Genomic DNA, 112,292 nt, shown 5'->3' with positions numbered 1-112,292 from the left:
GCTCGGCGCTGAAGGTGCCGCCCAGCGCATCGGCCACGTCGTTGACGGCGCGGCGGATGGCGGCCGCCATGGCGTCGCGCTCGGGCAGCGCGTTCCAGGCGTCGAACGTGAAAAACGGAATGAAGTGGACGTTGCCGTCGCCCAGGTGGGCGACGATCAGGATGGGCAGGTCGGGCACCAGGCGGCGCACGGCGTCGGTGGCGGCGGCGATGAATCGCGGCACGCTCGAGACGGGCACCGCGCTGTCGGTGGTCAGGCCCACGCCCGCTTTCTTGTTGCCTTCCGAGACGCTGTGGCGGACTTCCCAGAGCGCGGCGCGCTGGCTGTCGTTGCTGGCCACCACGGCATCGTGCAGCAGGCCCTGTTCGGACGCCTGCTCCAGGATCTGCTGCAGCACGTCCTGCAGTTCCGTCCCGCCGCCGGTGTCCGACAGCTCCACCAGCACATGCCACGGATGCGCGCCGCTGAGCGGATTCTTGCGCCCGGGCACGTGCGCCATGACGATGTCCAGCTGATTGCTGTCGATCATCTCGAAGGCGGACAGGCGCGAGCCGCACTGCTGTTGGAACAGGCCCAGGATATCGAGCGCGGCCTGGGGATCGGTGGGCGCCAGCCAGGCGATGGCGTGGCGGGTGGGCAGCGGGTGCAGCTTCAGCACGGCCGCGGTCACGATGCCCAAGGTGCCTTCGGCGCCGATGAACAGGTGCTTCAGGTCGAAACCCGTATTGTTTTTGCGCAGGGCGGTCAGGCCGTTCCAGATGGAGCCGTCGGGCAGCACGACCTCCAGGCCCAGGATGTTGTCGCGCGTATTGCCGTAGCGCAGCACGCCGGTGCCGCCGGCGTTGGTGGCGATGGTGCCGCCGATCTGGCATGAACCTTCCGCGCCCAGGCTGATGGGATACAGGCGACCTTGTTCCGCGGCGGCCTGCTGCACGGCGGCCAGCACGCAGCCGGCTTCGACTTCCATCGAGTTGTTGGCCGGGTCCACGCGGCGGATCTGGCGCAGGCGGGAGAGATTGACGATGACGGGGGGCGGGCCCGCTTCGTCCGGCACCGCGCCGCCGCACAGGCTGGTGTTGCCGCCTTGCGGCAGCACGGGGGTGGCGTGGGCGTTGCACAGGCGCACGATGTCGGCGACCTGCTGCGTGGAATTCGGCAGGGCCACGCAGAGCGCCGCGCCCTTGTAGCGGCCGCGCCAGTCTTCGGTGTAGCCGGCCATGTCGGTGTCGGTGCGCAGGATCGCGCTGTCGCCCAAGGCCTGGATGAGCGCATCGAGCAGGGAGGTGCCTGTGGTCATGTCTGTCGTCCCATGGAGATCGGGGGTAGAAAAGCCGATCACGTTGAGACACAGCATACGATTACTTAAATCGCTTTTCGATTTAAGTAATCGTATAACGATTGAATTGAGGGTATGTCCTAGGGCGGAACATCCGGACAATCGTCTAAAAATCAATCGAAATACAATCGATACGTTCGATATGTAATTTAATCGGATTCCCGGCAACAAGGAAGAGAAATGCTGCCCAGCGTGATGGATTACCGGGCGCAGGCGCGCAAGCGACTGCCGCGGCTGGCCTTCGATTATCTGGACGGGGGCGCGGAGGACGGCGCCTCGTTGCGGCGCAACGTGGCCGCCTTCGGCGCGCTGGAATTCGTGCCCGAGGTGCTGGCGGACGTCACCGACTGCCATCTGCAAACCACCGTCCTGGGCGCGGCCGCGGCCATGCCCGCGATCGTCGGGCCGACGGGCCTGAACGGGCTGTTCTGGCCCGACGCGGACGTGCACCTGGCGCGCGCCGCGCATCGAGCGGGGCTGCCGTTCGTGCTGTCCACCGCATCGACCTCGCTGCTGGAAGAAGTGCGCGCGGCGGGCGCGGGCGAGCTGTGGTTGCAGTTGTACGTGCAGCGCGAGCGCCGCATCGCCGAACACCTGATGGACCGGGCCTGGGGCAGCGGCTACACGGCGCTGTTCCTGACGGTCGACGTGCCGGTGCATGGCAATCGCGACCATGACAAGCGCAACGGCTTCCAACTGCCGCTGCGTCCTTCCGGCCGCTTGCTGCTGGACCTGGCGGCGCATCCGGGCTGGTGCTGGCGCATGCTGCGCGGTGGCGGGCCGCAACTGAAGAACCTGGCCGTCAGTTCCAACGCGCGGGAGAACATCTCCGAACAGGCGTCCGCCCTGAGCCGGCAGATGGACCTGGCCTTGACCTGGGATGACATCGACTGGCTGCGCCGGCGGTGGCGCGGCCGCATCGTCATCAAGGGCATCCAGACGCTGGCCGATGCGCGCCGGGCCAAGGCGCGCGGCGTGGACGGCATCGTGCTGTCCAACCATGGCGGCAGGCAGTTGGAATGCGCTCCCTGCCCGCTCGAAGTCCTGCCGGAGGTCGCGGCCGAACTGGGGCAGTCGCTCGAAGTGCTGGTGGATGGCGGGGTGCGGCGCGGCAGCGATATCGCCAAGGCGGCGGCGCTGGGCGCGCGCGCGGTGCTGCTGGGCCGCGCGCCGCTGTATGGGCTGGCGGGCCGCGGGCCGCGCGGCGCGGGCGAGGTGCTGGCGATCCTGCGCGCCGAGCTGGAAAACACATTACGGTTGCTAGGGCGCACTCGCATTGGCGCGCTGGATGCCACGGCGGTGCGCAGGCGCCGGGCCATTTTCGATTGAGGAAAGGAAGCAGGATCATGCAAGAAAAAATCGTCTTCATCGGCGGCGGCAACATGGCCAGCGCCATCATCGAAGGATTGCTCGAACAGGGCCGCCAGTTGGCGGATTTCCTGGTGATCGAACCCTTCGAGCCCACCCGCGCCGGCCTGCTCGCGCGCGGCGTGACGTGCCGCGAGAGCGTCGGCGCCGAGATCGCCGACGCGGCGCTGTGCGTGCTGGCGACCAAACCGCAGGTGTTGCGCGAGGCGTGCGGGCAAGTCCAGGCGCATCTACGCGCGCAGACGACGGTGGTCAGTATCGCGGCGGGGGTCAATCTCAGCGCGCTGTCGCAATGGCTGGACGGCCATGCCCGTATCGTGCGCGCCATGCCCAACACGCCGGCCAAGGTCGGGCTGGGCATGACGGGCCTGTACGCCAGCCAGGCTTGCGGCGCGGCGCAGCGCGAGCAGGTGGACGCGGTGTTCGCCGCCGTGGGCGAGCGCATCTGGGTCGATCGCGAAACCCTGATCGACGCGGTCACCGCCGTGACCGGCAGCGGTCCGGGCTATGTGTTCCATTTCATGGCGGCGCTGGAAAAGGCGGCGCTGGCGCTGGGCTTTGGCGCGGTCGATGCGCGCCGCCTGTCGGTGGCGGCGTTTCGCGGCGCCGCCGAGCTGGCCGCGCGCGACGAAGCGCCCCTGGTCGAACTGCAGGAACGCGTGACCTCAAAGGGCGGCACCACCTACGCCGCGCTGGCGCATCTGCGCGAGGCGGGCGTGGCGCCCGCCATTACCGAGGCGGCGCTCAAGGCCGAGCAACGCGCGCGCGAATTGTCGGCGGGCTAGGGCAGCGCCGCCGTCCCAGCCACCACAGCAGCAATACCGACGCGGCGATCGCCGCCACGTTGAACTGCATGGCGCTGGCGAACGCGCGCGCATAGCGATCGCCGAGCGCCGCGTCGGCGTGCGCGTCCAGCGCGCCGCTGAACAGCATGCCGGCGGCGGACACGCCCAGCGCCGCGCCGACCTGTTGCAGCGTCGAGACCACGCCGGCGGCCATGCCCGCGTGATGGTCCTGCACCAACCCCAGCGCGAGGTTGACCAGCGGTGTATTGACCGCGCCCTGCGCGGCGCCCAGCCAGATCAGCGCCGGCACCAGCGACCAGGGCGCGAGCAGGGCGCCGGCCGCGTCCACCTGCCACATCAACGCGGCCGTGGCGCCGCCGTACAGCATCGCGGCCATCATGATGGCGCGCGTGCCGAAGCGCGCCACGAGTCGCGGCGCGGCCATCGAGCCCGCCACGAAGCCGACGCTGGCGGGCGCGAACACCGCGCCCGCCGTCAGCGCGTCCACGCCCAGTCCGGTCTGCAACAGCAGGGCGTAGCACAGGAACATCGCGCTGGCGGTGGAGAACACCAGCGTCACCAGCAGGCAGCCTGCCGCGAATCGCGGTTGCGCCAGCAGCGCCATATCGACCAGCGGCACGCGCCCGGCGGCGCCGGCGCGGCGCTGCGTCCACACGAACAGCGCCAGCAACGCGACCGCCGCCGCGCCGCAGGCCAGCGTCCACACGGGCCAATGGCGCGCCGGGCCTTCGACCAGCGCCAGCAGCAACAGGCCCAGTCCCGCGCCGACCAGCGCCGAGCCGCCCCAGTCCATCGGCGCGCCGGCGGCGTCGCGCGATTCGGGGATGTGGCGCGCCAGCCGCCAGGCCAGTACGCCAAGCGGCACGTTCACCAGGAAGATCGTGCGCCACGCCAGGCCGAACAGGTCGGCGTGCACGATCCAGCCGCCCAGCACCTGGCCGGCGATGGCCGCCAGCCCCAGCGTCATGCCGAGCAGGCCGAAGGCGCGCCGCCGCGCGTGGCCGTCGTAGCTGACGCGGATCAGCGCGTAGACCTGCGGGAACAGCATGGCCGCCGCCACGCCCTGCAGCACGCGCGCGCCGATCAGCGTGTTGGCATCGGGCGCCAGGCCGCACAGCGCCGAGGCCAGCGCGAAGCCGGCCATGCCCAGCATGAACAGGCGCCGGCGGCCATGGCGGTCGCCGAGCCGGCTGCCGGCGATCAGCAGCACGCCATAGGCCAGCTCGTAGGCGACGATGATGAAATTGATCTGTGCGAAGCTGGCCGACAGCGTGTGCTGCATGCTGGGGATGGCGACGTTGACCACGAACAGGTCGAAGATCGTGATGAAGCCGCCGGACAGCAGCACGGCCAGGCCGAGCGGGCCCGGCGTGGCGGGGCGGGCGGAGGTGTCGGGGCAGGGCGAGGGCAGGGTGGCGCAGGGCATGGACAGGCCGCGGGAGTGGGGATTGGCGCTATTCTGTGGGCTGTTCCAGACTTATACAATTTAGCTGTTTATGCTATTACTGAAGGCAATAGCCTATGCCCCGTTCCCCTTCGCATGACGCCGCGCCCGCGCCGCGCACCGGCGCGCTCGGCACGGGCGCGCAGCGGCTGGACCGTACCCGCGGCGACCTCGCCGAATTCCTGCGGCTGCGCCGCGAGCGCCTGAGTCCGGCCGCGCTGGGCCTGCCCGCCGGCGGCCGCCGGCGCACCCCTGGCCTGCGGCGCGAGGAAGTGGCGGCGCTGGCCGGCGTCGGCCTGGCCTGGTACACCTGGTTCGAGCAGGGCCGCAATATCAGCGTGTCGGCCACCTTCCTGGAGAACCTGGCGCGCGTGCTGCGGCTGGACGCGGCGGAACGACGCCACCTGTACCTGCTGGCGCACCAGCGTCCGCCGGCGGAACCGGGGCGCACCTGGTGCACCGTGCCGCCGCAGGTGCGGCGCCTGATGGACGACCTGCCCGCGCGTCCCGCCTACATCCTCAACCTGCGCTGGGACGTGGTGGTGTGGAATGCCGCCGCCGAACGCGTGTTCGGTTTCGGCGCGCAGCCGACGGGGCGGCGCAACCTGCTGTGGATGCTGTTCGTGGATCCGGCGATGCGCGAACTGTTCGTCGATTGGCCGGCTCAGGCGCCGGCCATGCTGTCCACCTTCCGGCGCGATTTCGCCTCGGCCTCGGGCGCGCCGGACATCACCGAACTGGTCGACGAACTGGAGCGCGTCGCGCCCGAGTTCAAGGCCTGGTGGCGCGAGCACGACGTGCACGGCGCCTGCATGGGCGTGCGCAGCCTGCGCCTGCCGACGCTGGGAGAGGTGGCGTTCGAGCATTCCACCCTGTCGGTCGATGAAAGCCGCCACCTGCGCCTGGTGGTGTACGCGCCCGCGCCGGACGAGCCGCAGGCCATGGCCTTCGCGCGCTGGCTGGCGCGCAAGCCGCGCGCGGCCGTGCGTGGCTCCAGAGATTAGGCGCCGCGTGGTTCTACGGTGGGGGCGCGGCGCGCTTCTATAGTCGGGGCGATCCGCCACTTCCGCCCACGCCATGTCCACTGAAATCCTGCCTCGCCGCCAGGCCTTGTCGCTGCTTATCGTGGTGGTGCTGGCCTGGGGGCTCACCTGGGTCGTCAGCAAACTGCTGCTGCAATACATGACCCCGATCTGGGCGGTGGCCGCGCGCAGCGTCGTCGGCACCGCCGCGTTGCTGGCGCTGGGCCTGGCGCTGCGGCGCGTGGCGTGGCCGGTCAAGGCCGACATTCCGGTGATCCTGAGCGTGGGCCTGCTGCACATGGGCGCGTTCGCCGCGCTCGTCAGCCTCGGACTGCAATACGTGCCGGCCGGCCGCTCGGTGGTGCTGGCCTACACCACGCCGCTGTGGGTCATTCCCGCCGCCCCCGTGTTCCTGGGCGAGCCGATCGGACGCGGACGGCAACTGGGGCTGGCGCTGGGCGTGCTCGGGCTGGCCGTCATTTTCAATCCGTTGGCGTTCGACTGGGGCAATCACGAGGCGGTGTTCGGCAACGGCCTGGTGCTGCTCGCGGCGCTGTGCTGGGCCGCCAATATCGTCTACGTGCGCGCGCATCGCTGGGTCACGCCGCCGTTCGAGTTGGCGTTCTGGCAGGCGCTGCTGGCTTCCGGCGTGCTGGCCGCGGTGGCCTGGGCGGCGGAGGGCGCGCCGCGCGTGCTGTGGCATGCGGACCTGGCCTGGCTGCTGGGCTACGGCGGGGTGTTTGGCATCGCCGTGGCCTATTGGGCGGCGGTGAACGTGAACCGATCCCTGCCCGCGGGCGTCACCGCGATCGGCCTGCTGGGCGTGCCGGTGGTGGGCCTGCTGTGCTCGGCGGCGCTGCTGCATGAGCCGCTGAGTGCGCCGCTGTTGCTGGGCATGGCGCTGATCGTGGCCGGCATCGCCGCCGGCGTGCTGGACAACGAGCGCCGATAGCGGCGGGAATCAAGAAGGCGCTTGACGGCCGGAATCGTGTCTGTGTATCGTAAGACCTATATCTTAAGATACATCGTAAGTAATACGTCAGACACCAGCGAGGCCCCCATGCGCCACTTTCATTTCCTGACCGCTTTCGCCCGTGGCTCGCGCCATGCGTTGCACGAGCGCCGCCATGGCCACCATGGCCATCACGAATCCCACGATCACCACGGCCATCATGGCCGCCACGAGTTCCACGATCATCACGATCACCACGGCCGTCACGAACGCCATGGCCACGCCGGCCATGACGCGGACGGCTTGCACGGCGGCCGCGGCCGCCATGGCCGCCACGCCGGCGGCGGTCGCGGCTGGTTCGGCGGTCCCTGGGGCGGCAATGGCCGCGGCGGCGATGCCGACGACAGCTTCGGCGGCGATGGCCGTCACTGGGCGCGCGGCCGCAAGGTCACCGCCGACGACCTGCAACTGATGTTGCTCGGCCTGCTGGAACAGAACCCCAGCCACGGCTACGAGCTGATCAAGGCGCTGGGCGCGATGTCCAACGGCTTCTACACGCCCAGCCCGGGCATGGTGTATCCGGCGCTGACCTATCTCGAAGAACTGGGCTACGCCACCGTCGAGCAGGAGGGCAGCAAGAAGCGCTACCACCTGGCGGACCCGGGCCGCGAACACCTGGAAGCCAACCGCGAGCGCCTGTCGGTGATGTTCAACAAGCTCAAGCACGTGGCCCGCAAGATGGACTGGATGCGCCAGGCCTGGAGCGGCGAGCCGCGCGCTGCCGCCGAGGAAGACGCCAGCGGCTGGATCGACGAGTTCGTGCACGCCCGCCAGGAGATCCGCCACGCGCTGCTGCAACGCACCGAGGCCTCGCCCGCCGAGCAACGTCGCATCGCCGCCATCCTGCGTCGCGCGACCGCGGAAATCACCGGCAAGAGCTGTGACTGATTCCGCCTATCCCATTGGAGACCCCATGACCCGTAGCGACCTGACTGTCGAACGCGTGCGCCATCCCCTGAAGATGCGCATCCTGACCGTGGCGCGCGTCGAGCGCATCGCCGGCCTGCTGGCCCGCGTCACCTTCACCGGCGAAGACCTGCGCGACTTCGTGTCCGCGTCCTTCGACGACCACGTGAAGCTGTTTTTTCCCGCCGATCCGTCGCAACCGCTGCTGTTGCCCGAGGTCGGTCCCGACGGCATCAAATTCCCCGACGGCGCGCCGCGCCCGGCCGCGCGCGACTACACGCCGCGCCGCTACGACGCCGCGCGCGAGGAGCTGGATATCGACTTCGTGCTGCATGGCGACGGCCCGGCCTCGACCTGGGCCGAGCAGGCCGAGGCTGGCCAGCGCCTGGGCATCGGCGGACCGCGCGGTTCGTTCGTGGTGCCCAAGGGCTTCGATTGGCACGTGTTGATCGGCGACGAGACCGCGCTGCCCGCCATCGCCCGCCGCCTGGAGGAACTGCCCGCGACCGCGCAGGCCCTGGTGCTGGTCGAAGTGCCGGCCGCCGCCAACGAGATCCCGCTGCCGACCCAAGCGCAGGCCACCGTGCGCTGGCTGCACCGCGACGGCACCGCGGCCGGCTACAGCACGCTGCTGCTGGAAGCCGCGCGTGAGCTGGCGTTGCCATCCGGCGAGGGCTACACCTGGATCGCGGCCGAGTCGGCCGTGGCCAAGGCGGTGCGTGAAATCATGGTCGCGCAGCACGGCGTCGACAAGCGCCGCATCCGCGCCGCCAGCTACTGGAAGCGCGGCGCCATCGCCGTGCACGAATCGCACGACGATTGACGTCGCGCGCGCCGCTACCCCTGCGCCAGCGCCAGCAGGTTGGCCACCCGTCCGCCGGGCGCGTCGTCGCGCACCGCCAGCCCCAGCACCGCGCGCGGCCAGTCCAGCGCGAAGGGACGGTAGACCACGCCGTCCGGACGCAGGTGGCGCAGCGACGCCGGCACGATCGCCACGCCCATGCCCGCCGCCACCAGGTTCACCGCCGATGACAACTGCGGCGCGCGCTGGCCCGGCAGCGGGTTCAGCCCATGCTGGCGGCACGCCGCCATGATGTCCGCGCTCAGGCCGTATCCCGACTTGCGTGAATACTGAATGAAGCGCTCCTGCGCCAGGTCGGCCGGCGCCAACCGCTTGCGCCGCGCCAGCGCGTGGCCCAGCGGCAGCGCCACCACCAGCGGCTCTTCCGTCAACTGCATGAAGCGCAGGCCGCCCTCCATCGCGAACGGCGGCCGCACGAAGGCGGCGTCGATCAGCCCGTCGCGCAGGCGCGCCACCAGCGTTTCGCTGTCATCCTGCGACAGCGTCATTTCCACATCGGGGTATTGCTGCCGGTAGAGCCGGATCAATTCGGTCACCACCGGATGGAACGACGCCGATTCGGTGAAGCCCAGCGACAGTTCACCGACCTCGCCGCGCGCCGCGCGTTGCGCCGTCCGCGCCGCGTCCTGCGCGCGCTGCAGGATGTCCTGTGCGCAGGCAAGGAAGGCGCGGCCGGCATCGTTCAGGCTGACGCCGCGGCCGCGCCGCTCGAACAGCGGCGTGCCGATCTCCGCTTCCAGTTGTCGGATCTGCTGCGACAGTGGCGGCTGCGCCATGCCCAACTGCTCGGCCGCGCGGGTGAAGTGCTGGGCCTCGGCGGTGGCCACGAAATAGCGCAGGTGGCGCAGTTCCATATTGGTATCCAAAAAGTACCGGTTATCAATTTTCCATATATTGGACATTCTAGTGTGGCGGCACGATGATGCGGATATCCCCCTCTTCGTCTTCCAAAGGAATGCGCATGGCTTCGACTCCCGCTCCCGGCGCGCTGCTGCGCCGCCATCTGGCCCAGGACATCGTGGTGGCGCCCGGCGCCTACGATGGCATGTCGGCCCGCCTGGTGGCGGCGGCCGGCTTCAATGCCGTCTACGCCAGCGGCGGCGCCATCGCGCGCGCCGCGGGCTACCCCGACATCGGCCTGTTGAGCTTCACCGAGGTCATGGACCGGGTCGAGAAGATCGTCGACGCCAGCGGCCTGCCGGTGGTGGCCGACGCCGACACCGGCTTCGGCGGCTCGGCCAACGTCGAGCGCACTGTGCGCATCATGGAACGGGCCGGGGTCGCGGCCTTCCACATCGAGGACCAGTCGTTTCCCAAGCGCTGCGGCCACCTGGACGACAAGAGCCTGGTGGACGCGGAGGAAATGTGCCGCAAGGTCCACATCGCCCGCCAGACGCTTGCCGACGCCGACACGATGGTGATCGCGCGCACCGACGCCATCGCGGTGGAAGGCTTCGATGCGGCCATCGCGCGCGCCGAGCGCTATGTGAAGGCCGGCGCCGACATGGTGTTCGTCGAGGCCCCGGAAACGCTGGAGCAGATCCGCGCCATTGCCGACCGGCTGCCGGGCCTGAAGCTGATCAACATGTTCTATGGCGGCAAGACCCCGCTGGTGCCGCTGCCCGACCTGGCCGCGATGGGCTATCGCCTGGCGATCATTCCATCGGACCTGCAGCGCGCCGCCATCCACGCGATGCAGGCCACGCTGGCGGCGATCCGCGAGACTGGCGACAGCAGCGCGCTGGCCGAGCGCCTGACCAGTTTTAAGGAACGCGAGGAGATCGTGCAGACCCGTCGTTACCTGGCGCTGGACGCGCAGTAGCGGGGCGCGGATGCGGCGCGCCGGCTCGCGCCGGCGCGAGCTGGCCTCACTGGCGGCAGCGCTGCGGCATCGACAGCGGCCACAGCCGCTGGTTGTAGCTGCCGCGGAGCGTGCGGATGCCGCATTCCATGGTGACGCGCGCCACCATCGTGCCGCGCTCGTCCACGATCATCGAGATGTCCCGCGTCGACACCACGGCGCGCTGGTTGGCAAACGCCGAAGCCCACAGATACACCGGGGTGATCGCCAGCCGGCCCTGGCCGTCGGCGTAGCCGTAGCGGTCGCCAACCAGGACCGGCGCCAGGCCATCGCGGCGCGGGCCGATGTGGTCGAACGTCGGTCCGGTCGCCACGCCCTTGTCGTTGACCGCGCGCATGTTGCCGTTGGGCAGCCCCATGGCTGCCTGGCCTTCGGAGAACGAGGTCGCGGTGCCCGGCAGGGTCATGCGGGTCTTGCCCGCGGTGTCGGTGTAAACGGTGACCGGGTTGCCCTCGGCGTCGGTGTCCGAACGCAGCAACCAGGCCGAGCCTGCCGGCCAGTACCAGTCGCCGGCAGGCAGGCTGGCCACGGTCTTGCCGTGTTCGTCGATCAGGCGGGCGCCGTCTTCGCCGCTGACCAGCGCGCGCGGCGGCGTGCCCTGGAATGGCGTGCCGGCCACCGCGCCCGGCGCGATCTGCCAGCGGCCCTGGCCATCCACGTAGCCGTGGCGGTCGGCGCGGCGGATGGCGAGCCAGGTGCCCATGGGTGTGTAGTTCGCGTCCTGCAGGTCGAGCGCGTCGGAGGCGTCGGGCGCGATGATCCAGCGGTTCTTCTGGCTGTAGGCCAGATAGGCGCCGCTGCCGTCGCGCGACACTTCCAGCGCCGGCTGAAAGCGGGTCAGGGCGCGTCCCTCGCGATTGAACAGCGCGGCCGGGCGGCGGTAGTCCTCTTCCTTCGAGCCCGCCTGGTACATCAGCCACAGCTTGTCGTTGACGCGGCGGGCGTCGTTGTGGCGCGGCGGCACGATCCACTTGCCCTGCGGATCGATCACGCCCACCTTGTCCTTGCCGAGCGCGGCGATGGCGCGGCCGTCGTGGAACGCGCCGATGTACTGGAAGGCCGGGGCCGACACTTCCTTGCCGGCGATGAAGTCGTACAGGCCCCACGGATCGCCTTCGGCCGCGGTCTTCAGGTAGCGTACCAGCCCCGGCGCGACCACTTCGGCCTCGAAGTAGTCGGGCAGGTCGTAGGTCTTGCCGGCGCGGTCGACCAGGCGCGTCTCGCCCTTGGCGTAGATCAGCGCGTAACCATGGCGGAAGGCGCCGATGTGCTGTTGCAGCGGCAGGTCCATCGGCTTGCCGCGGCCGTCGAGCAGTTGCATGCCCGCGTCGCTCTGCGCGGCGAAGCGCAACTGGTCGGCGGTCAGCGGTTCGGCCTCGGCGTCGTCCTGCGCCGTGTCGTCGTCGCGCGGGCCGTCCAGCGGCACGATCTCGCTCCAGTCCTTGCGGGTGGCGACGCTGCCGTCGGCCAACAGCAGCCCGGCGCCGCCTTCCGTGCAGTGGCAATAGCCCTGTCCCAGCACGCCGAGCGGGCCATCCGGCACGTCCAGCGGCAAGTCGCGCAGTTGCGAGCCTTGCGCCGCTTCGACCGCCTCGGGCTGCAGCACCGCGCGGCCATCGGCGTCGATCGCGTTGAGCAACTGGCCGTCCTGGCTGGAGACCCACAGCTTGCCCTGGCGCACCGCCAGCCGGCCGGCCTGCGCCAGCCAGGGCGGCGCGCTCTCGCCCTGCAGCCAGACGCCTTTGGGCGTCAGCAGGCCGGCCACGTTGCCGGCCTTGTCGCGCAACAGCAGATAGCCGCCTTCGTTCTCCTCGGGCTTGAGGTCGCGGCTGCCCAGCGTCAGGGCCTCGGGGCGTCCGGGCACGTAGGCCTTGAGCCTGTCGCCCGAGACGTAGACCAGCGTGTTGTCGTAGATGTCCGAGGCGTTCGCTTCCTCGTTGGTGAGCGTGGCAATGGAGTGGCCGCGCGCGTCCAGCAGCGCGTAGCCCTTGGTGGGCAGTTGCGCGCTCCAGAAGGCCTTGCCGACGCGGCCAAGGCGCTGGTAGCGCTTGCCTTCGCCAATCAGTGCGCCCTGCTCGTCGATCAGCACCACCTCTTCGTCGCCGATGCCGAGCGCCAGCGGAGCGTCCTTCTGCCGCGTGATGTCGCTGAACTTCGGTTTCACGCGCCAGTTCCAGTCGGCGTCGAGCAGGCCGTACATGCCATGGTTGTCGATGCCGATGAACAGGTCCTTGCCGAAGCTCGACACCACCCGCAGGCCATCCTTGGCGTAGCGGCGTTCGCCGTCGGGGGAGCGGTATTCCTCGCGATAGGTGACGGACAGTTGCGCGGGCCGGCCCTCGCCCAGGATCACGTTTTCGACGCTGGCATCGAGCGCATCGCCCACGGCCTTGCCGCTGCGGTCGATCAACTGGCGCTGGCCGTCCAGCGTCACTACCGCCAGCCCGGCCTCGACGAAGTCGCCGACGCTGTCATAGCGCGGCGGCACTGCCATCCTGCCCCTAGCGTCGATATAGCCCCACTTGCCCTTCCAGCGCACCGCGGCCAGGCCATGGTGGAAGCTGCCGACGAGCTCGAACTGCGGCGGGACCACCAGCTTGCCGTTGCCATCGATGAAGCCCCAGGCATGCCGGCGCAGCGACTGGTCGGTCGGCACGCGGTCGATTTCCTCGAGCGAGGACGGCAGCAGCACGGCGGCGCGGTTGTCCGACAGCGGCCCGATGCAGCCAGTGGGGCCCTGGTAGGCCTGGATGTCGCGGCTGGTCGCGGCCGGATCCATCAGGCCGTCGACGCAGGGGATGCCGTTCTGGCGGTACTGGGCGTGGGCGGACAGCGACAGGCCTAGCGCGGCGACGGCGCAGGCGATATGGGTAGCGTGAAACGCGCGCGTGGTCATGATTGTTCTGCTTTGGTGGATTCGGGGACGGGCACGCCTTCGGTCCCGACGGCGTCGGGGCAAGTCAGCTCCTCGCGCGGCCAGGTCACGCGTTCCTGCCCGTCCATCACGATGATCTGGCCGCACAGCAGGCCGAAGATGGCGGTGGTCTTGCCGCGGGTGTCGATGAATTCCAGCAGGCGATCGCGGCGCACCAGTGCGCGCCCCTCCTTGAAGTCGCCGGCCCAGCCGAACTCGGGCGGGATCACGTAGCGCCCGCTCAGGTCGATGTAGCCGAGCAGCTTGCCGCTGCGTTGGTCGCGCCGCGCCAGCGCCAGCCCGTCGCGCAGCGGGCCGAGCTTGTTGAAGTAGGGGCCGACGATGCGCTTGCCGGCGGCATTGACGAAACCGTAGCGGTCGCCGTTGCCGCGATAGGCCACCACGCCCTCGCTGGCGGTGTCCTCTTCAACCGCGAACTCGCCCTTGAATCGCGTGATTTCGCGACCCTGGAGATCGGTCATGACGCTTTCCGCCGTGTCGCGGTCGCGGAAGATCACCCGCTGCATGGAGGCCAGCGGCGTGCCGTCGCCGAGTTTTTCGAGCAGGGCCTTGCCGTTTTCGTCCATCAGGCGGTAGCGCTGGCCGTCGTAGACGCGCGCCAGGCCCTCGGGCTGGACGAAGAAGGGGTTGAACTCGCCGTTGCTGGCGGAGACCTTGAGGTTGCCGCGCGCGTCGATCGCGCCGTTGCGCGAACGGTATTGCACGTAGATCCAGTCGCCGAACTGATCCTGGCGCTCGGGCACGCCGTCGAACAGGCGGGTCATGCCGCCGCCTGCGTCGAACAGCAGCGTGCCGCCGTCCTTGCCCTGTCCCAGGTAGCGGCCGTGTTTCAGGTCCTGCGGTTTCTCGTGCAGCACCGCGCTGCGCTTGCCGCTGGGCAAATGGATCAGGCGGTAGTCGTCGCGGTAGCCCGAGTCATTCTTGCCTTTGGGCTCGCGCACCAGCAGGTAGCCGTTGCCGAGGTAGTCCAGGTCGTAGCTGCCGGTGTAGGTGGCAGGCACGACCCACTTGCCATGGCGGTCGATGATGCCCCAGCGGTCGCGGTCCTGCGCCTTGGCCCAGTTGTCCTGGAAATCCTCGATCCGGCCCAGCGTCGGCGCCACGGCGACGCTGGCGCTGCGGATGTTCCACAGTCCCCAGCGGCGGTTGCGGCGCTCGTCCTGCTTGTAGAAGTAGAGCAGGTCGCCGTCGATCTTCTCGCCGTTGACTTCTACGTAGGCCGGCAGCTTCTGCGCGTTGCCCCGTGTGTCGATCAGCACGGCCTCGTCGCGGCTCATGCCCGGCGTGCGCGCCCAACTGTAGGCGCCCTTGAAGCCGCCGATGCCGGCGTAGGTGGGCGGCAGGATCCAGTTGCCCTCGGCGTCGATCGCGCCGACGGTGCGCTTGCGCGTCTTCACCAGCAACGGCGCGGCGGCGTCGTAGGTGCTCATGTCGTCCCAGTCGGGATTGGTGACGATCTTGCCCGAGCGCGTCAGGATGCCGGTGGGCTGCTGGTAGTCGTTCGGCCGCAGCAGGGCCAGCGGCAATTGGTCGGCGTCGGGCCCGGCCTCGCGCGATCTGTCGTTGGCGCGCCGGGGGGAGAAGGGCAGCACGCGATATTGGCCCAGGCGTTCGGCGGTATCGCTGTCGAGCAGCGCCGTGCCGTCGGCGCGGTAGATCTGGCGCAGCGTGGCTTCGCTGTCGGTGCCGACCACCGCGACGCTGGTGGCGGCATCGGCCGCGGCTTCGACGGCAGCGGGGACCGCGTTGTCGACCGCGGCATCGACCGTCGGGCCCGCGATGTCGACTGCCGCGGCATCGGTCGCCGGACCGCTGGCGTCGGCAGTCGTTGGCGTCGGCGCGGATTCGATGATGGCCGGCGCCGCCGGTGGCGGGGGATCGGCGGGGCCGGCGCCCGCTTCGGCCGGCGCCGCGGCGGCGTCGGCGTGGTCCGTCTCCGAGGCAGGCTTGGCCGCGTCGCTCGCGAACGCGTCGCCGGGGCCCTGGGCGTACAACCAGGCCAGGCCATCGTCGCTGACCGTGACACGGCCGAAGGCGGCCGGCGTCACCACGATATTGCCGTCCGGGGCGATCATCACGACCGCGTCGACGTCGGTCAGCACCTTCCAGCCGCCGCTTTCCTCCACGCCCACATAGGGGTTCGTGAAGGTGCGCATCGGCCGCAGGTTGGCATCCAGCAGCACGTACTGCGCCGTGTCGCGGGGCTTGACCAGCCACAGGCCCGCGCCGGGCCGGACCACGCTTTCATAACGGCCCGCCGTCAGCGGCGAGCCGTCGGGCCGCACGAATGCCCAGGCCTCGTCGCGGTGCACGGCGAGCGTGTCGCCGTCGCGCAGCGGCGGCTGATCCGAGCCCAGCACCTCGGGCGCGATGGCCCATTTGCCGTCGGCATCCAGCAGGCCCCACAGGCCGCCGTAGCGGGTGCTGCGGCGCTGCGCCGGCAGCGTGTCGGCGACCGGCCGCTCCAGCCGCATCACGTCGGCCGGCAGCGTCAGGGCGCGGCCGGTCGCGGTGTTGAACAGGCGCGGCGCCTGCGGCACTTCCATCGCCGCCAGTTTCTGGCCCGGCTCGAACCCCCAGGATCGCGTGCCCAGTTCGAAGGTCTTGACGACCTGGCCCTGGCGATTGATGAGCACGTCGCGCTCATTGTCCTCGACCAGCGCGGTGCCCGCGGCGTTGAAGCCCGAGGCGCGCGCGAAGCGCGGCTTGATCACCCAGGCGCCGCGCGTATCGATGTAGCCCCACAGGCCATCCTGCCGCACCGCGGCCAGCCCGTTCTGGAACGACTCGGCGTCCTGGTAGGCCGGCGTGATGGCCATCCGGCCCTGCTTGTCGATATAGCCCCAGGTGCCGGCCGCATCGCTCGCCTTGCCCGTCAACACCGCCGCCAGGCCTTCGGCATAGTCGCGGTTGCAGGAGACGTCCGGGGTGATGGCATAGGTGCGGCCGACGCAATCGTATTGCCAGTCGGCGAACGCCTCTTCCGCCCGGACGCTGCCGGCATGCAGGCCGGCCAGCGCCGCGGCCAGGGCCAGCGGCCGCCACATGACGGCGCGCCTCATGACGCGGTCCGCGCGGCGGCGCACGGGAGGGCTGTGAGGGGAATCAAGCGAAGCCGGACGTGCCGCATGGTGGTGATGCCTGCCAAAGAGGAACGAAGGCAGCACTGTAACCAGCAGTAGCAGGTAAAGAAGCGGCAAATGTAACTATAGAAAACGAACCGTTAACAACGCGTCCGCAAACGCTTCAGTTGTCGAGCCAGGCGCCTTGCTGGCGCATGCGCGAGCGCAGCAGCGATCGCGCGCGCGACAGGCGGCTGCGCACCGTACCGATCGGCAGATCCAGTTGCGTCGCCGCTTCCTCGTACGACATGCCGTCGGCGCAGATCAGCATCACCACGTCGCCCAGGTCGGGCGGCAGGGCGGCCAAGGACCGGTCCATGATGCGCAGCGTCTGCAGCAGTTCGGTGCGGGCGGCGGGGTCCGAGCGGCGATCGTGTTCCTCGGCCAGGGCGTCCTCGCTCACGAACGCATAGCGCCGTTCGGGGGCGCGCGACAGGTGGTTGCGGATGAGGTTGCGAGCAATGCCGAACAGCCAGGTCGACGGCTTGCTCTCGCCTCGGAAGCGGTCGTAGCACGATGTCATTTCGACGAAGGCCTGCTGCGTGATTTCCTCCGCGTCTGAACTGTTGCCCACCTGGCGCAGCACGAAGCGGCGCAGGCGTTCGGACTCGTCCCGCACCAACTGGCTGACCGGATCGGCGTGCGGCGAGGACGGGATGACGGCGGACGGACAGGAAGCAGGGGGCATGGTGGCGGCGCAGCGGGTCGTGGACGGGAGCGCCCGCAGCGCCGCGGCGGGCGCCTGGCGCGGGCGCGCACCTGTCCTGCGCGGCCCGGGCGGGTCCGCGCGGAAAGTGGCGTGGAGGAGTGCGGTGCAGCCCCGCGATCTCCCATGGCCCTGTCGGAAAGAGAAAGCGGATGCTGCGAAACCAGTCTACGTTTGGAAGATTCGGTAGCAAATACGGCGCGTGCCGTATTTTGGCGAGCGCGGCGAGGCCGCGCTCAGGCAGGCGTCGCGCGGATCAGGCGCAGGGCAGGCCCAGGCGCACCGCGTAGGCGACCAGCTCGGCAGTGCTGTGCAGCGCGAGCTTGCGCATCAGGTTCTCGCGATGCTTGCGCGCGGTCAGCGGGCTGATGTGCAGGGCCTCGCCGATCTGCGCGGCGGTGGCGCCCTGCGCAGCCAGCGCCAGCACCTGCTGCTCGCGCCGCGTCAGGGTTTCGGCCGGCGCCGGCGCGTGCGTGGACCGCGGCTGGGCCGGGCGTCCGGCCCGGCCGTCATGCAGGCGCTGGATCGCCGCCATCAGTTCGCGTGAGTTGCCGGTCTTGGCCAGGTATTCGTCGGCGCCGGCCTCCAGGATCGCCTGACGGCTGCGGGCGTCGGTATTGGCGGTCAGCACCATGATGTGCAGGGCGGGATGGCGCACGCGCAGCGCGCGCACCCAGCCCGACCCAGCCACACCGGGCATGCCCAGGTCCAGCACCAGCACGTCGGCGCCGTGCGCGGCCAGCAGCGCCAGCACCTGCTCGCCGGTGGCCGCTTCGTCGATCGAACCGATCATCGCGCCCGCCTGGCTCAGCACCATTTTCAGGCCCTCGCGCACGATGCCATGGTCATCGGCCAGCAGGACGCGCAGCAGGGGAGGCGGGGAGGTCGGAGTCATGAAGGCGGTGAGGGGGCCGCGGCTTGTGTCAGAATGATGCACCATTATAGGGACCGATCCAGGCGCATGACCGCCCCTGCCGCGCTATCCCCGCCCCAATCGCCGGACGCCTCCGCGATGCACGCGGCCCCCGTCGCCGACGCCGTCGCGACCGAGTTGGCCACGCTGCTCTACAAGCAATCCTATGGCGTCCTGTTCGCCAATTTCGCCGTCGCGCTGCCGGTGCTGTACGTCATGCGCGACGCCGCGCCCGCCGGGGTGCTGGCGGCTTGGCTCGGCGCCGTGTATCTGCTGACGCTGGCGCGCGTGGTCGTCTGCCGCCGGTTCGTGCGGCGCGCGGCCGGGCCCGTGCGGCCCTGGGTGCGCGGCTTCTGCCTGCTGTCGTGGACCTCGGGCCTGCTGTGGGGACTGGCGGGGCTGCTGGCGGTGATGTCGGGACAGGACCTGCTGCTGGCGTTCGGCTGCGTGATGCTGGCCGGCATGTGCAGTGGCGCGGTGCCGTCGCTGTCGGCCTGTCCGCCCGCCTATGTTGGGTCGGCGCTGGGCATGGTGGCGCCGTTCATCGCCGCCTGCCTGGTCTCGGCTGACGGGCTGCACCTGGTGTACGCGGCCTTCGGCGTCTGCCTGCTGGCGGTGAACCTGTATTTCAGCGCGGTCACTTATCGCAGCCTCAGGACCACCGTGGCGCTGCGCTTCGAGAACAGCGCCTTGATCCGCAGCCTGGAACACGAACGCGACCGCGTGGCCGCGGCCGACCGCGCCAAGACGCGCTTCCTGGCCGCCGCCGGGCACGACCTGCGCCAGCCGGTGCACGCGCTCGGCATGTTCACCGACATCCTGGCCAGCCGTGCGGAGCAGGGTAGCGTCACGCCGCAGGATGCGTTGCATGTGGCGCGGCGCCAGCAGGGCGTGCTGGACGGGCTGAACCGCCTGCTGGACGGCCTGCTGGATGTGTCGCGCCTGGATGCGCACCTGGTTCGCACCGAGCGCCGCGTCGTCGCGCTCGACGCCCTGTTCGACGACGTCCGGCTGGACTATGAGCCGCAGGCGCGGGCCCGGGGCCTGCGCCTGGTGGTGGCGCCGACCTCGCTGACGCTGGAGACCGATCCGGCATTGCTGCGCCGCATCCTCGACAATCTGCTGGGCAACGCCTTGTCGTACACGCCTGCGGGCTGGGTGCTGTTGTCGGCGCGCAGGCGGCGGGGCGGGGTGTTGCTCCAGGTCTGGGATACCGGCGTGGGCATCGCGCCTGAACTGCGGGAAGCCGTTTTCACCGAGTTCACGCGCGGCGCCGGCGCGCCGGCGGCGTCTCGGGGGGACGAGGGGCTGGGCCTGGGGCTGGCCATTGTGCGCCGCTTGGCGGACCTGCTGCATGGCGACATCTCGCTGCGCTCGGTGACCGGCAAGGGGTCGGTGTTCTCGCTGTGGCTGCCGCTTGGCATTCCCGGCGCGCATGCAGCCGGCGAAAAATAATCAGTTGAAGCGCGGCCCCGGCGCCCCTGTAATAGCGTCATCCATCCATCCGCACGGGATCGACGTCCCACGCCCGAGGTTCGCCATGTCCGTCGCCGCATCGTCCGTCGCCTCCCCGCCTGCTCGCGCCGCCGCGCCCCGCAACCTGTGGCTCATGGTGCTGGCGGGCGGCATCGTCATGGGCCTGGCGCTGGGCGTGCGCCACGTGCAGGGCCTGTTCCTGCTGCCGGTCACCATGGACAGGGGCTGGTCACGCGAAACCTTCGCCATGGCGCTGGCGGTGCAGAACCTGACCTGGGGCGTGGTGCAGCCGTTCACCGGCATGATCGCCGACCGTTTCGGTTCGGCCAAGGTGATCCTGGGTGGACTCGTGTTCTACGCGGTGGGGCTGGCCGGCATGGCGCACGCCGCTACGCCCGCCGCCTTCATGTGGACCGCCGGCATCTGCATCGGCGTCGCGCTTTCCGGCACGGCGTTCGCCGTCATCTATGGCGCGCTCAGCCGCCTGGTGCCGCCCGAGCGGCGCGGCTGGGCCCTGGGCGTGGCCGGCGCGGTCGGCGGGCTGGGGCAGTTCACCATGGTGCCGGCGGCGCAGTGGCTGATCGGCGGCACGGGCTGGGTCGGCGCGCTGATGATCTTCGCGGCGGTGCTGGCGGTGGTGATGCCGCTGGCCTGGCCATTGAAAGAGACGTCGCGGCGGGTTGCTGGCGCCGCGGCGGCGCCGGAGCAGCCATTGGGCGCGGCGATCCGCGAGGCCTTCACGCAGCCTGGCTTCTGGCTGCTGAACCTGGGCTTCCTGGCCTGCGGCTTCCAGCTCGCCTTCATCGGCACGCACCTGCCGGCTTACCTGATGGACAAGGGCCTGCGGGCGGCGGACGCGGTCGCGGCGCTGGCCATCATCGCGCTCGCCAATGTCGCCGGCACCTATGTCTGCGGCATCCTGGGCGCGCACCATCGCCGCAAGTATCTGCTGGCCGGCATCTACCTGTTGCGCACCGCCGCGATGGCGCTGTTCTTCCTGCTGCCGCTGTCGCCCGCGTCGGTGTACGTGTTCGCCGCGGTCATGGGCTTCGTCTGGCTGGGCACGGTGCCGCTGACCAACGGCCTGATCTCGCAGGTGTTCGGCGTGCGATACATCACCACGCTGTTCGGCTTCGTCTTCTTCGGCCACCAGGTGGGTTCGTTCCTCGGCGTCTGGCTGGGCGGGGTGGTGTACGAGGCGACGCATTCGTACGACCTGATCTGGATCGGCGCGATGGCGCTGGGCGTGCTGTCGGCGGCGCTGCACTGGCCGATCGACGACCGCGAGCTACCGCGCATCCGCGCCGCCGTCGCGGCGGGCTGATCCGCGCCGGGACGCCGCCCGGGGGCGCTACGCGGCCGCGCGGGCTTCAGACCGGCCGGTGCTGCGTGCCCGCGCCCATGGTGATGTGCAGGATGCGACAGGACTCCACCACCTTGAGCGTATGCCAGGCGCCGCGCGGCACCACATAGGCATCGCCTGCCCGCAGCCGGACGACCCGCGCGCCGGCGGGGCCCTCCAGGTGCAGATCGGCCGCGCCGGCCATCAGGCGCACGATCTCGTCGGCTTGTGGATGCATCTCCCATTGCGGCCAGTCGCGGGCGCAGGCGTATTCGGACACCAGCCAGCCGCGGCCGTAGCGCGCCAGGTCCTCCTTCGGTTGCGACCAGAAGGCGTCGCCGCCCGCCAGCGCGGTGGCGTGGCCGGCGGCGTCCAGGAAGACGTACTGCGACGACAGGTCGGTGGGCATGGCGGTCTCCAGAGTGAGGGCAATAGGCGTTATAACAGCGCCGAAGGCCGCCTCCACGGAAGGCGCGGCGGCCGTGGCCCATATGCGCCAGCGCACCACCGATCGCGGCACCATCGACCCGCGCATCCTGATCCTGCAGTCCGACGAGCGCCCGCGCCACCCGATGCCGCGCAGCGCGGTCTGGTGCGCCGACCGGCCAGGCCGTGCACGACAAGGGCGGCGACGCGGCTGGAATACTCGAAAAACTGCGATAATCCGGGTCTTTCCAGGGGCGCCGGCTCGCATCCGGCGTAGGTGTCGGCATGAGCAAGGGATTCGACGGCGTCCGGCCGGCATCCGAATCGTCCATCGAGATCGGTTTCTTCTACCAGGGCCGCCATTGCGTGGAGCGCATCCGCGTCAAGCCGACCGCCGCCAACCTCAAGCGCGCCGCCGAACGGCGCACCGCCATCCTGGCGGCGATCGCGCGCGGCGATTTCGACTACGCCGCCGAATTTCCCAAGCGCACCACCACTGCCCCTTCCGCCAAGGACGAGCCATGACCCGCGTTGCCGCATTGCCTATCTACGATCTGACCGCCGAGGCCTTCGCATCCTATGGCTGGATGCTTGGCAAGCCGATCCCGCAGGGCAATGGCGTGCCGCTGTTCAGCAACGACGCCACCGACTTCTGGCAGGAGCACGTCTTCAATACCGGGGCCGGCGGCGACGCGGAGGTGCTGTGGGTGAACTACCGCAGCGCTTCGCCCGATGTCGCCAGCCTGGAAAAGCACCTGCTGACGCAGCAGGCGATCGTGCCGTTGACCGGCGCCATCGTCCAGGTGGTGGCCCGCAGCGCGGCCGACGGCAGCCCCGACCTGGACACGCTGGCGGCATTCCGCGTCGATCCCGGGCAGGGCGTCTGCATGCGTCCCGGCTGTTGGCACGCCACGCGCGTGGCCGACGCGGAAGTCACCTGCCTGATGCTGACCCGCCGCTCGACCACGCTCGACCTGATCCAGCACCTGACCACCGACGCCTCCGCCACCGAAAGCGCGATCACGCCGATTCCGCCGCGGCAGTTGGAAGCCCTGCGTTTGCCGGACTGATTCACCGAATTCGCGTTGCGCGCCAAGCAACCTGCGCCTGCGCGGGGTGCGCAAAGTCGTGCCGTCATCGGCGCGCGCTATCCCGAGCGTGGCGAAATGTGCCAGAATTTGCGCGACTGTTTTTTCGGTCGCGACGCTGCCGCCATCCGGGCGTTGCCAACCACTTCCCGTGTTGGAGCATGGAATGCGCATACGCCCCGCAGGCGTTGGATCGAGCCGCTCTGTTCGCGGCCTGTTTGTCATGATGTTGTGCACCGCCGCGGCCGGCTGCAGTTTCACCTCGCCCGACGCGGCGACGGGGGCGCAGTACGTTGGCATCGACGGGGTGTCGGCGCCCGAGGCGCGCCGCATCGCCAAGGAAGCCTATGTCTACGGCTATCCCATGGTGGCCAGCTATCAGGCCATGCATGCCGCCAGCATCGATCGGGGCAATCCCCGCTACCGGGGGCCGTTCAACACACTTGTGCGCGCCGAGCCGTCGCCGGATGACACGCCGCAGTTTTCGGCCGTGCTGGATCTGCGCGCCGAGCCCGTCGTCATCAGCGTGCCGCCGATGGAAGCCAGGCGCTACCACGCGTTGCGGTTGACCGACCTGTATGGCTTCAACTTCGCCTACATCGGCAGCCGCGCGACGGGCAATGGCGGCGGCAGGTATCTGGTGGCGGGGCCACGCTGGAGCGGCGCCGCGCCCAAGGGGATGGCCGCGGTGCTCCGCGCCGAAACCGAGCTGGTGAGCCTTTCGGGACGCATCCAGCGTTTTTCGTCCGCGGACCAGGCCAGCGTCAGGCGCATCGAGGCCGGCTACCGCATCCAGCCGCTCTCGGCCTATCTGAAGAAGGCGCCGCCCACGGCGGCCGCGGTCGACTGGCTGGCGCCTGAAGCGCCAGCGCAGATGCGTACCTCGCTCGAGTTCTACAACGAGCTGGGATTCCTGCTGCAGTTCGCGCCGGTGGCGCACAGCGAGAAGTCGCTGCGCAAGCGGCTCGACAGCATGCGCATCCGGCCGGGCGCGCCGGCGGTCACGGACGGCAGCAATCCGCGCCTGCGCCAGGTCATGCAGGAAGGCATGCACGACGGCCAGAACGAGATCGACAAGCGCCGCCTGGCGCTGGACGGCAAGGCCGATACGCTGTTCGGCGACCGCCGCACGCTGGGCAACGACTATCTGGCGCGCGCCACCGGCGCGCAGGTCGGCCTGGGCACGGACAGCCGCGAAGAATCGATCACGGCGGTGCTGGCCACCGACGCCACGGGCCAGCCGCTGGATGGCGCCCAGCCGTATGTGCTGCGGTTCGCGCCGCGCGCCTTGCCGCCGGTCAACGCGTTCTGGTCGGTGACGCTGCAGCGCACGGCCGGGGCCGCGCAGGCGCCTCACACCGCCCGGCGCACGCGGGTCGATTCGGCGATGCTGCCCGCGCTCAAGCGCGATCGCGACGGCGGGCTGACGCTGCACATCCAGCCTCAGTCGCCCGGCAAGGGCAGCGAGGCCAACTGGCTGTCTGCGCCGGCGGGGCCTTTCACGATCACGCTGCGTTACTACTGGCCCAAACCGGCCTTGCTGGACGGAAGCTGGCAATCGCCGCAACCGCGGCGCGCCGGACTGTAGCGCACACGCCCGGGCGGTGGCGTGCGAGGCCGCTTCCATCTTGCCGCCGCGCGCCGCCCGCCCGCTTGACGCCGCCGGGCGGCGTCAGAGATCCTCGCTGCGCCACACCTTCAACACGCGTCCGAAAATCTGCAGGTCCATGTCTTCGGTGATGTCCCAGGCGTCGTACTTGGTGTTCTCGGACTTGGCGCGGATCAGCAGGCCGTTGGCGCTGGGAATGCGCTGCAGGCGCTTGATGAAGCCCTCGTTGCCGACGCGAAAGAAGAACACGCCGTCAACGTCCGCCTTGACCACGCCCAGGTCCACCAGCAGCGGATCGCCCGGGTTGTACATGGGCCGCATGCTGTCGCCGAAACCCGTCACCACGCACAGGTTGGCGGCCGCGGTGTAGTGGCGCAGGTTCTTGTGCAGCCATTCCTGGCTGACGCGCAGGCTCTGGATCACGCCGGGCTGGTCGCGCAGCTCCACGCCCGCGCCCATGGCGCCGCCGGTATCGAAGCGCGGGATGCGCAGATCGTCGCCCGCGCCGACATCCACGGGCGGCGCATCGCCGCCGCCGGCATCGGCCAGCACGATGTCCGGCGGATACTGCGCCGACTCGTCCAGCAGTTGCTCGAGTGACAGCCCCAAGCCCGCCGCCAGGCGGGCCGCGTACTTCGAGCGTTCGCTGTCGCGCCCCTCGAGCGCGGCGATGGTGCCCACGCCCACGCCGGTGCGCGCTTCGAGCTGTTCCAGGGTGAGACCGAGAGCGGCGCGATAGCGCCTGATTTGTTTTCCGAGAGCCATGGTGTCGACGCTAAACAGTTGTGGAAAATTGTGCAACAACAAGTGTTGAAATCGAGATTATACACTTGTAGAATTCCAGTCATGGATCACCCAAAATGTGTGCTGTTATCAGACGGAAGCGTGGGTAGCGTATCGCTACCGAAGGGCTTCTCTTCCTCATCCATACGGACCCCCGCAGCGGCGGTCCGCAACCCCGGCGCCCGGGTGGCGCCAACCCGGCAGGGTCCGCCAGCGACGGACGCCGGCATCGAACTCAACGGCAAGGAGCGGCGAATGAATCAGGCAGGAAACATGGCATTGCAGGCCCCGCAGGGCTGGGTCGCGGCGGCATCGCAGGCGGGCGCCGCCATCGCGCGCTCCTTTGCGCCGCGGCCGGCGGAGCGGGCCGGCCGGTCGCAAGCGGCGCAGGGCCAGAATCAGAAGGGGCAGAACATGACGCGGGAAGAATCGGATCAGGTCGAAGCGCTGATCATGGAGTGGTACCAATGGAGCCGCGGCTACCGGCCCAAGCTGGGCGTGGGCCGGGTATCGGCATTCGCGCGCGGCATGACGGCCGACGAGGCCTATGACGACGAGGACGTCGACGCCCGCCTGGCCGCCGCGCGCGGCGAGCAGACGGAGTTGTGTATCGACGAGCTGCCGTGGCAGCAGCGCTCGGCCATCGGCGTGCACGCCGGCAACCGCGCGGCCGGCGCCCGCGTCTTCAGCAATCCGCGCCTGACGCCCGAGCAGCAGCACGCCGCCTATCAGGAAGCCAAGGTCGCGTTGCTGCCGGCGTTGCGCCGGCGCGGGCTAGTGACGGCGCCGCAGGTGCGACACGCCGATCGCGCAAAGGCTTGCGGTGCGCGGACCACGTCCGCATAATTGAGTCGTCGGGCCAAGTTGCGCCCGAAGAAAATCTGAACGTATCGACCAAGCCCCTCGGCAATCGCCGCGGGGCTTTTTCATGGCCGCTCCGGATTCCCGGAAACGCCACTATTGCCCGCCTCTGGCGGGCTTTTTTTTTTTGGAGTCTGCAATGGCAGGTACTACCGTTTCGCAATTCGTTCAAACGCAGGGCACCCAACTGGAAGTGTCGACCACGGCTACCGAAGACCTGGGCGCCGCCGGCCTGACGTATGCCGATCTGGCCATCACCATCAAGGACCCGAACTTCCAGGGCGGCCAGACCACCGAGATCGACGTCACCGTGCTCAAGTCCACCGCCAAGGAATACGCCCTGGGCCTGGACGACAGCGGCACCTTCAGCATGGCCGGCAACTGGAAGGCTGGCGATCCCGCCCAGAAGGCGCTGGTGGCCGCGCGCAGCGACAAGAAGACCCGCGCCTTCCGCGTGACCTTCGCCGACGGCGCCAAGTTCGAGTTCCTCGGCCTGGTGACGCAATACCAGTGGCAAGGCCAGTTGGACAACGTCGTGTCCGCCACGTTCAACGTGCGTGTCACCGGCGCCGTCAAGCTGACCGACGCGCCCGCCAACGGGGGCTGAACGCCATGACGGACACGTCGATCAAATCCTCCGCGCGCGCGGCTGGCCTGCGCGGCCTGGCGGTCGATCCGCTGGCCGGCTTCGCCCACGAAACCCTGACCGTGCCGCAATGGCAGGACGCCCGCGTCATCGTGCGCGCGCCCAGCGCCGGCGATCACCTGTTCCATATCCGCGCGATCTGGGCGGCCGCGGGCGTGGTGCCGGGCGAGGACAACGAGGTGGTGCGCGCCAAGCTGGACGCGCCGGGCGTGGACTACACCCGCGCCTCGGCCAGCCTGCTGGTGCGCACGCTGTTCGAGCAGACCGAGCAGGGGCCGCGCCGCGTCTTCGACGACGAAGACGTTGACGTCGTGGCCGCGGCCTACGGGCTGGCGCACGCCACGCTGGTGGCCAAGGCGATCGAGCTGGGCAACCTCGGGGAGGGGGCGCAGGAGCGCGCAAAAAAGCCCTCCAGGAAACGCCAGACCTCCGTTTCCTGATGGTCCTGGCGCTTCGACTGGGGCGCACGCTGGGCGAGTTGATGGACACCATCGACACCCATGAAGTGTCGCTGTGGCGCGAGTGGGACCGCACGTCTCCGTTGGGCGACGACCGGGCCGACGTGCTCACGGCCAGCCTGGCCGCCACGGTGGCGCGCGCGGCGGGGGGCAAGGTGCGCGCCGCCGACATGCTGGTGCGCTGGGGCGCGCAAGACGAGGAACCTCCCGCCGAAGCGGGGGCGGACGCGTTGAAGGCGTTCCTGATGTCGAAGGTCAAGAAGGGGTCTTGACGACGTGTCCGGCCCGCGCGAGCGGGCCGGAGGCGGATCTATGTGAGGTATAGGACCATGGCAAACAACAATAACGCCGCGAATATCGAGGCGGAAAACAGGGCGCTCAGACAGAACACCCTCGAGCTCAATCGCAATGCGGCGGCCCGGCGGGCATGGGAGAGCGCCGTTGCGCGGGCCGCGACCGTGTGCCAGAAAAGCAACGACACCACCGACAAGGGCACCGACGGCAAGAAAAAGTCGACGGACGCGCTGAACAAGCATGCCCAGGCGATCCGGTCCGAGGCGGTCGAGCAGGCGCTGGCGGAAATGAAGAAGGCCGGCGCGATGCTGGGCGTGGATACCGAAGTCGGGAAGATGGAGGTCGAGGCCAGCATCGGCAGGTTCTCGGGCGAGAGCATTGGTGACAAGATCAGCCTGATGGTCGGCGCGTTGGATCTGGACAAGCAGCGCAACGACGTGAAGATGAGCGCGTATATCCAGAGCCTCGTGAATCCCAACGCGGCCGCCAGCGAGGAGAAACGCCAGAAGCAGGCGGCGCTAGATGAGGCGTTAGGTGACGGCAGGCTGAGCCAGGACAAGTACGACAAGGAACGGCGCAATCTCGGACTCGTCGAGAAAGACGGCGACTTCATGGCGAAGGTGAACGACAAGCTGCTCGAATCGGCGCGCAACGGTGCGGGCAAGATCCAGGACATCCTGGGCACCAAGATGTACGACTTCGTTTCCGAGAAATTCGACAAGATGGGGCTGTCGTTCCTGGACAACGTGGCGAAGATGGTGACATCGGCCGCCTCCGCCCAGCTCATGGAGACGTTGCTGGGCAAGGAATTCATGTCGGGTTCGGGCGGCCTGGGGGGCTGGATTGGCCAGGCGGGCGGCTTCATTGCTGGGTTGTTCGGTTCGGGTGGCGCAAGTACCGCCAGCGCCATCGTGCCATCGGTGGCCCAGGCGTTTCCCGTTTCCCTGAACGCCAAGGGCAATGCCTTCACCAACGGCATGGTCTCCAGCCCCGTCGCCTTCCCCATGGGCGTCATGGGCGAAGCCGGCCCCGAGGCCATCATGCCGCTGCATCGCGGCGCCGACGGCTCGCTCGGCATCCGCGCCGCCTTCCCGAATGTGGGCGGTGACACGGGCCAGACCGCCGGCGGGGTATCCGTCAATGTCTACGTGCAGGACGGCAACGTCAGTTCCTCGAGCGAATCGGGCGAGGGCGGGTGGCAGCAGTTCGGCCAGCAGATCGGCGAATACGTCACCCAGCTTGTGGACCGCCGCATGACGCAATCGTATCGCCAGGGCGGCCTGGCCTGGCAAGCCAACAACAACCGTTTAGCGGGGGCATGATCATGGCAATCGAAACCTTCACCTGGTCGCCGCGCGTCAATCCGCAAGGGCGGACCAAGTTTCGCGTGCTGAGCGCGCAGTTCGGCGATGGCTACCGCCAGACCGCGGCCGACGGCATCAACAACAAAGTGGCCTCGTGGCCGCTGCAGTTCTCCGGCTCGGGAGCGCAGGTCGGGCCGATCGTGGCATTCCTGGACCGGCACCAGGGGTATCGGGCCTTCCAGTGGCAACCGCCGCTGGGCGAGCCGGGCTACTACACCGCGACGGATTACGACCTGACCGCGATGGGCGGCGAGATGTACTCGCTGGCCGTGACCTTCCAACAAGTCTTCAGGCCCTGACACCATGGCAACCCTACAAGCGATCAATGTCGGCAAGACCGACAACGACCAGGCGGGCGATCCGCTGCGCGTGGCCATGCAGAAGGTGAACGCGAACTTCGCCGACGTGCAGTCCGGACTGGCTGGCCTGTGGAATGCGTCGACGCTTGGCGCGACAGTGGACCTGAACACGCTGACCAACCCCGGACGCTATCATCAGGGTGCCAACGCCAACGCGTTGACGGGCAGCAACTATCCGATCGCGAACGCCGGCCTGCTGGAAGTGGCGGCTTCCGCGGACGGCCTGTTCGTATACCAGGAATACACCCAGTACCGGTCGGGCACCTATTCGCGTCGTTTCTGGCGTTCGTTCTATGGTGGCATCTGGGCCGCCTGGCAGGAGTTGCCGGCGCTGTCGCAGAAAGGGGCCGCCAATGGTCTGGCCACGCTGGATGCGAATGGCAAGGTGCCCGTGGCGCAGATCCCGAGCGCGTTTGCGGCCGTCCTGCCGACGACCGCGCACGATCTGAATGACTACGCCACGCCGGGTTCGTTCTATCAGTCCGCCATCGCCGGGGCCACGGCGGGCGCCAATTATCCGGTGGCCAACGTCGGCTTTCTTGAAGTCACGGCCACCGGCACGCCGGTGGCGCAGGTCTACACCACTCGCACCAATGTTGCGGCCGCCATGCAGCGCTTCTGGCGCGTGCGGGTGTCGGCGACCGCCTGGTCCGCCTGGAAGGAACTGACCGACGTCTCGACCGTGGTGTCCTATGCCGGATCGATGGCGGCCGCGCAGGATCTGAACAGCTATACGCAACGGGGCCTGTGGGCCGTCGCCTCGTCGGCGATCGCGGCCGGGGGCAGCAATTTTCCGGTCGGACAGTCGGGCTACCTGCTGGTCATGTCTGCCTCGCCCCAGGGCGGCGCCAGCGTTACCTCCGGGGTGTGCCAGGTGTATTACGCCGGCAATGGCAACAAGGTATATAACCGTTCGCTGATCACCGGAACCTGGTCGCCCTGGGTGGCCAGCGTCGATTCAGGGCAACTGGCAGCGCCGGGCGGCATTGCCACACTGGACGCTGCCGGCAAGGTGCCGCAGGCGCAGATCCCGGGCGTCAACGCGCGGCCGTTGGGCGCTGCGGATGACTTGGATACCTATGCTACGCCGGGCGACTACAGCCAGAACACCAATGCGGCCGCGGCGGCCGGGGCGAACTATCCCGCGCCGCTGGCCGGCCTGCTGTCGGTGAAATTCGGTACCGGCAGCAACAACGCGGTGTACCAGGAGTACACCACCTATACGCTGGCCAATCCGCGCAAGTTCATCCGCAACCGTTTCCAGAGCGCGGGCGTCGCCACCTGGGGGCCGTGGTTCGAACAGGCCCGCGCCGATCAGGCGATGACGCATGTCTACCTGACCGCCGCGACGGACGCCAACACGCTGGTCTCGGACAACACGTTCTACACCTGGGGAGCGGCGACGCCCATGTCGGCCGGATCGAACTGGCCGCCCAGCGCCGCCGTCAATGTCGGCTACATGAATGTCTATTGGTTGTCGGCGGGGATCGTTTGCCAGGAAGTGTCGGTGCTCTTCACCGGCCAGAAGCCGCGCCGCTATGTGCGCCACGGCAACACCACCAACGGCGGCTGGCAACCGTGGCGCGCCGTGGGTAGCTGGAGCAATGCGCTGCAGATGCCGACCGCGGATTGTGGCGACATCTACGTCGACGGCGCGGGCTGGCACCGCTGGAATGGAACGGCCTACGCGAAATACGATCCGAGCGTGGCGCAGGACCTGGTGTTTGATTCCGCCGCCTGGAAAGTCCGCGGCGCGATGGGCTTTGGTCCCAATGCGGGCGGGGTTTTCCAGAGCCTGTCGGGCACGGGCAACCTGAATGTCGCACCCGGCACCGCCGCCGCGGGCAGCCGCGTGAACGTGTGGCAGGACAGCGGCGCCAACGCCAGCGTGCTGTCCTTGCAATGCTTTCCGTCGGGCTCGTACATCACCAGCGGCAGAACCGGGACGGGCGCCTACCAGCCGCTGATATTCGAAGTCATCGGCTATGACTGCGGACGCATCAACACCGCCGCCACCTGGGTCCTGGGCGCGGAATACAGCCGCAATTACCTGGTGCGGCAGGCCATCAACTTCGAAGGCGGCGGCAGCCGCTTCGGCACGCTGTATAGCCCGCAGGCGGACAACACGTCGCCAATCGTGTTCACCAACGCCGCAGGCGGGCTGGTGGGCACCATCCAGACCTCGCCGTCGGCAACCTCGTACAACACCACGTCGGACTACCGCGTGAAGTACGACATCGAGGATATGGACGGCGCATGGGCCTTGCGGTCCGTGCTGCGCATGCGGCCACGCACGTTCCGGATGGTGATGGACGACAGCGCGCAGGATGGCTTCATCGCGCATGAACTGCAGGAAGTGGCGCCGCTGGCCGTGTCGGGCGAAAAGGACGCGGTCATGACCGATGTCCACGGCGCCGCGCCACGCATGAAGCTGCAAGGCGTCGACAGCTCCAAGCTGGTCGCGCGCATGGTCTGCGCCATGCAGGAAATGCACCGGCGTATCGAGGAACTGACCAGACAGGTCGAGCGCCTGCGTGGCGGGGACGGCGAGTCCGGACAACCGCCACGGCAGGCTGAAGAGGAATAGCAATGGGTATTTATTCAGACGTTCAAAAGCTGGAAGTCGGCGCATTGGTCGAGCTGTTCGAGCTGGATGCGACGGCCATCGGCGGCCAGGTCCTGCGTTTCCATGGCTACACGCAAGTGGGACCCATCTGGTGGCAGGGGCAGCAGTACGATCCGTGGGCCATCCGCGCCGAAGGGTTCGAACTGGTGGGAGAGGGCCAGCAGCCCTCGCCGACGCTGTCCGTGGGCAACATTGGGCAGGACGACAAGGGTAAGCCGGTGGTGGGCGTGATCTCGGCGCTTTGCGTCCACCTGGACGACCTGGTGGGCGCGCGCGTGGTGGTGCGTCGCACGCTCGGGAAGTATCTGGATGCGGTCAATTTCCCGCAGGGCAATCCCACCGCCGATCCGCAGGAAGAGTTGCCGCAGGAAGTCTGGCTGGTGCAGCAAAAGACCGCCGAAACCGCCGAGGTGGTCGAATTCTCGCTCTCTAGCGCGCTGGATTTCAACGGCCAGAAGCTGCCCGACCGGCCGATCATCGCCGGCGTGTGCTCGTGGCTGCGCAAGGGCGGTTATCGCGGTCCCTACTGCGGTTACACCGGCAGCCGCATGTTCGACCTGGATGGCAAGCCGGTCAGCGATCCGACGCTGGACCGCTGTTCGGGCCTGATGTCCGACTGCAAGAAGCGCTTCGGCGAATACGAAGTCATCAACTTCGGCGGCTTTCCGTCCGCCGACCTGGTCAGGGGATAGCCATGCTCAAACGCACGATGCAGGCCATCCGCGCCCATGGCGTGGCGACGTATCCGCAGGAATGCTGCGGGCTGGTGGTCAAGGCGGGCCGACGCGAATGGTATGTGCCGTGCCGCAATACCGCCGCTAGCGAAGAGCACTTCGTCATGTCGGCGCAGGACTACGCGGCGGCCGAGGAAAGCGGCCGGATCACGGCCGTGGTGCACTCGCACCCGGATGCGGCGGCGCTGCCCAGCGAAGCCGACCGGGTGGCCTGCGAGGCCTCCGGCCTGCCCTGGTACATCGTTGCCGTGGCCAAGGATCTGGACGGCAAGGTCAAGGCCGGCGAGATCCGCGGCTTCACGCCGGAGGGCTTCCAGGCGCCGCTGCTGGGGCGCCAGTTCGCCCACGGCGTGCTCGATTGCTATTCGCTGGTGCGCGACTGGTATGCGCGCGAACGCGGCATCACCCTGCCGGACTTCCCGCGCGAGGATGGCTGGTGGGAACCTGGCCGCGCCGGCGATCTGTACATGGATCACTACGCCGAGGCGGGCTTTCGCCCGCTGCAGCCGCATGAAGCGCTGGCGCCGGGCGACGTGGTGGTGATGCAGGTGCGTTCGGACCGCGCCAACCATGCCGGCGTCTTCCTCGGCGCGCAGCCGTTGAGCGAAGCGCCGGACCTGTTTCCGCTGCCCGACGCGATGCTGCATCACCTGTATGGGCGCGACTCCGAGCGAGTCGTGTACGGCGGATTCTGGCGTGAAGCCACCCGGGTGGTGTTGCGCCATGGAGAAAAGACATGAACGACAGGACACGAGTGGTCCGGCTCTACGGCTGGCTGGGCGCGCGCTTCGGCCGCGAGCACCGTCTGGCCGTGGCCAGTCCGGCCGAGGCGGTGCGGGCGCTGTGCGCCCTGTTGCCGGGCTTTGAACGCGCGCTCGCGAACAGCGAGCAACGCGGCGTGCGCTTTGCCTGCTTTGCCGGCCGCCGCAATCTGTCGGAAGACGAATTGGGATATCCAGTGGGCGCGGATGCCATCCGCATCGCGCCGGTGCTGGCGGGCGCCAAGAACGGCGGCCTGTTCCAGACGGTACTGGGGGCGGCGTTGATCGCCGCGGCGGCGTTCTACAGCGGCGGCCTGACGGCGGCGTTCACGGCGGGGGGCATGATTCAGGCCACGGCCACGCTGGGCCTGTCGATGATGCTGGGCGGCGTCGCGCAACTGCTGTCGCCGCAGCAGCGGCTGCTCAGCGCCAGGGATCGGCCGGAGAACGGCGCCTCCTACAACTTCAACGGGCCCGTCAACACGACGGCACAGGGCAATCCCGTGCCGCTGTTGTACGGGGAAATGTTCGTCGGCAGCGCCACGATCTCCGCGGGCATCTATTCGGAAGACCAGGTATGAAACAACGACATCGCATCAGGAACAGGGCGCCCGCGGGCGCCTTTTCTTTTGGCGGCAAGCCGCTGGCCGAGGGCCGGGGCCTTGTCGGCCACAAGGGCAAGGGCGGCGGCGGCGGCCGCACGCCGGTGGAATCGCCCGACAGCCTGCACAGCACCGCCTACGCGCGCGTCATCGACCTGCTGGGCGAAGGCGAGATCTACGGCCCCGTGCACGGCATGGACAACGCGCTGCGCGATGTCTACCTGAACGGCACGCCCGTGGCCAACGAGGACGGCTCGCTGAACTTCGCCGGCGCGTCGATCGACTTTCGCACCGGCACGCAGCTGCAGGAGCCGCTGCCCGGCTTTCCCGCGTCGGAAAACACCATCGGCATCAACGCCGAGCTCAAGTCGAGCCAGCCGTGGACGCGTCTGTTCACCAACCTGCAGGCCTCGGCCGTGCGCGTCACGCTGGCGGTCGAAGGCCTGAGCCGCGCGGATACCAAGAACGGCGACATCAACGGCTACCGCGTCGAATACGTGATCGAGCTGAACACCGACGGCGCCGGCTACCAGACGGTGCTGTCGACCGCGTTCGACGGCAAGACCACCCAGCGCTATACGCGCTCGCATCGCATCGAGCTGCCGCGCGCGCGCCAGGGCTGGACCGTGCGCGTGCGCCGCGTGACGCCCAACGCCAACAGCAACACCATCTCGGATCGCACCGTGGTGGACACGGTCACCGAGATCGTCGACGCCAAGCTGCGCTATCCGATGTCGGCGCTGGTGGGCATCAAGATCGACGCGTCGCAGTTCCAGAGCATTCCCACCCGCGCGTATCACGTGCGCGGCCGCATCATCCGGGTGCCGTCCAACTATCACCCGGACCTGCGCCGCTATGACGGCGTGTGGGACGGCACCTTCAAGCTGGCCTGGACCAACAATCCGGCGTGGGTGTTCTACGACCTCATCAGCAACGACCGCTACGGCCTGGGCACGCGCGTGCCGGCGGGCTGGCTCGACAAGTGGGGCCTGTACCAGATAGGCCGCTACTGCGACGAGATGGTCGATGACGGCTTCGGCGGCAAGGAGCCGCGCTTTACCTGCAACGTCTACCTGCAACAAGCGGCCGATGCCTACCGGGTAGTGCAGGACTTCGCCTCGATCTTTCGCGGCATGGCCTATTGGGCCAACGCCGCCGTGTTCGCCTCGGCCGACATGCCGGGCGATCCGGTCTACACCTTCTCGTCGGCCAACGTGGTCGATGGGCGCTTCAACTACGTCGGCTCGGCGCTGACCACGCGCTATACGGTGGCGCTGGTGTCCTGGAACGACATGTCCGAGATGGGTCGCCAGAAGGTCGAGTATGTCGAGAACCGCGAGGGCATTGCGCGTTACGGCATTCAGCAGGTGGAAGTGACCGGGTTCGGCTGCACCTCGCGCGGCCAGGCGCACCGGATCGGCAAGTGGATGCTGCTGACCTCCAACCTGGAGACGCGCTCGGTCACGTTCTCGGTGGGCCTGGACGCCTGCCGTGTGCGGCCGGGCAGCGTCATTCGCGTGGCCGACCAGCATCTGGCGGGCCGCCGCATCGGCGGCCGCATCCGCGAAGGCTCGGCGACGCAGGTCACGGTTGACGCCGAACTCGGCGTGCGGCCGGGCGACCGCCTGACCGTCAACCTGCCCAACGGCCTGTCGGAGACCCGCGTGGTGGCGACCGCGGTGGGCACCGGCCTGACCGTGGACAACACCGTCTTCACGGTGGACTCGACCGAGCTGACCGCCGACCTGGTCGGCCTGCCCGGCACGGTGCTGCACATCACGGTCACCACGCCGTTCTCGCAGGCGCCGCAGGCCGAGTGCGTGTGGACGCTGGAGTCCGAGGCCCTGTCGGCGCAGACGTTCCGCGTGTTGAGCGTCAAGCGCAAGGAAGGCCTGGTGGCCGAGATCGCCGCCGTGCAGCACGAACCCGGCAAGTTCGACAACGTCGATTTCGGCACGCGACTCGATCCCAAGCCGATCACCGTCGTGCCGCCGTCGGTGCAACCGGCCCCTGTGAACATCCGCCTGGCCTCGCGCTCGGTGATCGACCAGGGCCTGGCGCGGCACGTCGGCGTCATTAGCTGGGACGCGGCGCCGTCGGCCGTGGCGTACCAGGTGCAGTGGCGGCGCGACAATTCCGACTGGGTCGAAGCGGGCCGCACCGGCGCGCTGACGCTGGAATTGCCGGATATCCGCGCCGGCGCCTACGTGGCGCGGGTGCGGGCGATCAACGTGTCGGACATCTCGTCGGTGTGGGTCAACTCCACCGAGACAATGCTGGAAGGCGACATCGCGCCGCCGCCGGCGTTGGCGCTGCTGGCCGCCAAACCGCTGGTATTCGGCATCGACCTGCGCTGGGCCTTTCCGGAAGGGCGTTTCACCGCCCAGCGCACCGAGATCTGGTACAGCGCGTCCGACGACCGCGCCAGCGCCGTCAAGCTGGGCGACTTCGCCTTCCCGCAAAGCGCCCATACCCTGATGGGGCTGGCGGCCGGCAAGCGCTTCTACTTCTGGGGCCGAATCGTTGCCCTGAACGGCGAGATCGGCGCCTGGTATCCGGGCGACCAGGGCGTGATGGGCGAGTCCAGTTGGGAAGCCAGCGAGATCCTGGAATACCTGAACGGCAAGATCAGCCGCGACGAACTGGCCCAGGAGCTGACCGGCACCATCGATGGCCTGACCACCGGCCTGGACGAGACCCGCGCAGCGATCACGGCGGAGGAGACCAAGCGGGCCGATGCCGATGGGGCGCTGTCCGCGCGCGTCGACACGGTGATGGCGACCGCCAACGGCGCGGCCGCCGGCGTGCAGGAAACGCGCAATGCGCTGGTGGACGTCGACGGCCAGCTCAAGGCCACCTGGAGCATCAAGGCCCAGGTCACGAAGGACAACAAGATCTACGCAGCGGGCATGTCGCTGGGCGCCTACTCCCAGCCGGATGGCCAGATGCAGACCTCGGTGTACTTCCAGGCCGACCGGCTGGCGCTGCTGAACGTGGCCAACGGCGCGACGACCACGCCGTTCGTGATCGAGAACGGGCAGACGTTCATCAACGACGCCTTGATCGGTTCGGCGAAGATCACGAATGCGATGATCCGGAGCTTGAGTGCGGAGAAGATCAATGCCGGGGTGATGAGTGCGCAGCGTATCGATGTCAATACGATTGCCGCGCAACTTGCCAACGTGGGCCAGGCGTATATCAAGCGCGCCAATATTCACGATGCGCAGGTGGATACGTTGTCGATCGCCGGGAATGCGGTGACGATTCCCGTATCGTGGTCCGGCAAGAAGGGCGGTACGGCAATCATCAACAGCAACGTGGAAGGACCGGTGGTGGTGATTGCGTACCGAGGAGGGTATCCAGCGACTACGTCGAATCTTCGCATCTACGTCAATGGCGAAATGAAGGAGGAAGCCGCTGGCATGCAGACATCCTGGCAGAGCGGGAGCGGTGATGGCTGGCAACCGATTGAGTACTACAGCCTGCCGGTAACCGCTATCGCTATTGGCCAGGCTCGCGCAGGCAACACGGAAATTACCGTGGTCTCGTCGAACTCGGTGAGCAACAACGCCGACATTCGTTTCATCGCTCTCATGGTGAAGAGGTAAGAGCATGTTTACTGCATCATTTTACGATTCGACCGGCCAGATAACCGGCGTCATGCGCGGGCCTCGTGCCAGTGTCGAGGCGACATCCGAGGTCACGGGGGTTCCCTTCGTGGAAGGCGCGTCGGATTCGGAGCGCTACTACGTACGGGAAGGCGCCATCGTCGAAAGGCCGGCGTCCCCCGCCATTCTGTCGCAACACACGCTGTCGGCGCTGCCGGTGCCGTGCACCATCCATGTCGGTAAGTCGGCGTACGCCTGCACTGATACAGTCGCCGAGTTGTCTTTCGAGCATGTCGGCACATTTCACGTCACCGTCGAAGCCTGGCCCTATCTGAACAAGGAGTTCACTGTTGAAAATCCGCCACTATGAACCCTACGCGCCGCTGCGCGCCCGTGCCTATCCCGCCATCGGCGACCAGCTCGACGCGATCATGAAGTTCGCCGCGCACCTGCTGGCGTCGGGCCAGGCGCTGCCCGACGAGGTGACGAGCTGGGTGGCGCAATGTCATAACGTCAAGCAGCGCTACCCGAAGCCGGCCGACGCCGCGGCCGCGCCGCAAGGACTGCCGGAGAGCCAGGCATGACCCAACCCCTCACAACCGTCCGCCTCTACGGCCGGCTGGGCGCGGAGTTCGGCCGGCTGCACCGGCTGGCCGTCTCCAGCACCGCCGAAGCGGTACGCGCACTGTGCGTATTGCTGCCCGGCTTCGAGGCCCGCCTGCTCGACAGCGAATCCCGGGGAGTGCGCTACGCCTGCTTCCTCGGCCGCCGCAACCTGGAGGAAAGCGAACTGGCGCGGCCTGCGGGCCGTGAAGACATCCGCATCGCGCCCATGCCCACCGGCGCCAAGCGTGGCGGCCTGATGCAGGTGGTGGTGGGCGTGGCGATGATCGTCGCGTCCTTCATCCCCGGCATCAACGTCGCGTTGTGGGCGGGCGCCAGCACTTCGCTGATGACCATGGGCCTGGCCATGACGCTGGGCGGCGTGGTGCAGTTGCTCACGCCGCAGCAGCGCGCCCTGAGCGTCAAGGACGGGCCCAATAACGGCGCGTCGTACAACTTCAACGGCCCGGTTAACACCACGGCGCAGGGCAATCCCGTGCCGGTGCTGTATGGCGAGATGTTCGTGGGCAGCGCCACCATCTCGGCGGGCATCTACTCCGAAGACCAGGTGTGACGGCGATTCGCGGATACCGGACGGTTGCCCGTCCGGCCCGCCAGCCCTTGGCGGTCTTCTCGACCTAGAATCAGGCATCGGGCGGAGCGAGCCTCCGCGCCAACAGTGGAGCCGCGACGCCGCATGAAACGCAATTTCAACATCCACGACCTGCGCATCTTCTACACCGTGGTCATGACCGGATCCACCCGGCAGGCCGCGCAGGCCATGCACCTCACGCAGCCGGCGGTCAGCCACGCCATCTCGCGGCTCGAACAGTCGACCGGCGTGCAGTTGTTCGACCGCTCCCACAAGACGCTGCGGCCCACCGAGGCCGGCCAGTACCTGTACGGCGAGGCCAAGTTCGTGCTGGATGAATTGGTGCGCATCGACGAGGCGCTGCATAGCATCGAGCAGTTCGGCGGCCGCGGGCTGCGCATTGCCTGCTCGCCCGCGCTGGCGCTTTCCTACGCGCCCGACGCGGTGCGCCGCTACCTTAAAGCCAATGGCACGAGGCCGTTCTCGCTCGACCTGGAGTCATCGGTGCAGGCGATCAGCGCCGTCGACACCATGCGCGCCGATTTCGGGCTGGGGGCGGTGTCGCAGCAGAGCGCGCGGCTGGCGTTCCGGCCCTTCCTGCGCACCGAGGTCATGGCCATCGTGCATCGCGAGCATTGCCTTGCGCGGGGCGATGCCGTGAGGGTCGGCGACATCCGCCCCGATAGCTACGTGCAGCCCTTGTGGTCCGACTACGTCATGCCCCAGGGCGACATCGCCGAGTCGATGCAGTTGCGTTCCGGCATGCGGGCCCATATGTCGCTGCTGGCGGGCACCGTATGCGCGGTGCGCGGTGTCAGCATGGTCAACGCGCTGTCGGCGGCCGATATCGCGACAGCCTACCCGGAATTGGTGGCGCTGCCGTTGGCTTCGCGCCAGTGGTTCGATTTCGTGTTGATCGCGCGCAACGAGGCGGCCAGCCAGGAGCCGAGCGAGCGCCTGGTCGAGGCGCTGCACGCGGCCGCCCGCGAACGGCAACGGGGGGTGTACGAGCAAACGATCCAGTTGCTCGCTTAGGCGCCGGGCGCCGAGCGCCGGTGGCCGCGCGCCCCGGTGCGGCAGGGGAAGACCTTCAGTCCGCGGGCGGTTGCCACGGCAGCGATTGCAGGTCGCCGTCGATGCTGATGGCCTGTCCGCTGACCATCGCGCCGAAGGGACTCGCCAGGAACAGCGCCATGTTGGCGATGTCAGCGGCGCGCACGAACTGCCCCAGGCTGACGCCGGCCAGTTCGAGCCGGGTTTCCTCGGCCACCGTCACGCCCATGTTGCGGGCGCGGGCCGCGATCACGCGGTCGATGCGCGGCCCCGCCACCAGGCCCGGCAGCAGCGCGTTGACGCGGATGCCGTAGCCGCCCAGTTCCACCGCCAGCGAACGGGTCAGGCCGACCACGCCCCACTTGGTGGCGGCGTAGGGCGTGCGCATCGGCACGCCCATGCGGCCGGCGACCGAGCTGATATTGATAATGCTGCCGCCGCCCGCCTCGCGCAGCGCCGGCAGCGCATGCCGCACGGTATGGAACTGCGCGGCCAGGTTGATGTCCAGCGTCGCGTCCAGGTCCTGCGGGGCGATGTCGCCGATGCCGGCGGTCGGCCCGGCGATGCCGGCGTTGTTCACCAGCACGTCGAGTCCGCCCAGGTGCGACAGCGCCTCGCCCATGTAGCGCTCGATCTCATCGCGCCGGCTCACGTCGGCGCGCGAATGGGGATGCGGGCAGGCCGCCAGCGCCTGTTCGTCCACATCGCACACATGCACCCGCGCGCCGCGCGCCGCGAAAGCGCCGGCGATGGCGGCGCCGATGCCGGCCGCGCCCGCCGTGACGATGACGCGTTTGCCCGACAGGTCCACGGGCAGGGCGCCGATGTCCGCCGGGACGGGGTTTTTCACTGTCATGCTGGTTCCTCCAGGGATGACCCGCGCGGGATCAGGGTTTCATCAGGCGGCAGGTCGATTCGGCCGGCGAGGTATAGATCTGGTCGCCCGGCGCGCGCGCCACCAGTTTGTAGTAATCCCAAGGCCCCTTCGATTCCGCGGGCGCTTTCACCTGCATCAGGAACATGTCGTGCACCATCAGGCCGTCGGCGCGGATCCTGCCGTCTTTCACGAAGAAGTCGTTCACCGGATTGGCCTTCAGCCACTTCATCACCGTGTCGCCATCGGTGCTGCCGGTGGCGGCCACGGCCTTCAGGTAGGTGGTGGTGGCCGAGTAGTCGCCGGCCTGCAGCATCGACGGCTTCTTCTTCATCTTCTCCTCGAAGCGCGCCGCCCACTGGCGCGACGCGTCGTCCTGGTCCCAATACCACGCCGTGGTCAGGTACATGCCCTGCGCCGCCGGCAGGCCGAGCGCGTGGATGTCGGTGATCAGCACCAGCAGGCCGGCGATCTTCATCTTCGGCGTCAACCCGAATTCGGCGGCCGCCTTGACCGCGTTGCTGGTGTCGCTGGCGGAGTTGGCCAGCCCCAGCACCGAGGCGCCCGACGCCTGCGCCTGCAGGATGAAGGACGAGAAGTCCGCCGTGTTCAGCGGATGGCGCACGCGCCCCTTGACCGTTCCGCCCTCGGCCTGCACGACGGTCGAGGCATCGCGTTCGAGCGCCTGGCCGAAGGCGTGGTCCACCGTCAGGAAGAACCAGTCCTTGTTGCCTTCCTTGAGCATCGCCCGCGCCGTGCCGCGCGCCAGCGACACCGTGTCGTAGACATAGTGCACGGTGTAGGGCGTGCATTGCGAATTGGTCAGTTCCGAGGCGCCCGCGCTCACCACGAAGAACGGCGTCTTCTTCTCTTCGGCCACCTTGGCCATGGCCAGCGCGGCCGCCGAGTTGGCGCCGGCGATCAGCATGTTCACGCCTTTCTGGTCGAGCCATTCGCGGGCCCGCGACGAGGCGATGTCGGCGCGGTTCTGGTGGTCGGCCACCAGCACCTCGACCTTCTTGCCCGCCACCACGCCGCCCAGGTCGGCCACCGCCATCTTGATGGCCTCGGCGCCGCCGGGACCATCGGCGTCCGCCGACAGGCCCGACATGTCGGTGATGAAGCCGATGCGGATCACGCCCTCATCGGCCCGGGCCGCGCCCGTCCATCCCAGCACGGCGGCCAGCGCGGCCGCGCACAGTGTCTTTTTCATGTGTGTCTCCTCGATCCCGCGGATCTCGTTGTGGTGGATGGCCTCGCCGCCTTGGTTCAGAAGGCAACGTCCTGGCCACCTTTCAGTTGCAGGGTCGCGCGCGCTTCGTCGGGCGTGGCGATCTGCAGCGACAGGTCTTCCAGGATGCGGCGGATGCGCCGCACCTGGTCGGCGTTGGACCGCGCCAGTTCTCCCGGCCCGTCCCACAGCGAATCTTCCAGTCCCACGCGCACGTTGCCGCCCATCGTCGCGGCCATGGTGGCCAGCGGTGTCTGCTTGCGTCCGGCCGCCAGCACCGACCAGGTGTAGTCGGCGCCAAACAGGCGGTCGGCGGTGCGCTTCATCATCATCACGTCCTCGGGGTGGGTGCCGATGCCGCCCCGGATGCCGAACACGGACTGGATCAGGAAAGGCGGCTTGAGCAGCTTGCGGTCGACGAAATGGGCCGCGGTGTACAGGTGGCCGATGTCGTAGCACTCGATCTCGAAGCGCGTGCCGTTGTCGCCGCAGGATGTCAGGATGTGCTCGATGTCCTTGAAGGTGTTCTTGAAGATCAGGTCGTTGCTGCCTTCCAGGTAGGGGCGTTCCCAGGTGTGCGAGAACGTCTTGAAGCGCTCCAGCAGTTCGTACATGCCGAAGTTCATCGAGCCCATGTTCAGTGACGCGACTTCCGGCTTGAAGCGCAGCGCCGGCGCCATGCGGTCGGCCAGCGGCAGCACCGGCGAACCGCCCGTGGTGATGTTGATCACCACATCGGACGCGGCTTTGATGCGCGGCAGGAACTGCGCATACAGCGCCGGGTCCTGCGTCGGCTGGCCGGTGTCCGGCCGGCGCGCGTGCAAGTGCACGATGGCCGCGCCCGCCTCGGCCGCCTCGATGGCGGAGCGGGCGATCTCGTCGGGCGTGACGGGCAGGTGCGGCGACATCGACGGTGTATGGACCGAGCCGGTGATGGCGCAGGTAATGATGACCTTGTTCCTGGATGGCTTCATGGGCCTGGACCTCTTGGATGTGAAGGCCCGGCTGTCTCCCGCCAGGCGCAGGCCATTCTGTCGCACGCCGCCGGCCGCTGTCACCTGAACAGAAATTATCAATTGATAGGGAATCCGGTGCTGCGGCGCAACGTAGGGAGGGCCGGCGACGGAGGGGGGGCGGGATTCGGGGGGCCGTGCCATCGCTTCCATTGATGCGCCGGAAGGGGCGTTTTCGTAATATGCCGGTTCCGGCGCGCCCGTTCCCTTGCCCTTTTCGATCGATGTCATGAATGCTTCTGTGAACTACGTCCTCGCGGTGGACCTGGGCGGCACGCGCTTTCGCGCGGCGCTGGTCGACGGGGAGGGCGGCATCGCCCATTCCTGCTTCATCGACAGCCCGGCGGGAAACGCGCTTCAGTCCGGTTGCGACGAGATCGACGCCGACGCCTGGTGGCGCGGCCTGCAGGCGCTGGCGGACACCCTGGCGGCGCAGGCCGGCGCGGCGGCTTTCGACGCGGTCCAGGCCATTGCCATCTGCGGTGTCACGCGCACGCAGGTGTTCGTGGACGCGCACGGCGCGGCCATCCGGCCCGCCATCACCTGGCGCGATACGCGGGCGGCGGCGGACCTGCCCGAATGGTTGTCGTCGCTGCCGGCCGGCCATCCGGAAATCGGACAGATCAACGCCTTTCATCCCTGGGCGCGCATCGCCTGGTTGTTGCGCAGGGAACCGGCGCACGCGGCCCGTGTGCGGGCGGTGCTGGATCCCAAGGATTACCTCAATCTGCGCCTGACCGGCCGTGTGGCCAGCGACACGGTTTCGCTGGCTCGCCTGGCGGCTGCGGCGTCCCCTGTTCCGATATACGCCGGGCCGGCGTCCCCGGCTGTCGCGGAGGTGCCGGCTCCGGCGGCGCCCGCCACCGACCTGCTCACCGCCATTGGCGCCGACCCCGCCTGGGTGCCCGACCTGCTCGATCCCCTGGACACCGTCGGCCCGGTGCGGTCCGGCCTGCCGGGCGCGCTGGCCCGCCTGGCCGGCCGTCCCGTGATTGCCTGCGCCAACGACACCTGGGCCGCCGTCGCCGGCCTGGGCGCGTTGCGCCCGGGGTATGCCTACAACATCTCGGGCACCACCGAAGTGTTCGGCGCGGTGGGCGCCGAGCCGGTGCATGCCGAGGGCCTGATGACCGTGGATTGGGGCGGCGGCCATCACCAGGTCGGCGGGCCAGGCCAGAATGGCGCCGACACCATTGCCTGGCTGTTGCCCTTGCTGGGCCGCCTGGGCGCTGAAGGCATGGCCGGCGTCGGCCCGGCGATGGATGCCCTGCTGGGCGCGCCGCGCGATCCGCAGCCGGCGCTGTTCCTGCCGTACCTGCAGGGCGAGCGCGTGCCGTACTGGGATCCGCACCTGCGCGGCGCCTTTGTCGGCCTGAACCGGCGCCATGGCCCGGGCGACCTGGCCTGGGCCGTGCTGGAAGGCGTGGCGTTCCTGAACCGCATCGTGCTGGAGCGCGCCGAGGCGGCGCTGGGCCAGCCCGTGGCCGAAATCCGTTTCGGCGGCGGCGCCGCGTCCAATCCGCGGTGGTGCCAGGCCAAGGCCGACATCTGCGAGCGTCCCGTCATCGTCGGCCAGGCCGACCAGCCCGGCATTCTTGGCGCGGCGGCCACGGCCTGGACCGGGGTGGGGCGTTACGCCAGCTTCGCGGCGGCGCAGGATGCGCTGGCGCGCGTCGCCCGGCGCTACGCGCCGCGCGCCGACCGGGTCGCCGATTATCGGGCCCTATATGCCCAGTTCCGCGCCGCCGAAGCCGCGCTGGCGCCCGTGTCGCATGCATTGACGGCGCTGCGGCTGGGGTAAAACCCTAGGCGCGATCCGGCGCGCCGCTCTGCCGGCGCGCGTGTGCCGGGTATACACTACGACGCCACAGGCCCGGACCACGATCCGGCCGGCGGGCGCGGCATGGTGGACGCCCCGCCATCAATCACATGCAGCAAGGGCGAGTCGATGCGCGGCATCCTGGAAAAGTACGGTACGGCAATCGCGGGATTGGTCCTGGTGGGCTTTTTCGCGATAGCCGCCCCGAATTTCGCCGCGCCCGGCAACCTGCTGAACATCGCCAAGGAAACCAGCTTCCTGGCCATCATCGCCATCGGCTTCACGCTGGCGCTGGTGACCGCGGAACTGGACCTGTCCGTGGCCGACGTGGCCAGCCTGGCCGCCGTGGTCACCGGCGCCCTGGTGCATACCGGCCAACCCGTGCTGCTGGCGATTGCCGCCGGCCTGGGCGTCGGCCTCTTCTGCGGCCTCTTCAATGGCTTTGCCGTCACCCGGCTGCGGGTGCCCTCCCTGATCGCCACGCTCGGCATGGCCGCCATGGCGCGCGGCTTCGCCTTCATGCTGACGGACGGCGTCTCGTACGTGGGCCGCTGGCCCGCCGCGTTCACCGACCTGGCGCGCGGCAAGCCTTTCGGCATTCCCGCGCTGGTGCTGTGGATGGTGGGCGCGGTGCTGCTCGCCTTCTTCCTGGTCAAGTGGACCCGCACCGGCGCCCGCATGACCGCCACCGGAGAGGCCGGCGAGTCCGCCCGCCTGGCGGGCATCAACATCCGCGCCATGAAGAGCATCGGCCTGGCGCTGTCGGGCCTGTGCGCCGGCCTGGCCGCCGTGCTGCTGACCTCCAGCCTGTCGTCCGCCGCGCCCAACATGGCCGGCGACTATTTCCTGTACGCCATCGCCGCCGTGCTGCTGGGCATGACCATGTTCAATCCCGGCCATGCCAACATTCCCGGCACGCTGGTCGCCGCGCTGATCCTCAAGGTCCTGGGCAACGGCCTGGTGCTGATGGGCGCAGCCTATTACGTGCAGGACATCGTCCTGGGCTTCATCATCGTCGCGTCCGTCGCGGTGTCATCGGCCGTGCTCAAGAAAGCGGCCTTCAAATTCGGATAGGAAGGGGAAACAGCATGAACCGATTCATCAAGCGCACGTTGCTGCTGGGCGCGTTTGCCGCGCAGGCGCTGGCGGCCAGCGCCGCGCACGCCTTCGACGTCGGCGTGGTGGCCTTCCAGATGTCCTCGGAGACCCATGCGCGCGCCGCCAACGCCGCCGCCGAGGCCGCCCGCGCCAAGGGCTGGACCGTGACGCAGTTGAACGCCGAAGGCTCGCTGCCCAAGCTGGCCGAGCAGCTCGACACGCTGGTCAACAAGAAGGTCGACGCCATCGTCATCGCCATGGGCAAGCCGGTCGAGACCGACGCCCAGTTGCAGGCCGCCAAGGAAAAAGGCATCGCCGTCGTCGGCGTCATGTCCGGCGCCAGCCCGCACATGCTGTTCGACGTCGAGGTCAATGAATACGCCACCGGCGCGCAATCGGTGCTGTACCTGCTGGGCAAGATGGGCTACCAGGGCAACATCCTGTCGGCCCGCTTCGACGGCAACTCCGGCACCCGCATCCGCGGCAAGATGCTCGACGCGGTGCTGTCGGAAAACACCGCCGTCAAGGACCTGGCCAAGTTCAGCATGGCGCGCACGCAAAGCTGGCGCGACGACGTGCGCAACGGCATGCAGGCGCTGTTCCTGCGCAACCAGGGGCAGTTCAAGGGCGTCTGGGCCTCGTTCGACGGCCAGGCCTACGTGATTGACGACCTGCTGCAGGCGCAAGGCATGAAGAAGGGCGACATCACGCTGGTGTCGGTCGACGGCGGCCCGGAGACCTATCGCCGCATCGCCGATCCCAACAGCCTCATCACCGCCACCATGATGATTCCGTTCGAGCAGTTGGGCGTCACCGCCGTCGACGCGATTGACCGCATCGTCGTCAAGAAGGAACCCAAGGACAAGATCGCGTCCGGCCCCTACCTGTTCATGGACTCGGTGCTGGTCGATGCCAGCAACGTGCAGAAATTCCTGACCCCCGCCAAATAGGCCCACGGCAGGCGGCGTGCCGCGCCGCCCGCCGCCGTATCATTCATGTCCGCTTCCGCCACCATGACCGCCGCTCCGCCCGCCGCGCTATCGCTTCGCCAAGTCCGCAAGTCCTACGGCGCCGTCGCGGCCCTGAAGGGCGTCGACCTGGAGGTGCCGGCGGGCCGCGTCATGGCCATCTGCGGCGACAACGGCGCCGGCAAGTCCACGCTGATCCGCATCATTTCGGGCGCCCAGGCGCCCACGGGCGGCGAGTTGAGCCTGGATGGCAAGCCGGTGGTGTTCGGCTCGCCGCATGACGCGCTGGCGCAGGGCATCGCCACCATCTACCAGGACCTGGCGCTGGCGCCGCGCCTGTCCATCTGGGAAAACGTCTTCATGGGCGCCGAACTGGTGCGCCGCATCGGCCCGCTGCGTGTGCTCGACAAGCGCCGCATGGCGCAGGAGGCGCGCGGCTACCTGCAACGCCTGTCGGTGCCGATCGACGACATGGACCGCCCCGTCGAGCGCATGTCGGGTGGCCAGCGTCAGGCCGTGGCCATCGCGCGGGCGCTGCGCTGGGATGCGCGCGTCGTCATCATGGACGAGCCCACCGCCGCGCTCGGCGTCAAGGAAACCGCGCTGGTCCTGAACCTGGTGCGCAAGCTGCGCGAGGAAGGGCGCACCGTCATCCTGATCAGCCACAACATGGCGGACGTGGTCGCCCTGGCCGACCGCGTCGCGATTCTGAAAAGCGGCGTCAAGGTCGTGGAGCGCGACGTGGCGGGCCTGGACGCCGACGCGCTGGCGCATATGGTGATGACGGGCAAGTCCTGACCGTCCGGGCGCGGACAAAGTCAGGTGCAAACTTCACAGACCTTCACACGGATCCTGCGTAGCATTGGCGTATCTCGTTCCCGAATGCCGCATCAATGACTCCCTACGCCGTCTTTCGTGTCGGCCGCCCGCCTCGACGCCCGCTGCGCTCACGTGCCGCGGGCGTCTTGCTGCTGACCTGCGCCCTGGCGCTGCCGGGCGCCGCCGCCGCGATGACGGCGGGCGCCGCTGTTTCACCGGCCCGTTGCATGCGTATCGTGTTGCAACAGCAGGACGACCGCCTGACGCTGCAATCGGATTACGACGCGACCACGCAGACCGTCGTCCCCGAGCGGTCGGCCGCGCTCCTGTCCAAGGAGTTCCGGCGCGTCTACGACATGCTGGAAGAAAACCGGCGCCTCGACGGCCGGTTTGACGCGCGCATGGCGGTCTTGTCGCATGAACTGCTGGGACCCCTGCTGCCCGCGCTGCGCAAGGCGCCGTGCGTCATCTTCGAGATCCAGCCGACTTCGATGCACTTCGCGCTCGATCTGCTGCCGGTTGACGGCACGCCGTTGTTTGTCCAGAAGCCGGTCGCGTTCCGATTCCTGGCGACGGCCGGAATGTCAGAGGACAGCGCCGCGCCCGGATCCCGCCTGTCGCCCGCCGCGCCCGCGATTGCCGGCGCGCGTCCGCGCGCCGTCGCCTTCGGTCCCGAGGCTCGGGGCTTGATCCTGAGGGACCCGCAGACCGATCCCGACGACGGCACCGGCGACGTGCGCCGCCTCTACCCCGGCTCGGCCTTCCAGCTCACCACGACCGCCACGCCCGACATGTTCGCGCGCAGCCGCTATGATTTCCTGCTGATCAGCGGCGAAGGCGTCGTCAGCCCCACCTGGGGGCGGCCGGAAAAAGACGAGAACGACGCCATCGGCCTGGGCGAGGACGACATGTACCCCAAGGACCTGCAGGGCGCCGCTTTCGATCTGGTCTATCTCGACGCGAGCCAACTGGGCATGAGCAAGGCTTTCATCGACGCCGCGCGCCGGTGCGGCGCCCGGCACTACCTGGCTCCCATCATCAGCAACGAGGCGGGCCATTCCTCGACCCTGATGCTGCGCTACTTCTTCGGCGGCGCGCGCCAGGGCGAGGCGCCCATGGAAGCGCTGTATCGCGCTCGCAAGCGGATCTACCAGGAGTTCGAGGGCAAGGTGAATCGCACCGAGCAGATCTACTACGCGTATCCGTTCCGGTTGTATCTGCTGTAGGGGGTGGGCAGGCTTGCGGCTGCGCCGCGGGCCGTTTTGCCGCTCCAAAAAAAACCGCCGCCGGCGATGCGCCGGCGACGGACTCTTGGCCTGCTCAGGCGAGGACTCAGTCCTTGCGGCTGGTCACTTCGACCAGGTGGTAACCGAACTGGGTCTTCACCGGGCCCTGGACTTCGCCGACCGGGGCGCTGAACACCACGGTGTCGAATTCCTTGACCATCTGGCCCGGGCCGAACGTGCCCAGGTTGCCGCCGTCGCGGCTCGACGGGCAGCTCGAGTTTTCCTTGGCCAGTTGGGCGAAGTCGGCGCCGTTTTCGATGGCGGTCTTCAGTTCGTTGGCCTTGGCTTCGGTCGAAACCAGGATGTGGCGGGCGGAGGCTTGTGCCATGTTGGGCTCCTTGCGGGGGAATGATTGGGGTGGGGAGAGTAACGCATTTGGGCGGACTCGCTACGACGCCATCATAAACGGGGTTCAGGACGCGGCCGGCGCTTGGTGTGCTGTGCTTACATCTTGGAATGGATGGCAGCAGGGCGCACAAGAAAACGGGCGCTCTGGGCGCCCGTTCGTCCTGTCGGATAGCCGTCTTACCGCACCGGCCACCCATACATCAACCCGCCATTCCGATACGACGCGTTCAACCCCCGTGCCAGCTTCAGCGGGCTGCCGGCCCCCAGATTCTTCTCGAAGCTCTCGCCGTAATTGCCGATCTGCTTAATGACGTTGTAGGCCCACTTGTCATCCACGCCCAGGTTCTTGCCCATCCCCGGCGTCACGCCCAGCAGACGCTGAACGTTGGGGTTGGTGCTCTTGAGCATCTCGTCCACGTTCTTCGAGGTGACGCCGTATTCCTCGGCCTCCAGCATCGCGAACAGGGTCCAGCGGACCACGTTGAACCATTGCTCGTCGCCCTGGCGCACCATGGGGCCCAGCGGCTCCTTGGAGAAGTTCTCCGGCAGGATGTCGTATTTCTCGGGGTTTTCGAGATTGGTGCGGGCCGCGGCCAGTTGCGACTTGTCGCCGGTGAAGGCGTCGCAGCGGCCCACCGCGAAGGCGCGGACGATTTCATCCATGCGCTCGACCACCACCGGCTTGAAGGCGATGTTCTGCGAGCGGAACCAGTCGGACAGATTCAGTTCGGTGGTGGTGCCGGGCTGCACGCAGACGGTGGCGCCGTCCAGCTCCTTGGCGCTTTTCACGTTCAGCGACTTGTTCACCATGATGCCCTGGCTGTCGTAGTAGTTCACGCCCACGCCGATCAGGCCCAACGTGGTGTCGCGCGTCATGACCAGGGTGGTGTTGCGCGGCAGGACGTCGACTTCGCCGGACTGCAGCGCGGTGAAGCGCTGCACCGCGCTGACGGCCATGATCTTCGACTTGGAGGCATCGCCGAACATGGTCACGGCCAGCGCGCGGCACAGGTCCACGTCCAGGCCCGTCCAGCCGCCCTTGCTGTCGTTGACCGAGAAGCCGGCCACGCCGGTGGACACGCCGCACTGCACGAAGCCTTTGTTCTTGACGTTCTCGAACGTCGCGCCCGCGCTGGCGCCCCACGACGAGAGAAGAAGCGCGGCGCCTGCCGCGACGGTAGTCAGTGCTTTCATGGTGTCTCCGCGCGGGCGCGCAACTTATGGGTCTATGTCCGCCGACAGGCGGAAATGCGGCGAATGGTATCGGCCGGGCCTGGGGCGGAGAATCAGGGAATTCCCGTTAAATCCACTGGGCGGAATTTACGGGGCCGGATGGCGCCGGCGCGGGCCGCTGGCGTGAGGAGCGCTACTGCGGAAATCCACTGAAACCGTCTGCCCCCGACGCGTAACCATTTCGATAATTCCTTCCGCGCACACTGCCCTCACCGCGTCCGCATCGGCTGACGCGATTGCGAGGGAGATGCATCATGAAGAGTCTAGTCAAAGCCGCCATGACCGCGGGTGCCGCGGCGGTCCTGTCCCTGGGGGCGCTCGCCGTGCCCGGCGTCGCGCAGGCCGGCGTGGCCATCAGCATCGACGTGGCGCCGCCGCCGCCCCGGGTGGAAGTCGTGCCGCCGCCGCGCGTGGGCTATGTGTGGGCGCCGGGCCATTGGGAATGGGTCGGCGGCCGCCATGCCTGGATCGAGGGTGCGTGGCTGCCAGCGCGGCCGGGCTATGTGTATCACGGGCCTGAGTGGCGCCAGCGGCATGGGCATTGGGTGTATTACGAGGGGCGCTGGGGGCGGTATTGAGATCGCGCCTGGCGTGAAGCAATGGATCACGCTCAGGCGGAGGGAGACTCCGCGCGGATCATGATCGCTCGCGCCGGCGCGCCGGCCGCCAACCCAAGCTACCTGACGCTGCGCCGGGTCATGGATGCATTGGGCGTATCGCTCACCGCCGTCGCGAAGGGCAAGGACACCGCGCACGCATAGCGCCGCGCAAACAAAAAGCCGCTCTGCGTTGCAGGAGCGGCTTTTTCAATCTGGTGCCCGGGGCCGGAATCGAACCGGCACGCCTTGCGGCGGGGGATTTTGAGTCCCCTGCGTCTACCAATTTCACCACCCGGGCAGGCTGGTCGCGGAGCCGTCCAGGCGACGGTCGCGGGTAAAGCGAAGACCGCGATTATATGCGGTCTGGGAAAAATTGTCAGGCCAGGGGCCGACGCGGGGCGCGCCGGCCCGCGTGCTTACTTCTTTTCCGGCAGGAACCAGTTCATGACCAGCGCACAGATGCCGCCGGTGGCAACACCCGATTCCAGCACGTTTTTCACGGCGTGCGGCAGGTGCGACAGGATTTCCGGCACCTGCGACACGCCCAGGCCCAGGGCCAGCGACACGGCGATGATCAGCAGGGCGCGGCGGTCCAGGTGGATGCCGGCCAGGATGTTGATGCCCGAGGCGGCCACGGCGCCGAACATGACCATGGCGGCGCCGCCCAGCACGGGTTCGGGCACGGCCTGCAGCACGCCGGCGACGGCGGGGAACAGGCCCAGCAGGATCAGCATGCCGGCGATCCACACGCCGACGTGGCGGCTGGCGATGCCGGTCAGTTGGATGACGCCGTTGTTCTGGGCGAAGACCGAACTGGGGAAGGTGTTGAAAATGCCCGCCAGCAGCGAGTTGGCGCCGTTGACCAGCACGCCCCCCTTGATGCGCTGCATCCACAGCGGGCCTTCGACCGGCTGCTTGGAGACCTTGCTGGTGGCGGTGACGTCGCCGATGGCTTCGAGCGAGGTGACTAGGTAGATGATCAGCATCGGCACGAACAGCGCCCACGAGAAGCCCAGGCCGAAGTGCAGCGGCATCGGCACCTGGAACAGTGCGGCTTCGCGCGCGCCGGTGAAGTCCAGGCGGCCCATGTAGGCGGCGGCGATGTAGCCGACAGCCAGCGCCAGGACCAGTGCGGTGCTGCGGATCCACACCACCGGCACGCGGTTCAGCAGGATGATGGTGCCCAGCACCAGGCCCGACAGCGTCAGGTTCTCGGCGCTGGCGAAGGTGCCGTTGGCCATGGCGCCGTAGCCGCCGCCCATGCTGATGAGGCCGACCTTGATCAGCGTCAGGCCGATCAGCAGCACGACGATGCCGGTGACCAGCGGGGTGATGAGGCGCTTGACGAAGGGCAGGATGCGGCTGATGCCCATTTCGACGAAGGAGCCGGCGATGACGACGCCGAAGATCGCGGCCATCACGGCCTCGACCGGCGTGCCCTGCTTGACCATGACCGAGCCGCCGGCGATCAGCGGGCCGACGAAGTTGAAGCTGGTGCCTTGCACGATCAAGAGGCCCGCGCCCAGCGGACCGAAGCGCTTGCACTGCACGTAGGTGGCGATGCCGGAGATGACCAGCGACATTGACACGATCAGGGTGGTGTCGCGGCTGCTCACGCCCAGGGCCTGGCAGATCAGCAGGCCGGGGGTGACGATGGGGACCAGGATGGCCAGCAGGTGCTGCAGGGCGGCGACGAAGGCGACGGGGGCCGCAGGACGGTCGTCCGGGCCGTAGACCAGGTCGTGGCGGGGTTCGGCGTCGTCGGACGCGCCGTGGGAGGCAGGTTGGGTCAGGGAGGCGGGTTGCATGGCGGGGAGCCGGCCGGGGAGGGGGTAGGGGAGGAAAGTGCGGCATTTTAGCGGGGAAGGCCCTCGGGCGCAGCGCGTCTGCCCGCGGCGGCGGCAGGGGGCTTGATAGAATTCTGATCCGCCAACCAGGGGCCGCCGGCCCGGGAATCGATGCACAAGCGCACCCGAGGGATCGTGATCGTCCTGGTCTTGTTGACGGCCATCCTGCCGATGATGCTGCTGGTCTGGCTGATCGATGACAGTGGCGACGATTTCGCCGCGATCGACCATGGCGAGTCCTACGGCAGCAGCATCTACAAGCGCTACCAGGGCGAGGTCTACGCGGCCGTGCCGAGCAACGGCTATTACCGGATGCGCGAGGCGGATCCGGCGGGTTTCGAGACCTTCGACACGGGCCGCTACGACGGCCGGCAGGCGGCGCGTGACGGCCGCCACGTGTATTGCGGCAACCTGGTGCTGCCGGGCATGCGGCCCGCATCGACGCGCTACCTGGGCAACAGCTATTTCAGCGACGGCTCGGCCACCTACTTTTGCGACTTCGCCTCCGAGCGCAATCTCGAACTGGGCCGGCTGGATGAACTCTGGCAGCGGATCCTGTACCGCGCCGGCAAGGGCGACAAGCCGCAGACCTACCTGTATCTGTTCCTGGCCCTGCCGGCCAGCGCGCAAGCCTACCGGCCGCTGCTCGATCGCCAGTTGGCCACCGACGGCGCCCGCGTGTTTTACGAAGGCCGCGCAATGCCGCAGGCGGATCCGGCGCGGTTGCGTCGCATCGCCGCGATCCAGCGCGGCGAGACGCGGCCAGGCAATGACTTCTTTGCCGATGGCCGCCGGGTCTATTACCGCGAGACGCTGCTGCCGCTGTCGGACGATCCGGCGCTCTACACCTTCATGGTCGGCAATCTCCATAACCAGCCCTATCTGTTCGATCGGCGCGACGGCATGGTGTACCTGGGCGCGCGGGCCTTCGACCCGGCGCATGCGCCATACCGGTTGCTGGACGAGGCCGGCGGCCATGTGCTCCATGCGCTGTTCGCCAGCAAGGACGGCGTCTATTTCTACAACAGCGAAAAGCGCGCGGTGGAGCGGGCCGGTGACGATCCGTTCGCGGCGGGCGGCTTCACGGCGCTGTCGCCCTACGTGTTCCGGGACGGCCGCCAGGTGCTGTTCTTCCAGAGCAAGGAAGTCTGGAACCGCTCGCGCGGCGGCGGCGGCCTGCTGTCCAGGTCCACCCTGATCCTGCGGCTCAAGGATGCGCCCACGGGGCCATGGGCCAAGCTGGGCGACGTCTATCACGGCTACGGTTCGGTCTGGCGCAATGGTGACGCGCTCTATTACCTGGACGAACTGGGGGCGACCCAACTGATCCACAGCCCGATCTATCGCATCCTGGATCCGGCCGCGGCGGATTTCCTGCTGCGCTCCCAGGAGACCCGGCAGATCAAGGCGGATGACATCCGCAAGCTGGTGCGCAGCGGCAAGCTGGCGGCGCCCGAATCCGAAGCGGTGCTGGAGGCCAAGACGCGTTATCGCAGCGGCATCTGGTCCCTTTTTGATTGAGGCCGGGGCGGCGGTCTGGGCTTGTTTGCGCGCGCGCGGCTGGTCGGGAGCCGTTGCTTTGTTGCCGGGCTGAGCGCGCTTTGGCCGCTTTCGCCCGTTCTCCCGCCGGGCGACTCCGCGCCGGTCGGCCGTCACCGCGCGCCGGGCAGGCGCCAGGATGGCCGCCGCATCCCTCCGGGCCTTGAAATATTTCAGATGGCCCCCATCACAATAGCGTTTCCCGGAAAACGCCTGGGCCATGTGCCCCGCGATCCGGCTTCCTTTTGTCCCTAATTTTCCGACTTTTCATACAACGATGAGCCAGAACGCCACGTCCGAAACCCTGGGATTCCAGGCCGAGGTGAAGCAACTGCTGCACCTGATGATCCATTCGCTGTACAGCAACAAGGAAATCTTCCTGCGCGAGCTGGTGTCGAACGCATCCGACGCCTGCGACAAGCTGCGTTTCGAGGCCATCGACAACCCGGCGCTGCTGGAAGGCGATGGCGAGCTGGCCATCACCGTCAGCTATGACAAGGAAGCGCGCACGATCACCATCTCCGACAACGGCATCGGCCTGTCGCGCGAAGAGGCCGTGGCCAACCTGGGCACCATCGCCCGTTCCGGCACGCGCGAGTTCTTCTCGCAGCTGACCGGCGACAAGCAGAAGGATGCGCAACTGATCGGCCAGTTCGGCGTGGGCTTCTATTCCTCGTTCATCGTGGCCGACAAGGTCACGGTGGTCAGCCGCCGCGCCGGCGCCACCGACGCCATCCGCTGGGAATCCGACGGCCAGGGCGAATTCACCATCGCCGCCGCCGACAAGGCCACGCGCGGCACCGACGTCACGCTGCACCTGCGCGCCGACGAAGACGAGCTGCTCAACGGCTGGAAGCTGCGCGAGATCCTGCGCCGCTACTCCGACCACATCTCGCTGCCGATCCGCATGGCCAAGGAAGAGTGGGATTCGGAAAAGGGCGAGCAGGTCAAGAAGGACGAGCTGGAGACGGTCAACCAGGCCAACGCGCTGTGGGCCCGCAACAAGGCGGATGTGACCGAGGAACAGTACCGCGAGTTCTACAAGACGGTGTCGCACGACTACGACGACCCGCTCGCCTGGACCCACAACCGCGTCGAAGGCCGCAGCGAATACACCCAGTTGCTGTACGTGCCCAAGCATGCGCCGATGGACCTGTGGGACCGCGACGGCCGCCGCGGCGTCAAGCTGTACGTCAAGCGTGTCTTCATCATGGACGACGCCGACCAACTGCTGCCGTCGTACCTGCGCTTCGTGCGCGGCGTGATCGACTCGGCCGACCTGCCGCTGAACGTGTCGCGCGAGATCCTGCAGGAAAGCCGCGACGTGCGCGCCATCCGCGAAGGTTCGGCCAAGCGCATCCTGTCGCTGCTGGAAGACCTGGCCGAGAACAAGCCGGAAGACTACGCCACGTTCTGGTCGGAATTCGGCCAGGTGCTCAAGGAAGGCGCGGGCGAAGACCACGCCAACCTGGAACGCATCGCCAAGCTGATGCGTTTTGCCTCGACCCACACCGGCGACCAGGCCCAGACCGTATCGTTCGCCGACTACGTGGGCCGCATGAAGGAAGGCCAGGACAAGATCTACTACGTCACGGCCGACACCTTCGCCGCCGCCAGCAACAGCCCGCACCTGGAGATCTTCCGCAAGAAGGGCATCGAAGTGCTGCTGCTGTCCGACCGCGTCGACGAATGGATGCTGTCGTACCTGCGTGAGTTCGACGGCAAGTCGCTGGTCTCGGTGGCCAAGGGCGGCCTCGATCTGGCCGAGCTGGCCGACGAGGAAGAAAAGAAGCACCAGGCCGAAGTGGCCGAGGACTTCAAGCCGCTGGTCGAGCGCCTGCAGAAGACCCTGGAAGACCAGGTCAAGGAAGTGCGCGTCACGCTGCGCCTGGTGGATTCGCCGGCATGCGTGGTGGTGGGCCAGAACGAACTCAGCCCGCACCTGCTGCGCATGCTGAAGGCCGCCGGCCAGGAAGCGCCCAACGTCAAGCCGGTGCTGGAGATCAACCCGGAACACCCGCTGCTGGCCCGCATCCGCGCCGCCGACGACGGCGAGTTCGACCAGTGGGCCCGCCTGCTGCTCGATCAGGCCCTGCTGGCCGAAGGCGCGCAGATTGCCGACCCGGCGGCGTTTGTGAAGCGGCTGAATGCTTTGCTGCTGAAGTAAGCGGCGGTACGAAGGCAGGAAAAGGGCGCCCGCGAGGGCGCCCTTTTTCATTGGCGAGCGGCGGTTGGGGCCGGACGACCTCGTTGGGGATGGAATCGTGCAACCGGTCCCTGTTGTCCTCGACGCATATTCCCGCTCGGTAATTTCTTGATGAACAACGCGATTTCCGTGGAAAAAATTACCGAGCGGGAATTTTTCTTGTGCAATCCGCGCGCGTAAAACGTTTGGCGTTGACGGGCCGAGCGCGTTCCTCTCTCGAACCCCCCCCCCACGTCATTCATGACTCCAAGTCAAAAGTCTTTCCCCGTTTAGTCGCTTTTTCCGTAAGGGTATACCCGTCATACTGGCCGCCTGTCTTCCGATCAGCCCCGCCCCATGCGCCGGCCGTTGCCGCGACGCCGCTGGATTCCCTGGTCGGCGCATCCAACCAAGGAACCCGTATGTCCACCCATGAAACCCCGCCGGTGAAAGCCGGCCTGCCCTTGCTGGCATTGGCCGTCGGCGCCTTCGGCATCGGCGTCACTGAATTCTCGCCCATGGGCCTGCTGCCCGTGATCGCCGACGGCGTGGGGGTATCCATCCCCAGCGCCGGCATGCTGATCAGCGCGTATGCGATCGGCGTGATGGTCGGCGCGCCGCTGATGACGCTGGCGCTGTCGCGCTGGTCGCGCCGCAAGGCGCTGATCGTGCTGATGGCGATCTTCACGCTCGGAAACCTGCTGTCGGCGCTGTCGCCCAACTACACCACGCTGCTGCTGGCGCGCCTGGTGACCAGCCTGAACCATGGCGCCTTCTTCGGCCTGGGCTCGCTGGTGGCCGCCAGCGTGGTGCCGCGCCACAAGCAGGCCAGCGCGGTGGCAACGATGTTCCTGGGGCTGACCATCGCCAACGTCGGCGGCGTGCCGGCGGCGACCTGGCTGGGCCAGGTGATCGGCTGGCGCATGTCGTTCGCCGCGACCTCGGTGCTCGGCCTGGTGGCGATGCTGTCACTATGGTTCGCGCTGCCGGCGGGCGAAGCCGGGCGGCGCCCGGACATCCGTCACGAACTGGCGGTGCTCAAGACTCCGGTGGTGCTGGTGGCGCTGTTGACCACGGTGCTGGGCGCGGGCGCGATGTTCACGCTGTACACCTATGTGGCGCCGACGCTGGCCGAACTGACCGGCGCGTCGCCCCACTTCGTGACCGCGATGCTGGTCCTGATCGGCATCGGCTTCACCGTCGGCAACACCGCCGGCGGCCGCTTCGCTGACCGCTCGCTGGATGGCAGCCTGATCGCCTTCCTGGTGCTGGTGATCGCCGATCTGCTGGCGTTCCCGTGGCTGGCGCAGACCCCGGTGGGCGCCGCGATCGGCCTGCTGATCTTCGGCTTCGGCACCTTTGCCGTGGTGCCGCCCCTGCAGATGCGGGTGATGCGCGCCGCCACCGACGCGCCCGGCCTGGCTTCGTCGGTGAACGTGGGCGCGTTCAACCTGGGCAATGCGGTGGGCGCCGCGGCCGGCGGCGGCGTGATCTCGGCCGGGATGGGGTATGCCGCGGTGCCGATTGCCGGCGCAATCATCGCGGCGGCGGGCCTTGTGCTGGTGCTGTGGCAGCGCGCCGCCAACCAGCGCCAGCGCAAGTTGGCGGTGCAGGGCTGCTGAGCGTGAAGCGGGGCGACATCGCGATTCGTCCCGTCAGAACTCGAACGTCGCGCCCAGCTCGTACGTGCGGCCTGGCGCCAGCAACACCTGGCTGGTGGCCCGGCCGCCGTAGTAGGCGTACAGCTTGTCGGTCAGGTTGCGCACGCGGAAGGTGATCAGCGCCGGCCGCAGGCGGTAGCTGACCGCCGCATCCACGGTGGTGTGGCCGTTGATGCGGATCTGGTTGGCGTTGTCGGTGTAGATCTTGCCGGTGTGGTTCAGGCCGACGAAGAAGTTCATCGGCAGTTCCTTGAGCCGGTAGTTGGCGTACAGGTTGGCGACGCGCTCGGGCACATTGGGCAGGGTATTGCCCACGCGCGAGGTGCCGTCGGCTTCGGTCAGCGAATCGAAGCGCGCGTTCAGCGCCGCGATGTTGCCGGAGAGGGTCAGTTGCGGCGTGACGCGCCAGTCCGCCGACAGCTCCACGCCGCGCGACGATTGGCGGCCGTTGTTGACCGTCACGCGCGGGTCGTTGGCGTCGCGCGTCAACACGTTCTCCAGCTTGATGTGATAGACCGCCGCGGTCCATTCCACGTCGCCCAGGCTCTGCTTGAAACCGGCCTCCCATTGCTCGCCCTTGGCCAGCGGGAACGAAGCATTGGACTGCGACAGCAGGAACAGGGAGCCGACCGGGATGGTGGCATTGGTGTACTGCGCGTAGACCGAGGACGATGGCGTTACGTCGTATACCGTGCCCAGGCGCATGGAGTTGGCGCTGTAGCGGGTGCCGAAGGCGGTGTGCGTGCCGGCGTTCAGGTCGGTGATGCTGCGCTCGACGCGGATGCGGTCGTAGCGGTAGCCGCCGACCACGGTCCAGCGGTCGGTCAGCTTGAGGGAGTCCTCCAGGAACAGCGCGGCGCCACGCACGTCGGTGGTGAAATCGGTGCGGTTGCCTGGGCCGCTCATCAGCGCGGGGTCGTCGTTGAAATAGCCCACGTCCGGATTCCACAGCGAGACGCGCAAGGCATCGCCGGTGCTGGCAGAGCGGTTCGAGAAGCGCCGTTCGCTGTCCAGGGTGGTCTTGCTGAGTTCCCCACCGATCACGAACTTGTTCGACAGGCCGCCGAGGGTGCCGTTGTGGGTCGCGTCGAAGCGGTCGATCAGGTAGCGCTGGTGGTGCGTGATGATGGTCTGGTCGCGGTCGATCGAGCCAGGGGCGCTGAAGGTGGCCGATTCCGAGTTCTTCCACAGGCGGTCGACCTTGTTCATCGCCAGCTCATTGCGCAGCGTCCACGACGGCGTCAGTTGGTGCGTGACCCGCGCCCGCACCCAGTAGGCTTCGGCCTCATTGCGATCGTCGAGCACGTTGTAGTTCTTGCCAGCCAGCGCGCGGTCCAGGACGCGGCCGTCGGGCGTGCTGACCACGCCGGTGGGGTCCTTGGCCAGACTGCGCGGGATCAGCGGCGTGCCCCAATAGGCGTGGCCGGTGTCGCGCGAGTAGTCGAATGACAGGTCCAGGCGGGTGGCGGGCGCGACGTCAAAGGCCACGCCGGTGGTCAGGTGGTCCAGCTTGTTGCTGTTGCGCGCGATGGTGCCAACGCGGCCGTCGTTGTGGCTGTAGTCGATGCGATAGGCGCCGGTCTCGCCGAAATTGTCGCCCAGGCCGATGCCGGTGCGCGTGCTGCCATAGCTGCCGTACGAGAACATCGCTTCGCGCGAGGGGTTGTCGCGGTCCGGTCGCTTGGTCTGGAAATTGACGATGCCGCCAATGGCGCTGTCGCCTTGCAGCACCGAGGCCGGGCCCTTCAGGACCTCGATGCGCTCGTAGTTCCAGGTGTCCTCGACCCGGTTGGTCGAACCGGCGCCCGACATGCGCAGGCCGTCGTACAGGTACAGGATGTCGGTGAAACCGCGCGAGGACAGCGTGGTGGGCGAGGACGGCGGGCCGCCGCCGGCCAGGCCGGTGGCGCCGCGCAGGGCTTCGCTGAGGGTGGCGGCGCCGCGTTCGCGCATGGCTTGCTGCGACACGATCTCGACCGATGCCGGCGTTTCGCGCACGGTCAGGCCCAGCCGCGAGGCGCTGCTGCTGCGGCTGTCCAGGTGCAGGCTGTCCGCGTCGCTGGCGGCCTCGACGCGGATGCTGGGCAGTTCGGCCTCGCGCGCCTGGGCCTCCTGGGCCTGGACGTTGGGCACGGCGGTGCAAGCCGCGAGCGCGGCGGTGGATACGACTCTTCTCATGACGCTTTCCCGAAACTCGATGGGGGTGAAAAACCTGTCTGTCAGACCACGCGATAGCGGCGCAGGCGCCAGCCAGCCAGCGCCAGCAGCAGCGCGGCGGGCGCCAGCAGTTGCAGCAGCGCGCGCAGGGCACGGCCGCGGACGGCGGCGGGGTCCTCTTCCTGCCACTGGAAGACCGGCATGCCGGGGAAGTCCTCGGGCGTGATGGCGCGGCTGGCCTCGATGCGGGGCAGGAAGAAATCCTTCCAGGCCCGGTGATAGGCATCGATCTGGCGCATGAAGTGCGCGTGGCGGCGCTGCCCGGTGCCGGCCAGCGCAGTGATGCCTTCATAGGCCACCGCCGCCGGCGACAGCACGCTGTACCGGGCGACCAGCGCCTGCTGGCGTGCCATCTGCGCGTCGAAGCGATCCAGCTCGGGCTGCATCGCCGCGTCCACCTGGCGTTCGACCCGCGCATGGCCCAGCGGGCGGCCAGTGATTTCCAGGTGGCCGTCGCGCGGGATCAGGGAGTCGGGTCTGTCCATGTGCCCATAGTCGGTCGACAGCAGGGCGGCGTTGTCGCGCATGGCCAGCGCCGTCGCCACGCGGGTGCGCGTGGCCAGCTCGGCGCGCGACGGCGCCGGACTGGCATAGGCCGCCACCAGGTTCAGGATCACCGGCACCACCAGCACCAGCAGGACCCAGCCGACCATCAGGATCATGGCGTTGGCGGCCGAGGACTTGCCGAAGGCATTGACCGCCACCACGGCCGCGAACCAGAACAGCGCGTAGGCGCCCACCAGCAGCGCCCACCACAGCGTGGCGCTGGCGGCCTGCAAGGCCTGCGGGCGGGCGATCAGCAGCGCCACCACCGGCAGCAGGACGGCCGCGCCCAGCAGTACCGCCGCGCGCAGAACGATCTTGCCGCTGACCAGCGTCAGCAGCGACAGCGGCTGCGACAGCAGCAGGCGCAGCGTGCCGTCCTCTTTCTCGCCGGACAGCAGGTTGTAGCCGAGCGCGAAGATCAGCAGCGGCAGCAGGTAGACCACCACGAACGCCAGGTCGAAGTGCCCGCTGAGCAGGTGCCAGGGGTTCTCGATGTCGTTGTTGTGGATGAAGTTGACCTTGCTGTCGTAGGTCACCTTGAACTGCGAAGGGAACAGGTCGGTCTGGCCCAGCGCCACGGGTGCGAGCGGCACGCTGGGCATGATGGCGTAGTGCGCGCCCAGGCCCCCGCCCATGTTGGCGGGACTGGCCGGGTTGCCGAATGGCGTGGGGGTTTCGCTGCCGTCCATGATGCGCTGTAGCTGCGCAAGCTGGCCGGCGCGGTTCTGCGCATCGGCGCGCGCCAGCGCGGCCTGGGCCTCGTCGCGCAGCGAGGTCTGCAGCAGGCCGTTGAAGACGGCATAGCCCACCAGCAGCAGGAACAGCAGGCCGCACAGCCACAACGCGCGCTCGCGCGTCAGCAGGCGGAGTTCGTGCCGCAGGACCATCCCGAAGCGGCGAAATTGCGTATCGTGCACCAGGGGTCTCCTACAGGGCGGTCTGGCGGGCCACGGCGCGCCAGGCAAAAAGCAGGCTCAGCAGCAGCGCGGCGCCCAGCATCAGCAGGCTCAGGCGCGCGTGGTGCAACGCCCAGCCGGCGGCGGGCGGCTGGTACTTGAAGGGCGGCACCCGCGCCCACAGCGAGGGGCTGGCCTGATACGAGAAATGCAGGTGTTCCTGCGTGTCGGCGTGCGCCACCAGATCGGCGCTGACAATGTCCTGGATCACGCGGCGCTGCCGTTCGGCGGCGGTGGTGAAATCGCGATGGTGGGCGAAGTCGGTGCCGGCCATGGCGGCCGACAGCGCGCGCACGGCCAGCAGCGGCATCAGCCAGCCGGCCGATTCCTGCACGGTCTGCTGCCGTTCCCAGGTGTCCCACAGGCGGCCGAAGTGGCGGTCGTAGACGGCGTAGCTGGACTGGTCGTCGAGCTTGAGCGCCAGGCCCCACTTGTTCAGCGGCACGTCGCGGCTCCAGCGCTCGGTGGTGCCGAAGGCCTGCATCCAGACGCGGTCCGAGGTGGCCTTGAGGTCGTCCTGCAAGGCCTGGTTGAATTCGAGACGGGTCGGGCTGGGATAGAGGCCGCGCGACAGTTCGGCCATGACGCGCGGCGTGATCACCGTATTGGCGATCCAAAGCGCCAGCAGCACCGTGATCGCCACGCGTGACGAGCGCGCCGCCGCCGACACGCCCAGCGTGACAAAGATGAAGATGGCCAGGTACACCGTGTAGCCGCCCGCCAGCACGGCGAAGCGCCACAGCGCGTCGGCGCGCCCGCCGGCCAGCCACACCGCCACGACGGCCGCCAGCGCGGCCGGCACCAGCAGCAGGCCGAGGCTCATGGCCAGGGCGGTGGCCTTGCCCCACAGCAGGCGCCACGGGGCGATGCCCAGGCTCAGCGTCTGGCGCAGGATGCCTTGCTCGCGCTCGCCGGAAAACGCGTTGAAGCCCAGCACGATCACCAGCAGCGGTCCCAGCGCCTGCAGGATCCAGGCGGCCGACAGGTCGCCAAACCGCTGCAGCCCGGTGGCGTCCTGCGCCGGGCGGAACTTGACCTCGCTCTGGCGGTGCGCCTGCAGCCACACGGTGCTGCCGATGTACGGATTGATGCCGGGATCCAGCAGCGCCAGCGTGGTGTCGGGCTTGAAGACGTGCATGCCCTGGTGGGCGGCATCGTGCGGATGGCGCGCGCCCTGGCGCAGCCAGTCGCCGTAGTCGGTGTTCTGGGCCGCGGCCTGCTCGGCGCGCGCTTCCTGCTGGTGCAGGTAGCCCACCGACAGCGCGGTCAGCAGCAGCACCGCGACGATGCCGCCAGCCCAGTACAGGCGCCCGTCGCGCAGGCGTTCGCGCAGGTCCTTGAGGGCGATCAGCAGAATCATGCGCCGGTCCTCATGTGCGCCAGGTACAGCGCCTGCAGGTCGGTGTCGTCGATCTGCTGGCTGTCCAGGCTTTCGACCAGCCGGCCGCGCTTCATGATGCCGACGCGGGTGGCGGTCTGGCGGGCGTGGAACAGGTCGTGGGTGGTGGCGAGGATCGCCACGCCACGTTCGCTCGCGCGTTGCAGCAGGCGGGTGAATTCCGCGGCGGCGGACGGGTCCAGGCCGGAGGTGGGCTCGTCCAGCAGCAGCGCGCGCGCGTCCTTGGCCAGCGCCACGGCGATCCAGACCTTCTGACGCATGCCCTTGGAATAGGCGGCGACGCGCTTGTCGGCCGCGGCCGGGTCGAGGCCGACCTCGGCCAGCAGTTCCAGCAGGCGCGTGCGCGGCGGCGCCTCGCCCAGCGCCAGCGCGGCGAAGTAGCGCAGGTTCTCCAGCCCGCTGAGCGTGCCGTACAGGTTCACCTGCTCGGGGATGTAGGCCACGTGGCGCTTGCTGGCCAGCGGTTCGCGCGCCACGTCCAGGCCGTGGATCAGGGCCTGGCCGCCGTCGGGCGCGATGAAGTTCAGGAACAGGTTGATGGTGGTGGTCTTGCCGGCGCCGTTGGCGCCCAGCAGGCAATAGATTTCGCCCGGCTCGATGCGCAGATCCAGCGGGTGGAGCGCGATCTGGTCGCCGTAGCGTTTGGTCAGGCCGATGGCTTCGAGCACTGCGAGTCCTTCTTCGTCGGAAGATGCGGGGGGAACAATGGGAGGGGTGGGGCGGACCGGTCGGGTGACTTGGCGGTCGAGTTGGGAACGGCTATCAATAGATATGATATAACATAATGTGATTATACTGCGCATACCTCGCGCGGAACTTCGCTCGAATCGACGACACAAAGCAGAAGGGCGCCCACGTGGGCGCCCTTCGTTGCGGTTGCGGTGCGGCGGCGACGCCGCGCGGATCAGGCCTCGATCCGCTCCACCTTGCCCACCAGCAGGATGTACGACAGCGCGCCCAGCAGCGCCAGCGACGACACATACACGATGGCCGGCGCGAAGCTGTCCTTCGACACCAGAAAGCCAATCACGATCGGCGTGCAGATCGACGACAGGTTGCCCACGAAGTTGAACACCCCGCCGGTCAGCCCCAGCAACCGCACCGGCGCCAGCGCCGACACCAGCGACCACGTGATCGACGCCAGGCCGTTGCCGAAGAATGCCAGCGCCAGGAAGAAGATCACCCATGGCGTCGAGTCGGTGAAGTTGGCGCCGATCATCGACGTCGAGATCAGCAGCCCCAGGATGATCGGCAGCTTGCGCGCCAGGCCCACGGTGGCGCCGCGGCGGATCAGGAAGTCCGACAGCACGCCCGAGCACAGCACGCCGATGAACGCCGCCAGGAACGGCACCGACGCCAGGAAGCCCGACTTGATGAAGTCCATGCCGCGGTACTTCACCAGATAGGTGGGGAACCACGTCAGGAAGAACCACAGCGTCGAGGTCAGGCAGAACTGGCCCAGGTACACGCCCCACAGCTTGCGCTGGCTCATCACCAGGCCCAGGTCGTTCCAGTTGAAGGGCGCCTTCTTCTCGGTGACGCGCTTGTCCAGGTCGACCACGCCGCCGCCCTTCTGGATCAGCTCGATCTCGGCCGCGTTGGCGCCCTTGAACTGACGCGGTTCACGGTAGATCAGGTACCACAGCACGCCCCAGACGATGCCCAGCAGGCCGGTGCTGACGAACACCATGTGCCAGCCGTAGTGGTGCTGCAGCCAGGCCAGCACCGGCGTCAGGAACGCCAGGCCGACGAACTGGCCCGAGGTGTAGAAGCCGATGGCGGTGGCGCGTTCCTTTTCCGGGAACCAGGTCGTGACGACGCGGTTGTTGATCGGATAGGCCGGGGCCTCCAGCGCGCCCACGGCCAGGCGCAGCACGAACAGGATCACGAAACTGCCGGCAAAGCCCATGAAGAACGTCGCCGCCGACCACAGGATCAGCGCGGCCGCGTACAGCACGCGCGGCGACACGCGGTCCACCAGCCAGCCGCCGGGGATCTGCATGGCGGCGTAGGTCCAGCCGAAGGCCGACAGGATCAGGCCTTCGTGCACCGTGTCCAGGCCGAACTCGTCCTTGAGCGCGGGCGCGGCGATGGACAGGTTGCTGCGGTCCAGGTAGTTGATGACGACGGTGATGAACAGCATCACCATGATGAGATAGCGGCTGCGCGTCGGCCGCTGGGCGCTTTGCAGGCCCGGGTGGGTGGCGGTGGTCAAGGGGGTCTCCTCTTTCGCTTTTTTCTACCGGCTTACCACTCGGCGAAGCTGCCGTCGGCGTGGCGCCAGATCGGGTTGCGCCAGCGGTGGCCCACCGCCGCGCGTTCTTTCACGTATTCCTCGTTGACCTCGATGCCCAGGCCGGGGCCCTGCGGAATCGCGACCATGCCGTTCTCGTAGGCGAACACCTCGCGGTTGCTGACGTAGTCCAGCAGGTCGTTGGCGGCGTTGTAGTGGATGCCCAGGCTCTGTTCCTGGATGAACGCGTTGTAGCAACCGGCGTCGATCTGTAGGCAGGTGGCCAGCGCGATCGGGCCCAGCGGGCAGTGCAGCGCCAGCGCCACGTCGTAGGCCTCGGCCATGGCGGCGATCTTGCGCGTTTCGGTGATGCCGCCGGCATGCGATGGGTCCGGCTGGATAATGTCGACATAGCCGTCGGCCAGCACGCGCTTGAAGTCCCAGCGCGAGAACAGGCGCTCGCCCAGCGCGATCGGCGTGGAAGTCAGCGGCGCCAGTTCCTTCAGCGCCTCGTAGTGTTCGCTCAGCACCGGCTCTTCGATGAACATCAGCTTGAACGGGTCCAGTTCCTTCATCAGCACCTTGGCCATCGGCTTGTGCACGCGGCCGTGGAAGTCCACGCCGATGCCGACATTGGGGCCGACCGCGTCGCGCACGGCGGCCACGTTCTCCAGGCACTTCTCGACCTTGTCGAACGAATCGATGTACTGCAGTTCCTCGGTGCCGTTCATCTTGACGGCCGTGAAGCCGCGCTCGACCGCACCCTTGGCGGCCGCGGCGGTATCGGCCGGACGGTCGCCGCCGATCCACGAATACACGCGGATGCGGTCACGCACGTTGCCGCCCAGCAGTTGCGACACGGGCACGCCCAGGTCCTTGCCCTTGATGTCCCACAGCGCCTGGTCGATGCCGGCCAGCGCGCTCATGTGGATGGCGCCGCCGCGGTAGAAGCCGCCGCGGTACAGCACGGTCCAATGGTCCTCGATGTTGCGCGGATCCTTGCCGATCAGGTAGTCCGACAGTTCCTCGACGGCGGCGGCCACGGAATGAGCGCGGCCTTCCACCACGGGTTCACCCCAGCCGACGATGCCGGCGTCGGTCTCGATCTTCAGGAAGCACCACCGCGGCGGCACGATGTAGGTAGTGAGCTTGGTGATCTTCATGCTTGGGTCTCCTGGGCGGGATAGGCGCGTTGCCAGGCGGCGACGAAAGCGCGCGCGTTCTGGCCGACTTCGGTGGCCGACAGGCCGGGTTTGTACAAGGCGGAGCCCAGGCCGAAGCCGCTGGCGCCCGCCTGGGCGTAAGTGGAAAGGTTGTCGGGGGTGATGCCGCCCACCGGCACCAGCGCGATCGGCGGGCGCATCACCGCGCGCCAGGCCTTGAGCACGGCCGGGCCGAGCTGTTCGGCGGGGAACATCTTGAGCACGTCGGCGCCGGCGGCCAGCGCGGCGAAGGCTTCGGTCGGCGTGGCCACGCCGGGGCACGAGGCCAGGCCGGCGGCCTTGGCCGCGCGCACCACGGCCAGGTCGCTGTGCGGCATGACGATCAGTTCGCCGCCGGCGTCCTTGATGCGCGCCACGTCATCGGGGTTCAGCACCGTGCCGGCGCCCACCAGGCAGTCGGCCGGCACCGCGTCGCGCATGGCGCGGATGCTGGCCAGCGGCTCCGGCGAATTCAGCGGCACCTCGATCAGGCGAAAGCCCGCCTCGTACAGCGCTTGGGCGACGGGCACGGCCTCGGCGGGCGTGATGCCGCGCAGGATGGCGATCAGGCCGCAATGGGCCATGGCGGTTTGCAGTCCGGTATGGGTCATGATGTGGTCTCGGAAGAAGAGGGGGCGGGCACCAGCCCGGCGGAAACCGCCAGGTGCCACAGGCCTCGTTCGGTGGCGTGTTGCGCCAGTCGCGGCGTGCCCAGGCCGTAGTGCCGCAACGCCAGGATGTAGCGCTGGCACAGCGCGTCGTCGCCGCACAGCACGATGCGCGGCAGCTCGCCCTGCAACCGCAGCATGTCGGCCAGCGCGGAAATCTCATGGCCGATCAGCAGGCCCGACAGGTAATCGGCCTGCGACACGCCGGCCAGTTCGCCGGTCAGCCCCAGCGCGCGGGTGCTGAAGATCGTCGACAGCACGCCGGCGCGGCCGGCCGGCACGCCAGCCACCTTCAGGCCGCGCTCGAAGGCCGCCATGTCGGAGGTCGGCGCCTCGACCATGGTGCGGCCCAGGATGGTGTGGCCGCGCAGCGCGGCGTAAACCTCGCCGGTCATGAAGGTGTCGAAATGCGTGACCTGGCCGCGACGCGCGTTGACCCATTTCGAATGGGTGCCGGGCAAGCCGATCAGCACGCTGTCGGCGGGGTCGTCGGTCTGGTCGAACAGCACGCCGAATACCTGCGTTTCTTCGCCGCGCATCACATTGGGCAGGCCATGCCGCTGGATCAGGCCCGGCACGATGTGCACGGGCGTGGCGCCGTTGCGCTCGACGCGGGTCAGCAGGGTGCCGATGCGTTCCAGGGCCACCGGCACGTCCAGGTAGGCGGCTTCCCGCCAGCCTTGCGCGCTGCCGACCATGCCACAAGCGATCACGGGAAGATGGGGCTCTGCCCGCAGCCAGTCGCCGCAGGCCTGCTCGAACGCCAGTTCGAAGCCCGATTGGCCGCTGGGCGTGGCCGCGCCGTCCTGCAAGGGTTGCGGCAGGCGCATGATGCCCCACGGCAGATGGCGGGTATCCAGCGTGCGGCCGGCGCCATCGAGGCGGTAGGCGCGCAACGAAGAGGTGCCCCAGTCCAGCGCTATGAGAGCCGCGCGGGCAGGCGATCCGGTTGTCATCAGAATCTGTCTCGTCTCGGGCCGGCGGCGCGCTGCGGACGCGGGCGCGCGCATTCGCGGCGTACGCGGCAGGCAGGGGCTGGCCAGCCTTGTTGTCGTCAGGCCCGCGACGGCGCCGGGGCGGCGGCGGACGGGCTGGGAAAAATTCTAGATCAGCGCTTGAAAAATCTCAAAATATAGAATTAAATCCCATATATAGGGAATTAGTTTCCCGTTCGCCAATCCCGGTTTCCAGCCCCTGTTCCCTCCATGTCCGATTCTTCCCCCGCCTACGATCCCGACGCCGCGGCCCCCGCCGGCACGCAGACCCTGATGCGCGGATTGGGCGTGATCCAGGCCGTGGCCGCGGGGGCGCGCGATCTAAAGGACATCTGCGCCCACATCGGCGTGGCGCGCAGCACCACGCACCGGCTCGCCAGTTGCCTGGTGCAGGAGCGCTACCTGCGCTCGCTTCCCGGTGTCGGCTACGTGCTGGGCCCCAAGCTGATTGAACTCGGCTTCCAGGCGCGCGAAGCCTTTCCCATGGCGACGCTGGCGCGTCCGTACCTGGACGGCCTGGCCGCCGAGACCGGCGACACCATCCATCTGGCGGTGCGCGACAACGACGAAGTGCTGTACCTGGAAAAGATCCCCGGCAAGAAGGGCCTGGAGATGCGCTCGCGCGTCGGCCACCGCATGCCATTGGCCGCCACCGGCGTCGGCAAGGCGCTTCTGCTGGATGCCGACGAGCCGCAATGGAAGGCGTTGCACCGCGTCGGCGCGCCGGTGTCCTCGCGCGCGCCGGGCGGCCGCCAGACCTGGGAAGCCTTCCGCGACCGCATGCGCGACTACGCCGCCAACGGCTACGCCTTCGACCTGGAAGACAACGAACCCTCGATCCGCTGCGTGGCGGCGCCGGTGCGCGACGCGTCCAGCGGCATCGTCGCCGCCATCAGCGTGTCCAGCACGGTGCCGTACATGTCGTTGGAACGCATGAACGAGATGGTCGACGTGGTCAAGGACGCGGCGGCGCGCATCTCCGCCGAGCTGGGCTGGAAGGTGCAGGGCGGGCCCGCCAAGACGCGCGACGCCGGCACATAACGCGTCGCGCTGGCAAAAAAAGGGCGACCTCGTCACATGACGCGGGCTGTCCGCCGGCGCCGCCGGCATCGGTCAAATCTCCGACCAATCCATATGCCGCCGCGACCGGCGGGACGCCCTATCGGTGCTAGTCTCTCGCTCAATCATCAATGACGCTCATCACGATTGAGTAGATTCCCGGCGACGAGCAAGTGGCGCCCCAACCTGATGTCGAGCGCCTGTATGCCGCCCATGCCGAGCGGCTGCGCCGTTACCTGTTCCTGAAGACCGGCGAAGCCGAACTCAGCGCCGATCTGGTGCAGGACTGCTTCGCGCGGCTCCTGGCCCACCACGAAGACCTCCCGCCGGACGACAGCGCGCTGGCCTACCTCTACGCCATCGTCAATCGCCTGCTCATCGACCATCGCCGCAATCACCATCAATCCCGCACCGACATGGCGGCGGATGACCTGCTTGAGGACGTGCGCGATCCGCGCACCGCGCCCGACGTGCATGCGCACGTGCGCCGGCAACTGGCGCGTCTGGCCGCGACGCTGGCCGAACTGCCGCCGCGCACGCGGCAGATTTTCAGACTCTGCCGCGTCGAGGGCCTGAGCCATGCGGAGGCCGCGCGCTATCTGGATATCTCGCCCAGTTCGGTGCAGAAGCACCTGGCCATGGCCCTTGAACTGATGCGTGAACGCCTGGGGCGGGATCCGTGAGCCTGCGCAATGAACGCGCGCTCTGGCCACTTTTTTTACTGTCTTTCGCGCCTGGCCCGTTATCCCTTTCATGAAGATCCCATCACGTATCCATCGCGAACGACGCCTGCGTCGCCAGGCCAGTCTGTGGGCCGTGCGCCTGGAGGCCGGCGCGCTCACCCGGGCTGAACGACGCCGCCTCGATCATTGGCTGGCGCGCGACGCGCGCCACGGCCCGGCCCTGGCCGATGCCGAAATGACCTGGGCCCTGGCCGGCCCCTGCCGCGATGCGCCCTCGCTCGCGCAGCCGGCGCCGACGGCGCGGCGCTTCTCCTGGCGTGCCTGTGCCGAGGCATGGTGCCGAGCGCATCTCATGGCGCCCCGACGGCGCGCGTTTGCGCTGGCTTGCGCGGCTTTGGTCGTCGCCGGCACGATCAATGGGCCGGACCTCATCGAACCCTGGTTGGTCGACTATCGCACCGACGTCGGCGAAATCCGTTCCGTGGCGTTGCCCGATGGCAGCCGCGTATTGCTGGGCAGCAACAGCGCGCTCGATGTGGCATACGACGCTTCGATCCGTCGGGTGCGCCTGCTGCGCGGCGAAGCGGTGTTCTCGCCGGCGCCTACGGGGGCGGCCGAGCCGCGCAGGTTCGTGGTGGAGAGCGCGGGCGCCAGCATGACCGCGCTGGGCACGCGCTACGCCGTGCGGCGCCAGGATGCCGGCCACGGCTGGATGGGCGTGTTGCAGCATCGTGTCGAACTCGCGCTGGATCGTCCGCCCACTGCTGGCGTTGCCCACGCGGCGCTGACAGCCGGCGATAGCGCCACCTTCAGTCACGCCGCCGGGATCGGCCGCAGTCCCGTCGCGCCCGCGCGCGGGGCCGCCTGGGCCGACGGCTATCTCATTTTCGACGGCGAACCCCTGGAGCAGGTCCTGCAACGCATCGGCGATTTCCGGCGGGGCCAGTTGATCCTGGCGAACCGCGCCGCGGCGCGCAGACCGGTGCATGCGCTGTTTCACCTGGATAACCTGGACGGCGCGCTGGCCATGCTCTGTAGCGAGCTGCGGCTCACGTGGCTGCGGCTGCCGGGGGTGACACTGCTGTACTGAATTCTCGAATACAAATCATGTGCTGTAAATCCAAAAAACAAATCATGATTTGTATGTGTGAAATACAGCCTATATTGCGTATACGCCATTTACAGCCTATGCTTTGTAAACCTGAAAAACAGCGTGAGACGTGTATGGCCGACTACACCGTACGCACCGCGGAGCAATTGCCGGCATTGCTTCAGGCATTCCGAAAAAAGGCCGGGCTGACCCAGGCCGCCGCTGCTTTGCGGCTGGGTATCACGCAACAGACGCTTTCCGCCTTGGAGCGCAATGCGGAAAAGGTCGGTGCGGATCGGCTCCTGCAATTGCTGAGCATCCTGGGCGTGGAACTGGTGTTGCGCGAACCCGATGAACCGCCGGCAAGCCGGCAGGTGTCCGATCAGGACTGGTGAGCCATGGGACGTCGCTCGCACACACAGTCCCTGCACCTCTGGATGAATGGCGCCATGGTCGGCACCTGGAGCGTGCAGCCCCGCGCCGGCGACATCCTGCAATACGCCGACGCCTGGGTCAGCGCCGATCAAGGCAGGCCGCTATCGCTGTCGCTTCCCTTCACGCCCGGCAACCCGCCGCATCGCGGGGATGCGGTTCGCACCTACTTTGAGAACCTGCTGCCCGACAGCCGGCAAATCCGCGAGCGTGTCGCGCGGCGATTCCATGCGACCGCAACCGATGCGTTCACGCTGCTTGCCGAAGTGGGCCGTGATTGCGCGGGCGCATTGCAGGTGCTGCCTGATGCCACGCCGCCCCAGGACGCGCGCGTGCTTAACGCGACGCCGCTGAGCGAGGCCGAAGTGGCGCAGGTACTGCGCAACACCCTTGCGCCGACGCCCTTCGGCGGCGCCGGCGCCACCGATACCGACGACTTCCGCATTTCCATCGCGGGCGCCCAGGAGAAGACGGCTTTGCTGTGGTTCGATGGTCGATGGTGTCTGCCACATGGCGCGACCCCGACCTCGCACATCCTCAAAATGCCCTTGGGTCGGGTCGGCAATCTTCAGTACGACATGAGCGATTCGGTCGAGAACGAATGGTTATGCTCGGAGATCCTGCGCGCCTACGGCCTGCCGGTGGCGCGCACGCAACCGCTGTTGTTCGAGGACATGAAAGTGCTGGCCGTCGAGCGCTTCGACCGGCGCTGGGCCCGTCGGTCGACGGGGCAACCTTGGCTGCTGCGGCTGCCGCAGGAAGACATGTGCCAGGCGACGGGCACACCGCCGCATCTTAAATACGAGGCGGATGGCGGGCCGGGCATGGGGCCCATCATGAGGCTGCTGTCCACGTCCCTGGACCCTGACCGTGATCGGCGGATCTTCTTTCAGGCACAGGTTATCTTCTGGATGCTGCGCGCCACGGATGGGCACGCCAAGAATTTCAGCATCTTCCTGCGCCCGGGCGGCGCTTACGAGCTTGCGCCGCTCTACGATGTGCTGTCCGCCTACCCCGTCATGGGAGCGCGCGCGAATCAGCTGTCGCCGTTCAAGGCAAGAATGGCCATGGCCGTGCGCACCAGGAATCCGCACTGGAAGATGCAGGACATTCAACGCAGGCACTGGCTGGCGCTGGGCGCCGAGCATGGCGTCGTCACGCCGGACGGGCGCGACGCGCGTTTCGTGATCGACGACCTGGTCGCCCGGACCGGGCAGGTGATACGCACCGTCAGCGAACTGATTCCAACCGGATTTCCCGAAGCGCTCGCGGACAGCATTCTCGGCGGGCTGCAAGCCGCGGCGGAAAAACTGGCTGGGTAATCACCGGCCGCCGCGAGATACGCTTGGCCCGGATGCACGGCCCTGAGTAAGACGAAGTCAGGACGCCTTCGCACCGCTCTCCCTCTGGGAACTGCCTTTTTCGAACTTTTTTTACTGAACTTCGATTCTCAAACGTTAATGGTAATGATGCGCGTTTGCATCAGAGGCAACCAGAGACGAAAGTGAAGAGAAGACAGGTGACGTTCCGTATTGTGAGTCGGATGCTGGCCGCGGGCGCGTTGGCGCTGCCGTGCGTGTCCATGGCGCAAACCCAGGAGCGTGCCGCGGGCATGGCGGAGCCCGCCGATCGGAAGGACGATGAACGTCAACGGACGTTCGTTTTCGACATCCCGGCTCAAGCGATGGCGCAGGCCGTGCTGGCATTCGCGCGTCAGGCTGGCGTTGACCTGTACATGAACGACGTCGATTTGTCGGCCTACACCAGTGTCCCCCTCAAAGGCAGCTTCAACGTCGAGACCGGCCTGACCCGGTTGCTGGGAAACAGTCCTATCGGCTACCGCTATCGCCGGACCGCGGGCGCTGTCCGACCGAACGTGCAACTGGTCGACAACGGTCCCGGCGCGCGTGCGCGGGTGTACTCGATGGCGCCCGTTGTGGTGCGCGGCAACGATGTCAACGAGCGCGTCTATCAGGCCCCCCGCGCCGTCAGCATCGTCACGCGTGAAGAAATGGACCGCGTGCCGGTGCGCCACGCCGCCGAACTCATCCAGGACACCCCCGGCGTCGCCAGCGCCGTCAATCGCCAGAACCCCGGTCTGTCGATCAACATCCGCGGCATGCAGGACTTCGGCCGCGTCAACATGATGATCGACGGCATGCGCCAGGATTTCGTGCAGAACGGGCACATGCAACGCAATGGAGAAATGTATGTCGATTCGGAACTCCTGTCCGAGGCCGTGGTAGAGCGAGGCGTGGTGCGTGGGGTGCATGGCACCGGCGCGATGGCGGGAAGCGTGGATTTCCGCACGCTGGATTTTGGGGATGTGCTGCGCGAGGGCAGGGATATCGGTCTGAAACTGCGCGGCACGTCCGGGATGGGATACCAGGGGAACGGGGTCAATTTCATCGGCAGCGCGGCGGGCGCGGCGCGCGCGGGTGAGAACCTGGAAGTGATGGCGGCGGTGTCGCGGCGGTCGATCGGGGATTATCGGATTGGCGCGCGCGGAGGTATCGAGGGCCAGAATTCAGTGTGGTTCAACGGCGGAAAGATCGAATTCAACGATGTGAAGTTCGCCGCTCAAGAACAGGACTCCGGTCTGTTCAAGGCACGCTGGAAACTGAGTGATGATCAGTCGCTGTTGTTCAGCTACGTCGGCACGCGAGTCGGATACTCCTACACCACTGATGCCGACACGTCAGCACAGGAGAGCGGCACTCCTTGGCGCAAGATGGGAACTTCGAAGGCCCAGTCAAACAGCTTCGCCCTCGATTACAAAATCAAGCCGGCCGACAACCCTCTACTTGATCTGAAAGTGAAGGCATATGGCGTCGAAACAAATGTTGAGAATTACACGACGCCAACCTATCCCTTCTCCAGGTTTGATGGCGAGTTCACAGACGCAGCAAAGATCCGAGAGAATATTGACAATGAGTATTGGGATAGCGGCGCTTGCGAGAAGCCCGATAAAACTCCCTACGCGCTTGACGTTTGCAGACAGTACGGTGTGGGTCGAAATAATCGACTGTCTACCAAGACCCAAGGATTTCAGCTCGACAACACATCGCGTTTCGTGTTCGGGGCGACAACGCTCAGTGCCAACTACGGCGTAGAGTATTTCACTGACCATACAACTTCGAACCAGCGCTGGAATCACGACGGTCGCGAGGTGCGCCCCATTGGCACTACGGGCAAGGATGCCCTCAATCCCCAAGGCCGTCGCAGCATGGGCAGCATCTTCACAGAGCTGAAGCTGGAGGACGATTTCTTCACCATATCCGCCAGCCTTCGTTACGAGCGCTACCGCCTCAAGGGTAAGACGCAAGTTCCCGGAAAGCAGACCGTCCACCTTTCCAGGCTCGACAAATTTGCAAAAGAAATGTGCGCTTATGGCGCCTTTCCAGGCCTGGCACCCAACGAAAACCCGCGCAGCCAAGTTCAATCTGTTTACGGGCCAGGCTGCCGTTTGGCGTTGGCTGGCGACGAATCGGCCATCGCTGCTTGGTGGGCCGATGTGCCGACGTACGTCGACCAACGTGGAAGAACGAAGAACTTCTACATACCTGGCGGGCGTAGATCCTCTGACTACGAAAAGGAGTTTCAGCCTGAAGACCTCGACGACCAGAACGCCTTGTATGACTACGACGTGAGTCGCAGTGCCGGGATGCTGTTGCCCGCGTTGTCCGGAGCGATTCGGCCAACCAATTGGCTGGAAGTGTACGGTAGCTGGGGCAAGTCCTGGAGGCCTCCCGCCATCAACGAAATGCTGATGGTGGGCAATCATCCTAGAGATGGATTTGCCTCCATCTACCCCAATCCGAATGCAGAGCCGGAAACCTCCCGGACCTGGGAGGTAGGCGCCAACACCATATTCCAGGACGTCGCGTTGGATGGCGACAGTCTATCGCTAAAGGCGGGCTACTTCGACACGAGGGCGGATAACTACCTTTTTTCGTCCATGGACGTCATTTTGCCCGGCTCCAACCTGGAAAGATTGCCATTGCCCGGCACAACGGCCTTCGTCAACAACCGCAACCGCACAAAGTTCCGCGGATTGGAATTTGAAGGGCGTTATGAGGCTGGCTGGATCTATGGGGGGGCGAGCTATACCCATTATCTAGGCGGCCCCAACAAGTTCTGCGAAGACCTTTACTTCCTGGGGGCTGGCGAAAACAAATTCGACCGCCCGAATGCAGATGGAAGCTATCCGGTCGAGCATCAGAAAGCCCTCGCGCGCGGGTATGAATCGTGGCGAGCTTGGGCTGATGATCAGGTCGTTTGCGACAACTTCGTCTTCAACAGCGCGATCGCCAAGCCGGTGGATAAAGGCACGCTGCTGGTCGGCGTGCGCTTGCTGGAGCGCAAGCTGGATACCGGCGTGAGATTCAACTACAGCGGTGAAGGTTGGTACAACCGCGATTCTGGTGGCTCCCAGGTTTGGTTCAAGTACACGACTTGGGACTGGTATGCCAGTTATCAAGCCAATGACAACGTCAAGCTTATGGCGTCAGTCGAGAACATCACCAATCGAATGTATGTCGACGGATATTCCGATGCGATGGCACGCACATTCGCGCCGGGGCGCTCCGTTGCGTTGGGCATGGAGGTTCGCTTTTAGGCAAGTAATCGCTCGGGTGGGCGAATGCCTTTCCCGAGAAAGGGACATGCGGATTTTTCGCATGTGCGACGTACACACAGTGCGGCGCTTTTTTGGGTCGGGGATTCACCCCGGCAATTGGTAATAAACGGAGCATGACAATGTCTGCACAAGTAAGCTTTATCGATATCAGCCACCTTCCCACGGGTATCACAACGGAGAGTTCGTTGGAGCTCATGCTGGACGCGTTCCAGAATGGAGGGGTTGCCGGTGAGCACACCAGCGTCCCCAATAAGGGCGGATTCTTCGGTGGCAACGCCTTCAACGGCACCGACTATGGCTATGTCAGCAAAACGGTCGCCAACTACGCCTTCGTGGCTTCGGGTGATCTGCACTACTTCTTCCCTCCTTACAGCGGCCACGCGGGTGACGGCCCGACCGCGCACACAGTGTGGGGTTCATTGGATTCCATCACCCTGGGCGGTGGCCTGGACGGAGCCGGACATGTGGTCGATCCGCTCATTACGTTTACTTTCGATCAGCCTATCGAGGGCGACGTTGCCGATGGACGAGGCAACGAAGTGCATGACATCGTTTGGGGCCTGATGAACGGTTCGGTTGTTGGCACACCAGACAAGATCAGCCACATCACGAACGGAGGTTTGGTCGACGCCTTGGAACAGAACGGGATGGATATGCACACCTCCATCGCCGACCTGGTCGCCCACAACTTCGCCACCGAAACCGACCTCGCCCTGGCGGCGTAAACCACCCGTGAGTTTCCCCGCGCTTTCTCGGGCGCGTGGGTCACGGTCGCGGCGGGCCTATCCCCTGCCGCGACCGTCTTTTTGTTTCTTCATTCTGCGTGTCCCGGCAGTCATCCGGGCAAGGAAATTCAATGCAGCAAACCCAGACGCGCGCGGGCGCGGCACAAGGCGCGGACGTCCTGGATATCAAGGCGCTCCTGACGCGCTTTCGCACGGGCTGGTACAGCGTGGCGGCCTTCAGTGTCGCCGCCAACCTGCTGATGCTGGCGCCGTCGCTCTACATGCTGCAGGTCTATGACCGCGTGCTGGCGTCCGGCAACGTCTTCACGCTGGTGATGCTGAGCCTGATGATCGTCGGTTTGCTCGCGCTGATGGGCGCGCTGGATTACGCGCGCAGCGCCGTCATCGTTCAGATCGGCGCGCGCTTTGACGCGGCGCTGGCCGGGCGCGTGCACGAAGCGGCGTTCCAGCGCGGCCTGGCGGGTGTGCCCGCCAATGCGGGGCAGGCGGTCAACGACCTGAACACCGTGCGCCAGTTCCTGACCGGCAGCGCGGTGTTCGCATTCTTCGACGCGCCGTGGTTTCCGCTGTTTCTGCTGGTGATGTTCCTGTTCCATCCCTGGATGGGCACGCTGGCGTTGGCGGGAACCATCATCCTGGTGGCGCTGGCGTGGCTCAACGAGCAGGTGTCGCGCAAGCTGTTGGCCGAGGCGGGCGGGCTGTCGGTGCGGGCCGGGGTGGAGGCCGAAGGGCAACTGCGCAATGCCGAAGCCATTCAGGCCATGGGCATGCTGGACCGGTTGCGCGCGCGCTGGCAGCGGCTGCATGTGGGTTATGTGCGGCGCCAGGGCTTGGCAAGCCAGCGCTCGGCGATGATCGCGAGCCTGTCGAAAACGGTGCGGATGGCGCTGCAATCGCTGGTGCTGGGGCTGGGAGCGTGGCTGGTACTGCAAAGCCATGTCAGCGCCGGCATGATGATTGCGGGCTCGATCCTGATGGGGCGCGTGCTCAGCCCGATCGATCAGGTGATCGGCGCCTGGCGGCAATGGGCGGGCACGCGGCTGGCGTGGCGGCGCCTGCAGGAACTGCTGACGACGTATCCGAAGCCGTCGACGGGCCTGACGCTGCCAGACCCGAAGGGCGCATTGCGCTTGGAGGGCGTGACGGTGACGCCGCCGGGCGCGGCGCAGCCGACGCTGGTGAACGTGTCGTTCGCGCTGGAGCCGGGACAGGTGCTGGGCGTGGTCGGCCCGTCGGGCGCGGGCAAGTCGACTCTGGCCCGATTGGTGGCGGGTGTGTGGCCGGCCCGCCTGGGCACGGCGCGGCTGGATGGGGCCGACCTGAAGCAATGGGAACGCGCGCGGCTGGGGGAGTGGCTGGGCTATGTGCCGCAGGACGTGGAGTTGTTCTCCGGGACCGTGGCCGAGAACATCGCGCGCTTTCCTGGGCCGGACAGCGATGGCGAGGGGTTGGCCCGTCGGGTGATCGACGCGGCGCGGTTGGCCGGCGCGCACGACATGATCCTGGCCCTGCCGCGCGGCTATGACACGCCGTTGGGCGCCGGAGGCCAGGGATTGTCGGGCGGGCAGCGCCAGCGTATCGCGCTGGCGCGGGCGCTGTACGGCACGCCGCGCCTGGTGGTGCTGGATGAGCCCAACGCCAGCCTGGATGACGCGGGCGAGCAGGCCTTGCTCGATGCGCTGGGCCGGCTGCGCGAGATCGGCGCGACGGTGGTGCTGGTGACGCACCGGCCCAAGGTGCTGGCGGCGACGACGCACCTGCTGTTGCTGCGCGATGGCCGCGCGCAGCGCTTCGGCGCCACCCACGACGTGTTGCGGCCGGGGCCCGAGGGGGCGCCCGGGGCGACGCCGTCACCGCCTACGGCATCCGCCGAGCCGGGCGGCCGTGCGGCGACGATGGCCGGCGCGACGGGGACGGCGGCGTCCGGCGTGGCCGGCTCGCCGGCACAGACGCGCCCGGGCGGATCGGCGGCGCAGGTCTATCCGTTGGCCGGCGGCGCGTTTGCTGGGCGAATCCTCGGAGGCAAGGCATGACGGGGCGCGCCGCGGGCAATCGGGTGGTGGTGTTGCGGCCCGAGCTGAACAAGGGCGATATCGGCGCCGTCGAGGGCGATGAGAACGGCGGCTGGTCGGCCCGCTTCGGCTGGTGGGTGCTGGCGCTGGGCTTTGGCGGCTTCCTGGCATGGGCGGCATGGGCGCCGCTGGACAACGGCGTGGCGATGCCCGGCATCGTCGTCGTGACCGGCGAGCGGCAGGCGGTGGACAGCATCGAGGGCGGCGTGGTGAGCGCCTTGCTGGTGGCCGAAGGCGACCAGGTCCGGGCCGGCCAGGCGCTGGTGCGGCTGGACGACACCCGGGTGCGTGGCGAGGCGCAAAGCCTGCGCGCCCAGCAGGCGGCGGTCATGGCCCGCGAAGCGCGCCTGCTGGCCGAGCGCGATGGGCGGGATGATCTTGCGCCGCCCGATGCCCAAGCGAACGCCGAAGCGGCGGCCGCTTACGCGATGGAGCGCCAACTGTTCGCCAGCCGGCGGGCGGCGCTGGCGGGCGAGCTGGCTGGCATCGACGCGACACTGGCCGGCAGCCGCGCCCTGGCCGCCGGCCTGGAATCGACGCTGGCGCACAAGCGCACGCAACGCAGCCTGTTGCGGGAACAGGTGGGCAACCTGCGCGATCTGGCGCGCGAAGGCTACGTGCCGCGCAACCGCGTGCTGGATCTGGAGCGCAGCCTGGCGCAACTGGACGGTGACATGGCCTCGGACCGGGGCGCGCTGGGCCAGACCCGCCAGCAGATCGCGGAACTGGCGCTGCGCGGGCAGCAACGCCGCGACGCATTCCAGCGAGAGGTGCGCACCGATCTGGCGGAGACCCGCGTGCAGCGCGAACAGTTGACGCAGAAACTGGCGGCGGCGGAATTCGATCTGGCGCACAGCGAGATCCGCGCGCCGGTCAGCGGCACCGTGGTGGCGCTGGCCGCGCACACCGTCGGTGGCGTGGTGCAGCCGGGTTCGCGCCTGATGGAGATCGTGCCCGAGGACGTGCCGCTGGTGGTCGAGGGGCGCTTGCCGGTGGAGTCCATCGACAAGGTGCGCACGGGCCTGCCGGTCGAGCTGATGTTCACCGCCTTTGATGCCAGCCGCACGCCACGGCTGGAAGGCACTGTGACGCTGGTGTCGGCGGACCGGTTCGATGATGACCGCAACGGTCGTCCCTACTATCGCCTGCGCGCCGATGTGGCGCCGGGTCAGTTGCGCCGCATTGGCGATGCGCCGCTGCGCGCCGGCATGCCGGTGGAGGTGTTCGTGCGCACGGGCGAGCGCTCGCTGCTGAACTATCTGTTCAAGCCCTTGCTCGACCGCGCGCGGCTGGCGTGGGGGGACGCATGAATCACTGGCGGGGCGCGCGCGCGGCGGCGTGGATGTTGATGGGGGCGCTGTTGCTGCCCGCGATGGGGGCGGCGCAGGCGCTGGATTTTCAGCAGGCGTACACGATGGCGCTGGCGTCCGATCCCACCTGGCAGGCCGCGCGAGCCCGCGAGCGGGCCGATGCGCAGGAAGAGGCGCTGGGGCGCGGCGGCTTGCTGCCGAACCTGAGCTACCACTACAGCGGCGCCCGCAACGTTACGTCGTCGCGCCAGGAGACGAGGTTTGGCACACTGGAGCAACGGTCGCGCTACGCCAGCTCCGCCTCGGGCTTCACGTTGAGCCAGCCGTTGTTCGACGCGGCGGCCTTTGCGCAGTACCGGGCCGGGCGCGAGCGCGCCGAGGCGGCGGGATTGACGTTGCAGCGCGCCCGCCAGGCGCTGGCGGTGCGCGTGCTGCAGGCGTATACCGCCGTGCTCTACGCGCAGCAAGCCTTGGCATTGACGCAGTCCCAGGGCCGTTCGTTGCAGGAGGACGCGCGCCGCAGCGAACGCTTCGTGGCGGCGGGCCAGGGCACGCGCACGGATCAGTTGGAGATCGAGGCGCGCGCCCGCGTGGTGCAGGCGCAGGAGATCGAGGCGCAAGACAAGTTGCGCGATGCGCGCAATGCGCTGGGCGCGATCGTCGGCCCGGCGCTGGCCGAGCAGCCGCTGGCGCCCTTGCGGGCGGCCGCGCTGGCCGGGCTGGCCGTGGAGGGGCGTGACCTGCCGGCGTGGCGCGAGCTGGCGCTGGCAAGCAACCCCGAATTGCTGGCGCAGCGGCACTTGCTGGAAGCCAGCCGCCAGCGCTACGAGGCCGCCCGCGCGGGACATCTGCCGACGGCGAGGCTGGTGGCCCGCAAGCAGTTGACGCATTCCAATGGCGAGAACCAGATCGGGCAGCGCTATGACACCGGCTCGGTGGGTATCGAGGTCAGCATTCCGCTGTATTCCGGGGGGCGCACGTCCGCGGCCAGCGGTCAGGCGCTGGCCGAGCAGGAAGAAGCGCAGCACAAGCTCGATGCCGCCACGTGGGCGTTGCTGGATGACCTGGCGCGGCAGTTCCATACCTTTGCCAGCAGCCGGGAACGCATCGCTGCCTACCGGCAGGCCGCCGAGGCCGCCGCATTGCGCGTGCAGGCCACGCGGCGCAGCGTGCTGGGCGGCGAGCGCACCAACCTGGACGTGCTGGACGCGGAGTGCCAGCGCTTCGAGGCGCTGCGCGAACTGGACCGTGCGCGTTACGACAACCTGTTGGCGTGGCTGACGCTGCGCTGGCAGGCGGGGGTGCTGGATGATGAAGACGTGGCGCGCATCGGCGCGCTGTTCGCGGCGGGCTAAATCCGCGTTTGCACGGAAGCCGCGGCCGAGAAGGCCCCCACGACCGCGCAACGAGCGCGTGGCAGGCCGCGGCGGCTTGGCGTGGCGCGGTTCGTCATTCGCCGTGCCCGCCTTCCTGGCCGCTTGCGCTGGCTGACAGGCGCGAGCGGCCGGCTCACTTCAGGGGCGGCAACGGCAACAGCCGCCTCGCGATCTGGTCCATGGCCGTTTCCAACTGCGCCGCCAGCGCCTGCGCGGCCGGCGAGAGCGAGCGGTCGCGCCGGTGCAGCAGGCCGATGGCGCGGCGCGCCGAGGCATCGCACAGCGCCGCCGCGCGCAGTCCCGACAGGTTCAATTCCGGCAGCGCCAGGCGCGGCAGCACGCTCACGCCCAGGCCCTGGCGCACCATGCCGGCGGCGGTGCCCATGTTGGTCACGTCATAGCGCAGCGCGGTGGCGGGCGCGCCGGTTTCCTCGCGCACCGCGCGGTCGAACTGCTGGCGCGCGTTCGAGCCTTGCGACAGCAGGATCAGGTCATAGCGCAGCACGTCGCGCCAGTGCAGCGGGCCGCGCTTTTTCTCCAGGGCATGGCCGGCCGGGTAGATGGCGCAGAAGCAATCTTCGGCCAGCGGCGCGAACGACAGGTCCGGCGCCGGCTCGGCCAGCGCGCCGACGGCGAACTCGATCTGGTTGGTGCGCAGCATGGCCACCAGTTCGTCGTTGTGCGCCTCGACCACGCGCACCTTCAGCGCCGGATGCAGTTGGCGCAACGCGCCGACCGCCACGGGCAGCAGCGCCAGCGCGGTCGAGGGCAGGGCGCCCAGGGTGACGTTGCCGCGCCGCACCGCCGCCAGGTCGGCCAGGCTGCGATAGGCTTCCTCCAGGTCGGCGATGGGCCGCTGCGCGCGGGCGTGGAAGTCCTGCCCCGCCGAGGTCAGGCTGATGCTGCGGGTGGTGCGTTCGAACAGGCGCAGGCCCAGCACGTCCTCCAGGTCCTGGATCAGCGCGGTGAACGAGGGCTGCGTCACGCCCAGTTGGTTGGCGGCGTGGGTGAACGAGCCGGTGTCGACCGCCAGCAGGAAGGCCTTGAGCGATCGGTACTTGATATTCATAGCCATAGGCTAAGAATATAAGAAAAATATCGAATTGTGCCTAATAGTCGGCCGGCCGATGATGCGTCTACCGAGACCTCTGGATTGCCCCGACCTTATGCAAGCATCGAGCCCAAAGCCCTTCCGGTTGGGCGCCGAATGGCGCCACGGCCAGGACGGCGACGCCGTCATCACCTCCATCAATCCCGCCGACGGCAGCGTTGCCGGCATTGTCACGCGCGCCTTGCCGCGCGACGTGGATGCCGCCGTCGCCATCGCCTGGGACGCGTTCCAGCGCCAGCCGTGGCGCAAGCTGCGCCCCGACCAGCGCGCCGCCACGCTGTACGAGATCGGCCGGCGCCTGGCCGCCGAACGCGAGCCGCTGGCGCGGCTGCAGATGATCGACAGCGGCAAGCCGTGGAAGGAATGCCTGAACATGGTCGACAGCGCGGCCGGGCATTTCCGCTATTACGCCGCGGTGTGCGAGACCTGGCAGAACGAGATGACCTCGCCGCGCGGCGAGTATTTTTCGATGGCGCTGGCCGAGCCGTTCGGCGTGATCGCGGCCATCACGCCGTGGAACTCGCCCATCATGAACGAGGCGCAGAAGGCCGCGCCAGCGCTGGCGGCCGGCAACGCGGTGCTGCTCAAGCCGTCCGAGGAGACGCCGCAACTGGCGCTGGAACTGGCGCGCATCTGTGCCGAGGCCGGCCTGCCGGAAGGGCTGCTGACGGTGCTGCCGGGCCACGGCGAGGACGTCGGCGCCGCGCTGGTCAAGCATCCCGGCGTGCGCATGGTGTCGTTCACCGGCGGCACCGAAACGGGCCGCGCCATCGGCGGCATCGCCGGGCAGCGCTTGATTCCCGTGGGCCTGGAGCTGGGCGGCAAGTCGCCGCACATTGTGTTCGATGATGCCGACCTGGACCGCGCCGTGGCCGGCGTGGTGTCGGGCATCTTCGGCTCGGCCGGGCAAAGCTGCGTGGCCGGTTCGCGCCTGTTCGTGCAGAAATCCATCTACGGCCGCTTCATGGAAGCGCTGGTGCAACGCACGCGTCAGGTGCGCGTGGGCCTGCCCGATGACCCGGCCACGCAGATGGGGCCGCTGGTGTCGCGCGCGCATCGCGACAAGGTCGCCGGCTATGTCGACATCGGCCGCGCCGAAGGCGGCCGCGTGCTGGTCGGTGGCGCCGCGCCGGATCGCGCCGAGCTGGCCAATGGCTGGTTCTACCTGCCCACGGTGATAGACGGCCTTGGCAATGGCGCGCGCGTCTGCCAGGAAGAGATCTTCGGGCCGGTGCTGGTGGCGTTGCCGTTCGACGACGAGGACGATGTGATCCGGCAGGCCAACGACACGCCCTTCGGCCTGGCCGCCGGCATGTGGACCGGCGACTATGCCCGCGCCTGGCGCGTGGCGCGCGAGATCGAGGCGGGCTCGGTCTGGATCAACACCTATAAGCAATCGCATATCGCCACGCCGTTCGGCGGCTTCAAGGACAGCGGCATCGGCCGCGAGAAGGGCCTGCATGGCCTGCGCCTCTACAGTCAGGTCAAGAGCCTGTACTGGGGCATGCACAATCAACCGATGGGACTGTGAATCACATGACGACCGACAAGAAAAGCGCGGCGCTGCCGCTGGCCGATGCCCGCATCCTGATCGCCGGCGCCGCCAGCCTGGTGGGCTCGCACACCGCCGACGCGCTGCTGGCCGCCGGCGTGCGCGAAGTGATCCTGCTGGACAACTTCGCCTTTGGCACGCCCGAGGCCATCGCCCACCTGCAAGACAATCCGCGCGTGAAAGTGGTGCGCGGCGACCTGATGCGCCTGCCCGACCTGCTGGCCGCGACCGAAGGCGTGGACGGCGTGCTGCACCTGGCCGCCTACATGACGCTGGGTTTCGCGCAGACGCCCTGGCAGGCGGTGGATGTGAACATCCGCGGGGCGCAGAACATGCTTGAAGCGTGCCGCGCCAACAAGGTGAAGAAGTTCGTGTTCGCCTCGTCCAACGCGGTCTATGGCTACGGCAGCGGCATCGCGGGCCCGCTGGTCGAGAACGGCCCGTTCCATTCCGTCGGCGCGCCGCCGGCGGCGATCCTGTACGGCGCCTCCAAGATCATGGGCGAACAGCTTTGCCGCCAGTACTTCCAGAAGTGCGGGCTGGACTATGTGGTGTTGCGCTATTCCACCGTGTATGGCGAGCGCCAGCACTACCGCGCCGCGAATTCGCTGTACATCATGGAGACCTATGACCGCGTGCGCCAGGGCGAGCGTCCCCTGCTGCCTGGCGACGGCACCGACACCAAGCACTTCGTGCACGTCTCGGACGTGGCGCGCGCCAACGTCGCCGCGTTCCAGAGCGACGCGACCGATGTCGCGGTGAACGTGTCCGGCCCGGCGCCCATCACCACCGGTGAACTGGTGCGGCTGGTGCTCGACTACTGCAAGAGCGACCTGGAACCGGAGATCCGGCCGGACCCTCCGGGCACCGTGCGCCTGACCTCGGGCGGCGCCTTCCATATCCCGCACGACCTGGCGGGACAACAGATCGGCTGGCAGCCGCAAGTGGGCATGGCCGAAGGCGTGACGCGCCTGCTGGCGTGGCGCGAGGCGCAGGAAAGGGGCAAGGTCGGTTAGGGAACAGTTTGACCCGGGGCGGCCGTCGCAGCCGTCCCGCGTGACTGGCCGGCCTGTCCGGCTCATCACAACGCATAACAACAGCAGTACCCACACAGGAGACAACCATGTTCTTTACACGCAAGGCGGCCGCTCGCGCCGCGCTGTCCGTGGCCGCGCTGTGCGCCGCGTGGCCGGCCTGGGCCTGGCCCGACCATCCCATCGAACTGGTGGTGGGCTTCGCGCCCGGCGGCGGCACCGACCTGACGGCGCGTTCGCTGGCGGTGTTCCTGGAAAAGGAGCTGGGCACCACCATCGTGGTGCAGAACAAGCCGGGCGCGTCCAGCGCCATCGCGCTGTCGTACGTGGCGCGCGCCAAGCCCGATGGCTACACGCTGGCCATGACCAACATGCCCGGGCTGGTGTCGCTGCCGATCGAACGCAAGGCCGGCTTCACCACCGCCGACTTCACCTACCTGGCCAACCTGGTGCGCGACCCAAGCGCCTTCAGCGTCGCCGCCGACAGTCCGTACCAGACGCTGGATGCCTTGATCAAGGCGGCGCGCGAGAAGCCGGGTTCGATCAGTTATGGCTCGACCGGCGTGGGCACCGATGATCACCTGGCGCTGGTGCTGTTCCAGAACCTGACCGGCACCAAGCTCAACCACGTACCGTACAACGGCGCGGGGCCGTTGCGCAGCTCGGTGCTGGGTGGGCATACCGTGATCGGCGGCCTGAACCTTGGCGAAGTCATGCCCTATCACGGCAAGAACATGCGCGTGCTGGCGCAGGCCAGCGCGACGCGTTCGCCGCTGGGGCCGGACGTGCCGACCTTCAAGGAGCTGGGCGTGAACCTGGTGTTCGCCTCCGAGCGCGGCATTGTCGCGCCCAAGGGCTTGCCGGCGGATGTCGCCGAGAAGCTGCGCCAGGCCTTGGGCAAGGTCGCCGCCAATCCGGAATTCCAGGCGCAGATGAAGCAGCAGTTCACCGAGATGGATTATCTGGATGGGCCGCAGTGGCAGGAACGCTTGAAGCAGGATGATGGGCGGCTGCGGCAGATCTGGGCGAATACGCCTTGGGTGGAGTAGGGCGCGCGCTACTCCAACGGCAACGTCAACACCCCCTGCGGCGCCGGTCGCATCATCACGCGCCGGTACCACGCCGACAGCGCCGGGGTGTCCGGCCGCTCGATCGGCAGCGCCAGCCAGCGGTGCGCCGAGCACACCAGGGCGATGTCGCCCATGGTGAGGTGGCGGCCGGCGATGAACTCGCGGCCTTGCAGCGCCTGGTCCAGAATCTGGGCGCGGGCATTGCTGCGCTTGACCGACAGCTCGATGGCGGCGTGGTCGCGCTTTTCTTCCGGCGTGCGGATCAGCCCCAGGAAGGCCGGGCCCATGGCACCCTGCCATTCGGTGGTCTGCCAGTCCATCCAGCGGTCGGCGTCGGCGCGCAGGCAGACGTCGTCGGGCCAGAGGGTGCCAGCGCCGTAGCGGGCGGCCAGGTAGCGCACGATGGCGTTCGATTCCCACAGCACGAAACCGCCGTCGTCGATGGCGGGCACGGTGCGGTTGGGGTTGATTTTGGCGTACTCGGGCGTGTCGACCACGCCGAACGGGCCGCCGGCCTCGATGAAGGAGTGCGGCAGCGCCAGTTCGCGCACGGCCAGCATCACTTTCTGCACATTGACGGACGTCAGCCGTCCCCAGATCTTCAACATAACCGGTCCTTGTAAGGGTCAGACGGGCGGCAACTGCCGCCGCGCAAAGCCGCTGTCGCGCCCGAAGCGCGTCCAGTTGAAAGCGGGCCCCGGGTCGGTCTTGCGGCCGGGCGCGATGTGTTCGTGGCCCCAGGCGGCCGCCAGGGGGTAGCGTGCGCGCAGCACCGGCGTCAACCGGCGCAGGGCCAGGTACTGTTCGTCAGTGTAGGGCAGCGTGTCGGTGCCTTCCAGCTCGATGCCAATGGAGAAATCGTTGCAGCGCTCGCGGCCGGCGAAGCGCGAGACGCCGGCATGCCAGGCGCGCGCATCGGTGGAGACGAACTGCACGATGCGGCCGTCGCGGCGGATGAAGAAATGCGCCGATACCCGCAGGCCGCGCAGGCGTTCCAGCCAGGGGTGCGAGCCGTAGTCCAGCGTGTTCAGGAACAGGCCGGCCACCTCGGGGCCGCCGAATTGGCCGGGCGGCAGGCTGATGTTGTGCAGCACCAGCAGCGACACCTGGGCGTCCTGGGGACGCGCGTCGCAGTTGGGGGAGGGCAGCCGGGAAACGCCCGGGGCCGGCGCCAGCCAGCCATGTCGATCCAGAAGCAGGGGCATGGGAGGAAAGCAGGTTGGTATCCAACGTGCATTATGCCGTGCGTGTGAAAAGGGGGCGAATGAGGGCCGGGCCCACCCGGGGGCGGTGCTGTCGTTGCGTCCTGTGATGGGCGAGCCTCTCCGGGCTGGCTGGCGGGCAGGGCGGGCTGGCGGAATGGCGGGCTGGCGGGCCCGCGGATCCGGGCCGGCCAGTCGCTCAGACCCGCCTTTTATTTCGCCGCCGGTCCCAGCCGGGCGTGTTCCTGGCTGCACCAGGTCTGGCCGCCCTGCAGCAGGGCCTCGGAACGCGGCAGGTGGATGCCGCAGTGGGCGCAACGGACCATGGCCTCCGGCGCGCCGGAGGCGGGCGGGTTGGGCGTGGCGCGCGGCTTGGCGCTGGCGGGGGAATCCTGGCGGGCGGCGGCCATGCGGCCGGCGATGCGCGCCACAAAGAGCACGCCGATGATGATGACGATCCAGAACAGCAGTTTGCCCACGTCAGCCTCGATGCAGAATGACTTCCAGCACGAACCGGCTGCCGGTGTAGGCCAGGATCAGGAAACCGAACCCCGTCAGGGTCCAGCGCAGGGCGACGCGGCCGCGCCAGCCCCAGATGTGGCGCCCGGCCAGCAGCACGCCGAAGGTGAACCAGGACAGCAGGGTGAAGACGGTCTTGTGGTCGAACGGCAGAATCTGGCCGGTGAGCTTCATGGAGGCGATGGAGCCCGAGCCGACGGCCAGGGTCAGCACCACGAAGCCGATCCAGATGATGCGGAACAGCAGTTGTTCCTGCACCAGCAGCGGCGGCTGCGAGTCCAGCACGCGGCCGATGATGCTGCGTTCGGCGGGGGCGTCCAGGGGGCGGTGCAGGTGGCGGTCGAGCAGCGCCATCAGCATGGCGTGCAGGGCGGCGATGGTGATCAGCCCGTAGGCGCCCAGCGCGATCAGCAAATGCACGCGCAGCCAGGCGTTGTCGGCGTGAGGCACGAATTGTCCCTGGGGGAACAGGGCGGCCAGGCCGCTGGCCAGGGTGGCGGCCGGCAGTAGCAGCAATTGCAGGCCGTCGATGCGCACCAGCAGGCTTTCGAGCCAGAAGACGACCATGCCCAGCCAGATGGCGGCAGACAGGGCCAGCGCCCACCCGATGAACAGGTGCGGGGCCCCCAGCATGGATTGTTGCAGCCCGATTCCATGGAGAACCAGGGCTCCCAGCAGGCACAGACGGGCGACTTTGCCCGTTTGCTCGACTTCCCCGGCGCCCGCCAGGCGGATCCAGAGGGACCCTCCCAGCACGGCGTACGCCAAGGCGGCCGCTGTGTGAAATACAATGCCTAGTGACATAGAAACCGTTGTCTGGATGGGGCCTGGGGGCGCATGCCGCCCGACAGCGCAGAATCCGCGCCTGCGGCCACCGTTCAATCAACTAGTTTAAGCGGAAACGCCTCTCATGCTCGATAACCTAACTCAACGCCTGTCGCGCGTCGTCAAGACACTGCGCGGCGAAGCCCGCCTGACCGAGGCCAACACCCAGGAAATGCTGCGCGAAGTGCGCATGGCCCTGCTGGAAGCCGACGTGGCGCTGCCCGTGGTGCGCGATTTCGTCGCCCGGGTCAAGGAAAAGGCGCTGGGCGAAGAAGTCGCCAGCAGCCTCAGCCCCGGCCAGGCCCTGGTGGGCGTGGTCCACAAGGAACTGACCGCCCTCATGGGCGGCGACCTGGGCGCCGATTCCGGCGAACTGTCGCTGGCCGTGCAGCCGCCCGCCGTCATCCTGATGGCCGGCCTGCAGGGCGCGGGCAAGACCACCACCACCGGCAAGCTGGCCCGCTGGCTGAGCGAAGGCCAGCACACCCAGCACGGCCGCAAGACCGGCAAGAAGAAGGTGCTGGTGGTGTCCGCCGACGTCTACCGCCCGGCCGCCATCGACCAGTTGAAGAGCGTGGCGGCGCAGGTCGGCGTCGATTTCCTGCCGTCCGATCCCAGCCAGAAGCCCGAGGACATCGCCCGCAACGCGGTCGACCATGCCCGCCGTCACCACTACGACGTGCTGATCCTGGACACGGCCGGCCGCCTGGGCATCGACGAGGCCATGATGCGCGAGATCCGCGCGCTGCATGACCTGGTCAAGCCGGTCGAAACGCTGTTCGTGGTCGACGCCATGCAGGGCCAGGACGCGGTCAACACCGCCCGCGCCTTCGCCGAGGCGCTGCCGCTGACCGGCGTGGTGCTGACCAAGCTGGACGGCGACGCCCGCGGCGGCGCGGCGCTGTCGGTGCGTCACGTCACCGGCAAGCCGCTCAAGTTCGTCGGCGTCTCGGAAAAGCTGGACGGCCTGGAGCCGTTCTACCCCGAGCGCATGGCGCAGCGCGTGCTGGGCATGGGCGACATCGTCTCGCTGGTCGAGCAGGCCCAGAAGAACATCGACATCGCCGAAGCCCAGAAGCTGGCGGCCAAGATCAAGTCGGGCAACAAGTTCGACCTGAACGACTTCCGCGACCAGCTCGGCCAGGTCAAGAAGCTGGGCGACATGGGCTCGCTGCTGGAAAAGCTGCCGGCCCAGTTCCAGCAGGCCGCCGGCCAGTTGCAGGGCGGCCAGGCGGAAAAGCAGTTGCGCCGCACCGAGGGCATCCTCAATTCCATGACGGCTGCCGAGCGTGCCAAGCCTGAACTCATCAAGGCCTCGCGCAAGCGCCGCATCGCGGCGGGGTCGGGCGTGCCGGTGCAGGAAGTCAACCGCCTGCTGGCCCAGTTCGAGCAGATGCAGGGCATGATGAAGCAGATGAAGAAGGGTGGCATGGCCAAGATGATGCGCGCCATGGGCGGCATGAAGGGCATGGGCCGCTTCATGAAGGGCTGACCGGCGCGCCGGCGCCCGGCGGCGGGGGGCCCTCGGGGCTGCCGCTGACCGCGGGCGCTTGCCCCCGGGATTTCCGCCAAAAAAATGGCCAGGCATTGCGCCTGGCCAAATCATCGCGGCAGGCAGGGGGTTCTGCGCCGCGATACGGGCCCGCGAGGGCTCATTCTGTTTCGTGGCTTACGACAGGGGCGGGATGCGCAGCACCTGGCCCGGATAGATCTTGTCGGGGCTGGTCAGCATCGGCTTGTTGGCCTCGAAGATCAGGGTGTTCTTGGCGCCCTGGCCCTTGCCGTATTGCGCCTCGGCGATCTTCCACAGGTTGTCGCCCTTCTGCACCGTGTACATCTTGGCCTCGGGCGCGGCCTGCTTGACCTTCAACTGGTTGTCCACCGCGGCCACGCCGACGGTGTTGCCCAGCGCCAGCGCGATCTTCTCGGCGGCTTCGGTGTTGGCGGCCTCGCCCGTGACGGTGACCTTGTCGCCATCGACCGAGATCTGCAGGCCATCGGCATTCAGGCCGTGCTTGTCGAGTTCCTTCTTCAACTCATCCGGCGTGGCCGCCTTGGCTTCGCTGGCACCGAAGAGTTTTTCTCCAACGTCCTTGATGAAATTGAGCAGACCCATCGTGTTTCCTTTGTCTATGTTGCGGTGAGAGAAAGAGCGATGCGTGTCAGGGCGCTCGGTCCCTGGACTTCTGCGCACGATGCCGGCGTTGCCGTGGTCCCGCGGGCGGGCGGCGGCGTTCAAGCCTGTTTGCCGGGCCGGGCCCGGACGCGCCAGCATCAACGATTATGACTCGCCACGTCGTCGCCTGAGGGGGGTAATCGTGTAACAGGTTGCTAGCCATCCGTCAGGATGATGAAAAAAAGGGCTGCATTGCTGCAGCCCTTTTGCAGGGGGCGATCGCCGCTTGCCGGCCGCGCCGCGGGTCAGCCGCCGCCCACCGCCACAACGATCTCGATCTGGTCGCCGTCGGTCAGCGCGGTCTGCGCGTGCTGGCTCTTGGGCACGATCTCGCCGTTGCGTTCCACCGCCACGCGCTTGCCGGCATAGCCCAGCGTTTCGAGCAGTTCGTTCACCGTGGTGTCGAGCGGAAATTCACGGGCGTCGCCGTTCAGGGTGATGTGCATGGGTCGGTCTCCTCAGCGTTTGGCGTAGGCGTCGGTGGCGGCGATCAGGCGCGCCAGCGTGCCGGGTTCGTCGAAGGCGTGGCCCGCGTCGGGCACGATATGGAACTCGGCCTCGGGCCAGGCGCGGTGCAGGTCCCAGGCGGTGCGCGCGGGGGTGCAGGCGTCGTAGCGGCCCTGCACGATGGTGCCGGGGATGCCGCGCAGCTTGTGGGCGTCGCGGATCAACTGGCCTTCTTCCATGAAGCCGGCGTTGACGAAGTAGTGGTTCTCGATGCGCGCGAAAGCCAGCGCCGCGCGGTCGGCGGCGTGGCTCTGCTGGTGGCGCGGGCTGGGCAGCAGCGTGATGGTGCTGTCTTCCCATTTGCTCCAGGCCTTGGCGGCGCGCAGTTGCTCGGCCGGGTCATTGCCCGTCAGGCGCTTGTGGTACGCCGCCACCAGGTCGCCGCGCTCGGCTTCGGGGATGGGAGCCAGGTACTCTTCCCAGCGATCGGGGAACAGCCACGACGCGCCTTCCTGGTAGAACCATTGCACTTCGGCGCGGCGCAGCGTGAAGATGCCGCGCACCACCAGTTCGCTGACGTGCTGCGGGTGGGTCTCGGCATAGGCCAGCGCCAGCGTCGAGCCCCATGAGCCGCCGAACACCAGCCACTTGTCGGCGCCCATGATCTCGGTGCGCAGGCGCTCGATGTCGGCCACCAGGTGCCAGGTGGTGTTGTTGTCCAGGCCGGCGTGCGGCGTCGAGCGGCCGCAGCCGCGCTGGTCGAACAGCAGCACGTTGTAGCGCTTGGGATCGAAGAGTTGCCGATGCACCGGCGAGCAGCCGCTGCCGGGGCCGCCGTGCAGGAACACGGCGGGCTTGCCCTGCGGGTTGCCGCAGAGTTCCCAGTAGACCTGGTGGCCGTCGCCGGTATCCAGGATGCCGTGGCGGTAGGGTTCGATCGCGGGGTAGAGCATCAGGCGACTCGCTTGAAGATCAGGTCCCAGACGCCATGGCCCAATCGCAGGCCGCGCGTCTCGAATTTGGTCAGGGGGCGGTAATCAGGGCGCGGCGCGTAGCCGTCCGTGGTGTTCTTCAGTTGCGGCTCGTTGCCCAGCACGTCGAGCATCTGCACCGCGTAGTCTTCCCAGTCGGTGGCGCAATGGATATAGCCGCCCGGCGCGATGCGGCTGGCCAGCAGCGCGATGAACGGCGGCTGGATCAGGCGGCGCTTGTGGTGGCGCTTCTTGGGCCACGGGTCGGGGAAGTAGATGTGCACGCCGGCCAGCGAGTCCGGCGCGATCATGTCGCGCACCACCTCGACCGCGTCGTGCTGGATGATGCGCAGGTTGGTGATGCTGGAGTCCTCGATGCGGCGCAGCAGCGAGCCGACGCCGGCGTTGAACACTTCCACGCCCAGGAAGTTGTCGCCGGGGCGGGCCAGCGCGATCTTCTCGGTGGTCTCGCCCATGCCGAAGCCGATTTCCAGCACCGTCGGCGCTTCGCGGCCGAAGGCGGCCGCGGGGTCCAGGCGCCTGGCGGCGTAGGGAATCGACCATTTGCCCAGCAACTGCTCAAGCGCGGCCAACTGGCCCTGGGTGATGTGGCCGCGGCGGTGCACGAAGCTGCGGATGTGGGTGGCGCCCGGGCTGTTGGGGGCGTGCGCGGCGCTGGCCAGCGCGGCTTCGGTCTGGGGGGAAACCGGCGCGGGCGCGTCGGGGTTGCCGGGTGTTGCGGGGGTGTTCACGGGCGGATTCGCAGGGCTGTTCGTTGTCATAGGCGGGATTGTAGTGGCAGCCCCGCCGGGCTGCAGTCCGCGTTTCGGTTTAAATGGGGACTTATCGCTGGCGATCGAATGGGGCGGGTCCCCCCCGGGGTCCGCGCGCTATAGTGCAGCCGCGGCGTCCGCCTGGCGCCGCGCGTCCATCATGAATATCGCCCGCATCGACCTCGTCACGCTCTCGCTTTTCGTCTCGGTGGCCCGCCAGGGCAGCATCTCGGCCGGCGCGCGCGCGTCGCACCTGGCGGTGGGGGCGGCCAGCAAGCGGATCTCGGACCTGGAGGCCGCGCTGGACACCCAACTGCTGTACCGCAACGCGGCCGGCGTCGAGCTGACCGAGGCGGGCCAGGCCTGCCTGGTCCATGCCCTGCGGGTGCTGCAGGAAGTCGAGCAGATGGCGGGCACCTTGTCCGACTATGCCCGGGGGGTGCGCGGGCAGGTGCGCATCGCCGCCAATACCTCGTCGCTGACCCAGTTCCTGCCGGAAGATCTGGCGTCCTTCATGGAAGCGCACCCGGCCGTGCGCATCGACCTGGAAGAGCAGAACAGCAGCGACATCGTCACTGCCGTGCTGGAGAACCGCGCCGACATCGGCGTGTTCGCGGACCGCACCCCGGCGGCGGGCCTGGCCACCGTGCCGTACCGGCTCGACGAGCTGGTGCTGATCGTGCCGCAGCGTCATCCGCTGGCGCGCCATGTCAGCGTGGCGTTCGCCGATACCCTGGCCTACGACTACGTCGGCCTGCCGCCCGCGACCTCGCTGGCCACCCGCCTGGCCGACGAGAGCGGCCGGCTGGGCCGCGACATGCGGCTGCGCATCCAGGTGCGCAGCTTCGACGCCATCTGCCGCATGGTGGCCGCCACGCGCGGGGTCGGCATTCTGCCGCGGCTGGCGGCCGAGCCGCATGCGCGCTCCATGCCGATCCGCCTGATTGCCCTGTCCGACGACTGGGCGCGCCGCTGGCTGCTGTTGGGCGTGCGCGCTGCCGACGCGCTGCCGGTGGCGGCGCGGCTGTTGCTGGCGCATCTGCGCGGCGCGCAGGACCCGGGCACGGCCTAGAGGCCGGCGCGCACGCAAAAAAAGCGCTTGGTGGCGGCCGGCAATCGGTCGGCCTGTCCGGCCGGGTCGCGGCCGCCGCGCCGGGCTTTCTCGATCCGGGAATGCCCCCTTCCCGAATCGTCCATTCCGCCGCCCCGGGCGATGACGCACACTGCGGGCCATCATCGGTTGGATGCGCCCGGGAGGCGACATGGCAGGGCAGATACTCGCCGGCATACGCGTGCTGGAACTCGGACAACTCATCGCGGGGCCGTTCGCCGCCAAGACGCTGGCGGACTTTGGCGCGCAGGTCGTCAAGATCGAACCGCCGGGGCAGGGCGACCCGCTGCGCAAATGGCGCCTGCTGCACGAGGGCACCTCGGTGTGGTGGGAGGCGCAGTCGCGCAACAAGCAGTCCGTGTGCGTGGACCTGCGCCAGCCCGAAGGGCAGGACATCGTGCGCCAGTTGGCGGCCGAGGCCGACGTGCTGATCGAGAATTTCCGTCCCGGCACGCTGGAGAAGTGGGGCCTGTCGTGGGAGACGCTGCACGCGCTGAACCCGCGCCTGATCATGCTGCGCATTTCCGGCTACGGCCAGACCGGGCCGAAGGCGCGCGAGCCGGGCTTTGCCGCGATTGGCGAAGCCATGGCCGGCCTGCGCTACCTGAATGGCGAACCCGGCCGCGCGCCGGTGCGCGCCGGCCTGTCGCTGGGCGACACCATCGCCGGTCTGCATGGCGCGCTGGGCGTGCTGCTGGCGCTGTACCAGCGCGATGCCCGTGGCGGCCGGGGGCAGGTCATCGACGCGGCGCTGTACGAGAGCCTGTTCAACCTCAGCGAGAGCCTGCTGCCTGAGTATTCGGTGTTCGGTGCGGTGCGCGAACCGGCCGGCGCATCGTTGCCCGGCATCGCGCCGTCCAACGCTTATCCGTGCCGCGACGGCTATGTGCTGATCGCGGGCAATGGCGACGCCATCTACACCCGGCTGATGGCGCGCATCGGCCGCGACGACCTGGGCCGCGATCCCGAGCTGGCGCACAACGACGGCCGCGCCCGCCGCGTGGCCGAGATCGACCAGGCCATCGGCGCCTGGACCGCTGAACGCAGCATCGACGAGGTGTTGCAGGCCATGCGCGAGGCCGACGTGCCGTCGGGCCGCATCTATTCGGTGGCCGACATCGCCCACGATCCGCATTACCAGGCGCGCGGCGCCATCACCCGCCTGGAGGCCGCCAGCGGCATCGCCGTGGACATGCCGGCGGTGTTTCCGTGCCTGTCGGCCAACCCGGGCGCGGTGCGCGAGCGTGCGCCGACGCTGGGCGAGCACACCGACGCGGTGCTGGCGGCAGCGGGCCTGGGCCCGGAACAGCGCGAAGCGCTGCGGGCGCGCGGCGTGATCGCATGAACCGCGTCATTCCCCTTAATCCGGCATCGAGGATGCGCTCATGAACACCGGTTCCCCCGTCCTGGAAATCAACGAGGTCGGCCCGCGCGACGGCTTGCAGATCGAGACGCGCATGGTGCCGACCGAAGACAAGATCGCCTTCATCGATGCATTGTCCGATTGCGGCTTTGCCCGCATCGAGGTCACCAGCTTCACTTCGCCCAAGGCCATTCCGGCCCTGGCGGACGCGGGCGCCGTGATGCAGGGCATCCGCCGCCGGCCCGGCGTGATCTATACGGCGCTGGTGCCGAACATCCGCGGCCTGGAGCGGGCGCTGGAGGCCGGCGTCGACGAGATGAACCTGGTCATGTCTTGCAGCGAGACGCATAACCGCGCCAACCTGCGCATGACCCGCCAGCAATCGTTCGACGAACTCAGCCAGGTGCTGGCCGCCGCCGCGCGCGCCGGCGCGCCCTGCAATGTGTCGCTGTCGACCGCCTTCGGCTGTCCCTTCGACGGCGACGTGCAGGCGGAACAGGTCTTGGACCTGGCCGCCCGCCTGGTCGATGCCGGCGCCGGTGGCATCACGCTGTGCGACACCACCGGCATGGCCTATCCCAATCAGGTGGGCGAACTGTGCGCCGACGCCGCGCGGCGCCTGCCGGGCGTGGCGCTTACCGTCCACCTGCACAATACGCGCGGCATGGCGCTGGCCAATGCCGTCACCGCCTGGCAGGCCGGCATCACCCGTTTCGACGCCGCCGCCGGCGGCCTGGGCGGCTGCCCGTACGCGCCCGGCGCCAGCGGCAACGTCAACACCGAAGAACTGGTCCACATGTTCGAGTGCATGGGCGTGCGCACGGGCGTGTCGCTCGAATCGCTGCTTGCCATCCTGCGCGGACTGTCGGGGCTGGTCGGCCGCGAGCTGCCCATGGCGTTGTTGCGCGCCGGACCGCGCCTGGCCGCGCATCCGCCGCCCGCGTGGCTGGCGGAGCGGTTCGGGCCGGCCGGCGACGCCGCCTAGGTTTTGCTTCACACCACGCGCCCGGCCATCGGGCGCTTCATACAAAAACAGCAAGGAGACAACCGCATGACCGCATTCCGTTTCGTTCCCGTTCTACGCGCCTACGCCATCGCGCTGGGCGTGGCCGCCGCTGGCGCCGCCCACGCCCAGGCGGATTTTCCCAATCGTCCCGTCACGCTGATCGTGTCGGCCGCGCCCGGCGGCACCACCGACATCGCCGCCCGGCTCATCGCCCAGCCCCTGGGCGCCGCCCTCGGCCAGAGCGTGGTTGTCGAGAACAAGCCCGGCGCCTCCGGCGGCATCGCCGCGCAGGCCGTGGCCCGCGCCAAGCCCGACGGCTACACGCTGTTGCTGCAGTATTCGGGCTTCCAGGTCATCACCCCGCACGTCACGCCGACCTCCGGCTGGGATCCGATCAAGGATTTCGCGCCGGTGGCCAATGTGCTGTCCGCGCCCCAGGTCGTGGTGGTGCGGCCGGACCTGCCGATCAAGTCGCTGAAAGACCTGGTCGCGTACGCCAAGGCGAATCCGGGCAAGCTCAATTACGCCTCGTCCGGCAATGGTTCATTGCAGCAGGTCGCCACCGAACTGCTCAACCAGATGGCGGGCACGCAGATCACGCACATCCCGTACAAGGGCACCGGCCCGGCGCTGAACGACCTGCTGGGCGGCGCCGTCGACATGACCATCACCACGCCGCCGCCGCTGCTGGGCCAGATCGCCGCCGGCAAGCTGCGCGCGCTGGCCGTCACCGGCAATACGCGCCTGGCGTCGCTGCCGGACGTGCCCACCGCCGCCGAGGCCGGCTATCCCGACCTGATCGTCTCGTCCTGGTTCGCCATGTACGCGCCCAAGGACACGCCCGCGCCGGTGGTGGACAAGATCGCCGGTGAAATCCAGAAGATCATGCAGACCGACGCCTTCCGCCAGAAGGCGGCCGAGCAGGGCGCCGAGGCCGAATTCATGGGGCCGAAGGCGCTGGGCGACTATACCCAGGCCGAGCTGGACCGCTGGGGCAAGGTGGTGAAGGCGGCGGGGATCACGGCGAACTGAAGGCGGTGGCCTGGGGCGGAAAAACCCAGGCTATAATTCCTGCCTCTGCTCCGGTCTTGCGCCGGGGCACGACACCCGAGCGGGTGTAGTTCAATGGTAGAACGGCAGCTTCCCAAGCTTCATACGAGGGTTCGATTCCCTTCACCCGCTCCACCGCATCATTCTGTGGACTTCCGCAGAAGTCCAAGAGAGTCCGCAAGTCGTTGATTCACAAGGACTTTTCCTCTCTTTGACGTTCTGCCGCGGTCCACTGCGATCCATCTACAGCCGGGACTTTTAAGTCCACAAACAAGTCCATTTTTGCGGGCGCGGCTGATTCCGGATTGTTGATGGAGGGGCGAGGTCGACGTGACCAGCATCTGGTTCCTGACTCATGTTCAGGAGCAAGAGCATGGCACTCTCAGACTTGGCCGTTCGACAGGCCAAGGCAACTGGCAAGGCATACACCCTCCCTGACTTGGATGGCCTCTCCCTGGCCGTCACCGCTGCAGGGGGCAGGACTTGGCACTTCCGCTACTACTGGGCGGGCAAGCAGAAGCGGATGTCGCTCGGCACCTACCCGGAGGTGACACTTCGCGAGGCCCGCAGCCTACGCGATGAAGCGCGCGCCCTGCTGGCCAAAGGCACCAATCCTCGCGTTCACCGCAAGCAGAAGCGCACCGCTGTCCGGCTCGCCGACGAAAACACCTTCGAGGCGGTGTATCGCAAGTGGCTCAAGCATCGCGGGCTCAGCCTCAAGGAAGGCCGGCAGACGACCCTCTCGATACTTCCGCGCATCTTCGACAAGGATGTGCTACCCGCCTTGGGCAAGCGGTCGATCTATGAGATCAAGCGCCCCGACCTCTTGGAGGTGATCGCCAAGATCGAGAAGCGCAGGGCGCTCTCCGTCGCCGAGAAAGTCAGGACGTGGTTCAACCAACTGTGTCGCTACGCGCTGGTGATCGTGCCGGGCCTGGAGCAAAACCCCGCCTCCGATCTCGATGTGGTGGCGCTGCCGCTGCCACCCGTCAACCACAATCCGTTCCTGCGCATGGCCGAGCTGCCGAAGCTGTTGCAACGGCTGCGCAGCTATCGCGGCAGGCGGCAGACCCAGCTCGGGCTGCGGCTATTGCTGCTGACCGGCGTGCGAACGGGAGAGCTGCGACAGGCGACGCCGGATCAATTCGATCTGGACCGTGGGCTGTGGATCATCCCGCCCGACGTCGTGAAGCAACTCCAGTTGGATATGCGCAAGAAGCGGCAGCAGCCGAAGGACATCCCGCCCTACATCGTGCCGCTGTCGATTCAGGCCATGGAGATCGTCCGGCACCTGCTGGATGAGTTCAAGCCGGCCCAGCGCTACCTGTTCCGGCACGACAGCGACTTGAAGAAGCGCATCAGCGAGAACACGCTCAATGGTGCCCTCAAGCGCATGGGCTATCAGGAACGCCTGACGGGGCACGGCATCCGCGGCACGATGTCCACTGCGCTCAACGAGATCGGCTACCCGAAGGTCTGGGTGGATGCACAGCTCTCGCATGTCGATCCCAACAAGGTCAGCGCGACCTACAACCATGCCGAGTACGTGGAGCAGCGTCGCCGCATGATGCAGGACTGGGCCGATCGGCTCGACCTCTTCGAGCAGAACCAGGTCGAGGCAGCCAGCATGCCGCTCACCGTGCATCTGGAAGGCGTGCCCGCGTTCCCGTGTGAGCAAACCGCAAGCGCGCCCTCCACGCCGGTTGCCGCTTCGCCAATCCTGCTCGTGACGAAGCCGGGTGACGCCATGCCGTTGGTTTCTGCCGCCGCACATCGGCTGCCGGCGGTTCCGCCCCCTCGATCGGCCGCGCCGCTGGTGCCTTCGGACATTCAGCGCGAGAGGATGGAGCTGTTCGATGTCTTCGAAGCGCCGCACAACCTTCCCGTCGCGGCGTTTGCCAAGATGGCGGGCAAGTCCCGCAGGTGGATCAGCTACGAGATCAAGGCGGGCAACTTGCTGGCGTTGAACGTGGGCAACCGCGGCCAGCGGGTGCCGGACTGGCACCTCGACCCGCTCAAGCACGAGCTGATCCAGTCCGTCCTGAAGCTGACCAGGGGTGCGGACCCTTGGCAGATCTACCATGCACTGCTGCAACCGCGCTCGATGCTGCGGGGGCGTTCGGCACTGGAGGGCGTGACGGCCAGCAATCTCGACAAGCTCGTCATGGCCGTGAGCACAGCCGTGAAGGAAAGCGAATGGACCCTGCCGCGAGTCGTGGTTGCCTAGCAGCAGGAATGCGGGATCGTGGCGAAACCGCGATCCCGGCGTATCTGTCAGGACACCAAGCGCGCGCGGCGGGCGAATCTTGCCTGGGTGTCCGACAAGGAAGCGTTGCGGCGCAGCAGGTAAGCCATCACGATCGTTGGTGCGCCGGCCAGCGGCCGCACGGCGATGCCTCGGCGTAGGTAGCTCGCCAGTCTCGCGGCAGGCGCAATGGCGATCCCGTACCCGGCGGCAACCAGCGTCATCGCCACATCGAATGTCTCCACCGTTTGCTCCCGCTCCTGCAGCGCGTTCTCGAACACGCGCTGCACGGTCATGCGCCATGGTTCATCGGCCGTGGACTGCGAGCAGATCAAGGGCTGCTTGAGCACTTCCTCGCACGGCACTTCACGGTAGGCCAGCAGGTGGGAGCGCTTGGCCACGGCGACCGCCAGCGTGTCATGCCACAGCGGCTCGCATACCCAGCCAGGCCACTGCCGGGCAACCGCAGACAAGGCGAAATCGAAGCCGTCGCCCGGCAGCTCCGCGCCTCGAACGGGATCTGTCCATCCGGCCAGGACGGCATGAGTCTCCGGCTCTTCGGCACGCTGCAGGGCGAGCACGTCGGCGAGCTGGGGAGGCACCCATTCGCCGAGGACGGCCATGCGAATTTCGGCGGTGATGTCACTCGATTCCACGTCCAGCTCCCCCCAGGCGGTGAACTCGTGGCAACTGATCTCGAAGCCGTTGAATGAGTTAAGTTTAACGTGGTTTAAATCGTGACCGTGTTCGACGCTCTTGGCAATGCCAAAGCGTTCGATCCAAAGGGGCCGCCCCACCGGCACCACTACCTACGAAGCGGAACCAGCCATCGCGTTTGGGGCTGCCGTGCGGGAAGAGAGAACCAACCAGGGTATCGCTCAGGAAACGCTGGCTCACATGGCCGGCATCGAGCGGTCTCACATGGGCAAGATCGAGCGCGGCGAGCATGTCCCCACGCTCCCTCTCATCCTCAAGATCGCCCGTGCGCTGAAATGCAGTTCCGCCCACTTGATGACTCTGACCGAAGCCAAGCTGGCAGAGTCGGCCCCATCCGCGGATTGAAGCCGGCCCGCACAGCGGTCGCATGCCTACGCCTGATCGTCGTCCTTGCCCCCAAGGGCTGAATCATCGCGCTTTGCGGCCTCGTTGAGGAGCCGCAGGTATGGGTTGTCTGGCGGCGTCTCCTGGAACAGCGCATCCGGGCTGACGAGCAGGTAGCCGTGCAGCCGGCGCGACTTGCGCGGCCCCGTGACTTCGCAGGTCCAGATGTTCAGCCCGCTCGGCTGCTTGCGGTGCTGTCCCAGCTTCTCGAAGCGCTTCTGTACCCACTGCCACCCCTCCAGCTTCTCCTGCTTGGCCAGCGCGGCGACTTGAAGGTACTCCTGCGCGTAGCGCTGGAACACGCCGGGGCTGACGAGGTAGGTCGTACCGGCGACGGTATGCACCAGGGCCTTGGCGTCGTTGATGATGAGCTTGCGCGTCTGGATGCTCTGGCGCAGCCAGGCCATGAAGTGCGCCCCGGAGGGCTCCGCGCGATCCTGGGAAGGCGCGAGGCTCATTCCTGGCGTGGGCACGGTCGAAGGGGCCGGCTCGGCCTCGGCAACAGGGCAAGTCGGGGTCTCCGATGCTGTGGGAGGAGCGGTGTCGCCCAGCAGATCGAGCAGCGCGGCCACGCCGGTGTCTGTGGCTATGGATGCGATCGGCGCCGTGCTCGCGGGTGCAGCTTCGGTGCCTTCCACGCGCGGCCCATCGGCCACCGCCGGCGCTAGCGGCGGCGGCTCCGCCTGTTCCTCTTCGACCTGCACACGGCCTGCGAACGGCGCCAGCCGGTCGGCGGCATCCCAGATCATGGCCGGCGAGAGTTTCAGGAACGTGAAGGCGTGCGACCAGCCGGCGTCGCTGGTGACGGTAGCCTTCCAGATCGCCTTGCCATCCGGCGTCGGTTGCACGATGCCGTGATCCTGCAGCACGTTGAACACCGCCGTATTGCTCGCCGGGATGCCGTCGATGCCCTGCGACAGCAGATGTGCGCGCAGCTTGTCGGAGACGGTCTTGCTCACCAGCCACAGAGCGTCCTGGGTCAGCCAACCGTCCGCCGGACCGGCCTGGTTCAACTTGAATTCTTCCTTGAGCAGGTAGCGCAAGCCGTCGAGCAATTTGCGTTGCAGCGCATGCTTGGGCGCCGCCAGCGCCTTGCTGGGATCGCCGCCGAGTTCCTGGGCGACCGATGCCTGGTCGGCCTGCACGACCAGCTCGCCGAGCGTGCCGGCGTGCTCGTACTGACCGGCCAGCACGTACAGCAGCGCGGCCCAGAGGTCGGGATAGCCGCTGAGCCAGTCGAAGATGTCCCGATCGAGGATGTGTGCGTAGAGCAGCCCTGTGGCGGCGCTGTGCAGGCGGTACTCGCGCTCCCTTCGGTAACGGAAGCGGTAGGGCTTTCGCAACGGGCCGTGCCAGGGATGCCAGATGCTGCCGTCAGCGTGCTCGACGTACAGATCGACCGCAATCTTGCCGATGTCGTGCAGCAGGGCCGCGTAGGCCGTGCCTGCGGTCCAGGCTTCGGCCTGGGCCGCCTGTGCCTCGGGTGTGACGCCGGCAGGCAGCAGGTATGACTGCCGCAGCTTCAGCGCATAGGCGACGATCTCCAGGCCGTGGTCCAGCATGCCGCCCGGATAGGCGTGGTGGTGGTTCTCGGAGGCCGGGAACTGCTGGACCAGCTCGGCGTAGCGCTCCAGTGGGGCGAGGTAGAGCGTAGCGAACTGCCGGCGCGAGAGCGATGTGCGCTGCCAGATGTGCTCCAGCAGTTTCTGCCGACGCGGCGTGGCCAGCAGCGATGCGGCCGACTCCGGCCGCATCGACCCTTTCGGAGTTTCGATGGCGGAGGTGGGCGGTGTGCCGGCGGCGGGTGGCACCCTTTTGCGCTGGAACAGCGAGAGCATGACGAACCCCGGATGACGGGCTGCTCGGGGGCGCCTTTTGGCCTTTTCAGGATAGGGCCTTTCCCCTTGGCGCCCTTCCTTTGCCCCTTCCCAGCCCTTTGGCCTTTGTCGGAAGCCTTTGGGTATAGGGCCGCTGCTTCGCGGGTGCCACGATGAATGCGGCATGGGGCAATCCCGGCAAGTGGGGCGCTGCGGGACGTTCGTCAGCTCTGGCCCAAGCCGGTGTCGAGGGCGGCGGATTGCGCTGCGAAGTCGTCGGGACGGCGCTTGCGGAAGGTTTCGAGATTGCTCAGCTTCCAGCGCAGTGCCGGCAGTTGAGCAGCGTGTTGGCATTGCACCAGCGACCAGTCCGGTTCTGCGCGCACCAGCCCGCTCAGAAACTGCTTGTGAGCGGTGCTCAGTCGCTGTGGCAGCTCGCGCCGCACCCTGGCGCGAGCGTCGAGCAGTGTCTCCAGGGAGCAGTCCACTTCGGTCATGCCGACAAAGGCCCGCTCGTACTCGCCGGCGATGTCCTTGTCGTTGCCGAACAGCACTTCGTGGGGCGGCCGGTTGTGGCCCGCCAGATAGATCACGAAGCACTCGACCATGCCGTCGCTGATGTCGCCCGACTCAAAGAGCTGCCACACGTCGAACAGGTCGCGGGGGTGCTGCCGATCCAGCGCGGCCACCAGCTTGCTCGCGTACAGCTCGTCCGGTGCCAGAACCGGCAGATCGAACTCGACGCCGAACAGATCGCTGGTCCTGGCGCTCAGCGGCCGCCGCTCGACGGGCAGCACGCTGCCGCGGAACACGACATTGACCTCGATCTTCACCTGGCTGGCGTCGTTCTCGACGATCAGCTTGGTGTCGCCCAGGTCCTTGGCGCGAACCAGGCGTGTCTGCACGCCCAGTGGCGCAACGCGCGTGGCGATGGCGGCCAGCTCCTGGTTGATGGCTTGCAGCGCTTCGTCGCGCGGCGTCTGCCACGGGAGGTACACCACGTCGATGTCCACCGACAGGCGCGGCATGTCCCGCACGAAGAGGTTGATGGCCGTGCCACCCTTCATGGCGAAGATGTCGTTGGCGAACACGTCGGGCGCGAAGGCCAGCAGCAGGCGAACGGTATCCGCGTAGGTCTTATCCATGAGGTCTCAGGCTCAGCAAGGTGCCGTCATCGAGCCGGCTCATCCAACGCGTGTTGCTGCCGGTGCGAACCGGGTACTGCTCCAGCAGGGCATCGACATCCACGAGGCTGGTCTCGCGCGCCCAGGTAAGGAACAGGCGCACGGCCTTCACGCTGGCGCAGCAGGACAGCAGTTGCCCGAGCAAGTCCTTGCGGGGGGAACGCAGCCCATCAAAGAGGTTGCGGGCCTCTTCGAGGCTCTGCTTGACGCCCGCTTCGTACAGCATCTCCAGAACGGCACGCTCGGAGGCAGCCACCCGCAGATCCTCGGGCAGGCCAGGCGGCGTGGTCAGGGTCTTGCTGGCCAGCGCCGTGTCCGGCCAGTCGAACAGGCGGGCGTGGACGTAGCGGGCCGGAAAGCGCGAGGTGAACCAGGCCGGCAACGCGAAACGACCGTCGCCCCACAGCACCAGCGTCTCCCGGCTGCCCAGGTTGTGCCGCACGCCCTGCAGGGCCAGGGCGCTCTTGCCGCCGACGTGCAGGCCGGGCACGCGCTGTTGCAGGAACTTCAGCGCACCGTAGACCCCGAACTCATCGTTCGGGAAGGCATAGACGCCATGGGCCAGGCGCACGAGCCACCCGCCGTCGGCATAGTGGGCGGCGAGCTGGGGCGACACCCCGAACTGGCTCAGGGTGGCAAGGTCGAACGGCGCCCCGCGGGGGAGTCCCGCCTGCAGTCGCTTGATTACCTGGTGCCTAGAATTTCCATCCATATTATAAAAATAACACAGAATCAAATCGACCCCTAGAGCCATTGCAAGAACGTGCATGGAAAGTAGCATAATGTTTGATTTATCGTGCAGAATCTAATCGACCTGCGACCCGAGCCAACTCGGCTCTGCCGGCCGCAACCCGCCCTCCTGATCGCGGTCTATGCTGGAGGGCAGGCCACGACCGGCCGCTCCGCGAGGTGAGGCACCACTGAAGCCGAGGCATATGAGCATGACCACCAACACGCACAACGGGCGCTGGAGCCACCGGCTGGGCCGGGGGGCTGGCCGTGCCTGGCGTGGATACCTGCGCCGCGAGCAGCGTGTCGCCGGCTGGCTGGTGACGCGCGGGGTGCCCGCGGGCGCGGCGACGGCGGTGCTCTGGATCGTCAAGCTCGCCGTGCTCGGTGCGCTGCTCTACTCCGCGTTCTGGCTGGCCCTGCTGCTTGCCTTTGCAGGGATCGCTGCCTGGATGGTACGCAACGTCGATGCCGACGAAAGCAGTGATGATGACGAGCCTCAATGGCGAAACGGCCTGGACGGATACGGTCTCTACCGGGGCGAGGTACGCATCGACGGCGGCAGCGCGGACGACGAGTAGCTCGCCACTCGCGGCGCTACTTCGCCTTCGCTGCTTTGATTGCAAGGTCAGCGCCTTTGCCTCCCGCAGATTTGGCGCCATCGGTGGCTGCTGAGAGCATCTGCGAGATGTTGCCTACGCGGACACCAACCCACGCGAGCGCAGCTACCCAGAAACCCGGTAGCACGATGAACATCATCGCCATGACGAAGTTCAGCAGCATGTCACCGAACGCATTGTTCAGGCCGATCAATGGGTCGAAGTTGGCGTGCGGCCTGTCCGCGCCAAACCCCCAGCCGTAGAGCGCGTCCAGGATCGTGCTGTCGATCCAGCGCGCGAGCTGGAACCAGAAGTCCACGAAGAACAGCGCGAACTGGACGCAGCTCACCGTCATCACCGTCTTCAGGTCGTAGGTGCCGATCAGCAACACCAGCGGGATGCAGATGACGAGCGCCATCTTGAGCATCGTCAGCACCATCGGCAGCGCCTGGCGCACCACGTCCATCGCGGGGAAGAAGGCCAGCGAGCCCACAGTCAGCCCCAGGTCGCCCGCGCCGCGCGTGACGATGTTCGGCAGCGTCTTGTCGATCTGGCCGCCGTAATCGGTGTAGACGGTGCCCTGGTTCATCTTCTGCTGCCGCGGTGAGACGACGGCGCGGATCACCGAGTCATTGACCTCGCTCTGCGACAGGAAGCCCGCCCAGCGCCCGATGCGGGTCAGCAGGTCCGGGTCGACCTGTGCCAGCAGCCGGCTGCGCAGTCCCTGGCCGCCATCGGCCCACCACTGCCGGCAGGACGGATAGCCGCCGCCGCTGTCCACCTGTGCCAGCCCCGCATCGCGGGTCGCGTCGTAGGGCCAGGCCGTGCGTGGGGTCCTGGCGCGATAGGTGTCATAGAAGCCGGGCGTGTCGAGGAAGTAACTCGATCCGATCCAGGTGACGTCGTTCATCTGCTCGTCGGAGAGCGTCGGCCGGTTCATGAACAGCTTGGCGCGCGACGGCCCGTAGCAGTCGTGCGTGAAGTCGGCGACCTCCTGTGCCAGCACCGGATCGTCGATGCGCGTGGCATCCACATCCATGCGAATCTGACGCAGGTCCGTGCCGCAGGGAATCGCCGCCACCGCGGAGCCCGTCACGGCTTTCGACAGTGCGTGCATGAAGAACCACCACACCGGCACCAGCGCGCTCTGGTCGTTGAGCGCCGTGTAGACATTGGACCAGCCCGTGTCGTTGGGCAGCGGGACACTGACCTGGCATTGCGCGGAGCGCGTGGTGTCGAACCTGATCGTGGCGAGATCCACCGGGATGAACGGGATGCCGGCGAACATGATGACCACGATCGCCACCCACACCCGGTTCTCGATGCGCATCGACGACAGCACGCCCTTGTTTCCCTCGTCCGCGCCTTCGCTGCGGGCCTTGAGCCATTCCTGGATCACGATGGCCACGAACGGCAGCGCGAACACGCCGCTGGCCACGAGAATGCTCCAGATGCCGTTGTTGACCACCCAAGCCACCAGGGTCAGGTAATACTCCAGGTAGTCCGTGGTGTAGAGCGTCATGCCTGCCTCCCGGTCTCAGCCGTGCCGCAACAGTTGGCTGGCTTCCAGCGCGACCACGGCGATCACGGCCGCGACCTCCGTGCGCAGCAGGCGCTGATGCGTCTCGCGGGACGGCTCCCGCCGCAACAGGCGCCGACGCATCCACCACCAGCCGTAAGCCGTCGCTCCGTAGAGGCACAGCCGCCACACGAAGAAGTGGCCGGCGTGCGCCTGCAGCCAGTGCTGCCAGCCCTCGACGCCGCCGACCACGTGGATGCCAGCGATGTTCGCCGCCACCGCGGCGGCCACCACCAACAAGGTCCACAACAGCGCCACGCCGACGCGGCGGTTGAACAGCCATGGCAGCCGCAGCCAGGCCAGCCGGCTCACTGGACTACCCTCCTGTCGCTAGCGCGACATCCTCCCCTGGGGAGGTTCGCGCGCCCTTCGGGCGGCCGTGCGGGCGCGCTCATGGCGTACCGCTCCGCGGCTTCTGGACTTCCCGCAGACGGTCGCGCGTGGTGTCGCCCTCGAAGACGCCGCGCGAACCGGCAGCGCGGGTGCTGTGGCGCTGGATGATCGCCATCGCCGAGTTGCCGGCCAGCGTGCGCCGCAGCTCCAGTTCAGTCTTGAGGTTGTTGATCTCCTGCTCCAGTGCGCTGTTCTCCTGGTCGACCGCCTGCACGGCCAGCTCGTTGGCGGCGACGTTCGGCTCCTTCTTGCCGGTCAGCAACGTGCGTTGCAGCAGCAGGGCCTTCTCCAGCACGCTGGACAGCGCAGCCTCAGACGCGAGGCGCCGGCCCAGCACGTCCTGATCGGGCTCGTCGCGCAGCGCCTCGATCACGCCGCGCGTGATCGGCAGCGAGTTGCTGCCCGCCGCGTCGAGGTTGGCGGCCGTCGTGGGCCGGGCGCCCGTCACCAACTCGTGCAGCGCCTGCAGCTTGGTCTCGTACTCCTCCTGGATCAGCGGCGTGAGGCCGACACCCGGCATGGTCTGGGTCTTGGTGCAGCTCTCGCAGGTGCGCTGCTCGCGCTCGCCCAGCACGCGGGTCGCCCACGCGGCCGCGGCCTGCGGCGACGACCAGGTCTGGCAGGTCAGGCGGTTGCCGCAGGCACTGCTCGGGATCGACGAGGTATCGGTGACGCTGCGGCCGTTGAGCAGGTTGTAGCCTGCCTGCGTCACGTCGCTGACCACCTTGATCGAGCTTTGGCCGTTGCCGCCGGCATTGCTGCCGCCAACCCAGGGCACGCCGTTGTTGCCCCGGTTGGACTCGGCCTGCTCGATGGCCGACACCGCATCGGTGCTGCTGACCGCATCGCGCAGCGCCATGCCTTCGGCGAGCTGATCCCAGCCCGCCTGGCCGCCGGCCATGTCCGCCATGCGGTTGGCGATGGCGCGGCACGTCATCTTCGAGCGGTCGAAGTCCAGGCGCGCCTGCAGGATGCCGTTGGTGAGTAGGTTGTACAGGCCCGGATCGGCGCGCTGGATGATGAGAGCCGGGAGTGACGCCACCGCAGCGGTAGCGTTCTGGATCACGTTCGACATGATCGTCTGGAAGCCGTTGGTGATGCCGTTCAACTGGTTCTGCAGCGTGGTAGTGATACTCATGTCGCCGCAGATCAGGTTGCTGTTCCAGCCGATCCCCACGCCGATGCTCTGCATGTTGCCGGCACCACCCATCGACACGGCCCGGCCGCCGCCGATGCTGTAGAGCACGTCGTCGCCGATCACGCTGCCGCTGACGTTCACGCCATTGGGATCAATGCGGGTCTGCGCCCAGGCGACGCCGACGACCAGCGTGATGGCCGCCACGAGCAGCGCGGCCCGCAGGTGCGACCCCGCGCGACGCAGGAAGTCAGGGAGGGAGGCGTTCATCGTGGGTTCCTCACATGAAATCGACGCTGCCGAGGAAGACCTGGCCACGGCGCCGGCAGCAGGAGTACGGCCGCCACAAGGCCCAGGCGTAGTCGCCCTGCTGGGCCTGCACGCGGGTGCGGCTGTGCGGGAAGACCACGCAACTGTTCGAGAGCGTGGGCGTCAGCTCCTGCCACTTGCCCGTCGAGGCGTCGGTCTCCATCAACGCGCCGGCCGGCCAGTACCCGTCGCGGGCGTTGGCCAGCAGGGGCTGGTACACGTGGATCTGGCCGCGGCGCGTCACGATGTCGCCCGCGCGCTGCGCGACCACGGCGCCGCTCTTGTGGTCGTCGGTCTGGTGCAGGAAGCCACCGCGGGGATACACGTTGCCCCAGAGGTTCAGGCCGGTGCGCGTACCGATTTCGCGCCGGCCGGGGATGAGCGCTTCGGGGTAGAACGCTTCCGGGATGTTGTAGCGCCAGGCCAGCGTGTCGAGCGTGCTCAGCAGATACGGCATGAAGGCCGTGCCCGCGCCTTCGCAGGTGTAGCCGGAGGCGCTGGCGAACTGGCTGAACACCATCCCGGCCGGATGGCCGATGACATCGGCGTTCTTAAACTTGGCGAGGTTGTTCTCGTTGTCGTGATTGGTCGTGCCGTCACCGCCAGCCTTGGCGCTCGGGTTGGGCATGCTCATCGCCCTGACTTCCAGCCACGGGTTCTCGCCGGTGTTCGAGTAGCTCGACACCACCGCATCGGGGACGTAGTGGCGCACCTTGACGGAGGTGCGAACCGAGCAGCCGAAGGGCGTGCAGTACAGCCAGTAGCAGATTCCGACCACGCGGTATTCGAGGCAGTCGGGGGACAGCGCCAACGAGACGATGGTGGCGGTGTCCAGGGCGAACGTCGACGTGGCCGCGCTCAGCAGCAGCGAGGCGGCGGTGGCGCGCAGGCGCCGGCGTGCCAGCAGGAGGCTCATGGCTGCGCGCTCCGGTAGGCGTTGATGCGCGCGACGGCGCGGGGCACGTCGGGCTCGCCGTAGACCACGTAGCGTCGATCGACCACCACGGCGGGAATCTTGGCGATGCCCAGTCCCCAGGCATCCGCGACACCTTGGTAGGCGTGGCCGATGCGGCGTTGAAGGGCCTCGCCACCGTCCTGCAACCGCTGCCGCACCAGGGCTGCAGCCTGTTGCGGGTCGGTCGGCAGGTGCGCGGCGAGTTCGACCTCGATGCGCGTGGCCTGGTCCAGCTCGATGACCCGCACGCCGGCCGGAGCCTGCACCGGATGACGGCTGTCGGTGACGACGAGCACGTCGGCTGCTGCCGCGATGGGACCGAGCAGCGCGGCGCAGAGTCCAGCGGCCAGGGGGCGCCGCGAGGCGGCAGGAAGGTTGAGGGAATGAGCCGGCATGTCGCGCCTCCGCGGAGTCGATGCAGACTCGTAGTCGAGCGCAACGCAGATCAGGGAACGACAAAGAAACCGAAACCGGTCAGTCCCGATTTTCTGCGCACCGGCGAAAGGAAACGGGAGCCGAGGGCTCCCGTGGTGATGAAATGAATGCGCGTGGGGTGGTGCTGCTACAGCAAGCCGGCTTCGGCGAACGAGTACGGGCTGCCCTTGCCGACGATGAAGTGGTCCAGCACCCGGACATCGACGGTGGCCAGGGCGCTCTTCAGCCGCTCGGTGATCGCACGATCAGCGGCCGATGGCTCGGTGGTCCCCGAGGGGTGCTGATGCGCCAGGATCAGCGCCGAGGCGTTGAGCGCCAGCGCACGCTGGACCACCACCCTCGGATACACCGAAGTCTGGTCGACCGTGCCCTTGAACAGCGGCTCAAAGGCGAGCACCTGGTGCTGGTTGTCGAGAAACACGACGGCGAAGATTTCGTTCGGCTCCGCAACCAGTTTCAGGCGCAGGTAGTCGCGCACGGCGGCGGGACTGCCCAGCGCTGGACCGGCCTTGAACACACGGTTCTCCAGCAGGGTGATGGCCTGCCGGATGATCCAGTCTTCGTGCTGGGCGGCGATCAGGGTGAGCGACTCCGGGCGGGAGTCGGCGATGACGAGAGACATGGCGAACCTCCAATGGATGAGATCGGAGGGCGCCTGCCCCTGGAGGGCAAACCCTCCTGGGGACGATGGGGATGGAACGGGTGACGAGCGGGCATCCACCGCCGCGGATGCGGTGGCTGTTCGCGTCAATGGATGCGATGCGAACGGGTTTCGATCAACGCGGACAAGCCGCGCCGCAGCCTTGAAGATCGATGGCTACCTGGGCATGTCACCGGCAACGCCGGCGGGCATGTCTGGGGAATCGGCGGGTTCGGCTGCGGTCGTGCTGCCGGCAGCGAGCAGGTCGATGGCCGACAGCAAAGCATCGCCTTCGACGGAGCCGTGCAGCAGGAGGGTCTTGCCGGACTCCCGGTCGCGCAGTTGCAGGGCCGGCGTGGCCGCGATGCCCTGCTGTGCTGCTTCCGCCGCCTGGGCACGGATGACGGCATCGGGGCGATCGCTGTCGAGACAACTCTGCATGGTTGGCGTGACGTCGGGATAGCGCAGGCCCTCCGGCAGGCCCTGGCCGTCGCCACGGGTGTGCGCGTAGAGCCACGCCACGGCTTGCCAGAACGTGGCATGTCCGCCGGTCTCGCCCGCGCACTCGGCCAGGCGTGCCCCGGCGGTCGCGGCCGGCTCGTGCATGGACAGCGGCAGGTGGTGCCACTGCCACTTCACCTCGGGATGGGCGTCGATCCAGCGCTTGAGCGCGGGGAAGTAGGCCCGGCAGTACGGACACTCCAGGTCGGCGTACCCGACCACCGTGAAGCGCGCATCGGCACGGCCATACAGCCAGGGCGGGCCGGCCGGTTTCGATGCTTCGGACCCGGCGGCGGCCAGGGACACGGGCTCGGTCGCCGGATGCGGCGCGCGCAGCAGCATCCACGAGGCAACCCCAATCGTCACCACGATCAGCAGGCCGACCCAGGGATGACGGCGGGCGAATGAAGGCATGCGCATCGTGTTGCTCCCGTCAGGCCAACGCGTCCAGCGCCAGAGGTTCGATGCCCCGCGCACGGTCGATCTTCTCGGCCACGCGGAAGGCGGCATCCAGTTCGCTGATGCCGTGCTGCTGCATCAACTGGAAGCGTTCGGCCTTCTCCTCGGGCTCGGTCATCGCCATCGCCAGGTAGAGGCTGGGCGGCACGGCGCGGAACAGCACCTCCATCGACTTGGACAGGATGACGCCCTCGCTGAACTTGCCGGCTTCCTTGCGTGCCGAGAGCATCAGCGCCTTCTGCGAAGCGTTGAGTTCGCGGAAGCGCGCGATCTTCTCGAC

The 112,292-nt window shown here is 67.9% G+C and carries 103 protein-coding genes and 2 tRNA genes (2 of these 105 only partly in view); 59 read left to right on the top strand and 46 right to left on the bottom strand.

The window, feature by feature from the left end; all coding sequences use genetic code 11:
• Positions 1-1,297: the 5' portion of an FAD-binding oxidoreductase gene (locus ACUDCK_RS26285; protein WP_054500517.1), read on the bottom strand. It extends 131 nt beyond the left edge of the window; the window shows 1,297 of its 1,428 coding nt (coding positions 1-1,297); its start codon is at positions 1,295-1,297; the stop codon falls past the left edge of the window.
• A gap of 219 nt (positions 1,298-1,516) precedes the next feature.
• Between ACUDCK_RS26285 and ACUDCK_RS26280 the strand changes: the two genes are divergently transcribed.
• Positions 1,517-2,665, top strand: coding sequence for an alpha-hydroxy acid oxidase (locus tag ACUDCK_RS26280; protein ID WP_175167007.1), 1,149 nt, complete (start codon positions 1,517-1,519; stop codon positions 2,663-2,665).
• A gap of 17 nt (positions 2,666-2,682) precedes the next feature.
• Positions 2,683-3,489 carry a pyrroline-5-carboxylate reductase gene (gene proC / locus ACUDCK_RS26275; protein WP_064525067.1) on the top strand — a complete coding sequence of 269 codons (807 nt, stop codon included), beginning with the start codon at positions 2,683-2,685 and terminating at the stop codon, positions 3,487-3,489.
• On the opposite strand, the gene ACUDCK_RS26270 is transcribed toward proC, so the two are convergent.
• Positions 3,449-4,936 (bottom strand): MFS transporter, encoded by a 1,488-nt coding sequence (locus ACUDCK_RS26270; RefSeq protein ID WP_175167008.1) that lies wholly within the window; start codon positions 4,934-4,936, stop codon positions 3,449-3,451. The genes proC and ACUDCK_RS26270 overlap by 41 nt on opposite strands.
• Positions 4,937-5,031: 95 nt before the next feature.
• Here ACUDCK_RS26270 and ACUDCK_RS26265 point away from each other — a divergent pair, with 95 nt between their 5' ends.
• On the top strand, positions 5,032-5,958 hold the full coding sequence (locus tag ACUDCK_RS26265) for a helix-turn-helix transcriptional regulator (RefSeq protein WP_244976852.1): 927 nt from the start codon (positions 5,032-5,034) through the stop codon (positions 5,956-5,958).
• Positions 5,959-6,031: 73 nt separating this feature from the next.
• A complete protein-coding gene (locus tag ACUDCK_RS26260) occupies positions 6,032-6,928 on the top strand; it encodes a DMT family transporter (RefSeq protein WP_175167009.1) in 897 nt (298 codons plus the stop codon).
• Positions 6,929-7,015: 87 nt separating this feature from the next.
• Here ACUDCK_RS26260 and ACUDCK_RS26255 read toward each other — a convergent pair whose 3' ends face one another.
• Positions 7,016-7,237 (bottom strand): hypothetical protein, encoded by a 222-nt coding sequence (locus ACUDCK_RS26255; RefSeq protein ID WP_155755518.1) that lies wholly within the window; start codon positions 7,235-7,237, stop codon positions 7,016-7,018.
• Here ACUDCK_RS26255 and ACUDCK_RS26250 point away from each other — a divergent pair.
• Together ACUDCK_RS26250 and ACUDCK_RS26245 are read left to right on the top strand one after the other, a co-directional pair.
• Positions 7,232-7,876, top strand: a complete 645-nt coding sequence (locus tag ACUDCK_RS26250) for a PadR family transcriptional regulator (protein ID WP_240317270.1) — start codon at positions 7,232-7,234, stop codon at positions 7,874-7,876. The genes ACUDCK_RS26255 and ACUDCK_RS26250 overlap by 6 nt on opposite strands.
• Before the next feature lie 25 nt (positions 7,877-7,901).
• Entirely contained in the window at positions 7,902-8,717 is an 816-nt protein-coding gene (locus tag ACUDCK_RS26245) for a siderophore-interacting protein (protein ID WP_064525052.1), read from the top strand.
• 14 nt (positions 8,718-8,731) lie between these two features.
• On the opposite strand, the gene ACUDCK_RS26240 is transcribed toward ACUDCK_RS26245, so the two are convergent.
• The gene (locus ACUDCK_RS26240) at positions 8,732-9,610 is read right to left on the bottom strand and encodes a LysR family transcriptional regulator (protein WP_064525049.1); all 879 of its coding nucleotides are present in this window, start codon (positions 9,608-9,610) and stop codon (positions 8,732-8,734) included.
• A 107-nt stretch (positions 9,611-9,717) separates the two neighbouring features.
• Between ACUDCK_RS26240 and ACUDCK_RS26235 the strand changes: the two genes are divergently transcribed.
• The gene (locus ACUDCK_RS26235) at positions 9,718-10,578 is read left to right on the top strand and encodes an isocitrate lyase/PEP mutase family protein (protein ID WP_175167010.1); all 861 of its coding nucleotides are present in this window, start codon (positions 9,718-9,720) and stop codon (positions 10,576-10,578) included.
• Between the two features lie 46 nt (positions 10,579-10,624).
• Here the strand turns inward: ACUDCK_RS26235 and ACUDCK_RS26230 are convergent, their stop codons facing one another.
• The 4 genes from ACUDCK_RS26230 to ACUDCK_RS26215 all read right to left on the bottom strand — a co-directional run bounded on the left by ACUDCK_RS26230 (position 10,625) and on the right by ACUDCK_RS26215 (position 18,275).
• On the bottom strand, positions 10,625-13,513 hold the full coding sequence (locus tag ACUDCK_RS26230; RefSeq protein WP_445659273.1) for a WG repeat-containing protein: 2,889 nt from the start codon (positions 13,511-13,513) through the stop codon (positions 10,625-10,627).
• A complete protein-coding gene (locus tag ACUDCK_RS26225) occupies positions 13,510-16,614 on the bottom strand; it encodes a WG repeat-containing protein (RefSeq protein ID WP_244976853.1) in 3,105 nt (1,034 codons plus the stop codon). Before ACUDCK_RS26225 ends, ACUDCK_RS26230 begins: the two co-directional genes overlap by 4 nt.
• A 184-nt stretch (positions 16,615-16,798) precedes the next feature.
• Positions 16,799-17,362: an RNA polymerase sigma factor gene (locus ACUDCK_RS26220; protein ID WP_054500527.1), complete on the bottom strand. Its 564-nt coding sequence runs from the start codon at positions 17,360-17,362 to the stop codon at positions 16,799-16,801.
• Between the two features lie 274 nt (positions 17,363-17,636).
• The gene (locus ACUDCK_RS26215) at positions 17,637-18,275 is read right to left on the bottom strand and encodes a response regulator (RefSeq protein ID WP_054501193.1); all 639 of its coding nucleotides are present in this window, start codon (positions 18,273-18,275) and stop codon (positions 17,637-17,639) included.
• A 66-nt stretch (positions 18,276-18,341) separates the two neighbouring features.
• Here ACUDCK_RS26215 and ACUDCK_RS26210 point away from each other — a divergent pair, with 66 nt between their 5' ends.
• Together ACUDCK_RS26210 and ACUDCK_RS26205 are read left to right on the top strand one after the other, a co-directional pair.
• Positions 18,342-19,748, top strand: coding sequence for a sensor histidine kinase (locus ACUDCK_RS26210; protein WP_175167012.1), 1,407 nt, complete (start codon positions 18,342-18,344; stop codon positions 19,746-19,748).
• Positions 19,749-19,902: 154 nt separating this feature from the next.
• Positions 19,903-21,093, top strand: a complete 1,191-nt coding sequence (locus ACUDCK_RS26205; RefSeq protein WP_054500529.1) for an MFS transporter — start codon at positions 19,903-19,905, stop codon at positions 21,091-21,093.
• Between the two features lie 46 nt (positions 21,094-21,139).
• On the opposite strand, the gene ACUDCK_RS26200 is transcribed toward ACUDCK_RS26205, so the two are convergent.
• Complete coding sequence (locus ACUDCK_RS26200) at positions 21,140-21,520, bottom strand: cupin domain-containing protein (protein ID WP_144655630.1); 381 nt, start codon at positions 21,518-21,520, stop codon at positions 21,140-21,142.
• Positions 21,521-21,822: 302 nt separating this feature from the next.
• Here ACUDCK_RS26200 and ACUDCK_RS26195 point away from each other — a divergent pair, with 302 nt between their 5' ends.
• The 3 genes from ACUDCK_RS26195 to ACUDCK_RS26185 all read left to right on the top strand — a co-directional run bounded on the left by ACUDCK_RS26195 (position 21,823) and on the right by ACUDCK_RS26185 (position 24,213).
• Entirely contained in the window at positions 21,823-22,062 is a 240-nt protein-coding gene (locus ACUDCK_RS26195; protein WP_064525030.1) for an Arm DNA-binding domain-containing protein, read from the top strand.
• Positions 22,059-22,607: an ureidoglycolate lyase gene (locus ACUDCK_RS26190; protein ID WP_054500532.1), complete on the top strand. Its 549-nt coding sequence runs from the start codon at positions 22,059-22,061 to the stop codon at positions 22,605-22,607. Before ACUDCK_RS26195 ends, ACUDCK_RS26190 begins: the two co-directional genes overlap by 4 nt.
• A gap of 241 nt (positions 22,608-22,848) precedes the next feature.
• A complete protein-coding gene (locus ACUDCK_RS26185; RefSeq protein WP_231132938.1) occupies positions 22,849-24,213 on the top strand; it encodes a DUF1254 domain-containing protein in 1,365 nt (454 codons plus the stop codon).
• An 84-nt stretch (positions 24,214-24,297) separates the two neighbouring features.
• Here the strand turns inward: ACUDCK_RS26185 and ACUDCK_RS26180 are convergent, their stop codons facing one another.
• Positions 24,298-24,999, bottom strand: a complete 702-nt coding sequence (locus ACUDCK_RS26180) for an XRE family transcriptional regulator (protein WP_064525095.1) — start codon at positions 24,997-24,999, stop codon at positions 24,298-24,300.
• Between the two features lie 273 nt (positions 25,000-25,272).
• On the opposite strand from ACUDCK_RS26180, the gene ACUDCK_RS26175 reads away from it, so the two are divergent.
• The 15 genes from ACUDCK_RS26175 (at position 25,273) to ACUDCK_RS26105 (ending at position 39,560) form a co-directional block, all read left to right on the top strand.
• Entirely contained in the window at positions 25,273-25,863 is a 591-nt protein-coding gene (locus ACUDCK_RS26175; RefSeq protein ID WP_240806451.1) for a hypothetical protein, read from the top strand.
• Between the two features lie 154 nt (positions 25,864-26,017).
• Positions 26,018-26,485 carry a phage tail tube protein gene (locus ACUDCK_RS26170; RefSeq protein ID WP_049076510.1) on the top strand — a complete coding sequence of 156 codons (468 nt, stop codon included), beginning with the start codon at positions 26,018-26,020 and terminating at the stop codon, positions 26,483-26,485.
• Positions 26,486-26,490: 5 nt separating this feature from the next.
• Positions 26,491-26,964, top strand: coding sequence for a phage tail assembly chaperone (locus ACUDCK_RS26165; protein WP_054500535.1), 474 nt, complete (start codon positions 26,491-26,493; stop codon positions 26,962-26,964).
• Positions 26,964-27,254, top strand: coding sequence for a phage tail assembly protein T (locus tag ACUDCK_RS26160; protein ID WP_064525023.1), 291 nt, complete (start codon positions 26,964-26,966; stop codon positions 27,252-27,254). Before ACUDCK_RS26165 ends, ACUDCK_RS26160 begins: the two co-directional genes overlap by 1 nt.
• A 57-nt stretch (positions 27,255-27,311) precedes the next feature.
• Complete coding sequence (locus ACUDCK_RS26155) at positions 27,312-28,598, top strand: phage tail tape measure protein (RefSeq protein ID WP_175167013.1); 1,287 nt, start codon at positions 27,312-27,314, stop codon at positions 28,596-28,598.
• Between the two features lie 2 nt (positions 28,599-28,600).
• On the top strand, positions 28,601-28,939 hold the full coding sequence (locus ACUDCK_RS26150) for a phage tail protein (protein ID WP_054501195.1): 339 nt from the start codon (positions 28,601-28,603) through the stop codon (positions 28,937-28,939).
• A 4-nt stretch (positions 28,940-28,943) separates the two neighbouring features.
• Positions 28,944-31,586: a pyocin knob domain-containing S74 family peptidase gene (locus tag ACUDCK_RS26145; RefSeq protein ID WP_175167014.1), complete on the top strand. Its 2,643-nt coding sequence runs from the start codon at positions 28,944-28,946 to the stop codon at positions 31,584-31,586.
• A 2-nt stretch (positions 31,587-31,588) separates the two neighbouring features.
• Positions 31,589-32,317 carry a phage minor tail protein L gene (locus tag ACUDCK_RS26140; protein WP_054500539.1) on the top strand — a complete coding sequence of 243 codons (729 nt, stop codon included), beginning with the start codon at positions 31,589-31,591 and terminating at the stop codon, positions 32,315-32,317.
• A gap of 2 nt (positions 32,318-32,319) precedes the next feature.
• Positions 32,320-33,099, top strand: coding sequence for a C40 family peptidase (locus ACUDCK_RS26135; protein WP_064525016.1), 780 nt, complete (start codon positions 32,320-32,322; stop codon positions 33,097-33,099).
• Positions 33,096-33,701, top strand: coding sequence for a tail assembly protein (locus tag ACUDCK_RS26130; RefSeq protein WP_064525013.1), 606 nt, complete (start codon positions 33,096-33,098; stop codon positions 33,699-33,701). Before ACUDCK_RS26135 ends, ACUDCK_RS26130 begins: the two co-directional genes overlap by 4 nt.
• Complete coding sequence (locus ACUDCK_RS26125; RefSeq protein WP_217481212.1) at positions 33,698-37,330, top strand: host specificity protein J; 3,633 nt, start codon at positions 33,698-33,700, stop codon at positions 37,328-37,330. Before ACUDCK_RS26130 ends, ACUDCK_RS26125 begins: the two co-directional genes overlap by 4 nt.
• A gap of 4 nt (positions 37,331-37,334) precedes the next feature.
• The gene (locus ACUDCK_RS26120) at positions 37,335-37,700 is read left to right on the top strand and encodes a hypothetical protein (RefSeq protein WP_064525010.1); all 366 of its coding nucleotides are present in this window, start codon (positions 37,335-37,337) and stop codon (positions 37,698-37,700) included.
• On the top strand, positions 37,681-37,914 hold the full coding sequence (locus ACUDCK_RS26115; protein WP_054500542.1) for a hypothetical protein: 234 nt from the start codon (positions 37,681-37,683) through the stop codon (positions 37,912-37,914). The genes ACUDCK_RS26120 and ACUDCK_RS26115 overlap by 20 nt, the downstream gene beginning before the upstream one ends.
• The gene (locus ACUDCK_RS26110) at positions 37,911-38,507 is read left to right on the top strand and encodes a tail assembly protein (RefSeq protein WP_054500543.1); all 597 of its coding nucleotides are present in this window, start codon (positions 37,911-37,913) and stop codon (positions 38,505-38,507) included. Before ACUDCK_RS26115 ends, ACUDCK_RS26110 begins: the two co-directional genes overlap by 4 nt.
• Before the next feature lie 123 nt (positions 38,508-38,630).
• The gene (locus tag ACUDCK_RS26105; RefSeq protein ID WP_175167015.1) at positions 38,631-39,560 is read left to right on the top strand and encodes a LysR family transcriptional regulator; all 930 of its coding nucleotides are present in this window, start codon (positions 38,631-38,633) and stop codon (positions 39,558-39,560) included.
• A 55-nt stretch (positions 39,561-39,615) separates the two neighbouring features.
• On the opposite strand, the gene ACUDCK_RS26100 is transcribed toward ACUDCK_RS26105, so the two are convergent.
• Genes ACUDCK_RS26100 through ACUDCK_RS26090 form a run of 3 tightly spaced genes read right to left on the bottom strand, consistent with a single transcriptional unit; the run spans position 39,616 to position 42,657 of the window.
• Positions 39,616-40,434 carry an SDR family oxidoreductase gene (locus ACUDCK_RS26100; RefSeq protein WP_175167016.1) on the bottom strand — a complete coding sequence of 273 codons (819 nt, stop codon included), beginning with the start codon at positions 40,432-40,434 and terminating at the stop codon, positions 39,616-39,618.
• A gap of 31 nt (positions 40,435-40,465) precedes the next feature.
• Positions 40,466-41,665, bottom strand: a complete 1,200-nt coding sequence (locus tag ACUDCK_RS26095) for an ABC transporter substrate-binding protein (protein ID WP_063587942.1) — start codon at positions 41,663-41,665, stop codon at positions 40,466-40,468.
• 56 nt (positions 41,666-41,721) lie between these two features.
• Positions 41,722-42,657 carry a BKACE family enzyme gene (locus tag ACUDCK_RS26090; RefSeq protein ID WP_049076490.1) on the bottom strand — a complete coding sequence of 312 codons (936 nt, stop codon included), beginning with the start codon at positions 42,655-42,657 and terminating at the stop codon, positions 41,722-41,724.
• A 268-nt stretch (positions 42,658-42,925) separates the two neighbouring features.
• On the opposite strand from ACUDCK_RS26090, the gene ACUDCK_RS26085 reads away from it, so the two are divergent.
• The 5 genes from ACUDCK_RS26085 (at position 42,926) to ACUDCK_RS26065 (ending at position 48,626) form a co-directional block, all read left to right on the top strand.
• Positions 42,926-44,497 carry a xylulokinase gene (locus ACUDCK_RS26085; RefSeq protein ID WP_244976855.1) on the top strand — a complete coding sequence of 524 codons (1,572 nt, stop codon included), beginning with the start codon at positions 42,926-42,928 and terminating at the stop codon, positions 44,495-44,497.
• A 147-nt stretch (positions 44,498-44,644) separates the two neighbouring features.
• On the top strand, positions 44,645-45,589 hold the full coding sequence (locus ACUDCK_RS26080; protein WP_054500547.1) for an ABC transporter permease: 945 nt from the start codon (positions 44,645-44,647) through the stop codon (positions 45,587-45,589).
• Between the two features lie 14 nt (positions 45,590-45,603).
• A complete protein-coding gene (locus ACUDCK_RS26075; protein WP_054414631.1) occupies positions 45,604-46,563 on the top strand; it encodes a sugar ABC transporter substrate-binding protein in 960 nt (319 codons plus the stop codon).
• Between the two features lie 45 nt (positions 46,564-46,608).
• Positions 46,609-47,379, top strand: a complete 771-nt coding sequence (locus tag ACUDCK_RS26070) for an ATP-binding cassette domain-containing protein (RefSeq protein ID WP_175167017.1) — start codon at positions 46,609-46,611, stop codon at positions 47,377-47,379.
• Between the two features lie 167 nt (positions 47,380-47,546).
• Positions 47,547-48,626 carry a hypothetical protein gene (locus ACUDCK_RS26065; protein ID WP_064524993.1) on the top strand — a complete coding sequence of 360 codons (1,080 nt, stop codon included), beginning with the start codon at positions 47,547-47,549 and terminating at the stop codon, positions 48,624-48,626.
• 106 nt (positions 48,627-48,732) lie between these two features.
• On the opposite strand, the gene ACUDCK_RS26060 is transcribed toward ACUDCK_RS26065, so the two are convergent.
• Both ACUDCK_RS26060 and ACUDCK_RS26055 read right to left on the bottom strand, forming a co-directional pair.
• Complete coding sequence (locus ACUDCK_RS26060; protein ID WP_006385706.1) at positions 48,733-49,014, bottom strand: peptidylprolyl isomerase; 282 nt, start codon at positions 49,012-49,014, stop codon at positions 48,733-48,735.
• Between the two features lie 197 nt (positions 49,015-49,211).
• A complete protein-coding gene (locus tag ACUDCK_RS26055; protein ID WP_059272682.1) occupies positions 49,212-50,228 on the bottom strand; it encodes an amino acid ABC transporter substrate-binding protein in 1,017 nt (338 codons plus the stop codon).
• Between the two features lie 293 nt (positions 50,229-50,521).
• Between ACUDCK_RS26055 and ACUDCK_RS26050 the strand changes: the two genes are divergently transcribed.
• A complete protein-coding gene (locus ACUDCK_RS26050; RefSeq protein ID WP_162876609.1) occupies positions 50,522-50,845 on the top strand; it encodes a YXWGXW repeat-containing protein in 324 nt (107 codons plus the stop codon).
• A 21-nt stretch (positions 50,846-50,866) separates the two neighbouring features.
• The gene (locus ACUDCK_RS26045) at positions 50,867-51,028 is read left to right on the top strand and encodes a hypothetical protein (RefSeq protein WP_175167019.1); all 162 of its coding nucleotides are present in this window, start codon (positions 50,867-50,869) and stop codon (positions 51,026-51,028) included.
• A gap of 51 nt (positions 51,029-51,079) precedes the next feature.
• Here ACUDCK_RS26045 and ACUDCK_RS26040 read toward each other — a convergent pair.
• A tRNA-Leu gene (locus ACUDCK_RS26040) sits at positions 51,080-51,164 on the bottom strand.
• A gap of 118 nt (positions 51,165-51,282) precedes the next feature.
• Positions 51,283-52,674 carry a nucleobase:cation symporter-2 family protein gene (locus ACUDCK_RS26035; protein WP_054500551.1) on the bottom strand — a complete coding sequence of 464 codons (1,392 nt, stop codon included), beginning with the start codon at positions 52,672-52,674 and terminating at the stop codon, positions 51,283-51,285.
• 174 nt (positions 52,675-52,848) lie between these two features.
• On the opposite strand from ACUDCK_RS26035, the gene ACUDCK_RS26030 reads away from it, so the two are divergent.
• The 3 genes from ACUDCK_RS26030 to ACUDCK_RS26020 all read left to right on the top strand — a co-directional run bounded on the left by ACUDCK_RS26030 (position 52,849) and on the right by ACUDCK_RS26020 (position 58,059).
• Positions 52,849-54,234 carry a DKNYY domain-containing protein gene (locus ACUDCK_RS26030; protein WP_244976856.1) on the top strand — a complete coding sequence of 462 codons (1,386 nt, stop codon included), beginning with the start codon at positions 52,849-52,851 and terminating at the stop codon, positions 54,232-54,234.
• A 295-nt stretch (positions 54,235-54,529) separates the two neighbouring features.
• Complete coding sequence (gene htpG, locus ACUDCK_RS26025; RefSeq protein ID WP_054414709.1) at positions 54,530-56,419, top strand: molecular chaperone HtpG; 1,890 nt, start codon at positions 54,530-54,532, stop codon at positions 56,417-56,419.
• 440 nt (positions 56,420-56,859) lie between these two features.
• Positions 56,860-58,059, top strand: coding sequence for an MFS transporter (locus ACUDCK_RS26020; RefSeq protein WP_054414716.1), 1,200 nt, complete (start codon positions 56,860-56,862; stop codon positions 58,057-58,059).
• Between the two features lie 33 nt (positions 58,060-58,092).
• Here ACUDCK_RS26020 and ACUDCK_RS26015 read toward each other — a convergent pair whose 3' ends face one another.
• The 8 genes from ACUDCK_RS26015 to ACUDCK_RS25980 form a co-directional block, all read right to left on the bottom strand.
• Positions 58,093-60,276, bottom strand: coding sequence for a TonB-dependent receptor (locus ACUDCK_RS26015; RefSeq protein WP_175167021.1), 2,184 nt, complete (start codon positions 60,274-60,276; stop codon positions 58,093-58,095).
• 41 nt (positions 60,277-60,317) lie between these two features.
• Positions 60,318-61,778: an ABC transporter permease subunit gene (locus tag ACUDCK_RS26010; RefSeq protein ID WP_175167022.1), complete on the bottom strand. Its 1,461-nt coding sequence runs from the start codon at positions 61,776-61,778 to the stop codon at positions 60,318-60,320.
• A gap of 10 nt (positions 61,779-61,788) precedes the next feature.
• Positions 61,789-63,177 carry an ABC transporter permease subunit gene (locus ACUDCK_RS26005; protein ID WP_175167023.1) on the bottom strand — a complete coding sequence of 463 codons (1,389 nt, stop codon included), beginning with the start codon at positions 63,175-63,177 and terminating at the stop codon, positions 61,789-61,791.
• Positions 63,174-63,884: an ABC transporter ATP-binding protein gene (locus ACUDCK_RS26000; protein WP_175143417.1), complete on the bottom strand. Its 711-nt coding sequence runs from the start codon at positions 63,882-63,884 to the stop codon at positions 63,174-63,176. Before ACUDCK_RS26000 ends, ACUDCK_RS26005 begins: the two co-directional genes overlap by 4 nt.
• 236 nt (positions 63,885-64,120) lie before the next feature.
• On the bottom strand, positions 64,121-65,431 hold the full coding sequence (locus tag ACUDCK_RS25995; protein WP_064527571.1) for an MFS transporter: 1,311 nt from the start codon (positions 65,429-65,431) through the stop codon (positions 64,121-64,123).
• 32 nt (positions 65,432-65,463) lie between these two features.
• Complete coding sequence (gene dgoD, locus ACUDCK_RS25990; protein WP_006391563.1) at positions 65,464-66,612, bottom strand: galactonate dehydratase; 1,149 nt, start codon at positions 66,610-66,612, stop codon at positions 65,464-65,466.
• Positions 66,609-67,262, bottom strand: coding sequence for a 2-dehydro-3-deoxy-6-phosphogalactonate aldolase (locus ACUDCK_RS25985; RefSeq protein WP_175167024.1), 654 nt, complete (start codon positions 67,260-67,262; stop codon positions 66,609-66,611). The genes dgoD and ACUDCK_RS25985 overlap by 4 nt, the downstream gene beginning before the upstream one ends.
• Positions 67,259-68,275 carry a 2-dehydro-3-deoxygalactonokinase gene (locus ACUDCK_RS25980; RefSeq protein WP_175167025.1) on the bottom strand — a complete coding sequence of 339 codons (1,017 nt, stop codon included), beginning with the start codon at positions 68,273-68,275 and terminating at the stop codon, positions 67,259-67,261. The genes ACUDCK_RS25985 and ACUDCK_RS25980 overlap by 4 nt, the downstream gene beginning before the upstream one ends.
• 249 nt (positions 68,276-68,524) lie before the next feature.
• On the opposite strand from ACUDCK_RS25980, the gene ACUDCK_RS25975 reads away from it, so the two are divergent.
• From ACUDCK_RS25975 to ACUDCK_RS25930, 10 genes are all read left to right on the top strand, one after another.
• The gene (locus tag ACUDCK_RS25975) at positions 68,525-69,355 is read left to right on the top strand and encodes an IclR family transcriptional regulator (RefSeq protein ID WP_054500562.1); all 831 of its coding nucleotides are present in this window, start codon (positions 68,525-68,527) and stop codon (positions 69,353-69,355) included.
• A gap of 191 nt (positions 69,356-69,546) precedes the next feature.
• Positions 69,547-70,056 (top strand): RNA polymerase sigma factor, encoded by a 510-nt coding sequence (locus ACUDCK_RS25970; RefSeq protein WP_054500563.1) that lies wholly within the window; start codon positions 69,547-69,549, stop codon positions 70,054-70,056.
• Between the two features lie 70 nt (positions 70,057-70,126).
• Entirely contained in the window at positions 70,127-71,146 is a 1,020-nt protein-coding gene (locus ACUDCK_RS25965; protein WP_175167027.1) for a FecR family protein, read from the top strand.
• 134 nt (positions 71,147-71,280) lie between these two features.
• Positions 71,281-71,541: a helix-turn-helix domain-containing protein gene (locus ACUDCK_RS25960; RefSeq protein WP_049076396.1), complete on the top strand. Its 261-nt coding sequence runs from the start codon at positions 71,281-71,283 to the stop codon at positions 71,539-71,541.
• Between the two features lie 3 nt (positions 71,542-71,544).
• Complete coding sequence (locus ACUDCK_RS25955) at positions 71,545-72,900, top strand: type II toxin-antitoxin system HipA family toxin (protein WP_064527583.1); 1,356 nt, start codon at positions 71,545-71,547, stop codon at positions 72,898-72,900.
• Between the two features lie 197 nt (positions 72,901-73,097).
• Positions 73,098-76,196, top strand: a complete 3,099-nt coding sequence (locus ACUDCK_RS25950; RefSeq protein WP_244976857.1) for a TonB-dependent hemoglobin/transferrin/lactoferrin family receptor — start codon at positions 73,098-73,100, stop codon at positions 76,194-76,196.
• A gap of 140 nt (positions 76,197-76,336) precedes the next feature.
• Positions 76,337-76,942 (top strand): heme acquisition protein HasA, encoded by a 606-nt coding sequence (locus ACUDCK_RS25945; protein ID WP_054500566.1) that lies wholly within the window; start codon positions 76,337-76,339, stop codon positions 76,940-76,942.
• A gap of 131 nt (positions 76,943-77,073) precedes the next feature.
• Entirely contained in the window at positions 77,074-78,996 is a 1,923-nt protein-coding gene (locus tag ACUDCK_RS25940) for a type I secretion system permease/ATPase (RefSeq protein ID WP_175167028.1), read from the top strand.
• Entirely contained in the window at positions 78,993-80,345 is a 1,353-nt protein-coding gene (locus ACUDCK_RS25935; protein ID WP_054500568.1) for an HlyD family type I secretion periplasmic adaptor subunit, read from the top strand. Before ACUDCK_RS25940 ends, ACUDCK_RS25935 begins: the two co-directional genes overlap by 4 nt.
• Positions 80,342-81,700 (top strand): TolC family outer membrane protein, encoded by a 1,359-nt coding sequence (locus ACUDCK_RS25930; RefSeq protein WP_175167029.1) that lies wholly within the window; start codon positions 80,342-80,344, stop codon positions 81,698-81,700. The genes ACUDCK_RS25935 and ACUDCK_RS25930 overlap by 4 nt, the downstream gene beginning before the upstream one ends.
• A 154-nt stretch (positions 81,701-81,854) precedes the next feature.
• On the opposite strand, the gene ACUDCK_RS25925 is transcribed toward ACUDCK_RS25930, so the two are convergent.
• The gene (locus ACUDCK_RS25925) at positions 81,855-82,790 is read right to left on the bottom strand and encodes a LysR family transcriptional regulator (protein WP_082401801.1); all 936 of its coding nucleotides are present in this window, start codon (positions 82,788-82,790) and stop codon (positions 81,855-81,857) included.
• A 97-nt stretch (positions 82,791-82,887) separates the two neighbouring features.
• On the opposite strand from ACUDCK_RS25925, the gene ACUDCK_RS25920 reads away from it, so the two are divergent.
• The 3 genes from ACUDCK_RS25920 (at position 82,888) to ACUDCK_RS25910 (ending at position 86,467) form a co-directional block, all read left to right on the top strand.
• The gene (locus tag ACUDCK_RS25920; RefSeq protein WP_144655601.1) at positions 82,888-84,363 is read left to right on the top strand and encodes an aldehyde dehydrogenase; all 1,476 of its coding nucleotides are present in this window, start codon (positions 82,888-82,890) and stop codon (positions 84,361-84,363) included.
• A gap of 5 nt (positions 84,364-84,368) precedes the next feature.
• A complete protein-coding gene (locus ACUDCK_RS25915) occupies positions 84,369-85,400 on the top strand; it encodes an NAD-dependent epimerase/dehydratase family protein (RefSeq protein ID WP_175167030.1) in 1,032 nt (343 codons plus the stop codon).
• Between the two features lie 107 nt (positions 85,401-85,507).
• Positions 85,508-86,467, top strand: coding sequence for a tripartite tricarboxylate transporter substrate binding protein (locus ACUDCK_RS25910; RefSeq protein ID WP_049076377.1), 960 nt, complete (start codon positions 85,508-85,510; stop codon positions 86,465-86,467).
• 8 nt (positions 86,468-86,475) lie between these two features.
• Here ACUDCK_RS25910 and ACUDCK_RS25905 read toward each other — a convergent pair whose 3' ends face one another.
• The 4 genes from ACUDCK_RS25905 to ACUDCK_RS25890 all read right to left on the bottom strand — a co-directional run bounded on the left by ACUDCK_RS25905 (position 86,476) and on the right by ACUDCK_RS25890 (position 89,013).
• Complete coding sequence (locus ACUDCK_RS25905) at positions 86,476-87,096, bottom strand: glutathione S-transferase family protein (protein ID WP_175167031.1); 621 nt, start codon at positions 87,094-87,096, stop codon at positions 86,476-86,478.
• 18 nt (positions 87,097-87,114) lie between these two features.
• Entirely contained in the window at positions 87,115-87,693 is a 579-nt protein-coding gene (gene ampD, locus ACUDCK_RS25900; protein WP_054500574.1) for a 1,6-anhydro-N-acetylmuramyl-L-alanine amidase AmpD, read from the bottom strand.
• A 209-nt stretch (positions 87,694-87,902) separates the two neighbouring features.
• Positions 87,903-88,169 (bottom strand): PP0621 family protein, encoded by a 267-nt coding sequence (locus tag ACUDCK_RS25895; RefSeq protein WP_064523605.1) that lies wholly within the window; start codon positions 88,167-88,169, stop codon positions 87,903-87,905.
• 1 nt (position 88,170) lies between these two features.
• Positions 88,171-89,013 carry a cytochrome C assembly family protein gene (locus ACUDCK_RS25890; protein WP_049076371.1) on the bottom strand — a complete coding sequence of 281 codons (843 nt, stop codon included), beginning with the start codon at positions 89,011-89,013 and terminating at the stop codon, positions 88,171-88,173.
• A gap of 106 nt (positions 89,014-89,119) precedes the next feature.
• Between ACUDCK_RS25890 and ffh the strand changes: the two genes are divergently transcribed.
• A complete protein-coding gene (gene ffh / locus ACUDCK_RS25885) occupies positions 89,120-90,526 on the top strand; it encodes a signal recognition particle protein (protein WP_049076369.1) in 1,407 nt (468 codons plus the stop codon).
• A gap of 177 nt (positions 90,527-90,703) precedes the next feature.
• Here the strand turns inward: ffh and lysM are convergent, their stop codons facing one another.
• From lysM to trmB, 4 genes are all read right to left on the bottom strand, one after another.
• On the bottom strand, positions 90,704-91,150 hold the full coding sequence (gene lysM / locus ACUDCK_RS25880) for a peptidoglycan-binding protein LysM (RefSeq protein ID WP_006385755.1): 447 nt from the start codon (positions 91,148-91,150) through the stop codon (positions 90,704-90,706).
• 305 nt (positions 91,151-91,455) lie between these two features.
• Complete coding sequence (gene thiS / locus ACUDCK_RS25875) at positions 91,456-91,656, bottom strand: sulfur carrier protein ThiS (RefSeq protein WP_042795329.1); 201 nt, start codon at positions 91,654-91,656, stop codon at positions 91,456-91,458.
• Positions 91,657-91,668: 12 nt separating this feature from the next.
• Positions 91,669-92,610, bottom strand: a complete 942-nt coding sequence (gene pip, locus ACUDCK_RS25870) for a prolyl aminopeptidase (protein WP_064523608.1) — start codon at positions 92,608-92,610, stop codon at positions 91,669-91,671.
• On the bottom strand, positions 92,610-93,410 hold the full coding sequence (gene trmB, locus ACUDCK_RS25865) for a tRNA (guanosine(46)-N7)-methyltransferase TrmB (protein WP_244976858.1): 801 nt from the start codon (positions 93,408-93,410) through the stop codon (positions 92,610-92,612). Before trmB ends, pip begins: the two co-directional genes overlap by 1 nt.
• A gap of 151 nt (positions 93,411-93,561) precedes the next feature.
• Between trmB and ACUDCK_RS25860 the strand changes: the two genes are divergently transcribed.
• From ACUDCK_RS25860 to ACUDCK_RS25835, 6 genes are all read left to right on the top strand, one after another.
• Entirely contained in the window at positions 93,562-94,473 is a 912-nt protein-coding gene (locus tag ACUDCK_RS25860) for a LysR family transcriptional regulator (protein WP_175167032.1), read from the top strand.
• Positions 94,474-94,663: 190 nt separating this feature from the next.
• Positions 94,664-95,857: a CaiB/BaiF CoA transferase family protein gene (locus tag ACUDCK_RS25855; protein WP_175167033.1), complete on the top strand. Its 1,194-nt coding sequence runs from the start codon at positions 94,664-94,666 to the stop codon at positions 95,855-95,857.
• A gap of 40 nt (positions 95,858-95,897) precedes the next feature.
• Positions 95,898-96,860, top strand: a complete 963-nt coding sequence (locus tag ACUDCK_RS25850) for a hydroxymethylglutaryl-CoA lyase (protein WP_064524791.1) — start codon at positions 95,898-95,900, stop codon at positions 96,858-96,860.
• Positions 96,861-96,926: 66 nt separating this feature from the next.
• The gene (locus ACUDCK_RS25845) at positions 96,927-97,913 is read left to right on the top strand and encodes a Bug family tripartite tricarboxylate transporter substrate binding protein (RefSeq protein ID WP_175167034.1); all 987 of its coding nucleotides are present in this window, start codon (positions 96,927-96,929) and stop codon (positions 97,911-97,913) included.
• A gap of 79 nt (positions 97,914-97,992) precedes the next feature.
• Positions 97,993-98,066 (top strand) — tRNA-Gly (locus ACUDCK_RS25840).
• A gap of 238 nt (positions 98,067-98,304) precedes the next feature.
• Positions 98,305-100,158 carry a tyrosine-type recombinase/integrase gene (locus ACUDCK_RS25835; protein WP_128701162.1) on the top strand — a complete coding sequence of 618 codons (1,854 nt, stop codon included), beginning with the start codon at positions 98,305-98,307 and terminating at the stop codon, positions 100,156-100,158.
• A 47-nt stretch (positions 100,159-100,205) separates the two neighbouring features.
• On the opposite strand, the gene ACUDCK_RS25830 is transcribed toward ACUDCK_RS25835, so the two are convergent.
• Entirely contained in the window at positions 100,206-100,832 is a 627-nt protein-coding gene (locus tag ACUDCK_RS25830) for a substrate-binding domain-containing protein (RefSeq protein ID WP_031754972.1), read from the bottom strand.
• A gap of 106 nt (positions 100,833-100,938) precedes the next feature.
• Between ACUDCK_RS25830 and ACUDCK_RS25825 the strand changes: the two genes are divergently transcribed.
• Positions 100,939-101,238, top strand: a complete 300-nt coding sequence (locus ACUDCK_RS25825; protein WP_003282197.1) for a helix-turn-helix domain-containing protein — start codon at positions 100,939-100,941, stop codon at positions 101,236-101,238.
• A 26-nt stretch (positions 101,239-101,264) separates the two neighbouring features.
• Here ACUDCK_RS25825 and mobH read toward each other — a convergent pair whose 3' ends face one another.
• The 3 genes from mobH to ACUDCK_RS25810 all read right to left on the bottom strand — a co-directional run bounded on the left by mobH (position 101,265) and on the right by ACUDCK_RS25810 (position 104,990).
• Entirely contained in the window at positions 101,265-103,115 is a 1,851-nt protein-coding gene (mobH, locus tag ACUDCK_RS25820; protein ID WP_033986631.1) for a MobH family relaxase, read from the bottom strand.
• Between the two features lie 203 nt (positions 103,116-103,318).
• Complete coding sequence (locus ACUDCK_RS25815) at positions 103,319-104,239, bottom strand: nucleotidyl transferase AbiEii/AbiGii toxin family protein (RefSeq protein WP_128701161.1); 921 nt, start codon at positions 104,237-104,239, stop codon at positions 103,319-103,321.
• Positions 104,232-104,990, bottom strand: a complete 759-nt coding sequence (locus ACUDCK_RS25810; RefSeq protein ID WP_185838612.1) for a type IV toxin-antitoxin system AbiEi family antitoxin domain-containing protein — start codon at positions 104,988-104,990, stop codon at positions 104,232-104,234. Before ACUDCK_RS25810 ends, ACUDCK_RS25815 begins: the two co-directional genes overlap by 8 nt.
• A gap of 229 nt (positions 104,991-105,219) precedes the next feature.
• Between ACUDCK_RS25810 and ACUDCK_RS25805 the strand changes: the two genes are divergently transcribed.
• Entirely contained in the window at positions 105,220-105,588 is a 369-nt protein-coding gene (locus ACUDCK_RS25805; RefSeq protein WP_438831771.1) for a DUF3742 family protein, read from the top strand.
• A 16-nt stretch (positions 105,589-105,604) separates the two neighbouring features.
• On the opposite strand, the gene ACUDCK_RS25800 is transcribed toward ACUDCK_RS25805, so the two are convergent.
• The 8 genes from ACUDCK_RS25800 to ACUDCK_RS25765 form a co-directional block, all read right to left on the bottom strand.
• Complete coding sequence (locus ACUDCK_RS25800) at positions 105,605-107,128, bottom strand: conjugal transfer protein TraG N-terminal domain-containing protein (protein ID WP_034081171.1); 1,524 nt, start codon at positions 107,126-107,128, stop codon at positions 105,605-105,607.
• A 15-nt stretch (positions 107,129-107,143) separates the two neighbouring features.
• Complete coding sequence (locus ACUDCK_RS25795) at positions 107,144-107,497, bottom strand: hypothetical protein (protein ID WP_034081173.1); 354 nt, start codon at positions 107,495-107,497, stop codon at positions 107,144-107,146.
• Positions 107,498-107,576: 79 nt separating this feature from the next.
• Entirely contained in the window at positions 107,577-108,983 is a 1,407-nt protein-coding gene (locus ACUDCK_RS25790; RefSeq protein ID WP_128701159.1) for an integrating conjugative element protein, read from the bottom strand.
• Positions 108,984-108,993: 10 nt separating this feature from the next.
• The gene (locus ACUDCK_RS25785) at positions 108,994-109,938 is read right to left on the bottom strand and encodes a TIGR03756 family integrating conjugative element protein (RefSeq protein ID WP_128701158.1); all 945 of its coding nucleotides are present in this window, start codon (positions 109,936-109,938) and stop codon (positions 108,994-108,996) included.
• Positions 109,935-110,372 carry a TIGR03757 family integrating conjugative element protein gene (locus tag ACUDCK_RS25780; protein WP_128701157.1) on the bottom strand — a complete coding sequence of 146 codons (438 nt, stop codon included), beginning with the start codon at positions 110,370-110,372 and terminating at the stop codon, positions 109,935-109,937. The genes ACUDCK_RS25785 and ACUDCK_RS25780 overlap by 4 nt, the downstream gene beginning before the upstream one ends.
• Before the next feature lie 167 nt (positions 110,373-110,539).
• Entirely contained in the window at positions 110,540-111,034 is a 495-nt protein-coding gene (radC, locus tag ACUDCK_RS25775; protein ID WP_033986616.1) for a RadC family protein, read from the bottom strand.
• 195 nt (positions 111,035-111,229) lie between these two features.
• Positions 111,230-111,973, bottom strand: a complete 744-nt coding sequence (locus ACUDCK_RS25770) for a DsbA family protein (RefSeq protein ID WP_128701156.1) — start codon at positions 111,971-111,973, stop codon at positions 111,230-111,232.
• 13 nt (positions 111,974-111,986) lie between these two features.
• Positions 111,987-112,292, bottom strand: partial view of a conjugative transfer ATPase gene (locus ACUDCK_RS25765; RefSeq protein WP_128701155.1) — the end only. Its footprint extends 2,583 nt past the window's final position; the window shows 306 of its 2,889 coding nt (coding positions 2,584-2,889); the start codon falls outside the window, past its right edge; the stop codon is at positions 111,987-111,989.

This window comes from Achromobacter sp. CF-sbj1-Ac2-l (assembly GCF_052698165.1).
The sequence above is the reverse complement of the archived record's forward strand: the minus strand, read 5'-3'. Positions and strand labels throughout refer to the sequence as shown.

Excerpts from the sequence above, each read along its gene's own strand:
- ACUDCK_RS26280 (WP_175167007.1), top strand. The coding sequence starts at position 1,517 with ATGCTGCCCAGCGTGATGGATTACCGGGCGCAGGCGCGCAAGCGACTG.
- proC (WP_064525067.1), top strand. The coding sequence starts at position 2,683 with ATGCAAGAAAAAATCGTCTTCATCGGCGGCGGCAACATGGCCAGCGCC.
- ACUDCK_RS26270 (WP_175167008.1), bottom strand. The coding sequence starts at position 4,936 with ATGCCCTGCGCCACCCTGCCCTCGCCCTGCCCCGACACCTCCGCCCGC.
- ACUDCK_RS26265 (WP_244976852.1), top strand. The coding sequence starts at position 5,032 with ATGCCCCGTTCCCCTTCGCATGACGCCGCGCCCGCGCCGCGCACCGGC.
- ACUDCK_RS26260 (WP_175167009.1), top strand. The coding sequence starts at position 6,032 with ATGTCCACTGAAATCCTGCCTCGCCGCCAGGCCTTGTCGCTGCTTATC.
- ACUDCK_RS26245 (WP_064525052.1), top strand. The coding sequence starts at position 7,902 with ATGACCCGTAGCGACCTGACTGTCGAACGCGTGCGCCATCCCCTGAAG.
- ACUDCK_RS26240 (WP_064525049.1), bottom strand. The coding sequence starts at position 9,610 with ATGGAACTGCGCCACCTGCGCTATTTCGTGGCCACCGCCGAGGCCCAG.
- ACUDCK_RS26235 (WP_175167010.1), top strand. The coding sequence starts at position 9,718 with ATGGCTTCGACTCCCGCTCCCGGCGCGCTGCTGCGCCGCCATCTGGCC.
- ACUDCK_RS26230 (WP_445659273.1), bottom strand. The coding sequence starts at position 13,513 with ATGACCACGCGCGCGTTTCACGCTACCCATATCGCCTGCGCCGTCGCC.
- ACUDCK_RS26225 (WP_244976853.1), bottom strand. The coding sequence starts at position 16,614 with ATGAGGCGCGCCGTCATGTGGCGGCCGCTGGCCCTGGCCGCGGCGCTG.
- ACUDCK_RS26220 (WP_054500527.1), bottom strand. The coding sequence starts at position 17,362 with ATGCCCCCTGCTTCCTGTCCGTCCGCCGTCATCCCGTCCTCGCCGCAC.
- ACUDCK_RS26215 (WP_054501193.1), bottom strand. The coding sequence starts at position 18,275 with ATGACTCCGACCTCCCCGCCTCCCCTGCTGCGCGTCCTGCTGGCCGAT.
- ACUDCK_RS26210 (WP_175167012.1), top strand. The coding sequence starts at position 18,342 with ATGACCGCCCCTGCCGCGCTATCCCCGCCCCAATCGCCGGACGCCTCC.
- ACUDCK_RS26205 (WP_054500529.1), top strand. The coding sequence starts at position 19,903 with ATGGTGCTGGCGGGCGGCATCGTCATGGGCCTGGCGCTGGGCGTGCGC.
- ACUDCK_RS26200 (WP_144655630.1), bottom strand. The coding sequence starts at position 21,520 with ATGCCCACCGACCTGTCGTCGCAGTACGTCTTCCTGGACGCCGCCGGC.
- ACUDCK_RS26195 (WP_064525030.1), top strand. The coding sequence starts at position 21,823 with ATGAGCAAGGGATTCGACGGCGTCCGGCCGGCATCCGAATCGTCCATC.
- ACUDCK_RS26190 (WP_054500532.1), top strand. The coding sequence starts at position 22,059 with ATGACCCGCGTTGCCGCATTGCCTATCTACGATCTGACCGCCGAGGCC.
- ACUDCK_RS26185 (WP_231132938.1), top strand. The coding sequence starts at position 22,849 with ATGATGTTGTGCACCGCCGCGGCCGGCTGCAGTTTCACCTCGCCCGAC.
- ACUDCK_RS26180 (WP_064525095.1), bottom strand. The coding sequence starts at position 24,999 with ATGGCTCTCGGAAAACAAATCAGGCGCTATCGCGCCGCTCTCGGTCTC.
- ACUDCK_RS26175 (WP_240806451.1), top strand. The coding sequence starts at position 25,273 with ATGAATCAGGCAGGAAACATGGCATTGCAGGCCCCGCAGGGCTGGGTC.
- ACUDCK_RS26170 (WP_049076510.1), top strand. The coding sequence starts at position 26,018 with ATGGCAGGTACTACCGTTTCGCAATTCGTTCAAACGCAGGGCACCCAA.
- ACUDCK_RS26165 (WP_054500535.1), top strand. The coding sequence starts at position 26,491 with ATGACGGACACGTCGATCAAATCCTCCGCGCGCGCGGCTGGCCTGCGC.
- ACUDCK_RS26160 (WP_064525023.1), top strand. The coding sequence starts at position 26,964 with ATGGTCCTGGCGCTTCGACTGGGGCGCACGCTGGGCGAGTTGATGGAC.
- ACUDCK_RS26155 (WP_175167013.1), top strand. The coding sequence starts at position 27,312 with ATGGCAAACAACAATAACGCCGCGAATATCGAGGCGGAAAACAGGGCG.
- ACUDCK_RS26150 (WP_054501195.1), top strand. The coding sequence starts at position 28,601 with ATGGCAATCGAAACCTTCACCTGGTCGCCGCGCGTCAATCCGCAAGGG.
- ACUDCK_RS26145 (WP_175167014.1), top strand. The coding sequence starts at position 28,944 with ATGGCAACCCTACAAGCGATCAATGTCGGCAAGACCGACAACGACCAG.
- ACUDCK_RS26140 (WP_054500539.1), top strand. The coding sequence starts at position 31,589 with ATGGGTATTTATTCAGACGTTCAAAAGCTGGAAGTCGGCGCATTGGTC.
- ACUDCK_RS26135 (WP_064525016.1), top strand. The coding sequence starts at position 32,320 with ATGCTCAAACGCACGATGCAGGCCATCCGCGCCCATGGCGTGGCGACG.
- ACUDCK_RS26130 (WP_064525013.1), top strand. The coding sequence starts at position 33,096 with ATGAACGACAGGACACGAGTGGTCCGGCTCTACGGCTGGCTGGGCGCG.
- ACUDCK_RS26125 (WP_217481212.1), top strand. The coding sequence starts at position 33,698 with ATGAAACAACGACATCGCATCAGGAACAGGGCGCCCGCGGGCGCCTTT.
- ACUDCK_RS26120 (WP_064525010.1), top strand. The coding sequence starts at position 37,335 with ATGTTTACTGCATCATTTTACGATTCGACCGGCCAGATAACCGGCGTC.
- ACUDCK_RS26110 (WP_054500543.1), top strand. The coding sequence starts at position 37,911 with ATGACCCAACCCCTCACAACCGTCCGCCTCTACGGCCGGCTGGGCGCG.
- ACUDCK_RS26105 (WP_175167015.1), top strand. The coding sequence starts at position 38,631 with ATGAAACGCAATTTCAACATCCACGACCTGCGCATCTTCTACACCGTG.
- ACUDCK_RS26100 (WP_175167016.1), bottom strand. The coding sequence starts at position 40,434 with ATGACAGTGAAAAACCCCGTCCCGGCGGACATCGGCGCCCTGCCCGTG.
- ACUDCK_RS26095 (WP_063587942.1), bottom strand. The coding sequence starts at position 41,665 with ATGAAAAAGACACTGTGCGCGGCCGCGCTGGCCGCCGTGCTGGGATGG.
- ACUDCK_RS26090 (WP_049076490.1), bottom strand. The coding sequence starts at position 42,657 with ATGAAGCCATCCAGGAACAAGGTCATCATTACCTGCGCCATCACCGGC.
- ACUDCK_RS26085 (WP_244976855.1), top strand. The coding sequence starts at position 42,926 with ATGAATGCTTCTGTGAACTACGTCCTCGCGGTGGACCTGGGCGGCACG.
- ACUDCK_RS26080 (WP_054500547.1), top strand. The coding sequence starts at position 44,645 with ATGCGCGGCATCCTGGAAAAGTACGGTACGGCAATCGCGGGATTGGTC.
- ACUDCK_RS26075 (WP_054414631.1), top strand. The coding sequence starts at position 45,604 with ATGAACCGATTCATCAAGCGCACGTTGCTGCTGGGCGCGTTTGCCGCG.
- ACUDCK_RS26070 (WP_175167017.1), top strand. The coding sequence starts at position 46,609 with ATGTCCGCTTCCGCCACCATGACCGCCGCTCCGCCCGCCGCGCTATCG.
- ACUDCK_RS26060 (WP_006385706.1), bottom strand. The coding sequence starts at position 49,014 with ATGGCACAAGCCTCCGCCCGCCACATCCTGGTTTCGACCGAAGCCAAG.
- ACUDCK_RS26055 (WP_059272682.1), bottom strand. The coding sequence starts at position 50,228 with ATGAAAGCACTGACTACCGTCGCGGCAGGCGCCGCGCTTCTTCTCTCG.
- ACUDCK_RS26050 (WP_162876609.1), top strand. The coding sequence starts at position 50,522 with ATGAAGAGTCTAGTCAAAGCCGCCATGACCGCGGGTGCCGCGGCGGTC.
- ACUDCK_RS26045 (WP_175167019.1), top strand. The coding sequence starts at position 50,867 with ATGGATCACGCTCAGGCGGAGGGAGACTCCGCGCGGATCATGATCGCT.
- ACUDCK_RS26035 (WP_054500551.1), bottom strand. The coding sequence starts at position 52,674 with ATGCAACCCGCCTCCCTGACCCAACCTGCCTCCCACGGCGCGTCCGAC.
- htpG (WP_054414709.1), top strand. The coding sequence starts at position 54,530 with ATGAGCCAGAACGCCACGTCCGAAACCCTGGGATTCCAGGCCGAGGTG.
- ACUDCK_RS26020 (WP_054414716.1), top strand. The coding sequence starts at position 56,860 with ATGTCCACCCATGAAACCCCGCCGGTGAAAGCCGGCCTGCCCTTGCTG.
- ACUDCK_RS26015 (WP_175167021.1), bottom strand. The coding sequence starts at position 60,276 with ATGAGAAGAGTCGTATCCACCGCCGCGCTCGCGGCTTGCACCGCCGTG.
- ACUDCK_RS26005 (WP_175167023.1), bottom strand. The coding sequence starts at position 63,177 with ATGATTCTGCTGATCGCCCTCAAGGACCTGCGCGAACGCCTGCGCGAC.
- dgoD (WP_006391563.1), bottom strand. The coding sequence starts at position 66,612 with ATGAAGATCACCAAGCTCACTACCTACATCGTGCCGCCGCGGTGGTGC.
- ACUDCK_RS25985 (WP_175167024.1), bottom strand. The coding sequence starts at position 67,262 with ATGACCCATACCGGACTGCAAACCGCCATGGCCCATTGCGGCCTGATC.
- ACUDCK_RS25980 (WP_175167025.1), bottom strand. The coding sequence starts at position 68,275 with ATGACAACCGGATCGCCTGCCCGCGCGGCTCTCATAGCGCTGGACTGG.
- ACUDCK_RS25975 (WP_054500562.1), top strand. The coding sequence starts at position 68,525 with ATGTCCGATTCTTCCCCCGCCTACGATCCCGACGCCGCGGCCCCCGCC.
- ACUDCK_RS25965 (WP_175167027.1), top strand. The coding sequence starts at position 70,127 with ATGAAGATCCCATCACGTATCCATCGCGAACGACGCCTGCGTCGCCAG.
- ACUDCK_RS25960 (WP_049076396.1), top strand. The coding sequence starts at position 71,281 with ATGGCCGACTACACCGTACGCACCGCGGAGCAATTGCCGGCATTGCTT.
- ACUDCK_RS25955 (WP_064527583.1), top strand. The coding sequence starts at position 71,545 with ATGGGACGTCGCTCGCACACACAGTCCCTGCACCTCTGGATGAATGGC.
- ACUDCK_RS25945 (WP_054500566.1), top strand. The coding sequence starts at position 76,337 with ATGTCTGCACAAGTAAGCTTTATCGATATCAGCCACCTTCCCACGGGT.
- ACUDCK_RS25940 (WP_175167028.1), top strand. The coding sequence starts at position 77,074 with ATGCAGCAAACCCAGACGCGCGCGGGCGCGGCACAAGGCGCGGACGTC.
- ACUDCK_RS25935 (WP_054500568.1), top strand. The coding sequence starts at position 78,993 with ATGACGGGGCGCGCCGCGGGCAATCGGGTGGTGGTGTTGCGGCCCGAG.
- ACUDCK_RS25930 (WP_175167029.1), top strand. The coding sequence starts at position 80,342 with ATGAATCACTGGCGGGGCGCGCGCGCGGCGGCGTGGATGTTGATGGGG.
- ACUDCK_RS25925 (WP_082401801.1), bottom strand. The coding sequence starts at position 82,790 with ATGAATATCAAGTACCGATCGCTCAAGGCCTTCCTGCTGGCGGTCGAC.
- ACUDCK_RS25920 (WP_144655601.1), top strand. The coding sequence starts at position 82,888 with ATGCAAGCATCGAGCCCAAAGCCCTTCCGGTTGGGCGCCGAATGGCGC.
- ACUDCK_RS25915 (WP_175167030.1), top strand. The coding sequence starts at position 84,369 with ATGACGACCGACAAGAAAAGCGCGGCGCTGCCGCTGGCCGATGCCCGC.
- ACUDCK_RS25910 (WP_049076377.1), top strand. The coding sequence starts at position 85,508 with ATGTTCTTTACACGCAAGGCGGCCGCTCGCGCCGCGCTGTCCGTGGCC.
- ACUDCK_RS25905 (WP_175167031.1), bottom strand. The coding sequence starts at position 87,096 with ATGTTGAAGATCTGGGGACGGCTGACGTCCGTCAATGTGCAGAAAGTG.
- ampD (WP_054500574.1), bottom strand. The coding sequence starts at position 87,693 with ATGCCCCTGCTTCTGGATCGACATGGCTGGCTGGCGCCGGCCCCGGGC.
- ACUDCK_RS25890 (WP_049076371.1), bottom strand. The coding sequence starts at position 89,013 with ATGTCACTAGGCATTGTATTTCACACAGCGGCCGCCTTGGCGTACGCC.
- ffh (WP_049076369.1), top strand. The coding sequence starts at position 89,120 with ATGCTCGATAACCTAACTCAACGCCTGTCGCGCGTCGTCAAGACACTG.
- lysM (WP_006385755.1), bottom strand. The coding sequence starts at position 91,150 with ATGGGTCTGCTCAATTTCATCAAGGACGTTGGAGAAAAACTCTTCGGT.
- thiS (WP_042795329.1), bottom strand. The coding sequence starts at position 91,656 with ATGCACATCACCCTGAACGGCGACGCCCGTGAATTTCCGCTCGACACC.
- pip (WP_064523608.1), bottom strand. The coding sequence starts at position 92,610 with ATGCTCTACCCCGCGATCGAACCCTACCGCCACGGCATCCTGGATACC.
- trmB (WP_244976858.1), bottom strand. The coding sequence starts at position 93,410 with ATGACAACGAACAGCCCTGCGAATCCGCCCGTGAACACCCCCGCAACA.
- ACUDCK_RS25860 (WP_175167032.1), top strand. The coding sequence starts at position 93,562 with ATGAATATCGCCCGCATCGACCTCGTCACGCTCTCGCTTTTCGTCTCG.
- ACUDCK_RS25855 (WP_175167033.1), top strand. The coding sequence starts at position 94,664 with ATGGCAGGGCAGATACTCGCCGGCATACGCGTGCTGGAACTCGGACAA.
- ACUDCK_RS25850 (WP_064524791.1), top strand. The coding sequence starts at position 95,898 with ATGAACACCGGTTCCCCCGTCCTGGAAATCAACGAGGTCGGCCCGCGC.
- ACUDCK_RS25845 (WP_175167034.1), top strand. The coding sequence starts at position 96,927 with ATGACCGCATTCCGTTTCGTTCCCGTTCTACGCGCCTACGCCATCGCG.
- ACUDCK_RS25835 (WP_128701162.1), top strand. The coding sequence starts at position 98,305 with ATGGCACTCTCAGACTTGGCCGTTCGACAGGCCAAGGCAACTGGCAAG.
- ACUDCK_RS25825 (WP_003282197.1), top strand. The coding sequence starts at position 100,939 with ATGCCAAAGCGTTCGATCCAAAGGGGCCGCCCCACCGGCACCACTACC.
- mobH (WP_033986631.1), bottom strand. The coding sequence starts at position 103,115 with ATGCTCTCGCTGTTCCAGCGCAAAAGGGTGCCACCCGCCGCCGGCACA.
- ACUDCK_RS25815 (WP_128701161.1), bottom strand. The coding sequence starts at position 104,239 with ATGGATAAGACCTACGCGGATACCGTTCGCCTGCTGCTGGCCTTCGCG.
- ACUDCK_RS25810 (WP_185838612.1), bottom strand. The coding sequence starts at position 104,990 with ATGGATGGAAATTCTAGGCACCAGGTAATCAAGCGACTGCAGGCGGGA.
- ACUDCK_RS25805 (WP_438831771.1), top strand. The coding sequence starts at position 105,220 with ATGACCACCAACACGCACAACGGGCGCTGGAGCCACCGGCTGGGCCGG.
- ACUDCK_RS25800 (WP_034081171.1), bottom strand. The coding sequence starts at position 107,128 with ATGACGCTCTACACCACGGACTACCTGGAGTATTACCTGACCCTGGTG.
- ACUDCK_RS25790 (WP_128701159.1), bottom strand. The coding sequence starts at position 108,983 with ATGAACGCCTCCCTCCCTGACTTCCTGCGTCGCGCGGGGTCGCACCTG.
- ACUDCK_RS25785 (WP_128701158.1), bottom strand. The coding sequence starts at position 109,938 with ATGAGCCTCCTGCTGGCACGCCGGCGCCTGCGCGCCACCGCCGCCTCG.
- ACUDCK_RS25780 (WP_128701157.1), bottom strand. The coding sequence starts at position 110,372 with ATGCCGGCTCATTCCCTCAACCTTCCTGCCGCCTCGCGGCGCCCCCTG.
- radC (WP_033986616.1), bottom strand. The coding sequence starts at position 111,034 with ATGTCTCTCGTCATCGCCGACTCCCGCCCGGAGTCGCTCACCCTGATC.
- ACUDCK_RS25770 (WP_128701156.1), bottom strand. The coding sequence starts at position 111,973 with ATGCGCATGCCTTCATTCGCCCGCCGTCATCCCTGGGTCGGCCTGCTG.